General features: G+C 63.8%; 83 protein-coding genes, 1 tRNA gene, 3 pseudogenes and 2 riboswitches. Of the genes and pseudogenes, 53 read left to right on the forward strand and 34 right to left on the reverse strand.

Annotation, left to right across the window (positions count from 1 at the left end; genetic code table 11):
• A partial coding sequence (locus N878_RS07040) for an NAD-binding protein (protein ID WP_021442960.1) occupies positions 1-491 on the forward strand: 491 nt, incomplete at its 5' end.
• 154 nt (positions 492-645) lie between these two features.
• Here the strand turns inward: N878_RS07040 and N878_RS07045 are convergent.
• Positions 646-891: a DUF1145 domain-containing protein gene (locus N878_RS07045; protein ID WP_021442961.1), complete on the reverse strand. Its 246-nt coding sequence runs from the start codon at positions 889-891 to the stop codon at positions 646-648.
• 80 nt (positions 892-971) lie between these two features.
• The gene (locus tag N878_RS07050; RefSeq protein WP_021442962.1) at positions 972-2,759 is read right to left on the reverse strand and encodes an alkyl/aryl-sulfatase; all 1,788 of its coding nucleotides are present in this window, start codon (positions 2,757-2,759) and stop codon (positions 972-974) included.
• A 97-nt stretch (positions 2,760-2,856) separates the two neighbouring features.
• Between N878_RS07050 and N878_RS07055 the strand changes: the two genes are divergently transcribed.
• Positions 2,857-3,768, forward strand: coding sequence for a LysR family transcriptional regulator (locus N878_RS07055; protein ID WP_021442963.1), 912 nt, complete (start codon positions 2,857-2,859; stop codon positions 3,766-3,768).
• A gap of 6 nt (positions 3,769-3,774) precedes the next feature.
• Here N878_RS07055 and N878_RS07060 read toward each other — a convergent pair whose 3' ends face one another.
• The 3 genes from N878_RS07060 to N878_RS07065 all read right to left on the reverse strand — a co-directional run bounded on the left by N878_RS07060 (position 3,775) and on the right by N878_RS07065 (position 4,675).
• Positions 3,775-4,260 carry a hypothetical protein gene (locus N878_RS07060; RefSeq protein ID WP_021442964.1) on the reverse strand — a complete coding sequence of 162 codons (486 nt, stop codon included), beginning with the start codon at positions 4,258-4,260 and terminating at the stop codon, positions 3,775-3,777.
• Between the two features lie 80 nt (positions 4,261-4,340).
• A complete protein-coding gene (locus N878_RS28875) occupies positions 4,341-4,496 on the reverse strand; it encodes a hypothetical protein (RefSeq protein ID WP_021442965.1) in 156 nt (51 codons plus the stop codon).
• Entirely contained in the window at positions 4,496-4,675 is a 180-nt protein-coding gene (locus N878_RS07065; protein WP_031302854.1) for a hypothetical protein, read from the reverse strand. Before N878_RS07065 ends, N878_RS28875 begins: the two co-directional genes overlap by 1 nt.
• A 206-nt stretch (positions 4,676-4,881) precedes the next feature.
• Positions 4,882-5,001: riboswitch (guanidine-I (ykkC/yxkD leader) on the forward strand.
• A 54-nt stretch (positions 5,002-5,055) separates the two neighbouring features.
• On the opposite strand from N878_RS07065, the gene N878_RS07070 reads away from it, so the two are divergent.
• From N878_RS07070 to N878_RS07180, 23 genes and pseudogenes are all read left to right on the forward strand, one after another.
• Entirely contained in the window at positions 5,056-6,117 is a 1,062-nt protein-coding gene (locus tag N878_RS07070; protein WP_021442967.1) for a putative urea ABC transporter substrate-binding protein, read from the forward strand.
• Between the two features lie 170 nt (positions 6,118-6,287).
• Positions 6,288-6,391, forward strand: a riboswitch (guanidine-I (ykkC/yxkD leader).
• A gap of 66 nt (positions 6,392-6,457) precedes the next feature.
• A complete protein-coding gene (locus N878_RS07075; RefSeq protein ID WP_021442968.1) occupies positions 6,458-7,528 on the forward strand; it encodes a putative urea ABC transporter substrate-binding protein in 1,071 nt (356 codons plus the stop codon).
• 101 nt (positions 7,529-7,629) lie between these two features.
• Complete coding sequence (locus N878_RS07080) at positions 7,630-8,445, forward strand: ABC transporter permease (RefSeq protein ID WP_021442969.1); 816 nt, start codon at positions 7,630-7,632, stop codon at positions 8,443-8,445.
• A complete protein-coding gene (locus tag N878_RS07085) occupies positions 8,442-9,359 on the forward strand; it encodes an ABC transporter ATP-binding protein (protein ID WP_082457809.1) in 918 nt (305 codons plus the stop codon). The genes N878_RS07080 and N878_RS07085 overlap by 4 nt, the downstream gene beginning before the upstream one ends.
• 2 nt (positions 9,360-9,361) lie before the next feature.
• Complete coding sequence (locus N878_RS07090; protein WP_021442971.1) at positions 9,362-10,090, forward strand: urea amidolyase associated protein UAAP1; 729 nt, start codon at positions 9,362-9,364, stop codon at positions 10,088-10,090.
• A 10-nt stretch (positions 10,091-10,100) separates the two neighbouring features.
• Positions 10,101-10,736 carry an urea amidolyase associated protein UAAP2 gene (locus N878_RS07095; protein WP_021442972.1) on the forward strand — a complete coding sequence of 212 codons (636 nt, stop codon included), beginning with the start codon at positions 10,101-10,103 and terminating at the stop codon, positions 10,734-10,736.
• A gap of 196 nt (positions 10,737-10,932) precedes the next feature.
• Positions 10,933-14,574, forward strand: a complete 3,642-nt coding sequence (gene uca / locus N878_RS07100; RefSeq protein ID WP_021442973.1) for an urea carboxylase — start codon at positions 10,933-10,935, stop codon at positions 14,572-14,574.
• Positions 14,575-14,695: 121 nt separating this feature from the next.
• A pseudogene (locus N878_RS07105) lies at positions 14,696-14,935 on the forward strand (GGDEF domain-containing protein); the annotation flags it as partial.
• Positions 14,936-14,994: 59 nt separating this feature from the next.
• On the forward strand, positions 14,995-15,216 hold the full coding sequence (locus N878_RS07110; RefSeq protein ID WP_021442975.1) for a cysteine-rich CWC family protein: 222 nt from the start codon (positions 14,995-14,997) through the stop codon (positions 15,214-15,216).
• 3 nt (positions 15,217-15,219) lie between these two features.
• Positions 15,220-15,912, forward strand: a complete 693-nt coding sequence (locus N878_RS07115) for a pseudouridine synthase (protein WP_021442976.1) — start codon at positions 15,220-15,222, stop codon at positions 15,910-15,912.
• 403 nt (positions 15,913-16,315) lie between these two features.
• Positions 16,316-17,203 (forward strand): alpha/beta fold hydrolase, encoded by an 888-nt coding sequence (locus N878_RS07120; protein ID WP_021442977.1) that lies wholly within the window; start codon positions 16,316-16,318, stop codon positions 17,201-17,203.
• 85 nt (positions 17,204-17,288) lie between these two features.
• A tRNA-Gly gene (locus tag N878_RS07125) sits at positions 17,289-17,362 on the forward strand.
• A 459-nt stretch (positions 17,363-17,821) separates the two neighbouring features.
• A complete protein-coding gene (locus tag N878_RS07130) occupies positions 17,822-18,655 on the forward strand; it encodes a phytanoyl-CoA dioxygenase family protein (RefSeq protein ID WP_021442978.1) in 834 nt (277 codons plus the stop codon).
• A 14-nt stretch (positions 18,656-18,669) separates the two neighbouring features.
• Positions 18,670-19,086, forward strand: a complete 417-nt coding sequence (locus N878_RS07135; RefSeq protein ID WP_021442979.1) for a RidA family protein — start codon at positions 18,670-18,672, stop codon at positions 19,084-19,086.
• A gap of 61 nt (positions 19,087-19,147) precedes the next feature.
• Positions 19,148-19,444, forward strand: a complete 297-nt coding sequence (locus N878_RS07140; RefSeq protein ID WP_021442980.1) for an EthD family reductase — start codon at positions 19,148-19,150, stop codon at positions 19,442-19,444.
• Positions 19,445-19,728: 284 nt separating this feature from the next.
• Complete coding sequence (locus N878_RS07145) at positions 19,729-20,352, forward strand: TetR/AcrR family transcriptional regulator (RefSeq protein WP_256218040.1); 624 nt, start codon at positions 19,729-19,731, stop codon at positions 20,350-20,352.
• A gap of 252 nt (positions 20,353-20,604) precedes the next feature.
• Positions 20,605-21,696 carry an extracellular solute-binding protein gene (locus N878_RS07150; RefSeq protein WP_177342879.1) on the forward strand — a complete coding sequence of 364 codons (1,092 nt, stop codon included), beginning with the start codon at positions 20,605-20,607 and terminating at the stop codon, positions 21,694-21,696.
• A 353-nt stretch (positions 21,697-22,049) separates the two neighbouring features.
• Positions 22,050-23,531, forward strand: coding sequence for an FAD-dependent oxidoreductase (locus tag N878_RS07155; RefSeq protein ID WP_021442983.1), 1,482 nt, complete (start codon positions 22,050-22,052; stop codon positions 23,529-23,531).
• 98 nt (positions 23,532-23,629) lie between these two features.
• A complete protein-coding gene (locus N878_RS07160; protein WP_021442984.1) occupies positions 23,630-24,208 on the forward strand; it encodes a c-type cytochrome in 579 nt (192 codons plus the stop codon).
• 421 nt (positions 24,209-24,629) lie between these two features.
• Complete coding sequence (locus N878_RS07165; RefSeq protein WP_021442985.1) at positions 24,630-26,375, forward strand: ATP-binding protein; 1,746 nt, start codon at positions 24,630-24,632, stop codon at positions 26,373-26,375.
• 112 nt (positions 26,376-26,487) lie between these two features.
• A complete protein-coding gene (locus N878_RS07170) occupies positions 26,488-27,699 on the forward strand; it encodes a DUF4297 family anti-phage-associated protein (RefSeq protein ID WP_021442986.1) in 1,212 nt (403 codons plus the stop codon).
• 16 nt (positions 27,700-27,715) lie between these two features.
• Positions 27,716-29,401 carry an ATP-binding protein gene (locus tag N878_RS07175; RefSeq protein WP_021442987.1) on the forward strand — a complete coding sequence of 562 codons (1,686 nt, stop codon included), beginning with the start codon at positions 27,716-27,718 and terminating at the stop codon, positions 29,399-29,401.
• Between the two features lie 219 nt (positions 29,402-29,620).
• A complete protein-coding gene (locus N878_RS07180; protein WP_031302861.1) occupies positions 29,621-30,619 on the forward strand; it encodes an SIR2 family protein in 999 nt (332 codons plus the stop codon).
• Between the two features lie 267 nt (positions 30,620-30,886).
• Here the strand turns inward: N878_RS07180 and N878_RS07185 are convergent, their stop codons facing one another.
• The 12 genes from N878_RS07185 to N878_RS07240 all read right to left on the reverse strand — a co-directional run bounded on the left by N878_RS07185 (position 30,887) and on the right by N878_RS07240 (position 46,141).
• Positions 30,887-32,251, reverse strand: a complete 1,365-nt coding sequence (locus N878_RS07185) for a DUF1329 domain-containing protein (protein WP_021442990.1) — start codon at positions 32,249-32,251, stop codon at positions 30,887-30,889.
• Between the two features lie 15 nt (positions 32,252-32,266).
• Positions 32,267-34,102 carry a DUF1302 domain-containing protein gene (locus N878_RS07190; RefSeq protein WP_021442991.1) on the reverse strand — a complete coding sequence of 612 codons (1,836 nt, stop codon included), beginning with the start codon at positions 34,100-34,102 and terminating at the stop codon, positions 32,267-32,269.
• Positions 34,103-34,477: 375 nt separating this feature from the next.
• A complete protein-coding gene (locus N878_RS07195) occupies positions 34,478-35,143 on the reverse strand; it encodes a hypothetical protein (RefSeq protein ID WP_021442992.1) in 666 nt (221 codons plus the stop codon).
• A 34-nt stretch (positions 35,144-35,177) separates the two neighbouring features.
• The gene (locus N878_RS07200) at positions 35,178-35,834 is read right to left on the reverse strand and encodes a c-type cytochrome (protein WP_021442993.1); all 657 of its coding nucleotides are present in this window, start codon (positions 35,832-35,834) and stop codon (positions 35,178-35,180) included.
• Between the two features lie 9 nt (positions 35,835-35,843).
• Positions 35,844-37,322 (reverse strand): FAD-dependent oxidoreductase, encoded by a 1,479-nt coding sequence (locus tag N878_RS07205; protein WP_031302865.1) that lies wholly within the window; start codon positions 37,320-37,322, stop codon positions 35,844-35,846.
• Positions 37,323-37,343: 21 nt separating this feature from the next.
• Entirely contained in the window at positions 37,344-38,066 is a 723-nt protein-coding gene (locus N878_RS07210) for a hypothetical protein (protein WP_021442995.1), read from the reverse strand.
• Between the two features lie 43 nt (positions 38,067-38,109).
• Positions 38,110-39,477, reverse strand: coding sequence for an FAD-binding oxidoreductase (locus N878_RS07215; protein ID WP_021442996.1), 1,368 nt, complete (start codon positions 39,475-39,477; stop codon positions 38,110-38,112).
• A gap of 10 nt (positions 39,478-39,487) precedes the next feature.
• The gene (locus N878_RS07220) at positions 39,488-40,726 is read right to left on the reverse strand and encodes a thiolase family protein (protein ID WP_021442997.1); all 1,239 of its coding nucleotides are present in this window, start codon (positions 40,724-40,726) and stop codon (positions 39,488-39,490) included.
• A 17-nt stretch (positions 40,727-40,743) separates the two neighbouring features.
• Positions 40,744-42,303, reverse strand: coding sequence for an AMP-binding protein (locus N878_RS07225; RefSeq protein ID WP_021442998.1), 1,560 nt, complete (start codon positions 42,301-42,303; stop codon positions 40,744-40,746).
• A 10-nt stretch (positions 42,304-42,313) separates the two neighbouring features.
• Positions 42,314-43,447 carry a trans-acting enoyl reductase family protein gene (locus N878_RS07230; RefSeq protein WP_021442999.1) on the reverse strand — a complete coding sequence of 378 codons (1,134 nt, stop codon included), beginning with the start codon at positions 43,445-43,447 and terminating at the stop codon, positions 42,314-42,316.
• A 51-nt stretch (positions 43,448-43,498) separates the two neighbouring features.
• Positions 43,499-44,782, reverse strand: a complete 1,284-nt coding sequence (locus tag N878_RS07235; RefSeq protein WP_021443000.1) for an acyl-CoA dehydrogenase family protein — start codon at positions 44,780-44,782, stop codon at positions 43,499-43,501.
• A 342-nt stretch (positions 44,783-45,124) separates the two neighbouring features.
• Positions 45,125-46,141: an AraC family transcriptional regulator gene (locus tag N878_RS07240; protein WP_021443001.1), complete on the reverse strand. Its 1,017-nt coding sequence runs from the start codon at positions 46,139-46,141 to the stop codon at positions 45,125-45,127.
• Between the two features lie 154 nt (positions 46,142-46,295).
• Here N878_RS07240 and N878_RS07245 point away from each other — a divergent pair, with 154 nt between their 5' ends.
• The 4 genes from N878_RS07245 (at position 46,296) to N878_RS07260 (ending at position 52,555) form a co-directional block, all read left to right on the forward strand.
• Positions 46,296-47,480 (forward strand): acetyl-CoA C-acyltransferase family protein, encoded by a 1,185-nt coding sequence (locus tag N878_RS07245; protein WP_021443002.1) that lies wholly within the window; start codon positions 46,296-46,298, stop codon positions 47,478-47,480.
• Between the two features lie 121 nt (positions 47,481-47,601).
• Positions 47,602-48,195 (forward strand): TetR/AcrR family transcriptional regulator, encoded by a 594-nt coding sequence (locus N878_RS07250; protein ID WP_051365803.1) that lies wholly within the window; start codon positions 47,602-47,604, stop codon positions 48,193-48,195.
• Positions 48,192-49,964: an acyl-CoA dehydrogenase C-terminal domain-containing protein gene (locus tag N878_RS07255; RefSeq protein WP_021443004.1), complete on the forward strand. Its 1,773-nt coding sequence runs from the start codon at positions 48,192-48,194 to the stop codon at positions 49,962-49,964. The genes N878_RS07250 and N878_RS07255 overlap by 4 nt, the downstream gene beginning before the upstream one ends.
• 413 nt (positions 49,965-50,377) lie before the next feature.
• Positions 50,378-52,555 carry an EAL domain-containing protein gene (locus N878_RS07260; protein ID WP_177342880.1) on the forward strand — a complete coding sequence of 726 codons (2,178 nt, stop codon included), beginning with the start codon at positions 50,378-50,380 and terminating at the stop codon, positions 52,553-52,555.
• Between the two features lie 18 nt (positions 52,556-52,573).
• On the opposite strand, the gene N878_RS07265 is transcribed toward N878_RS07260, so the two are convergent.
• The 5 genes from N878_RS07265 to N878_RS07285 form a co-directional block, all read right to left on the reverse strand.
• Positions 52,574-53,563 carry a PAS domain-containing methyl-accepting chemotaxis protein gene (locus N878_RS07265; protein ID WP_031302868.1) on the reverse strand — a complete coding sequence of 330 codons (990 nt, stop codon included), beginning with the start codon at positions 53,561-53,563 and terminating at the stop codon, positions 52,574-52,576.
• A 118-nt stretch (positions 53,564-53,681) separates the two neighbouring features.
• On the reverse strand, positions 53,682-54,647 hold the full coding sequence (locus N878_RS07270; RefSeq protein WP_031302869.1) for a YCF48-related protein: 966 nt from the start codon (positions 54,645-54,647) through the stop codon (positions 53,682-53,684).
• Positions 54,648-54,658: 11 nt separating this feature from the next.
• Complete coding sequence (locus N878_RS07275) at positions 54,659-57,028, reverse strand: RND family transporter (RefSeq protein WP_021443008.1); 2,370 nt, start codon at positions 57,026-57,028, stop codon at positions 54,659-54,661.
• Between the two features lie 53 nt (positions 57,029-57,081).
• Positions 57,082-58,758: a DUF1302 domain-containing protein gene (locus N878_RS07280; RefSeq protein WP_036987509.1), complete on the reverse strand. Its 1,677-nt coding sequence runs from the start codon at positions 58,756-58,758 to the stop codon at positions 57,082-57,084.
• A gap of 21 nt (positions 58,759-58,779) precedes the next feature.
• Complete coding sequence (locus tag N878_RS07285; protein ID WP_031302871.1) at positions 58,780-60,204, reverse strand: DUF1329 domain-containing protein; 1,425 nt, start codon at positions 60,202-60,204, stop codon at positions 58,780-58,782.
• A gap of 444 nt (positions 60,205-60,648) precedes the next feature.
• Here N878_RS07285 and N878_RS07290 point away from each other — a divergent pair, with 444 nt between their 5' ends.
• A complete protein-coding gene (locus N878_RS07290) occupies positions 60,649-61,230 on the forward strand; it encodes a TetR/AcrR family transcriptional regulator (RefSeq protein ID WP_021443011.1) in 582 nt (193 codons plus the stop codon).
• A 74-nt stretch (positions 61,231-61,304) separates the two neighbouring features.
• Here N878_RS07290 and N878_RS07295 read toward each other — a convergent pair whose 3' ends face one another.
• From N878_RS07295 to N878_RS28880, 6 genes are all read right to left on the reverse strand, one after another.
• Positions 61,305-62,375 carry a phosphotransferase family protein gene (locus N878_RS07295; protein WP_021443012.1) on the reverse strand — a complete coding sequence of 357 codons (1,071 nt, stop codon included), beginning with the start codon at positions 62,373-62,375 and terminating at the stop codon, positions 61,305-61,307.
• An 85-nt stretch (positions 62,376-62,460) separates the two neighbouring features.
• Positions 62,461-65,490: an efflux RND transporter permease subunit gene (locus N878_RS07300; RefSeq protein WP_021443013.1), complete on the reverse strand. Its 3,030-nt coding sequence runs from the start codon at positions 65,488-65,490 to the stop codon at positions 62,461-62,463.
• A 4-nt stretch (positions 65,491-65,494) separates the two neighbouring features.
• The gene (locus tag N878_RS07305) at positions 65,495-66,586 is read right to left on the reverse strand and encodes an efflux RND transporter periplasmic adaptor subunit (RefSeq protein ID WP_021443014.1); all 1,092 of its coding nucleotides are present in this window, start codon (positions 66,584-66,586) and stop codon (positions 65,495-65,497) included.
• Positions 66,587-66,603: 17 nt separating this feature from the next.
• Positions 66,604-67,386: an SDR family NAD(P)-dependent oxidoreductase gene (locus tag N878_RS07310; protein ID WP_021443015.1), complete on the reverse strand. Its 783-nt coding sequence runs from the start codon at positions 67,384-67,386 to the stop codon at positions 66,604-66,606.
• 142 nt (positions 67,387-67,528) lie between these two features.
• Positions 67,529-69,688, reverse strand: coding sequence for a 3-hydroxyacyl-CoA dehydrogenase NAD-binding domain-containing protein (locus N878_RS07315; protein ID WP_051365805.1), 2,160 nt, complete (start codon positions 69,686-69,688; stop codon positions 67,529-67,531).
• 124 nt (positions 69,689-69,812) lie between these two features.
• Positions 69,813-69,959 (reverse strand): hypothetical protein, encoded by a 147-nt coding sequence (locus N878_RS28880; protein ID WP_021443018.1) that lies wholly within the window; start codon positions 69,957-69,959, stop codon positions 69,813-69,815.
• A 301-nt stretch (positions 69,960-70,260) separates the two neighbouring features.
• On the opposite strand from N878_RS28880, the gene N878_RS07320 reads away from it, so the two are divergent.
• The 15 genes and pseudogenes from N878_RS07320 to N878_RS26720 all read left to right on the forward strand — a co-directional run bounded on the left by N878_RS07320 (position 70,261) and on the right by N878_RS26720 (position 82,790).
• Positions 70,261-71,307, forward strand: a complete 1,047-nt coding sequence (locus N878_RS07320; protein WP_021443019.1) for an AraC family transcriptional regulator — start codon at positions 70,261-70,263, stop codon at positions 71,305-71,307.
• 28 nt (positions 71,308-71,335) lie between these two features.
• Positions 71,336-72,415, forward strand: coding sequence for an AraC family transcriptional regulator (locus N878_RS07325; RefSeq protein ID WP_021443020.1), 1,080 nt, complete (start codon positions 71,336-71,338; stop codon positions 72,413-72,415).
• A 628-nt stretch (positions 72,416-73,043) separates the two neighbouring features.
• The gene (locus N878_RS26700) at positions 73,044-73,313 is read left to right on the forward strand and encodes a hypothetical protein (protein ID WP_082457814.1); all 270 of its coding nucleotides are present in this window, start codon (positions 73,044-73,046) and stop codon (positions 73,311-73,313) included.
• A complete protein-coding gene (locus tag N878_RS07330; protein WP_021443021.1) occupies positions 73,310-73,609 on the forward strand; it encodes a LasR-specific antiactivator QslA in 300 nt (99 codons plus the stop codon). The genes N878_RS26700 and N878_RS07330 overlap by 4 nt, the downstream gene beginning before the upstream one ends.
• 245 nt (positions 73,610-73,854) lie before the next feature.
• Positions 73,855-74,262 carry a PAAR domain-containing protein gene (locus N878_RS26705; protein ID WP_082457815.1) on the forward strand — a complete coding sequence of 136 codons (408 nt, stop codon included), beginning with the start codon at positions 73,855-73,857 and terminating at the stop codon, positions 74,260-74,262.
• Positions 74,259-74,789: a DUF4123 domain-containing protein gene (locus N878_RS07335; protein ID WP_021443022.1), complete on the forward strand. Its 531-nt coding sequence runs from the start codon at positions 74,259-74,261 to the stop codon at positions 74,787-74,789. The genes N878_RS26705 and N878_RS07335 overlap by 4 nt, the downstream gene beginning before the upstream one ends.
• Positions 74,782-75,144: a hypothetical protein gene (locus N878_RS07340; RefSeq protein WP_031302877.1), complete on the forward strand. Its 363-nt coding sequence runs from the start codon at positions 74,782-74,784 to the stop codon at positions 75,142-75,144. The genes N878_RS07335 and N878_RS07340 overlap by 8 nt, the downstream gene beginning before the upstream one ends.
• Positions 75,145-75,484: 340 nt before the next feature.
• Positions 75,485-75,967, forward strand: a complete 483-nt coding sequence (locus N878_RS29815; RefSeq protein WP_305728920.1) for a restriction endonuclease fold toxin 5 domain-containing protein — start codon at positions 75,485-75,487, stop codon at positions 75,965-75,967.
• A gap of 9 nt (positions 75,968-75,976) precedes the next feature.
• Complete coding sequence (locus N878_RS07345) at positions 75,977-76,699, forward strand: Imm52 family immunity protein (RefSeq protein WP_021443024.1); 723 nt, start codon at positions 75,977-75,979, stop codon at positions 76,697-76,699.
• A gap of 335 nt (positions 76,700-77,034) precedes the next feature.
• Entirely contained in the window at positions 77,035-77,547 is a 513-nt protein-coding gene (locus tag N878_RS07350) for an antirestriction protein ArdA (RefSeq protein WP_021443025.1), read from the forward strand.
• Between the two features lie 994 nt (positions 77,548-78,541).
• Positions 78,542-79,177, forward strand: a pseudogene (gene parA / locus N878_RS07355) (ParA family partition ATPase).
• Positions 79,174-79,407, forward strand: a complete 234-nt coding sequence (locus N878_RS07360; RefSeq protein WP_031302878.1) for a hypothetical protein — start codon at positions 79,174-79,176, stop codon at positions 79,405-79,407. The pseudogene parA and the gene N878_RS07360 overlap by 4 nt, the downstream one beginning before the upstream one ends.
• Positions 79,408-80,482: 1,075 nt before the next feature.
• The gene (locus N878_RS07370; RefSeq protein WP_021443029.1) at positions 80,483-80,743 is read left to right on the forward strand and encodes a helix-turn-helix transcriptional regulator; all 261 of its coding nucleotides are present in this window, start codon (positions 80,483-80,485) and stop codon (positions 80,741-80,743) included.
• 2 nt (positions 80,744-80,745) lie between these two features.
• Positions 80,746-82,080 (forward strand): type II toxin-antitoxin system HipA family toxin, encoded by a 1,335-nt coding sequence (locus tag N878_RS07375; RefSeq protein WP_021443030.1) that lies wholly within the window; start codon positions 80,746-80,748, stop codon positions 82,078-82,080.
• A 503-nt stretch (positions 82,081-82,583) separates the two neighbouring features.
• Positions 82,584-82,790, forward strand: coding sequence for an AlpA family transcriptional regulator (locus N878_RS26720; protein ID WP_082457817.1), 207 nt, complete (start codon positions 82,584-82,586; stop codon positions 82,788-82,790).
• A 7-nt stretch (positions 82,791-82,797) separates the two neighbouring features.
• Here the strand turns inward: N878_RS26720 and N878_RS07380 are convergent, their stop codons facing one another.
• Both N878_RS07380 and N878_RS29475 read right to left on the reverse strand, forming a co-directional pair.
• Complete coding sequence (locus N878_RS07380) at positions 82,798-84,000, reverse strand: integrase family protein (protein WP_021443031.1); 1,203 nt, start codon at positions 83,998-84,000, stop codon at positions 82,798-82,800.
• Between the two features lie 299 nt (positions 84,001-84,299).
• Positions 84,300-84,585 (reverse strand): annotated as a pseudogene (locus N878_RS29475) (helix-turn-helix domain-containing protein).
• A 134-nt stretch (positions 84,586-84,719) separates the two neighbouring features.
• Between N878_RS29475 and N878_RS07390 the strand changes: the two are divergent.
• Entirely contained in the window at positions 84,720-85,418 is a 699-nt protein-coding gene (locus N878_RS07390; RefSeq protein WP_021443033.1) for an endonuclease, read from the forward strand.
• A 38-nt stretch (positions 85,419-85,456) separates the two neighbouring features.
• Here the strand turns inward: N878_RS07390 and N878_RS07395 are convergent, their stop codons facing one another.
• Positions 85,457-85,654: a hypothetical protein gene (locus tag N878_RS07395; RefSeq protein WP_021443034.1), complete on the reverse strand. Its 198-nt coding sequence runs from the start codon at positions 85,652-85,654 to the stop codon at positions 85,457-85,459.
• Positions 85,655-85,727: 73 nt separating this feature from the next.
• Between N878_RS07395 and N878_RS07400 the strand changes: the two genes are divergently transcribed.
• The 6 genes from N878_RS07400 to gcvT all read left to right on the forward strand — a co-directional run bounded on the left by N878_RS07400 (position 85,728) and on the right by gcvT (position 94,941).
• On the forward strand, positions 85,728-87,245 hold the full coding sequence (locus N878_RS07400; protein ID WP_021443035.1) for a sigma-54-dependent transcriptional regulator: 1,518 nt from the start codon (positions 85,728-85,730) through the stop codon (positions 87,243-87,245).
• 394 nt (positions 87,246-87,639) lie between these two features.
• Positions 87,640-88,023, forward strand: a complete 384-nt coding sequence (gcvH, locus tag N878_RS07405) for a glycine cleavage system protein GcvH (protein WP_021443036.1) — start codon at positions 87,640-87,642, stop codon at positions 88,021-88,023.
• Between the two features lie 9 nt (positions 88,024-88,032).
• A complete protein-coding gene (gcvP, locus tag N878_RS07410) occupies positions 88,033-90,885 on the forward strand; it encodes an aminomethyl-transferring glycine dehydrogenase (protein WP_021443037.1) in 2,853 nt (950 codons plus the stop codon).
• Between the two features lie 129 nt (positions 90,886-91,014).
• Positions 91,015-92,268: a serine hydroxymethyltransferase gene (gene glyA, locus N878_RS07415; RefSeq protein ID WP_021443038.1), complete on the forward strand. Its 1,254-nt coding sequence runs from the start codon at positions 91,015-91,017 to the stop codon at positions 92,266-92,268.
• A gap of 65 nt (positions 92,269-92,333) precedes the next feature.
• The gene (locus tag N878_RS07420) at positions 92,334-93,710 is read left to right on the forward strand and encodes an L-serine ammonia-lyase (RefSeq protein WP_021443039.1); all 1,377 of its coding nucleotides are present in this window, start codon (positions 92,334-92,336) and stop codon (positions 93,708-93,710) included.
• Positions 93,711-93,816: 106 nt separating this feature from the next.
• The gene (gene gcvT / locus N878_RS07425; RefSeq protein ID WP_021443040.1) at positions 93,817-94,941 is read left to right on the forward strand and encodes a glycine cleavage system aminomethyltransferase GcvT; all 1,125 of its coding nucleotides are present in this window, start codon (positions 93,817-93,819) and stop codon (positions 94,939-94,941) included.
• 155 nt (positions 94,942-95,096) lie between these two features.
• On the opposite strand, the gene N878_RS07430 is transcribed toward gcvT, so the two are convergent.
• Together N878_RS07430 and N878_RS07435 are read right to left on the reverse strand one after the other, a co-directional pair.
• The gene (locus N878_RS07430) at positions 95,097-95,456 is read right to left on the reverse strand and encodes a glyoxalase superfamily protein (RefSeq protein ID WP_021443041.1); all 360 of its coding nucleotides are present in this window, start codon (positions 95,454-95,456) and stop codon (positions 95,097-95,099) included.
• Between the two features lie 81 nt (positions 95,457-95,537).
• Complete coding sequence (locus N878_RS07435; RefSeq protein WP_021443042.1) at positions 95,538-96,116, reverse strand: NADPH-dependent FMN reductase; 579 nt, start codon at positions 96,114-96,116, stop codon at positions 95,538-95,540.
• 78 nt (positions 96,117-96,194) lie between these two features.
• Between N878_RS07435 and soxR the strand changes: the two genes are divergently transcribed.
• Positions 96,195-96,653: a redox-sensitive transcriptional activator SoxR gene (soxR, locus tag N878_RS07440; protein ID WP_021443043.1), complete on the forward strand. Its 459-nt coding sequence runs from the start codon at positions 96,195-96,197 to the stop codon at positions 96,651-96,653.
• A gap of 142 nt (positions 96,654-96,795) precedes the next feature.
• On the opposite strand, the gene N878_RS29480 is transcribed toward soxR, so the two are convergent.
• The gene (locus N878_RS29480) at positions 96,796-96,978 is read right to left on the reverse strand and encodes a hypothetical protein (protein ID WP_021443044.1); all 183 of its coding nucleotides are present in this window, start codon (positions 96,976-96,978) and stop codon (positions 96,796-96,798) included.
• Between the last annotated feature and the right edge of the window lie 571 nt (positions 96,979-97,549).

Genomic DNA, 97,549 nt, shown 5'->3' on the forward strand with positions numbered 1-97,549 from the left:
CCCTGACCTTTATGGTCGGCGGCGAGGCCAACGCCCTGGACAAGGCGCGGCCGATCCTCGCCGCCATGGGCAAGAACATCTTCCACGCCGGCCCGGACGGCGCCGGCCAGGTGGCCAAGGTGTGCAACAACCAGGTGCTGGCGGTGCAGATGATCGCCACCGCCGAGGCCATGGCCCTGGGCGTGGCCAACGGCCTGGAGCCGGCGACCCTGGCCGAGATCATGCGGCAGAGCTCCGGCGGCAACTGGACGCTGGAAAAGTACAACCCCTGGCCCGGGGTAATGGAGAACGCCCCGGCCTCCAAGGGCTACAGCGGCGGTTTTATGGCCGAACTGATGGCCAAGGACCTCGGCCTGGCCCAGGAAACCGCCAGCCACAGCGGCAACAGCACGCCGATGGGCGCCCTGGCGCTTCAGCTGTACCGCCTGCTGCTCAAGCAGGGCAAGGGCAAGCAGGATTTTTCAGTGGTGCAGCAGTTGTTCGTGGAGTAGCGGTCCGTAGGCGCCAGCTTGCTGGCGATGCCTTGAAGCGGATCGCGGCAAGCCGGCTCCTACGAAAGCGCGAGTACGCCGTGCAGTCTTGGCCCGGATGCAATCCGGGATAAAGCGCGGCGACCGCCCCGGATTGCCTCCGGGCCAACGGCATTCAGCGCAGCGTCTGCAGATGCAGCAGGCCGAACAGCAGCACCTGCAGGCGCTGCCGCCACAGCCCCGGCCGGCCGTGCAGGCGCGCGCGAAACAGCAGCAGCTCGCCTAGATGGGCCAGCAACAGCGCCAGCGCGGCCCAGTTGACCCAGCCGCCCAGCGGCGCGGCGAAGGGGTAGAGCAGGTTGAGCAGCGCCACCAGCCAGAACATGGCCAGGGCGCCCTTGGCGAACGACAGCAGTTTCATCGCGATCCTCCGGTTGGGCGATCGCCGCAGTGTGCCGGGCCAGCCCGGCGCTGCCGCCGCTCTTTCGGCTGGAACGGTGCTCAGCGCAGGGTCAGGCCGAAGGACTCGTCGGCGAAGTCGAAGCAGGCGAGGAAGCGGCGGATCTCCAGCAGGTTGCCCTCGACCTGCACGTCGCCCAGCAGCGCGCCCTTGACCAGGCCGCCTTCGCCGGTCAGCAGGGTTTCCATAAAGCGCTTGTCCATGCTCAGCCGCAGCTCGGTGCCTTCGGGAATGCCCCAGTGCAACTGGGCCACGCCGCGGCGCACTTCCAGCGCCCACTCCTCGTTCACGTCCGGGAAGCGAAAGCCCAGGGTCAGTTCGAGGTCGCCGGCCTGCTCCGGGTCGATGCGCGTCACCCAGTTCTGCAGGAAGGCCTGCGGGGTGAAGCTGCGCACCATGTCCGGGGAGAGGAGGACCTTGCGCATCTCCTGCGAGCGCTGGCGGATGGCCTCGCCGTCGAGCTTGCCTTCCAGCTCCATGGCGCTCATCAGGTACCAGTTGCGCCAGTTGATGTTCATGCTGGCGTAACCCAGTTTGCGCAGGCTGCGCGCCTTGATCTCGCGTGCCAGTCGATCCTCGCGGTCGACGCGGATGGCGTAGCCGGCCAGCTCGGCGGCCCACTGGTAGTCGCCCTTGAGGTAGGCGTTGCCGGCCTCCAGCAGCAGCTTTTCCCGGCCACCGGCCAGGGCGATCAGCCGCTCGGCCTGCTGCCGCGGCGGGGTCGGGTCGAGCGCCACCGGGTCGCCCTGGAACCAGCCCAGGTAGCCGTTGTAGATCTGCCGCACGCTGTGCTTGACCGTGCCGTAGTACTCGCGCAGGTAGGGCGTGTAGCCGGCCAGGTGCGGCGGCAGCTTGACCTTCTCCACCAGCTCGTCCGGGGTCAGGCCCTTGTTCATCCAGCGCACGCTCTGGTCGTGGATATAGGCGATGCCGTCGCGGGTCATGCGCAGCACCTCCTCGACCCGCTCCTGGCCGCTGACCGGGCGGCCGTGCAGCGGCACCATGTGCTCGGCCTGGTATTCGCGCAGCTTGTCCAGGCTGGCGACCCACTGCACCGGGTCGCGGAACTTGGTGCCGCGCAGGGTATGGATGTTCGGCAGGGTCGGCCCCTGCTCCACCTCGGCGCTGATCAGCACGCGGTTGTCCGGCAGGTACAGGGTGATCTCGTCCGGCGCCTCGCTGGGCACGTGCAGCAGCTGCACGTCGAGGCCGGCGATGCGGGTGTCCAGGCGCTCGGCGAAGGTCACGGTCGGCGCGATAAAGGACGACGGCTCGGGCTTGGCCAGCGGGCCGATGCCGGCGTTCATGCCCTCCAGGTCGCTCGCCGGCAGGAAGGAGCCGAAGCTGTAGGCCGAGCGCACGCCGAGAATCGGCCCGACCAGCGCGCCCTGCGCCACCACGTTCTCCTGCAGGCTTTCGTGGGCGTAGATCTGCACCTCGCCGCGTTCCACCTGCTCGCGGCTGACGAAGGCCTGCACGCCGTTGATATGGTCCGGGTGGAAGTGGGTGTAGACCACCGCCTTGACCGGCTTGTCCGTGAGCTTGCGGAACTCGGCCATGATCTTGCGCGACTCGCCGACCGACTCGCCGGTGTCGACGATGATCAGCCCCTCGGGCGCCTCGATCATCACCACGTTGCCCAGCTGCCAGCCGACGGCCGAGTAGACGTTGCCCGCGACGCGGTAGACCTGCTGGGCGAAGTGCTTGGTGTGCGCGGCCAGCTCGGCGTGGATGCTCGGCTCGATGCGCTCGGCCGGCAGTTCGGCCTGCGCGTTCAGGGGCAAGGCGGCGGCCAGCAGCAGGCCGCCAAGGCGAGAGAAGGTGCTCATGGCGATAGGACGTCTTGTTGTTGAAGTGCTGGCAGGTTGGCAAAGGCCGCCTGATAATTCCAATGCATTCGAATCCACGAACCAATGCAGGCAGCGCATGAACGACCTACGCCAGCTCCGTCACTTCGTCGCCCTCGCCGAACACGGCCACTTCGCCCGCGCCGCCGAAGCCGTGCACCTCAGCCAGCCGGCACTGAGCCGCAGCATCCAGGCCCTGGAGGCGCAGCTCGGCTGCAGCCTGTTGGATCGCCACAGCCGCGGCATCAGCCTCACCGCCCACGGCCAGCTGGTGCTGGAACACGCCCGCCGCCTGCTGGCCGGCAGCCAGGCGCTGAGCAACGCGGTCAGCCAGCTGGACAACCTGGAGGCCGGCGAACTGCGTCTGGGCGCCGGCCCCTACCCGGCCGCACGGCTGGTGCCGCAGGCAGTGGGCAGGCTGCTGCAACGCTATCCGCGGGTACAGGTGAGACTGGAGATCGGCAACTGGCTGGAGCTGCGCGAGCGGCTGCTGGAGGCCGGCGTCGAACTGTTCGTCGCCGATGTGCGGGAATTGCAGGATGACCCGCAACTGCAGATCGAGGCGCTACAGACGCATGCCGGCGTGCTGTTCTGCCGCCCCGGCCATCCGCTGCTACAACGCCGCGAGCTGCGCCTGGTCGACCTGCTCGACTTCCCCCTGGCCGGCACCCAGTTGCCGCAGGCGGTAGAGCGCAGCCTCGGCGCGGCCAGCGGCCGGCCGCAACCCTTGAGCGTGCAGTGCGACAACTTTCTGGTGCTCAAGCGCCTGGTGGCCGACAGCGAGGTGCTGAGCATGGCGCCCTGGGACGTGATCGCCGAGGAAGTGGCGGCCGGCCAGCTGAGCCTGCTGCCGCTGGCTCCGGCGAGCCTGCAGCAGCAGTCGGCCTACGGCCTGGTCAGCCGTGCCGGGCACAGCCTGTCGCCGGCGGCGCAGGCACTGGTGGAGGAAATTCGCCGGGTGGATCGCCAGCCGCTGCCGCCACGGTGCTGAACGCCGCTAGTTGCGCCGCCAGTCGCCGCTGCGCTGCTGCTCGCCGCGCGAGTGACGGTCGTCGCGGGAGTAGCGCTGCTGCACCTGCTGCTGGCGCTTGCCGTCCCAGTGCTTGCCGGCGGGCAGGCCCTGCAGATGCTGCTTTTGCTGCGATCGCTGGTGACCGTCGTGGCGGCGCCAGTCATCGCGGCGGCCGTCGTGGCGCGAGTAGCCGTCGTGGCCTTTGTGATCGCGCTGGTAGAAGCCATACTGGCGCGGCGGTACCGGCACGTAGTGTTTTGAATCGTGGCGATGGCGGTCGTGGCGGCGGTCGTCGTAATAGTAGTACCGCGGCGTGACGTAGACCGGCGGCAAGTAATCGCGGCGGTAGCCGTTGTAATAGTGGTGCGAGTGATGATGGTCGCGGTAGCCACGGTCGTAACCGTCGCCGTACACGGCGCAGCCACTGAGCGGGATGAACAGCAGGGCAGCAAGCAGGGTTCTGTAGGACATGGGGAGCCTCCGCAGGGGAAGCGGGGGACGCGCACCGCGCCCCCGAGGGAAGAGGCCGGGCCGCGAGGCCCGGGACTGGATCAGCAACGACCTTTCTTGGCCTGCCCCGGCGGGCAGTGGGGAGGACCGCCGCCAACATCGCCGATATCGATGCCGATACCAGGCAGCCTCAGGCTGCAGCCGGACAGACCGAAAGCCAGGCTGATCGCCAGCAGCAACGCGCCGAAGGTTTTCATCAGCAGCTCCCCTTCATACGGTGCCCCGGCGGGCAGAAGTGACCGCCGCCGTGGTAGCCGCGGCCACCCAGGTCGACATGAATCACATCGGGATCGCCGACCCGGGCATGCACGCCCGGCGCACTGAAACTGCAGCCGCCCAGCAGCAACGCCAATACCATCACAGTCAAACCACGCATGTCGGAATACTCCTCGAATTTCCAGTGGCCATTAGATGCCCCGCAAGCGGCGCGGGCACAATTCTATCGGCATGCTGGTTCGACCATCGGCAGTGGATCACGTTCCGTGCAGCCGAGTGACGGCCATCACAGGCTCGCCATGGCCGCTGGCACGCTCCTCGCTTGGCAAGGCGCCGCAGCGGGAAGGCGAACAGCGCTGCGTGCAGACAATGGCCGACTAGGGTTCCGGCCCGCCCCACCAGGCGGGTGGCTGGTCCGAGAGTGGGCGACCTCATAGAGCGGCGGGAAGCCGCGGGGTTACACGGCGGGATAAAAGCCCGGGAGAACGCGCAGCACGGCTGCCCGCCTTCCCGCCTCCGTTCCCTGCCGCCGAGGTCACCATGTCATTGCGTACCCTGCTTACCGCCCTGCTCTGCACCGCCCTGCTGACCGCTCCCGTCGCCCAGGCCGCGCCCAAGACCTTCAAGCTGTGCTGGTCGATCTTCGCCGGCTGGATGCCCTGGGGCTATGCCGCCGAACAGGGCATCGTGAAGAAATGGGCGGACAAATACGGCATCGACATCCAGGTGCAGGAGGTACCGGATTACGTCGGCTCCATCGAGCAATACGCCGCCGGCCAGTTCGACGCCTGCACCATGACCAACATGGACGCCCTGACCATCCCCGCCGCCGGCGGCGTGGACAGCACCGCGCTGATCATCGGCGACTTCTCCAACGGCGCCGACGCCCTGCTGCTGCGCGGCTCCGGCAAGAGCATCCGTGACCTCAAGGGCAAGACCGTGCTGCTGGTGGAGCATTCGGTGTCGCATTACCTGCTCAGCCGCGCGCTGGAATGGGCGCTGCTGGAGGAAAGCGAGGTGACCATCGAGCACGTCTCCGACACCGAGATCGCCGCAGCCTTCCTCGCCGGCCGCGGCGACGCGGTGATCACCTGGAACCCGATCCTCGCCGAGATCAAACGCCAGGCCGAGGTCAGCCAGGTGTTCACCTCCAACCTGATTCCCGGCGAGATCCTCGACCTCACCGTGGTCAACAGCCAGACCCTGGCCCAGCACCCGGAGCTGGGACGCGCGCTGACCGGCGCCTGGTTCGAAACCCAGCGTCTGTTGGGCCTGCCCACCACCGCCGGGCGTGAGGCCAGGGCGAAGATGGCGGCTGGCGCGCACACCAGCCCCGAGGACTTCGAGGCCCAGTTGAACACCCTGCGTTCGTTCTACGCCCCGCGCTATGCGCTGAACTTCGCCCAGACCGGCAAATTGCCGGACCTGATGCAGCGCATCGCCCATTTCGCCGATGCGCACGGCCTGCTGGGCCAGAGTGGCCAGGGCCTGAGCAACCTGGGCATCGCCTTCAGCGGCGAGCAGCCCCTGGGCAATGCTCAACGCATCCTGCTGCGTTTCGACCATCGCTATATGCAGCTGGCCAGCGACGGGGCGCTATAACGCCCCATCGAGAGGCACACACAGCCCGGCACGCACCAGCAGTGCGCAGATTTCGACCACGCCGGTGGCGAAAGGCCCGGATTAGCCGCCGCGGGCAACTGGCACGATGTTCGCTATAGACCCTGTGTGCAGGAACAACCCGGCTCGCCGGGATCGCGGCACCACAATTTGCAATGGCCGACTAGGGTTCCGGCGCGCCGACAGCGGCGCGCGACTGGTCCGAGAGTTGGCGACCTCCTTCGAGGTTACACGGCGGGACAAAAGCCCGGGAGAACGCGCCCCAGCGATGGGAAACCGCCGCGCACTCCTGCCCGCCCCTTACTCGAACTGGAGGTTCCCCATGCGTAAACCCCGTCTGTTCTCCGTTCTCGCCGCCGTCGGCCTTGGCGCCGCGCTCAGCCTCTCGGCCCAGGCCGCGCCGAAAAGCGACTTCAGCGTCTGCTGGACCATCTACGCCGGCTGGATGCCCTGGGAATACGGCGACGCACAGGGCATCGTCGACAAGTGGGCGAAGAAATACGACATCAGCATCGACGTGGTGCAGATCAACGACTACGTCGAGTCGATCAACCAGTACAGCGCCGGGCAGTTCGACGGCTGCACCATGACCAACATGGATGCCCTGACCATCCCCGCCGCCGGCGGCGTCGACAGCACCGCGCTGATCATCGGCGACTTCTCCAACGGCAACGACGGCATCGTGCTCAAGGGCGAGAGCAAGACCCTGGCCGACCTCAAGGGCCTGGACGTCAACCTGGTGGAGCTGTCGGTCTCCCACTACCTGCTGGCCCGCGGCCTGGAGCGCGCCCAGTTGAGCGAGCGCGACCTCAAGGTGGTCAACACCTCCGACGCCGACCTGGTCGCCGCCTTCGCCACGCCCGGCGTGCAGGCCGTGGCCACCTGGAACCCGCTGCTGGCCGAGATCGAGGCCACGCCGCAGGTGACCAAGGTGTTCGACTCCAGCCAGATTCCCGGCGAGATCATCGACCTGATGGTGGTCAACAGCCAGACGCTGAAGGACAACCCGGCCTTCGGCAAGGCGCTGACCGGCGCCTGGTACGAAATCATGGCCCGCATGAGCAGCGACTCGGCCGAGGGCAAGGCCGCCCGCGAGCATATGGCCAAGGCCTCCGGCACCGACCTGGCCGGCTACGAGGCGCAGCTGGCGGCGACCAGAATGTTCTATTCGGCCAGCGATGCCGTGGCCTTCGCCACTAGCCCGAAGCTGCCGGCGACCATGACCAAGGTGGCCGAATTCTCCTTCGCCCACGGCCTGCTCGGCGAGGGCGCGCAGAGTGCCGAGGCCATCGGCATGAGCTTCGCCAAGGACCTGGTCACCGGCGATGCGAGCAACCTCAAGCTGCGCTTCGACCCCAGCTATATGCAGATGGCCGCCGACGGCAAGCTCTGAGGCGGAAACCTTCGCGTAATACGGCTTCGTCGGGTGGATAAGACCTCACCCTCCCTGCGAGTACCGATGGTGCGCACGGCGCACCCTACCAGAGATAGCCCATGCGTCTGATCAACCGACACCCGGACCGCGGCAGCCGCCTGCTGCTGATCCTGCTGCCCTTCGCCCTGCTGCTGTTTCTCTACTTCAGCAGCTCGACCGCGCGGCTGGCGGACAACCCCAACGACAAGCTGCTGCCCAGCGCCAGCCAGATGGCCGATGCCATCGAGCGCCTGGCCTTGACCGAGGACAAGCGCAGCGGCCAGTACCTGTTCTGGGTCGACAGCGCCGCCAGCCTCCAGCGCCTGGCCTTGGGCCTGGGCGTCGCGGCGCTGGCCGGCCTGGTCCTGGGCATCGCCGCCGGTAGCCTGCCGCTGTTCGGCGCGCCGCTGTCGCCGCTCTTGACCGTGCTGTCGATGATCCCACCGCTGGCGATCCTGCCGATCCTGTTTATCGTCTTCGGCCTGGGGGAGTTGTCGAAAGTGATGCTGATCGTGATCGGCATAACCCCCTGCATCGCCCGCGATATCGAGCAGCGCGCCCGCGAGATCCCGCGCGAGCTGCTGATCAAGGCGCAGACCCTGGGCGCCAACACCTGGACGCTGATCCTGCGCCTGGTGCTGCCGCAACTGCTACCGCGCCTGCTGATCTCGCTGCGCCTGATGCTCGGCTCGGCCTGGCTGTTTTTGATCGCCGCCGAGGCCATCGCCAGTACCGACGGCCTGGGTTACCGCATCTTCCTGGTGCGCCGCTATATGGCCATGGACGTGATCCTGCCCTACGTGGCCTGGATCACCCTGCTGGCCTGGTCGATGGACCTGGGCCTGCGCCAGCTGACCCGGCTGTGCTTCCCCTGGTACGAAGGAGCCAAGCCATGAGCGATAAAAAAAGCGGAGCCGTTGCGAGCGAGTCGCTGGCAAGGCGCACGGAGCGCAGCAACCGGAGTGGACAGGTAGTCCATGAGGATTGCGAGCACCGCGCAACGCAGTCAGCGGCTCGCGCAGTAGGCGCTTTCATCGAGGTGAACAACGTCTGGCAGCAGTACGGTGACCAGGTGGTGCTTGAGCGCCTGAATCTGCACATCAACGAAGGCGAATTCTGCACGCTGGTCGGCGCCTCCGGCTGTGGCAAGTCGACCTTCCTGCGCCTGCTGCTCGGCCAGGAACGCCCCAGTCGCGGGCGGATCCTACTGGCTGGCGAACCCTTGGCCGCCGAGCCGGATGCCAGCCGCGGCGTGGTGTTCCAGCGCTATTCGGTGTTCCCCCACCTGTCGGTACTGGACAACGTCGCCCTCGGCCTGGAACTGCCGCAGTCGAAGCTGCTCGGCCGCCTGCTCGGCGCGGCCAAGCGCCAGGCCCGCGAGCGCGCCGCCGAGCTGCTGGACAAGGTCGGCCTCGGCCACGCCCTGGACAAGTACCCCAGTGCGCTGTCCGGCGGCATGCAGCAGCGCCTGGCCATCGCTCAGGCGCTGATCATGCAGCCACGCGTGCTGTTGCTCGACGAGCCCTTCGGCGCGCTCGACCCCGGCATCCGCAAGGACATGCACGCACTGCTGCTCGAGCTGTGGCACGAGACCCGACTCACCGTCTTTATGGTCACCCATGACCTGAGTGAAGGCTTCAGCCTCGGCACACGCATCCTGGTCTTCGACAAGCCGCGCCACGACCCGCACGCCCCCGGCGCCTACGGCGCGCGGGTGACCTACGACATCCCCCTCAATGAAAGTCGCCGCAGCCAGCGTGCCGCGGCCGAACTGCTGCCCGCCCAGTTGGCCGGCATTCAAGGAGCCTGAGCATGACCGCCTCTCTCGCCCTGCGCCCAACCCTGTTTGAGGAAACCGTCCCCGGTGGCGGCCACACCTCCTTCGTACTCAAGCGCGGCCAACTGCTGCGCATCACTGATATCGAAGGCGGCGCCAACGTCAGCCTGCTGCTGTTCAACGCCCTCGAGAAAAGCGAGCGGCTGAACCTGCCCGATACCTTGAAGTGCCAGCACACCGCCAAACTCACCGCCGGCCACTGCCTGTATTCGGACATGGGCCGCGTGCTGGCCGCCATCACCGCCGACACCTGCGGCTGGCACGACAGCTTCGGCGGCGTGCTGTCGGCCTCCGAAGTGCTGGAGAAATACGGTCAGGGCCGCTACCAGGAACTGCGCAACGGCTTCTTCCGCAACGGCATGGACAACCTGCTGGTGGAAATGGGCAAGTGGGACCTCAACCTGCAGGACCTGTTGATGAACCTCAACCTGTTCAGCCGCGTGGACGTCGACGCCGAGGGTGTCTTCCACTTCCAGCCGAACAACTCCAAGGCCGGCGACCATATCGAGCTGTATGCGCCGATGGACACCCTGGTGGTGCTCACCGCCCTGCAGCACCCGATGGACCCCAACCCGCAGTATGCGCCCAAGCCGGTGCAGCTGCGCTGGAGCAAGATCGCCAGCGACGGCATCACCCTGCTCTGCCGCACCTCGCGCCCGGAAAACGGCCGCGGCTTTCACAATACCGAACGCCAGTATCTCTGAGGGCGCACACATGAGCCTGACCGCAAGCAAGCTGCATCCCGAAACCGCCAGCTTCCGCCACACCATCCCGGCGGGCGAGCCCTACCTGTTCGAGGTCAAGGCCGGGCAGACCCTGCGCCTGCATGATCTGGAAGGCAACCAGGCGATCGACACCCTGTTCTTCGCCGCGCGCACCCCGCGCGAGCGCTTCGATCCGCAGCGCACCCTGCGCAAGCAGAACAAGGTCTACCTGACCACCGGCACGGTGCTCTACTCCAACCTCGGCAAGCCGCTGCTGACCATAGTCGCCGACACCTGCGGCCGCCACGACACCCTCGGCGGCGCCTGCGCGCAGGAAAGCAACACCGTCAGATATGCACTCGAGAAGCGCTATATGCACAGCTGCCGCGACAACTTCCTGCGCGCCAGCCTGCACGACGGCCGTCTGAGCAAGCGCGACCTCGGCGCCAATATCAACTTCTTCATGAACGTGCCGGTAACGCCGGAGGGCGGCCTGACCTTCGAGGACGGCCTCTCCGCGCCCGGCAAGTACGTGGAGCTCAAGGCCGAGACCGATGTGATCGTGCTGATCTCCAACTGCCCGCAACTGAACAACCCGTGCAACGGCTGGAACCCGACCCCGGCTGAAGTCCTGGTTTGGGATTGATCACTTCCCGTAGGAGCGGCTTCAGCCGCGATAACCCGTAGGGTGGATGTCGCTTTCTACATCCACCGGCTCCGCCGGTTCGCGGCTAAAGCCGCTCCTACACAGCAATACGCATCACCCGATTTTTTCGCCACGGACGACCGTGGCGCAGACCCAATGACGGCGGGACGGCCCGCCACCTTCGAGGGCTCCTCGAATGTTCGACAAACTCCTGATCGCCAACCGTGGCGCCATTGCCTGCCGCATCCTGCGCACCCTGCGTGAGCTGAATGTCAGCGGCGTGGCCGTGTATGCCGAGGCCGACGCCGCCAGCCTGCATATCCAGCAGGCAGATGAAGCCTTCTGCCTCGGCGACGGCCCGGCTGCGCAAACTTACCTTGTGGTAGAGAAAATTCTCGACGTCGCCAAACGCAGCGGCGCCAAGGCCATTCACCCCGGCTACGGCTTTCTCTCCGAGAACGCGGCCTTCGCCGAAGCCTGCGAAGCCGCCGGCATCGCCTTCGTCGGCCCGACGCCCGAGCAACTGCGCGTATTCGGCCTCAAGCACACCGCCCGCGCCCTGGCCAAGCAGCACGGCGTGCCGATGCTCGAAGGCACCGAGTTGCTGGAAAATCTCGATGCGGCGCTGGCCGCCGGTGAACAGGTCGGCTACCCGGTGATGCTGAAAAGCACCGCTGGCGGTGGCGGCATCGGCATGCGTGTCTGCCGCTCGGCCGCAGAACTCAGCGAAGCCTTCGAGGCGGTCAAGCGCCTGGGGCAGAACAACTTCAGCGACAGCGGCGTCTTCATCGAGAAGTACATCCAGCGCGCGCGCCACCTGGAAGTGCAGGTATTCGGCGATGGCCAGGGCGAGGTGCTCGCCTTCGGCGTGCGCGACTGCTCGGTACAGCGCCGCAACCAGAAGGTGCTGGAAGAAACCCCTGCACCGAACCTGCCCGCCGGCATGGCCGATGAGCTGTGCGCGGCGGCGATCAAGCTGGCCAAGGCGGTCAGCTACCGCAGCGCCGGCACCGTCGAGTTCGTCTACGACAGCGAGGCCGAGCGCTTCTACTTCCTCGAAGTGAACACCCGTCTGCAGGTCGAGCACGGCGTCACCGAACAGGTGTGGGGCGTCGACCTGGTGCGCTGGATGATCGAGCTGGCAGCCGGCGATCTGCCGCCGCTGAGCGAACTGGCGAAAACCCTCGAACCCAGCGGCCATGCCATCCAGGCACGCCTGTACGCCGAAGACCCGGGCCGCGACTTCCAGCCCAGCCCCGGCCTGCTCACCGCCGTAGCCCTCCCGCCCGCTGACGGCAAGGCCCTGCGCATCGATACCTGGGTCGAGGCCGGCTGCGAGATTCCGCCCTACTTCGACCCGATGATCGCCAAGCTGATCACCTGGGCGCCGACCCGTGAAGAGGCCAGTGCCGCGCTGGACAAGGCCCTGGCCGACTCCGTGCTATACGGCGTGGAATGCAACCGCGACTACCTGCGCCAGATCCTCAGCGATGCACCTTTCGCCAGCGGCCATCCCTGGACGCGCTGCCTGGAAAACCTCGTCTATCAGCCCAGCACCTTCGAAGTGCTCAGCGCCGGTACCCAGACCAGCGTGCAAGACTTCCCTGGCCGCCTCGGCTACTGGGCCGTCGGCGTGCCGCCGTCCGGGCCGATGGACAGCCGCGCCCTGCGCCTGGGCAACCGCCTGCTGGGCAACGCTGAGGGCGCCGCCGGCCTGGAAATCACCATGAGCGGCCCGCTGCTGCGCTTCAATACGGACGCCGTGGTCGCCGTCACCGGCGCCGAGATTCCGCTGAGCGTCGATGGCGTGGAACAGCCAATGAACACCGCGCTGCTGATCAAGGCCGGCACTACCCTGGCCCTCGGCACCATCGCCGGTAGCGGCGCACGCTCGTACCTGACCCTGCGCGGCGGCCTGCAGGTGCCCGAGTACCTGGGTAGCAAGAGCACCTTTACCCTCGGCCAGTTCGGCGGCCATGGCGGCCGTGCCCTGCGTGCCGGCGACGTGCTGCACCTGCTGCCGCTGACCGATACCGGCAGCGGCGCACAACTGCCCGCCGAGCTCTGCCCGACCCTGCCGGCCGTACGCGAACTGCGGGTGATCTACGGCCCGCACGGCGCGCCGGAATACTTCAGCGAGCGCTATATCGACCGCTTCCTCGCCACCGACTGGGAAGTGCACTTCAACTCCAGCCGTACCGGCGTGCGCCTGATCGGCCCGAAACCGGAATGGGTGCGCGACAGCGGCGGCGAGGCCGGCCTGCACCCGTCCAATATCCACGACAATCCCTACGCCATCGGCGCGGTGGACTTTACCGGCGATATGCCGGTGATCCTCGGTCCGGACGGCCCCAGCCTGGGCGGTTTCGTCTGCCTGGTGACCATCATCGAGGCCGACCTGTGGCAACTCGGCCAGCTCAAGGCCGGCGACAAGGTGCGCTTCGTGCCGGTGGATATCGCTGCGGCGCGGGCGTTGGCGCAGGGCAATGCACGCGAATGCACCACCCTCAGTAGGAGCGGCTTCAGCCGCGATACGGATGGCACCCCAATCGCGGATAAATCCGCTCCGACAGACTCGACAGAGCTTTCAAGCCCTATCGTGCTGGACCTCGGCGAAGGCGACACCCGCCTGGTCGCGCGCCTGTCCGGCGACACCCACCTGCTGCTGGAGATCGGCGCGCCTGAGCTGGACCTGGTCCTGCGCTTCCGCGGCCATGCGCTGATGCAGGCGCTGGAAGCCAAGCAGCTGGATGGGGTGATCGACCTGACCCCGGGCATCCGCTCGCTGCAGGTGCATTACCAGCCGGAAACCCTGTCGCTGGCGCGCCTGCTGGCGGCGGTGATCGGCGAGTGGGATGCAGTGTGCAACGCCACCGACCTGCGCGTGCCGTCGCGCATCGTGCACCTGCCGCTGTCCTGGGACGACCCGGCCTGCCAACTGGCCATCGAGAAATACATGACCACGGTGCGCAAGGACGCGCCCTGGTGCCCGAGCAACCTGGAATTTATCCGCCGCATCAACGATCTGCCCAACCTCGACGAGGTCTACAAGACCGTGTTCGACGCCAGCTACCTGGTGATGGGCCTGGGCGATGTCTACCTCGGCGCCCCGGTAGCCACGCCGCTGGACCCGCGCCACCGCCTGGTCACCACCAAGTACAACCCGGCGCGCACCTGGACCGCCGAGAACTCGGTGGGCATCGGCGGCGCCTATATGTGCGTGTACGGCATGGAAGGCCCCGGCGGCTACCAGTTCGTCGGCCGCACCCTGCAGATGTGGAACCGCTACCGCGAAGTCACCGCCTTCCACGGCAAGCCCTGGCTGCTGCGCTTCTTCGACCAGATCCGCTTCTACCCGGTCTCTGCCGAGGAATTGCTGCAGATCCGCCGCGACTTCCCCCTGGGCCGCTACCCGCTGCGTATCGAGCACAGCGAGCTGGCCCTGGCCGACTACCAGCAGTTCCTCGCCGATGAGGCCGCAGGCATCGACGCCTTCCGCCGCCAGCAGCGCGCCGCCTTCGCCGCCGAACGCCAGCGCTGGATCGAGTCGGGCCAGGCGCATTTCGAGGTCGAGGAGGTGGCCGCCGAACTCGGCGAGGATGCGCCGCTCGGCGCGGGCCAGCACGGCATCGACAGCCATATCGCCGGCAACCTGTGGCAGGTGCAGGTGGCAGAAGGCGCGCGCGTCGAGGCCGGCGACGTGCTGGTGATCCTCGAGTCGATGAAGATGGAAATTCCCCTCACCGCCCCGGTGGCCGGCACGGTGCGCGAGGTACGTGTGCAGCCCGGCTCGCCGGTGCGCGCCGGGCAGCGCGTGGTGGTGCTGGAACAGGCCTGAGCATCGCGGCCGCCGCTGACAACCCGGCGGCCGCGGCACGCAAGCGCAAATCGCACGGGCACCGATGACGCGCCTGCGGCGGCACGCTAGCATTGCGCCACGTCTCCAAGGCCCCGACCTCATGGCATTCAGCACTTCGCGCAAGGCCCAGATCCCCCTCCTGCTCCTACCGGGCGGCTTCCTTGCCACCAGCCTGGCCAGCTACTACGCCTCGCGCGCGAGCATCCGCCACAACATCGTCAACACCGAGCTGCCGCTGACCTCGGACAACATCTACTCGGAAATCCAGAAGGACCTGATCCGCCCCACCCAGATCGCCTCGATGATGTCGCACGACACCTTCCTGCGCGACTGGGCGCTGAACCAGACCAAGCAGGGCGGGCGCAACCGCGTCTGCGCCGCCACTCTGGACGAAGCGCCGTGAGCCCCGCACAGCGCTGCCCGCTCTGTGGCCAGGGCAACGCTTGCGCCCTGGCCGACGGCGCGCCGGATATCCAGGCCTGCTGGTGCTTCGCGGCCCCCATCGACCCGGCCGTGCTCGAGCGCCTGACGCCCGAACAGCGCGACCTGGCCTGCCTGTGCCCAGCCTGCGCGGGTGTGGTCGAAGCCGCCGAGCGCGAGCGGCGCAGCGAGCAGGACTGAGCCATGCGCCTCGACCGCTTCCTCAGCAACTTCCCCCGCTTCAGCCGCCAGGACAGCCGCCTGCTGATCAGCGCCGGGCGCCTGCGGGTGGACGGCGCGGTGATTCACGACCCGCGCTTCGATGTGCGCGACTTCCAGCGCGTCGAGCTGGACGACGAACTGCTCCAGGCCGGACGCCGAGCCCAGTACTGGATGCTGAACAAGCCGGTCGGCGTGGTCAGTGCCACCGAGCACGACGAACACCGCACCGTCCTCGACCTACTGGCCGAGCCGGACAGACACGACCTGCACCTGGCCGGCCGCCTGGATCTGAATACCAGCGGCCTGCTGCTGATCACCAACGACGGGCGCTGGTCGCGGCGCATCACCCAGCCGCAGCAGCGCAAACCCAAGGTCTACCTCGTCGACACCGAACAGCCGATCACCGCCGAGTACGCCGAAGTCTTCGCCCGCGGCCTGTACTTCGCCTATGAAGACCTCACCACCCTGCCCGCCCGGCTCGAACTGCTCGGCAGCCACAGCGCTCGCCTGACCCTGTTCGAGGGCCGCTACCATCAGGTCAAGCGCATGTTCGGCCACTTCCGCAATCGGGTCGTCGCCCTGCACCGCGAGAGCATGGGCGAGATCCACCTCGACCCCGCGCTTGCCCCCGGCCAATACCGTCCACTGACCCGCGCGGAAATCGCCAGCGTTTGAGGGGCGCTGGCAACGCCGGCAATCGTTCGCAAGCTAACCGACCAACGGCAGCAGCAATATGCGATAAAGCTGTGACTCGCTCTTGCATGGCTGCAAGGGCGCTGCTTAAATCGAACCATAAGTCTCGGCGTGACCAATGAGTCACAGCAGACATCTAAGCGTTCCATCGGTTGCTTGCGCCCTGCGCGAACTGGATTCCTGCCTGGTAACACCGCCCTCGCTCCCGGCCTTTAAAAGGCTTGGGCAGTCGCTCTGTTTCGATCCTAACTGATTGAAAATCAAAGAATTATAAAATCCTCCAGCCTGACATTAGGTTGTCATGTCCAGGCGTTTATCTGACTGCCCAAAAGCTTGCGAACGGCCCACCGCTCGCCTCGTCACACTTGCGCCAGGAGGAAACGACATGAGGCCACAAACCGCAGTCGTCGAGATCAACAGGAAGCACAAGGTTCACACGGAGTTCTACGGCAACCCGGCAGCGAGCAAGACGATCATCCTGGTCAACGGCTCCCTGGCGACCACGGCGTCCTTCACCCAGACCATCAAATACCTGCAGCCGCAGTTCAACGTGGTGGCCTTCGATCTGCCGTACGCCGGTCAGTCCAAGCCGTTCAACAGCGACTTCACGCCCATCAGCAAGGAAGACGAAGCCGCGATCCTGCTCAAGCTGATCGACCACCATGGCGCCAACTACCTGATGTCCTTCTCCTGGGGCGGCGTCGCCTCCATGCTCGCCCTAGCCCAGCGTCCGGCGAGTCTGGAGAAGGCGGCGATCTGCTCCTTCTCGCCGATCCTCAACGTGCCGATGCTCGACTACCTGCACAAGGGCCTGCGCTTTCTCGGCGCGGTGGACCGCGACAACATCGCCCTGCTGGTCAACAGCACCATCGGCAAACACCTGCCATCGCTGTTCAAGCGCTTCAACCACAAGCACGTCAGCACCCTCGACGAGCACGAGTACCGGCAGATGTATGCCCATATCAAACAGGTGCTCAGCCTGGAAGCGCACTGCCGCAAGGAATGCCTGCAGGCCATCGACATCCCCCTGCTGTTCGTCAACGGCGACCGCGACGAATACACCTCGGTGGAAGACGCCTGCCTGTTCGCCCATCACCTCGATAACGCCCAGTTCGCCGTGATCAACGACGCCGGCCACTTCCTCGACATGGAGCACAAGGACGCCTGGCTGCAGACCCAACGCGTGCTGCTGGACTTCTTCAACGCCCCCAGCAAGCGCCTGCTGCTGCCACGCCGTGGCGGGCTGCAGGAGTTGCAGGCCATCGCCGTATGAGCAGGCCCCACGGCGAACCGGATGCACGACCAGCACCGGTTCGCCCTTCATTTCCCCGCCGAGTTCCGGTATAAAGGCACCCGCCGCGGGCGTCGTATAATGGCATTACCTGAGCTTCCCAAGCTCATGACGAGGGTTCGATTCCCTTCGCCCGCTCCAGAATTCACGCGGCCTACAGCCTGATTAAGATGAAAATCTACAGCGTTGGGGGCCGTTTTGGGGGACGTATCCAGCCCCTTTTCCTGATCGACGCCATCAATTTCTGAGGTGGTTTCAGGCCGATCAGGTGCGAACCAGCAGTCACTGCTTGGTCTCACCGGCAGCGCCCCCCTAGTATCCCGAATAGCTGGTTTGCCCCGCGCATCGCGTAGCTTGGCGATCAGTCCCCACCCCATCTGGCAGCCTCTTCGCTTGCCCGACAGCACAATCGTTTTCGCCGATCCCGTAGCGACATACGCGCCGTCAGCCTTCTCACCTAGCGTCACAACGCCCGCCGTTTCGCGCACCGATACCCGCGAAGCCAGCTCTACCCCAATTTAAAATAACATCTGTTGCGTTAATTAAAGTTCGCTGCTAGCCTGCTGCTCAGCTCAGTGAAATCTCCGAGGAGAAAGCACCATGCACGACTCTCTGCGCAAAGCGTTCCAAGACGATGGGGCAGTCCTGATCAAAGGCCTGTTGAACGAGGAGCAATTGGCCCGGTGTCGAGCAGCCTACGACTGGTCGGTGGAGAACCATGGTCCCCATGCCACCCGCATGTTCGATGGGACGGTGCAGCAATCGCACGTCGACAACGCCAATCCGCTTGCGAAGGAACGCCTGGAGGAACTGGTTGCCGCCCTGCCCTTCGGCCAGCTGTTCGCAGACCTCTGGGGTTCGAAAAATGTCTGGTACTTCGCCGAGGAAGTGTTCCTCAAGGCAGGCGGCCGCGGCTCCCGCACACTCTGGCACCAGGACACCTCCTACCTGCCCTGGGCCGGTCAGCATTGGGGTAACGCCTGGATCAGCTTCGAATCCGTGCCCAAGCAGAACGCGCTGGAGATCATTCGTGGCTCGCACCGCGGCCCTCGCTTTGACGGGACCACCTTTCGCGATCCGAACGACCCGACCCAGCCCCTGCATGGCGGCGGCGCCCTGCCCCGGCTGCCCGATATCGAGGCCGAACGCCAGTTGAACCCCGACGCCTACGACATCCTGTCCTGGGCCACCGAACCCGGCGATGTGGTGCTGATCCACCCCGGCTCGCTGCATGGCGGCGCGCCTGTCGACCAGCACTTCCCGGATCGCCATACCTTCGTATTCCGTTTCTTCGGCGACGACGCGACTTTCCACCCACTGCCGGAGCACAGCGACTCGGGCTATCCGAGGGCCGGCGTTCTGTTTACCGAGGAGCTGTCGAACCTGCAGCCGGGCGATCCGTTCCGCCACCCCACCTTCCGCCAACTCGTGTGATTGGAGATCCGCCGATGAGTGCCCGCCCCCCGAAGCGACAGCTGATCAATCCGCCCCACACCCAGGTGTTCTACGACAACTTCCACTACTCCCAGGCGACACGCGTAGGGGACATGATCTGGGTATCCGGTCAGGTCGGAATCGACGCCAGTATGACCCCGGGCAAGGATATCGAGGAGCAGGCGCACCTGGCGTTCAATGGACTGAAGACCATACTCGAAGCGGCTGGCGCCAGCCTGGCCGACGTCGTCGAGCTGATGACCTTCCATACCGAACTTCAAGCCGACATGCAGGGCTTCGCCCAGGTCAAGGATCAGTATTTTCCCGACCGCTACCCATCCTGGACCGCGGTGGGCACCACGGAGCTGGCCCTGCCTGGCTTGCGCGTGGAAATTCGCGCGGTTGCGGTCGCAGGCTGCGGCGCGCCCTGATACACCTTCAGCCACGGTGCCTCATGCGCCCCGTTACATCACCAAAAACAAGGAACTACTCATGGCCACCCTGATCGTCAGCTACCCCCTGGCCGAAGGCTCGACCTTCGACCGGGACTACTATCTGTCCACCCATATCCCGATTGCCCAAGCCGCCTGGGGCGAATTCGGGCTGCAATCGGCCGAGATCCTCTTTCCAGCGTCTGGTCCGCAGCCGCTCGCAGGCTTGGTCATTCTGCGCTTCAAGGACCAGGCCAGTATCGATGCCGCGCTCAGCTCACCTGCGACGGCCAAGGTCATCGGCGACGTGGCGAACTTCACCAACATCGCTCCGCTGATCTTCCGCGCCAGCGACTGACCCATAGCGCGGCTGCCGCACAAGCATTGCGACGCCCAGGCCCGCCCCGATCAGGGCGGGCTCGGTGCCTCGCCAGCCGAACATCATCCACCGCGAAGCGGCGAGGATGCTTTCTGCAGGCAATTTCCCTATGCTGGCGCCGGTGCAACGCTTCCCTGCCACGGATCAACGACTCAACTCGGCCCCTATCTGCTATGTCCGACTCACAACTGCCCGCCTCCCCGACCAGTAACCGTAAAGCGCGCAAGAGCGAGTCGGAACCTGCGGCGCGCCGTGGACGCCCGGTGGGAGATCACAATGCCAAGCGTGCCGAGCTGCTCAATGCCGCCCTCAGGGTAATTGCACTGGAGGGCTACGCAGGCGCGTCGATGCGCAAGGTGGCACAGCAGGCCGGCTGCACCACAGGCGCCGTGACCTACTACTTTGCCAACAAAGAGGAAATGATCACCGCCGTGGCCCAGAGCCTATTCGATGAGATCGACACCCTGCTGGAGATCAACCAGGAACGGATCGACATCAAAGGGCTCGTTGGCCAGTGGCTTGACTCGATGGGCGGCGATGAGCCGAACGGCTGGCTCGCCTGGCTGCAGTTGCTGGCCCACGCACGCCATGAGCCTGCCTTCGCCAGCGTCATCAAGCAGCGCTATGCACGCTTCCGCCAGGTGTTCACGGCGGTACTGGAAAAAGGCCAGAGCCAGGGCCTGATTCGAACCGATATCGCCGCTGACCTGCTCGCCGATCAGGTCAGCGCCATCAGCGATGGCTGGATGATGTTGATGCCGATCGAACCCGAGCGCTTCAGCGCGGAACGTGGTCAGGCCCTGCTCGACGCCCTGATCACCATGATCGCGCCGCCCAAGCCTGCACCCGCACGCAAGGTATCCGCCACGAAGGCCTCGGCCAAGTAACCGGCGGCCCCCACCCAAGAGACCAGAGAGGCCCGGTCTCTTGCTGTGATCCCTCCTAGAAAACCACAACACCCCGCCCCATGAGCCGACGGCTCGTGAGGATCGCGCACGAACCCTAATCAAGATCTACGGCAGGCTCAGGCCGTCCCACCGCGCTGAGGCATGCGCGGATAACGCTTTGCATGATCGCGAGGAGTACTGTATTTTGCATAACAGATGAAATAATAAATAAAACATCTGTCGGAGGCCGAGGTGAGAGCAGAAAGGAAAACGCAGTCGCCGTCCCTGAACGTCAAGACGCTAATTGTCCTTGCATTGGCAGCCATTTCGACCCAGGCGGTCGCGCAGGAAGTCGTGCGGGTGCACAACTGGGCCGACTATATCGATCCGGCCGTCGTGCAGGACTTCGAGCGCGAGACCGGCATCCGGGTCGACTACTCCACCTATACGAGCGCAGCCCAGCTGGAGGCCGATCTGGATTCGGGCGAACGCTTCGATGTGATAGTTCCCTCCGATCTTCAGCTCGATCGCTTGATCAAAGAAAACCGACTGGCCCCGCTCGATTTCCGCGAGCTGCCCAATCGCAAAGAGATCAGTCGCGAACTGCTGCTCAGACTCAACTCCAGAATCAACGCGGATCTGTACGCCATCCCCTACATGTGGGGCACGGTCGGCCTGGTCGTCCACGAGCGCGAAGCCTCCCGGGCATTACAGGCCCCTGTCCCCAACAGCTGGAGCGTCTTGTTCGATCCGTCCAGTGTCGACAAGCTGAGGTCCTGCGGCGTGATGCTGCAGAACGAGCGGGAACACAGCCTGTTCCTCTATCTGACCTATAAAGGCAAGAGCCTGAAAACCAGCAGCGCTCGCAGCATCAACAAGGCCGTTCATGAGCTCCGAGGTCTGAAGCTGGCGGACAGCCCGCAGCCATTCACCTCCTTCGTCTCGCAGCTGGCCGAAGGCAAGGTATGTGCCGCAATGGCCTGGAACGGGCTCGCTTCGCTGGCCAACCAGAGCGGTGAGCTGCGCTTCAGCATTCCGCAAGAGGGCAGCCTGCAGTTCATCGACAGCCTGGCCATTCCCGGCAATGCCGGCAACGTACCGGCGGCGTACCGCTTCATCGATTACCTGCTGAAGCCGGAAAACGCGGTACGTAATGCCAGGGCAAGCCACTTCCTGCCCAGCCTGGATCTGGATCGGGACGGCAATCGACGTCTGCTGCCGGAACTGGCGATGCCAACCCAAGATGAGCGGCGGCGCCTTTACCTCGGGCAGCCGCTGTCCAATGATGAGCGGCGCACCATCGAAGCGGCATGGGCCGAGCCGGACGCCGACCGCCAGGACTGAGCCGCGAGCCGAGGCTGGCGGTGCTCCTCGCATCACGCTTAGGGCTGCGACTGCCAGCGCAGCCCCCTAAGCCGCCCAGGCGCGGCGGTGACCGCCTCGCCAGATTCGAGGTGAGCAATGCCATCGGCTCAGCAGCATGCCGGCGCCCGCCCCTATTGCCGCCCATCACGTCGCCAGGGGCCTAACCCCGCCTGCGCTAACTGCCCGCATCGGCGCGCAGCAACCTGAGCACTCGCCCCCTGCCCTTGCCCCACACGAGCGCCGCTCGTTTTCGCTTGGCACCGGTTCGATTTCGATGTATTTTCGTAACAATCGTTTTGTTAATTACAAAAACCAGCATGACCGAGGCGAGGATGATTTTAGACAACGATGAACTGTCGCCCCCCGAGCGCCAGCGACGCTTGCTGCTGCAGGCCATCGGCGGCGCGACCTTGATCGGTGGCCTGGCGCTCAGCGGACGGGCTATCGCGCAGACGGCGACACGCCCCGACGATGACGCGCTGGACGTCGCGATCATTGGCGCCGGCCTGGCCGGCCTGACCGCGGCGCGGGATCTGCACCGTGCCGGCTGCGAGGCCTTCGTCGTGCTGGAAGCGCGAGACCGCGTCGGTGGGCGCACCTATAACCACGACCTGGGCAAGGGTGTCGTCTCGGAAGCCGGCGGCCAGTGGATCGGCCCCGGGCAGACCGCCATCTTCGACCTGGCACGCGAACTCGGGGTCGACACCTTCCCGACCTACTACCAGGGCAAGAACGTCTACCTGGCAGGCACAGCCAAATACGCAGAGGACGTAACGCAGGCCGCCCACAGCCCACTCGTCGGGAAATTGAACGAGCTCGCCCGCGGCGTACCCAGCAAGGCACCATGGGCGGCAGCGGATGCCACGACGCTCGACAGACTCTCGGTCGGCGAGTGGCTGGCGCAACAGGGCGTCAGCAACGAGGAAAAACTCAGCTTCGATACGTCAATCGGGCTGACCACCGGCACCCCGCCCTCGAACCTGGCACTGCTGCACTACCTGTCGCTGATCAACTCCTCCGACTGCGATATGGTGAAGCTCGAGGGCTTCAAGGGCGGTGCCCAGGAGACCCGCTTGGTTGGCGGCGCCCAGATCCTCAGCACCAAGATGGCGGAGGCCTTGGGCGACAAGGTCAAATTGTCCTGCCCCGTGCGCAAGATCGTTGGCTGGGACCGGGATATCGTCGAACTGCATACCGACCAGGGCATCATCCGCGCCCGTCAGATCATCGCCGCGCTTCACCCGGCCCTGTGCAACCAGATCCGCTTCGAGCCGCCGCTGCCCGAAGGTCGTGCGCAGTTGCAACAACTCTGGCCGTCCCACGCGCCCATGCGCAAGACGGTGCATGTCTACGAGCGTCCGTTCTGGCGCGACCAGGGCCTGAACGGCCAGGTAACCCAAGCCAGCGGGCCGTTGATCCTGTCCTACGACAACTCGCCTCCGGATGGCAGCGTCGGCGTCCTCAGCGCCTTCGTCCGAGCCAGTCAACTGCCCCAGGATGCCAAGCAAGCGGAGACCATCCTCGCGGAGATCTATGCCCAAGCGCTAGGCGACGAGGCGCTGCACCCCACCCAGTTTCACGACCATGATTGGGGCAAGGTCGACCCCTGGACGCTGACCTGCGTCGCATCGATACCGCCCGGCTTCCTGACCCAATGGGGTCAGTACCTGAAACCTTCGGTTGGCCGGCTGATCTGGTCTGGCACCGAAACGGCCGAAATCTGGGCCAGTTCGATGGACGGCGCGGTTCGCTCCGGTCACCGGGCGGCGCTGGAAGCCCTCCAGGCGCTGCTGCAATCTCGGAGGAGCGCCTGATGAAACGAGCACTAGTGATAGGCGCAGTCGTGGCGACGGCCGCTCTGGCAGTATCGAGCGCGATCTATGGCCCGGAAATAGTCGCGGGATACCGCTTCATGGAAGCCCTCGACCAACACTATGCGGACTACCAAGCCGATGGCGGCGCCTGGCCGCAACTGCAGGACAGCTGCGCCCTGTGCCATGGCGAAAGAGGCCAGCCCAACAACGCTCAGTACGCCTCCCTGGCCGGCCTGCCCGCCGCCTACATCGAGGCCCAGTTGCACGCCTTCGCCGCAGGCCGCAGGCACAGCCCGCAGATGAGCCCGCTTGCCGCGAGCCTCACCGACCAGCAGATCCAGTCCCTGGCCGCCTACTTCGCCCGCCAGACGGCGCAAAACACCGAAACGTCCGCCCGCGACAACGCCCTCGCGCAAAGCGGCCAGGCCATCATCGCCGCTAAGGGTTGTACCAGCTGTCATGGCGAAGGCTTGACCGGCGGCCCCCTCGGCCCACGCCTCGCCGGCCAGAGCGAAGGCTATCTGATCGACCAGCTCAACGCCTTCAAGCACGGCCAGCGCCAAGATCCGACCCAGGCCATGAACGCCATAGCCAGCACCCTATCGGCGGAGGAAATCAGGGCCACGGCCCACTTCCTGACCGACCAAGCGCCAGCTTCCCCCCAGGCCGCTCAGTAGCCTGCCGCCATCGATTTGGGCATGGACGCCCCATCTGCCTCCCCCGCCTTATCCCCGCGTGTTATTTCGCCCGCCTGCTGACCGACCGATGACGCGGGGTCCAGCCGTTGCTGGCCCCAAGTTGAGCTTCGGATAGATGGATTCTGTGGGCAGCGCTGGCCCCATTGCGGTCGGTGATAATGGGCAGAGAACGGCCAGGAGCAGGCGTTCAAGGTGCTCATAAAACCGGCTGCGATTTAACACAGGCATTCACTTCTACAGCGCATCGCCAAGTCCACAGCTCACATGACGAGGACGGCACATTGCCACTGCAGGCTCATCTCGGTTAAAAGGTATCCAAGGCAGTTCGCCAAACATTGAGCCCCACCTATCGGCATCCTCTTTTAGTTCGATTGGACGGACACAAGGAAGTAACCGCACGATGGATAAGCTGTATTTTCAAGTTGACTCGCGCTTGGCGACCCTACTGAGCCAGGAGTACTCCTCAACCGAGAAGGCGCTTAAAGAGTTGGTCGACAACGCCTGGGACGCCGACGCCGAGCAGGTGTCTATCACCCTACCCGAACCCATGAGCGATGAACCGATCATTATCATGGATGACGGAACCGGCATGACAGCTCAAGAGCTCAGTAGTCAGTACCTGAAAATCGCATCGGATCGCCGGGTAAGACGAGGAGAACGAACTGCCGGCAAACATCGTCTCATCAAGGGACGCAAGGGCGTTGGCAAATTCGCAGGTCTGATGGCGGCATCAGTGATGACTCTGGCGACCCGAGCACGCGGCAGCGAAGTCAGCTTCAGCCTCAGCCTGACTGAATTGGAGCAGGTGGCGGATATCGAACATCTGCGTCTCAGCCCAAAGGTCGATGCATGCCTCCCTGAACAGCACGGCACCACGATAACCCTGTCCAACTTGCATCAGGGGCTCGTGTATCCAGACGCCAATCGGCTTCGCCAACTTCTGATTCAGGAGTACGGACGCCAAAAGGATTTCACCATTGTTATCGATGGTAAGCCCTTGGCTATTGATGATCTGGAAGGCACTTACACCGAGGACGCCATTTGCCTGCCAGACACAGGCGACGTAGCGTTACGTTTCTCGATCAGCAGTGGCAAGACCGGCCTGCGCGAACCGGGCATAACCTTGATGGTGGATGGCAAAGCTGTCGGAAAACCCAGCTTCTTTGGGCTCGATCAATGCGATGATTTCCCACCCAAACTTCTTAGAAAAATGTACGGCGAGATCGAAGCCGATGGTTTGAGTGAGCATGTCACGGCGGGTTGGGACTCAGTGGTAGAGAACAGTGAGCGGTTTCAAAGAGTCGCGGAGTATGTTCAGGACAAGCTGCGTGCAGCCTTCACTGAAACCCATGGGGCAGAAATCCGCATGGCCCATGCTCGCTTACAGAAAGCAGTTCATGAACGCCTGGCTGCAATGCCTGGGTTCAAGCGGGATTATGCGGATCGGGCCATCAAGAAGGTATTGGAAAAGTACTACGACGAGCCATCCAGCAAGGTCGAGTCGATCGTGTTCGTCGTACTGGAAGCGCTAGAACGCTCCGATTACCGGACCGTTGTGGAGCATCTGGCCGACGCCCAACGGCGTGACGTGGCTATCCTGGCCGACTCTCTAAATGACTTCGGCTTAGCGGACATGGCTTTCCTAGTCGAACAAGCCTCAGCCCGTTCCACTTTTCTTGATCATTTAGAGCGATTGGCCAACACCGCCGATACCCTCGAAGCAACCATGCATAAGGCCATCGAACACAATCTCTGGATTTTCGGTTCAGAGTATTCCTTGTTCAGCTCGAACCAGACCTTGCAGCGCCAAGTTGAGGACTACCTTGATCGGACATATCGGGGCGAATTCGCGAACAAGCGTCCCGACCTTCTGCTCAACGAGAATCTCAATGGAGAGTACCTATTGATCGAGTTCAAACGCCCATTGCATGCGCTGAATTTCGCTGACTACCAGCAGTCTACTGGTTACCGACACGACTTTCTCAAGCACGTCAGTAAACCGATCAAGGTGCTGGTCATAGGCGGCAAACGTTCTGGGGATTATCCCGTGCAGCATTTGGAGCCCAATGTATCCACCATGCTGTTCGCCGATATTATTTCCACGGCGCGACGGCAGATTCAATGGCAGTTACGTACCAAATTTTAGTGAGGCTATGGTCGGACCGGAAACGAGCAAAACATCAGTGCTGGAGCCATTAGTCGTATAAGAAAGCTAGCGACTAGCAGAGACTGAGGGAAACCTAATAACTGGACATGCCATGACCGACAGAAGCGCCGTTGACACTATACGAGGGTATTTTTACCAGTTCGACCTGTCCATACTCAGTGTCTTGCGGCTGGCTTCGCTGGATGATTCTGTCGAGATCGAGTGTATCGAGGACATCGATATCCGGACTGCGACCGACGTCACAGCCACGCAATGCAAGTATTATGCGAAGACCGAATACAATCACTCCGTCATCAAAGACGCAGTAAAGCACATGGTGTCCCACTTCAAGGAAAGCTTAGCGGGAACGAAACCGAAGGTCTTGTACTCCATCAAAGGTCACTACGCCTCCGGACAGGAAAAGCTGGATGACGGAATAGACGTCGAATTCCTGAAGAAGCACTTCCTTACCTACACGAAGGAGAAAGTTACCTATTACCATCATATAGAGCTAGGTCTCTCTGATGCCGAACTTGAGGAGTTCCTCAAGCGCTTAAGTATCGACGTTAGGGCAAAGGAATTTGACGAACAGTTTCGTGAGGTGGTTGAAACCCTCCAAGCTATCTTTGGAGGATCGTCGTTCTCCGCCGAATATTTTTTCTATAACAATGCGCTAGCGGTTATCCGCGAGATGTCGGTCAATGCCGCACCGGCGGACCGGTCAATTACGAAGAGGGAGTTTCTGGAAAGGGTCAACACCTCCTCCGTCCTTTTCAACGAGTGGTTCGTCGAGAAGAAGGGCAAGAAAGCTCACTTGGCGGCGCTTCGCAAGGAGTACTTCACTGAGCTTAATGTGTCCCCGTTCGAGCGCTTCTTCTTGGTAGAGGTAGAAACGGACTCGTACATTCGAGGCGACCTCAAAGATCTATTCCTCGAGCTTTCCAAGAAGTGGGCAAAGCTGTCCGCGAGAGAGCCTTCCCCATTCTGCCCGTACATCTATGTCCACGGAGTACCAGACAGTGAGCTTCTCGCACTGAAGAGGGAGCTCAGCGCGGAAGGATTTAAGCTCATAGACGGTCACGACTTCCAGGGGGCAGACTTCAGCTGCCACTCGATCATGCAGAAAGCCACGCATGGTAACGGGATAAAGATCAAGATCCTAAATACACTTTCCAACGTCGAGCAAACCATAAGCTCCGTTACCAAGACACGACGCATCTACCAATTCCACCTGGGCAACTGCTACTTTGAATACGACAATCCGGCGGTTCGACACGTCAAGATTCAGGTAGAACGGCTTTCGGACGTTAAATCCATCATCTAACCACAGGCATGTGAGCATGGAACACGCACAGGAAGAAGAGCAAATCAACGCCCAAGTAATCGCAGTATTCCCCGACAAAGTACGCATTGTCGTGGATGACCTAGAAGATTTTAAGATAGCGGAAGAGTCGCTGAAGGTCGGTTCATACGTGAAGATCGCGGACAATGAGAACGCGATCCTCATAGCAATTATCGAAAACTTCCAGATTGCCGTCAGCGCGGACGGGAGGCGGGATCACATCATCGAAGCCTTCCCGCTCGGCATACTGAGGGACGGCAAATTCGAGCGCGGTGGCGATTCGCTTGCGATCCCGCCGAAGGCAGTTCAGCCCGCGACCATCGCCGACATCAAGAAAATTTACGACGACTCGGCCCCTGAAGTGGCGAGATTCCTCTTTTCGACGCTGGCCTCCAGCAAGAACGTCCCCGTGCCCGTCGACGGGAACAAGTTCTTCAACAAGCACATTGCCGTGGTCGGTTCCACCGGCTCCGGCAAATCACACACCCTGGCTACTATCATCCAGAAGGCAGTAGCGGGAAAAGATGGCAACTTCTCTCTCAACAACTCGCACGTGATCGTTTTCGACATCCACTCGGAGTACAAATCGGCGTTCCCTTCCGCAAACCACATCAATATCTCAAACTTGGTCCTACCATACTGGATGCTGAATAGTGAAGAGCTGGAAGAATTTTTCCTCGATACCGAAGCCAACGATCACAACCAGAGGAATATCTTCAAGGAAGCGATCATCACAGACCGCCGCGCAAAATTCAGTGGCTCCGAAGCCGAAAAGCAAAAGATTCACCTCGACACGCCTATCTTATTCGACATCAAAGAGGTACTTGCGTACGCAATCGCAAAGAACGAAGAGATGGTCGATACCGGAGAAGTCTACGCGGCTAGCAACAAGGAAAAGGCCGGACAGCCCAAATACACGCAGGGTAGTCTTTACGGGAAGCTGACTAACTTCGTGAACCGACTCGAGAACAAGGTGAACGACAGTAGGCTCGACTTCTTCTTAGGTGACAAATCTAAAAACATCACGTTCGAAGAAACGCTCCGAAAGCTGCTCGGATATACCTCACAAAGCAAGTCAAACGTGACCGTCATTGATCTAAGCGGGGTTCCATTCGAGGTGTTGAGCATAACAGTCTCGCTCATCTCGCGCCTCGTTTTCGAGTACGGGTACATCTACAAACGCATACGCTGCGCCAAGGATCCTAACGAGAAGGTCAACAACGACGTGCCAATCCTGCTTGTCTATGAGGAAGCGCACAAGTATGTTCCGAATAGCGAACTTTCCAAATATCGCTCATCTAAAGTCTCCATTGAACGGATTGCCAAGGAAGGACGCAAGTATGGCGTCACCTTGTTGCTCGCGAGCCAGCGCCCATCCGAGATATCCGAAACGATCTTCTCCCAATGTAGCAACTTCATTGCAATGCGCCTCACTAATCCAGCGGACCAAGGGTACGTGAAGAAGCTACTTCCGGACTCGCTCGGCTCGTTGATCGACAAGATGACGTCGTTCCGGCAAGGCGAAGCTTTACTGGTGGGTGAGTCCATCATTCTTCCGTCAATCGTCCAGATCGAACCGTGCGCTGACGCCCCATCCTCCAACGACATTCCGTACTGGCAGCTTTGGAAAGAGGAATGGAAGGACATGGACTTCGAGGCAATCAAGGCGGAGTGGTACAAATAATCACCACACGCCATGTTTGTAGGCATGTGGCGGAACCATGCGTCAACCACGTTTTCTCACTGAAAAAACTATGTCGAGCCAGTTAAAGTTATGATCGAGGACCTTCGTGACCTGGCTGACCTAACCCGCCGACATCGGCGTATAAACGCGAATATTGCTGGGATTAGGTGCATCCCATCCACTGAATAGACTGCACGAACTCGATCAAGGACACGGAATATGACACATAGCCTTCTGCTCGGAAATGGCATTAATCGGGTTGCAAAACAGCGACAGTGGACTGATATTCTTCAAGAACTCGCAATCCAGTTCGGTGCCGATGACCTACTTCCACAGATCAACGCTAAACCTCTATCTATGTTTATCGAAGAGCTATGCGCTCGCTCGTCGGAACGCTTCATTAAGGCAGAACGCACGGTAAAAATCGAATTCGCCAAGCTTCTCAGGCAGATCGAACCTATAGAAGCTCATACACGGGTGTGCAGCCTGTTTAAAGTGATCTTGACGACCAATTACGACTTCACGATTGAGGAAGCTTTCGCTGGGGTGCTACATCACCGAGCATTTCTCGCCCCCGAATCAAGATACAGCCTCTTTCGTAGACACCGAGCTGCCGATAAGGATATCTGGCATATACATGGTGATATCGCTAGACCTGGCTCGATGTTGCTCGGTTTCGACCATTACGCCGGAAACCTTCAGAAAATTCGCAACTATGTGACCGATGGGATCGACGTCAAAAGCGTACATTGTCGAGTTTCTTCACCTGTGAAGAATGGCAATTTCGATTTCACCATCAACCGGCAAGTGTATTCTTGGGTTGATTATTTCCTTCGTGACCACATCCATATTGTTGGGTTGGGCATGGACTTTACTGAGATTGATTTGTGGTGGCTCTTGCTGCACAAGCGTCGCAGGCTCCATCAAACAGGCAAGGTGTTTTTTTATCACACCACCACTGAATCTCAGACGACCGATACGCCAGTGACGTCTCTCCTGAAATCACTCAACGTGGAGGTGGTACCAGTGGTAGCAGCTAGCTACTTGGATTGCTACTTGAAGGTTGCAGACATGATTGAGGAGAAGATAGCCCTATACCCTGCTCTCTTTCCAAAGCCAGAGTGTAAAGCTGATGAAATTCAGTGCTTGAGTACGCTGGAGGAGTTAAATACCTCACGGCCTAAACAAGCCAGCATAAGGTTCTCCAGGTCGCACTAGTGGCGTTATCGATTTTTTCGCGCTCGGTTCAGCATCGTACTGAATAGTTCCCACTTTCCTTGAGCGACCTCAATACCTCAGATTTCGATGACTGCAATCGGCCGCTTGTTGCCTGTCGCAACCGACCGGCTTGGCTCCATTCCGGCCCACCACGACCAGTGATGCACAACCGATCCAACGCTCCCCATAAGCAAAAACCGAGCGCAAAAAAACCGCCCCGAAGGGCGGCAAAAGGAGCGGGCTTGTGGCCCACTATGGAGTAGTCATTCAGCGAATGCCCGAGCTACGCAGCGCGGCAGCGGTGTACTCGGCGGCGCTTGAGCTGAAGCCGAACTGCAGCGGCTCCTTCTCCTCGTTGTGCATGCCGGACACGATGTAGCGGCCGTTGATCAGGTCATACAGCGCCTCGGTACCGAGCCAGGGGATCTGCAGGTCGTACATCGGCGAGAGATGGCCTTCGGCAACGCGCCAGAGGGTGCCGCGCGCGTCATAGTGATCGGCCAGGGCGATCTGCCAACAATCTTCGTCGACGAAGAAGACCCGCTTGGCGTAGATGTGTCGCTCGCCCGGCTTGAGGGTCGCCTCGACCTGCCAGACCCGGTGCAGCTCGTAGCGGGTCAGCTCCGGGTTGATATGCCCGGGCTTGACGATATCTGCGTACTTCAGGTCCGCCCCGTCGAGCCGGTAGCTGTTGTAGGGGATGTAGATCTCGCGCTTGCCTACCAGCTTCCAGTCGTAACGGTCCGGCGCCCCGTTGAACATGTCCTGGTTGTCGGCGACGCGCTGGCCTTCGGAGGCCGGATAGGGGCCGTCGTAGGAGACCTGGGGGGCGCGGCGTACGCGGCGCTGTCCGGCGTTATACAGCCAGGCCAGACGCGGCTCCTTGACCTGGTTGAGCGTCTCGTGCACCAGCAGCACGTCACCGGACAGGCGCGACGGGGCGGTGACCAGTTGCTTGTAGTAGAACAGGACGTTGCCGGGGTTGGCCGGATCGAAGCCGGTGATGCGATCGCGGAAGGTGAATTGATCCTTGAAGTGCACCGGCACAAAGCTGCCGTTGGCCAGCGGCACGGCCTGCACATGACTGCGCTTGACGCTGCCACCTCGGTAGCGGGTGAGATGGTTCCACACCACTTCCAAGCCATTCTGCGGAATCGGGAAGGGTATGGCGGTGGAGAACTCGGCCAGGCCATTGCCCCCCTCGACCATGGTGGTTTGGGTCGCGTTCGCCCTGGCGGCCTGGTAGACGAAATCGGGCGCATTGGCACTGCGGTGGCTGGGGTAGACGGGGAGCTGGTAGGTGCCGGGATAGCGCTTGAACAGGGCCAACTGGCCTGGCGTGAGGTTGTCCTGGTACTGCGCCAGGTTCTGCGCCGTAATGATGAACAGCGGCTGCTCGCCGGCGAAAGGGTTGCTGAGGAAACCGGCGGCGTCCCGACTGCCTGCGTCCTTGGCCAGGCCGCCAGTCCAGGCGGGAATGGTTCCGGCGGCATTGCCGGCCATTTCGGCCCCCAGCGGCGTTAGTGCGGCGCCAAGCTGGCTGGCCTGTTCGGCACTGACTGCGGCGAAGGCGGCGCCGGCCAGGCCGAGGTTCAGCGCCAGCGAATAGCTCAGGATGACTGTCTTTTTCATGTGCAGGGACTCCACTTAGAAGGACACGCCGAGGCTCAGGGCCACGAAGTCACGATCGATCGAGGTGTTGTACTGGCCACCGAAGAAGTCGGTGTAGGACAGGCTGGCGGTGTAGGTGCTCTGGTACTCGGCATCCAGGCCCAGGCTGACGGCCTTGGCCCCCTCGTTGAACAGTCCGTTGGGGCCGTAGCCCTCGACATCGTGAGACCAGGACAGGCTCGGCTTGAGCGTGACGCCGGCGTAGGCATTGGGGTATTCCCAGATCGCCCGCGCGCGATAGCCCCAGGCGGTGCTGGTGGCAAAACCGTCGTTCTCGCAGTACCGGGAGACATTCTCGGCATTCGGGTTGTTACCCAGGGACTGGCTATTGAGGATCGGGCAGGCGCCGCTCGGCAGCGGCCCCGGGCCGAACATTTGGTCACGTCCGTAGCGAACGTCACCGGAGTGATCCAGTCCGCCGACATGCACCACACCGACCTCGCCCAGCAGCGTCAGACGGGAAGCCCCCATGACCTGATCGAAGAAGTGAATGAAGGTGGTCTGCAGCTGAGTGATCTCCTTGCGCCGGTAGCCATGCAGATCCCTACCCGGTGTGGCGCTGAGGATGGAGGCGTTGTCGAACAGCGGGTCGACGGTAAGCGGCGTGAGGCCCGAATAGAGAATGTCCGTGGTGTTGATCTGCACCGGCGCATTCGGCCGATAGCTGATCTCGCCGCTCCAGGCGGTACCGCTGGGCAGCGTGGTGGAGAAGCTCAGACCGTAGAGGCGGATATCCTCCGGATACTCCAGGAAGTAGCTGGAATTGCCCGCCACCACCAGCGGCGCCGCAGGGCCGAAGAGATCGGCAACGCCGTAGGTGAATGCGTCCGGCGCCGTGGCGCTGAAGAACGGCGTGCGGCTGTGATAGTTGAGGAAGTAGGCGCCGAACTCGGTATCCAACGGCGCGAAGTAGTAGCGCAGCGCGGTCCCCCACTGCCCGCTGTCGCGCGCGTCCCGGTCACCGCCGCGACGCACGATCACGCCCTCGTCAGGTGCCCCCCAGCTGACACCATTGGCCTGTAGCGCAGGAATCACGCCCGCAAAACCTGCGTCGGCGAGCTGCTGCTGGGTCAGCAGAACGGCCAGCTCATGGTCGCAGCCGTCGGCCGCCACATCCTGCTGGGCGAAGAAGGTGCCGCAGTTGTCGACCACGGTCTGGTCCCACTCCAGCTGGTAGAACAGCTCGGCGGACAGGTTCTCGCTCAGGCTCTGCGAGACGTAGAACATGTTCACCGGGATCAGGCCTTCCTTGATCTCGGCGCCCGGGCGTCGGAACGCCGCCACGTCGATCGGATTGATCGAGTTGATGCTGTTGAGGATGAAAGTGCTCTCGCCCCAGCTCACCACCTGCTTGCCCAGACGTACGGAACCGGGCAGATCGTCGATCGCGTAGTTGTGGTAGAGGAAGGCGTCGAGGATCTGGGCACCCGAGGCCTGGGCGGCCTGCTTGCGGTTGGAGTCGTCGATGTCCTTGAACAGGCGCTGTTCGTCCTTCAGCTCGAAGTCGTACCAGTACTTGCCGCGAACGAAGATCCCGCTGTCGCCGTAACGCAGCTCGAGGTCATGCACGCCCTTGAAGATCTTCGAGAAGGTCTCGCCCCGCTTGAAGTTCAGGTGGCCGTTGTCCGAGGACGGCGCCAGGCCGTCGCCGCCATTGTTGAACGCGATCAGGTCCGGGTCGGCCCCGCGCACCGACCAGCTGGCGCCGACCGACAGTTGCGAGTCGAACTGTCCCTCCAGCTCGCCGATAGTGAAGGTGACGGCATGCGCCGAAGCACAGGTGCCGGCGACCAGCCCCAGCGCACAGGCCATGCGGGTGGGTTGCCAGCGTGGTTGTTTCCTTATCATGCGTTCGCTACCTCTTGTTGTTGTGTTCGGTATGTAAGCGCTTGCTTTTTTCGCGGACGACTGTGCCCCGCCCGGCACCATGGGCATTCGGCCGGACCGTACTCGCGAAAGCTGGGAGCGTTAGCGGCTGGGAGAATCAGGGAGGGATCAGCACTGTGTTCAAATCCATGAACTCCTGTGCCCCAATCACTCGGGGCAAGTCTTTCGACGCCATTGATAATGACGCCATCGTTGCCACGCCGAAGGCGGACCAGAAGACGCCGGTCTTACAGAAATGAGCTGGAGCGAGAATGAGCCGTCAGGCGGCGACGGCTCACGCCCTGCAGATACGCAACTCGATCAGCGGGCCAGCGCAAGGGCCCCGGACGCCCTCGCCCCTGCTCGCTCCAGCGCGCCATAGGCGTAGTACTGCTGGATGATCTGGCACCCCCAGACGGTCAGGGCGTAGGTCATGAACACCATCTGGTCGTCGTCGCCCGGAATCGGGAAGAAGTCGTAGACCACCGCCACGGTCAGCGCCGCCACCGTAACCACTGCATTGAGCAGGGCATGCAGGTTCTCGCCGGCACGCAGCAGTCGCCAGGTGAAATAGGCGAGAAAGACCGTATAGCAGCACCACATGAACAGGTAGACGTACGGCAGCGGCCCCTTAACGAAGTCGGCCAAAACCAGCACGAAGGTGGCAGCGAAGGTGACGGCGAATATCGCGATGTCCTTGGCAACCGAAGGCTTGTAGCCATGGGTGACCGCCATCAGGCCGAGCACGGCCACGATCGGCACCCCGAACGCGCGGGAAAACGCATCGAGGAAGAAGGAGATGCTGTAGCTGGGCCCGAACCCCGTCAGCAGGAAGAACAGAAGATTCGACGCGGAGAAGGCGACGATCAGCCATTCGAACCCCAGCAGATAATTCTTCCGCACCCGCACATACTTGAGGCCGTATACCACGCCGCAAACGATCAAGAAGACGCTGGAAAGCAACGCAAGAGCTTCCTTAATTTCCATAGCTGTAGCCTCTATCAAATACTGAATCGATGGATCACTTCACCACCGGGGGAAGCGCTGCGAGGTAGTGGGCCAGTGCCTGCCGATCGCCCTCGGACAGGGTCGCGGCGATGGCCGTCATCGCGCCGGTCGGGTCCTGCCGCCCGCCCTGGGCAAAGGCATCCAGCTGCGCCAGCAGGTAGTCGTGCCCCTGCCCGGCCAGACGCGGGAACTGCTCATGCCCCATCAGTCCTTCGCCATGACAGGCGGCGCAGCCGCCGTTCGCCGCCAGCTTCTCGCCCTGTTCGCGCAGCGCGGCATCGGGCTTGAAGGAGCGGTTTGCCGCGGGCAGTTGCTTGGCGAAGTACGCCGACAGCTGCTCGATCTCGGCCTCGGTCAGACTCATCGCCAGGGGCGCCATGTTCGGGTTGGCCCGCTCGCCACTGGCGAAGCGCTTGAGCTGCGCCGCCAGATACGGCGCCGGCTGGCCCGCCAGGGCCGGATAACCCTGGTGTTGCGAGTGCCCCTGGACGCCATGGCAACCGATGCAGGCATCGGTCAGGCGAGGCCAGGCGCCGCCATCGGCCTCACTGGCCTCGCTGGAAGTCTCGATATGAGTGATCAGGCGATAGAGGTCGAGGCCATCGCGGCCATAGACCGCCAGCAGGACCGCAACCACGGCAACGACACCCAGCAGTATCAATTTCTTCATCTTCGCCTCCTATGCCCGACGCAGCGCGTTGAGCGCCTGCAGGGCACTCTGGTGCCCCGAACGCACGGCACCGTCCATGTAACCGGCCCAGATGTCGGCGGTCTCGGTACCGGACCAGATCAGCTTGCCGCAGGGCGGGCGCAGGGCCTCGCCATGGGTGGTCCAGAATCCCGGCGGGATGGCCGAGACGCAGGTGATCGACCAGGGGTCGTCGCGCCCCCAGTCCTGGTCGTGGTAGGCCGTCGGCTGCAGCGCTTGGTCGCCCCAGGCGCGCGCGTAGAGCTCCATCAGCGTCTGCTTCGCCGTTGCGGGATCGGAGGGCAGGTTGGCGTTGGAGACGAAGGCGTTGATGATGCCCACCTCGCCATTGGGCGGCGAGTTGTCCCAGGCCCAGATGACCGGCCCACCCAGCATCATGATGTGGCCATTGAGGCCCTTGTCGCGCCAGAACGGGCGGGCATACACCATGGCCGTCTTGCGCGCTGGAGAGTGGGCGGGCCAGGCGCGCTGCAGGGCCGCGCGGGCCGGCGGCAGAGGCGGCTCGAACTGCACCTGATTGCACAGCGCGGGGTGGATGGCCACGATCACCTGACGCGCGCGCACCAGTCCCTGATCGGTATGCAGGGTGACGACCTCGCCGTCCCAGCCGGAAATCTTGCGCACCGGGCAGGCCAAGCGAACCTTGTCGCCCAGTTGCCCGGCCATCTTGGTGCTGAGGATCTGCGAGCCTCCGACGATGCGGGTGCCTTGGGCGCTGTCCTTGATCGAGTCGAGTTTCTCGTAGTCGCAGCTGGCCGAGTTGATCATCGACAGGAAATGCAGGAGCCCCATCCTGGCGGGGGTGACGCCGCCGGTAAGGGTCATGCTGGCGTCCCAACCCGGCTGTTCCTCGGGCTTGATGTTCTGCTTGGCCAGCCAGTCGCCGACCGAAAGCTGGTCCAGCTCGGTGGCCTTCGGCGATTTCCAGGGCGCGCCCGAAGGCACATCGCGGGAAAGCTCGCTGAGCTTGTGCGCGACCTTCATGTCGGTGCCGAAGGTGCCCTCGAGATCGATCTCGAGGCGACCGTCGCCGCCGAAGATCACCGTATTGCCTTGGTAGAACTGCGGGAAGGTACCCACCTCCAGCTGGCGCGCGAGATCTTCCACGGCGGTCTGACCGGGCCCGATCCACTGGCCGCCGACCTCGGAGACATGGCCGTCGCCCACCTCGTAGTTGAGGGTTCGCCCGCCGACCCTGTCCCTGGCCTCCAGGACCACGAAGGACTCGCTGCCTGCCAGCAGCAGATCCCGAGCGGCGGTCAGGCCCGCCAGGCCGCCGCCGATGATGGCCACGTCGATCACGCCGCTGGCCTGACCTGAGTCTTCGCTGGCATTGGCCAGCCCCATTTTCAGGCCGAGGCCTCCCACGGCTGCGGTAGCGCCGGCGAGTTTCAACAATTGCCTGCGCCTCGAATCGAGGCCGGTTTCAACGCTGGGCTTCTTGGACATACTGAGCGCCTCTCGCAGTTGTTAGGGAAGTTGATCCGCCAGCAGCAGCTTCGGCCCGCGCAGCAGTTGCGCGCCGAACATCATCAGCCACAGGGGGAAGATCAGGACGACCACGACCAACAGCAGATTGGTCAGCACGGCCAGGCTCTGAAAAAAGCCGGAGACGAAGAACAGGCCGAAGCACCAGCCGACGATGCTCAACGGCCACAGGATGGATTTGCCCCAGCCCGCGTCCTTGAGCTGCTTGCCGACGATCAGGCCCCAGAACAGCACCACGGGGCCTTCGCACCACCACAGGCCCTTCTGACTGCCGGTGGCGATGCTGGTCCAGGCAGCCTCGGCAGCGGCCTTGGCGGCTTCGCCCCCTTCGGCGTGCAGGCTGGCGAGCGGGTTGAGCGCCGCCAACTGCAGGCTGGCACCTGTAACCCCCAGGATGACGTATACGACGATGGCCAGGACCGCCATGTCGCCCAGGACTCCGGCCTTGTCGCGGAAACTGGCCCAGAAGTAACCGCCGATGATCAGCAGCGGCAGATAGAAACCGAGGACGTCCGCCAGCATCGACCAGCGAAAGAACTCACGCACCTGCGCCGAGGCGTTCAACATGTAGGCGCCTTGCAGGGACAGATTCATGTCGCCCTGGGTGACCACCAGCATGAAGGCGACATTCAGGTAGGCGAAGATTCCACCGAGGATGGCGGCCCAGGCCGTGAGCTGCACGACCTCTTTCGAATTGGCATTCATAGATTCAGCTTCCAAAGAAATGATCGAAGTTGTCCGCCAAGCTCTACCTGGCGGCGTGACGCGCCCTGGTGTTGGTCCATGCGTCCATCCGGTTCGCCGCGCCGAGGGCGAGCTTGACCGCGCACCACTGCAGGGGTTCGGGCAGGGTGGACGGCGTCTTGTGGCGCAACGCGGCCAGCAGTGGATGCTCGATGCCGCCAATCCGCTCGGCGAGCAGTTGCCCCATCAGCGATTGGGTGGCGACGCCATGCCCCGAGCAGCCGGCGGTATAGAGCACGTTGTCGTGGGCGCCGGTCTCGCCAACCACCGGCAACGCGTCGTAGGCCATGCTGACGTAACCGCTCCAGGTCGAGCGGATGCCCAGCCCGCGCAGGGTCGGAAAGCGCTCATGCAGCGCCGCGGCCAGGGCACGATAGGCAGCCTGATCCGGCTCGTTCGGCGTCCGCGCGCCGTAGGCATAGTCGAGTCGCTTGGTGGTGATCACCAGTGAGTTACGCGCCGTCAGGCGGTGACTCTCCATCGTCCAGTGTGCGGTGATCAGGCCTTCCCTCCCCGGCCACCCCAGCGTTGCCAGCTGCCCCGGTGAAAGCGGCTCGGTCTCGATCGCCGAGACGCGCAGCGGTACCACCTTGTCCTTGAGCAGGCCGAGCTGCGGGGTATAGGCGTTGGTGGCGAGCACCAGAAAGGGCGCGCTGGCAAAACCGCGCCGGGTCATGCAGCGGATGGTCTGCCCTGCGCTGTAGGACAGCAGCGGCGTGTTCTCGTACAGCTGCACGCCGGCCGCAAGCGCCGCACGACGCAGGCCCAGCACGTACTTGCCGGGGTCCAGGGTGCCGCCGTGCTGCTGCGCATAACCGAACAGGAACGCCGGCGGTATCCCGCGCGCGCGCATCTCGGTCGAGTCCAGGAACTGCGTCCGGGAGCCGAGCTCGAGGCCGAGCTGCATGGCCTTGCGGATCTTCCTCTCCTGCGAGGGATGCACAGCCACGCGGATATTGCCCGAGCGGTTGTAGTCGCAGTCGATGCCGAGCTCGTCGAGCCTGCGCTCCACGTAGCTGACGCCCTCGTCGTAAAAACGGACGATCTTCTTCGCCTGCTCGATGCCGACACGCTTGAGGAAGAACTCGAACTCGATTCCCAGGCTGCCACCGAGATAGCCGGCATTGCGCCCACTGGCGCCGAACCCGGCGAACTCCTGCTCGAGCACTATCACCTTGGCGCCGAGCGCCGTCAGCTCCAACGCGGTGGACAGGCCGGCGAAGCCGGCCCCGACCACTATCACATCGGCGCTGACATCGCCCTCCAGCTCCGGCTGCAGGTCGGCCGGCCTTTCCAGCCAGCCGCCGTCACGACGAAATTGCCCGACTTCACTGCTGGTGCTGTTCTTCGTGCCGCGACGGAATGCTGACATGGCAGTGCTCCTATCGGCTCAGAATGTGAACGGCCACGGCGCCTTCCTCGACGCCGATCAGGCCACCGCCGTTTTCCTGAATGGCATGGCGCGCGCCCTCGACCTGGCGGGCGCCGGCTTCGCCGCGCAGCTGGGTGGTCAGCTCGAAGAGCTGGCCAATCCCAGTCGCGCCGAGCGGATGGCCCTTGGATTCCAGGCCGCCGGAGGGATTGATCGGAATCCGTCCACCCACGGTGAAATCACCGCGCTCGGCGCACACCCCGCCCAGCCCCATCGGCGCCAGGCCGAGGTTTTCCGCCTGGATGATCTCGCCCATGGCCGAGGCGTCATGAACCTCGGCGACATGCATGTCCTGCGGGCCGAGGCCGGCGGTCTCGTAGGCCTGCAGCGCGGCCAGGTGGCTGACGTGCTTGTCCGTCTCGTCCATGCCGCGCAGGGTGAAGCTGCGGATCACGCTGGCGGCGATGCGCACGCAGCGCTTGGGATCGGCGCCGATGCGCTTGAGACCTGCCTCGGTGCAGATGATCGCGGCGGCGGCGCCGTCGGTCATCGGTGCACACATCGGCAGGGTGATGGGATAAGTGATCGGCGGCGCCGCCAGCACTTCCTCGATGGTGAAGGGCTTGCGGAACTGCGAGTAGGGGTTGTGCACCGAGTGCCCGTGGTTCTTCGCGCACACCGCGGCGATCTGCCGCTGGGTGGTGCCGTAGGTCTTCATGTGCCAGCGGCAGAAGCCGGCATAGATGGACATGAAGCGGCTGTACGGACGATCGGACTCCGAGCCGGGCGGCGCAACCACCCCATCGCCCATCTTCGACAGGATGGCGAAGTTCTCCTCGGCGCGGGCGACGTCCCAACCCGCCTCGAACAGGGCGAAGGACTTCGCCTTGTCGGCCACCACCATCTTCTCGCAGCCCAGGGCCAGCGCCACATCGGTGGCACCGGCGCGCAGGCTCTGCACCGCCAGATGCACCGCGGTGCTGCCGGAGGCGCAGGCGTTCTCGACGTTGTAAGCCGGCACCCCTTCGATGCCGATCTTGCTCATGATCACCTGCCCCGGAATGGACAGCTGGCCCTGCAGCGCGCCGTTGGTGATACCGGCGTAGAACACCGCGCCGATATCGGTGCGCTGGGCACCGCAATCCGCCAGCGCGCCGTTGAGCGCCTCCAGGGCCAGGTCCTGGAGGCTGCGATCCGGGTGACGACCGAACTCGGTCATCGCAATACCGGCAATATAAATGGGTTCCATCAGAAGACTCCTCGACTTCAGATCTGCCGGCTGACGCCTTGCCAGTAGCGGGCACGCAGGTCCTTCTTCAGCACCTTGCCCACCGGGCTGCGCGGTAGGGACTCGACGACGTCGATCGACTTCGGCGCCTTCACCGAGCCGAGCTTGTCCTTGCATAGGGCAATCAACGCTTCGGCGTCGATACTCTGACCCTCGTTCAGTTCGATAACGGCCTTGACCGCCTCGCCCCACTTCTCGTCCGGCACGCCGATCACCGCGCAGTCGCGCACCGCTGGGTGGCCCCAGAGCACCTGCTCGACCTCGCTCGGATAGACGTTGAAGCCACCCGAAATGATCATGTCCTTCTTGCGGTCGGTGATATGCAGGTAGCCGTCGGCATCCAGGTGACCGATATCGCCGGTGTGCAGCCAGCCGTCGATGATGGTCTCCGCGGTCTTCTGCGAGTCCTTGTAGTAACCCTTCATGATCAGGTCACCGTGCACGCAGATCTCGCCGGTTTCACCCTGGGCGAGGATCTGGTTGTCGTCGTTCATGATCTCGACCCGGATCAGTGGATTGGGCCGGCCGACGGAGGACAGCCGCTCATCGCTGGCCACTGCGCCGTCGACGAAATGCTCGCCGGGTGGCAGATGGGCGATGGCGCCCGGCGCCTCGGTCTGGCCGTAGCCTTCCATCATCACCGGACCGAACACCTCGATCGCCTGGCGCAGCTTGTCCACCGACATCGGCGCCGCGCCGTAGAGGAAGTAGCGCAGCGACGAGAAGTCGACCTTCTTGTTCAGCTCGGGAATGTCCAGCAGCCGATAGATCACGGTCGGCGGCAGGAAGAACTCGGTGACCTTGTAGGTGGGGATGGCCGCCAGCAGCAGCTGCGGCTCCGGCTTGGTGATCACCACCACGGTGCCGCCCCGAGCCGTGCACGGCATGGACAGCATGCCGGCGGTGTGGGTCATGGGCGCCGCCGCCAGGTTCACCGGCCGGGTACCCGCCGGATACGGCGTGTTGATCATGAAGTGGGCGAAGCTGGTCTGCACGCTGCGATGGGTGTTCATCACCCCCTTGGGCAGGCCCGTGGTACCGCCGGTGGGGCCGAGCCAGATCACATCGTCCGGATCGACGGCGACCCGAGGATCACTCGCCGGCTGCTGCGCGATGAATTGCTCGAGCGATTCCGCCCCCTCCACCTCGCCATCGATGCAGACCCACTGACAGATCTTCGGCAACTGCGGGCGCAGGGCAGCGATGGTCTCGGCGAACTCGCGCTGGAAAAACAGTACCTCGCAGTCGAAGGCATCCAGTACGTAGCGGTTTTCCTCGGGCGCGTTGCGCGCACCCACCGGAATCCAGCACATATTGGCGCGCCACAGACCCAGGGCGCAGAGCCAGGCCGTCACATCGTTGGCCGCCCAGACCGCGCCCTTGGTCCCGGGCGCGAATCCACTGGCGAGCAGTGCGTTGGCGATGCGGCAGGACATCTCCCCCGCATCGGTAAAGGTTGTGACCGCACCGTCCTGGATATAGGCGGCGCCGCGCGGATTGATCCGCCAGCCGCGGTCGAAGAAATCGATGATCGCCATTGTCGTCACTTCACAGCTGGGTGATGGTTGCGCGAGCCAGGCCACGCTGCTCGAGGAAGCCGAGCATGTAGCGGTGGCCGAAGGCCTTGGACGACGAGGCGAAGCCCACCTTGGCGGTGTCGTTGTCCAGCAGCCTGGCCGCGGCGGCGGCGTGCAGCGCGCCGGTGGCGATATAGGGGGTGATGCCATGCACGGTGGCGCGCACCGACGCCAGCTGGCCACGGCCGATGGCGAAATCCACGGTGCGCTGCAGGGTGCTGCGCTCGCGCGGCGGCATGCTCGGCGTGGTGGAATCCACCAGGTTCTGGATCACCGCGTCCTGCTGCTCCTTGGGCAGGTGCTTGTACTCGGCCTCCCACTTCTGCCCCAGGCCGTGGACCATCTTCATCACCGGGTTGTCGTAGAAGCCGACGCAGGACATGCAGCTGCGCACGCGGCCGTCGTTCTGGAAGTAGATCGGCAGCGAGGTACCGCCCCAGGGCAGGCAGAAAACCGACTCGAGCAGGCTGGGGCAGACGACGTTGAAGCTGCTGTTGGGCGCGTAGGGAACCAGCTCCTTCTCCCACAGGTAGGCACCCGGGTGGCGGAAGCCCTCGAAGATGGTGGCGGTGGAACCCACGGTCACGCCGGCGGCGCCGACACGCGGACCACGGGTCAGGGTGGCGGTTTCCAGGGAGTCGACACCGGGGGTCTCCAGGGCCAGCTCGGCGGCAATCTCGGCGAAGGTGTACATGTAGGACAGCGACGGCGACAGCAGCAGGCCGGCCTGGCGGTACAGCTCGCCGAACTGGTCGCGCAGGGCACGAATGTGCTCCTGCTCACCGGCCGGGTCCAGGTAGTGGCAGCCGGCTTTCAGAGCGGCCTCAGCGGTGGTCAGACCGAAATTGACGAACGGGCCGACGGTGTTGCAGACGACCTTCGCGCCCTTGAACACGGCGGTCAGGGCCTCGACCTCGTGCGGACACTCGATGATCTCGTAGGTGGCCGTTTCCAGGCCGACGACGCGCTGCGCCATCATTTCCTTGGCACGCCCGGCGTTGCGCGCCACGGCCGTGAAGGGGATTTTCTGGTCGATCAGCCAGTCCATGGTCAGCATGCCGGTGTAGCCGCTAGCGCCGTAGACAACGACAGGATATTTGGCCATTTCGAGTACCTCGTTTTGTTCTTGGATGAATGGTCTGGTGGAGCGGGTGGATCAGTTCTGCGCCCAACCTTCGGCATAGAGCTGCTGTGCGAGCAGCCCCAGGCGCATGGTCAGGATGCGGTTCTCACCGTCTTCGATCAGCGCCGACTGGGTGTCGCGCAGCAGCTTCTCGATCGGGTATTCGAGGGTGGTGCCGTTGCCGCCGAACAGGCGGAAGGCTTCCTGGACCACCGCCAGCGCCTCCTCGGTGACCGTGACCTTGGCCGAGGCGGTGGCGTACGGATGGGTCTGCGGCGACAGGCGGGCGAAGCTCAGCGAACGGCGGGCGACGGCGCGGGCGATCTCGACGCGACGGAGCATTTCGCCCAGGCGCAGGCGGGTCATCTGGTGGTCGATCAACATGCGGCCGCCCTGGCGGCGCTCATGGCAGTACTGCAGCGCCAGCTCGAAGGCGGCACGGGCGACGCCGGTGAAAACCTGGCTCATGTGCGTACCGGCATAGGACCAGGAGGAGCTGACGGCACCGTAGTAGCCGTCCTGCTCGGCGATGGCGAAGCGCCGCGGCACGCGCACGTCGTCGAAGTAGATTTCGCCCTGGGGCAATGAACGCTGGCCGATCTTCTCCAGCGGCTTGCCCTTGGAGACGCCCTTGATATCCAGCGGCACTATCACCGCGATACCGTTGGGCAGGCCATCCTTGCCGTAGAAGCCGTCGCCGTAGTCGGCGCACATCAGACCGAAGGCCACCTGCGCCACCGCGCCGTTGGACACCCAGGCCGAACTCTGGCCATTGATGATGATCTCGTCGCCGACCACCTTGGCGGTCAGGTTGCCGATATTGGCCGGGGTTCCGGCCGGCCAGTCGCGGGCGATATCCAGCAGCTGGTTGTCGCTGCCGCGATCGGGCTGGGTGGCCATCCAGCAGCCGATCCTGCCTTGGCACAGCTCAATCAGCTCGGCGTTGCCGGCGGCCACCGCCATCTGCAGCGGGAAGCCGGCGCAGCCCAGAGACACGGCGAGACCTGAATCGCCCCAGCCCAGCTCCTCGCCGATCATCGACTCGATGCGCACCGCCATCTCCGGCGGCAGTTCCGCCAACAGCGCCGGGTCCAACCCCAGCTTGGCGAACTCAGCGAACAGCGAGTAGTACGGCGACCCCGGCGCGGCAACCTGCTCGGCGCTCATCCGATCCAGCTCACGCCCCAGTGGGCGTAGCACTTCCTTGGCGAAGCGGTGCACCGAGGCCTGGATGGCGGCCTCTTCTTCGGTCAGCGGGGTTTCGAAGCCGGACAGGCCGGCAGCCGGCAGAGTCAGGGTGGGCTTGAGGGTAATCATCTGACGCACCTCCTGGAGGCGTTTTGTTGTTTCGCCTCACTCTAACCACGCCCTTATATTTACGCAACACTTGTTATGCAAATCTTTTGTTATGTTAATTATCCTGGATGTAACCCTTTGTGCAGCGGAGGTTGTGTTTGGCGCGCAGATGCCCTGCCAGCGGACGCCGGTAGGATTGTGCGGCGCCAGGCAAGTTTGCGAGGCATGAAGACAGCGAGCACCGCCAGTTGCGTGCAGCGACTGGCGTCGGGTGCTACCGGGGAGAGAAGTCAGCGGGCAGGCACGCAGGTACCTAAATGTGCGAGGGGTGGCGCGGGCCTCAGTCGCTGACGACTGCCGTGCTCAGTTCCGGCTTGCCGTCCGCACGGCGCGGTAGCTGCCGGGACTCATGCCGGTCCACTGACGAAAGGCCCGGTGAAACGCGCTGGGCTCCTGAAAGCCACAGCGAATGGCGATCTCACTGATGCTCAGGCTGCTGTCGTTGAGATAGTCGAAGGCCAGCGCCTTGCGCACCTCGTGCTTGAGCGCCTGATAGGAGAAGCCCTCGCGCTCCAGTTGCCGACGAAACGCCGACTCGCTCATGGCCAGGTTCAGCGCCATCTGGGTCTGTGACGGCCAATCCAGCTCGGGGGAGGCCTTCAGGCGGCGATAGACGCCGGCCGCCAGCCCGGCTCGATTGCGAAAACGCACCACCACCCCTTCCGGTGCATGACGCAGGAACTGCTTGAGGCTGGCGAAGTTGCGCACCGTCGGCAGGGACAACTGGGCGGCGCTGAACTCCACTTCGGTGCGGGGTGCATCGAACTCGATCCAGGGCCCCCAGAGCAACGGATCTGCACCATGGGGCGGCTGCGGATGGCCGAACTGGGTGTGATCCAGGTTGATCCGCCGCCCCACCAGCCAGCAGGCCACGCCGATCACCATGCTCAGGTAGATCTCCTCGGCGACGCTGCGTATGGCCTGATCCGCGATACGGGTCCGCAGCACGATGGCGGCACGATTGCCCCGCAGTTCCAGGTGCGCGTGGATATCCCGCAGGAACAGGTTGAAGCCGGACAGGCACTGGCGCAGCGCACGCCGCAGATCGGGTTCGTGCACGACGCTGCGGCAGATGATGGCGAAGGCGCCGCGGGGCATGCCACCCGAGTCGAAGGCGAAGAACTCGTCGCCCAGCTCCTCGGTGAGCAGCAGCCACAGCCGCGCAACCGCCTCGGCCGGTACCCGCTGCGACGGATCATCGAGCCAGGCCGGCTCGATGCCGGCCTCACGCAGCAGGGCCTCGGCACGTTGCGGCGCATGGGCCAGGCGGTGCACGGCCGCCTTGACGAAATAGGCCGCCACCGAATCGCCCTTGCGCACGGCTCGCTCGTCAGAATGGCTCGTACTAGAGGCTTTCATAACACTCGATATGTCCAAATTCGTCAGCCGTACCTGCGCAATTCTGGCATAGGAGACGGCTGCCCTCACGCCCTAGACTCGCGGCCATTCCACTACCGAACCAGGAGCGTCTCGGATGAACAGACCCGAAGTTTTCGTTGTCAGCGCGGTACGCACCGCCATCGGCACCTACGGCGGCACCCTGAAGGACACCCCGCCCGCCCAGCTCGCCACGCTGGTCGCTCGCGCCGCCCTCGAGCGGGCGAGCTGCGACCCGCAGCAGGTGGAGCATGTAGTGTTCGGCCACGTCATTCCGACCACCCCCAAGGACGCCTACATCAGCCGCGTGGCGGCCCTGCAGGCCGGGATTCCCAAGGAGGCGCCGGCACTCACGGTCAACCGCCTGTGCGGCTCGGGCCTGCAGGCCATCGTCAGCGCCGCCCAGGGCCTGCTGCTGGGCGATTCGCGCATCGCCCTCGCCGGTGGCGCCGAATCCATGAGCCAGGGTGGCTATTTGGTGCCCAGCGTACGCTGGGGCGCGCGCATGGGCGATGCCAAGATGCTCGACTACATGCTCGGCGCCCTGCAGGACCCGCTGCACGGCATCCATATGGGCATCACCGCCGAGAACGTCGCCCAGCTGCACGGCATCAGCCGCGAAGAACAGGACGCCCTGGCCCTGCAGAGCCAGCAGCGCGCAGCCCGCGCCATCGCAGAAGGGCGCTTCGCCGAACAGATCGTGCCAGTGGAGATCCAGACCCGCAAAGGCGTTATCCAATTCGAGACCGACGAGCACGTGCGCGGCGAGGTGACCCTGGAGCAATTGGCGAAGATGAAGCCGGCCTTCCGCGAGGGTGGCAGCGTCACCGCTGGCAATGCCTCGGGCCTCAACGATGGCGCCAGCGCCCTGCTGCTGGCCAGCAGCGAAGCGGTGAAGGAACAGGGACTGCAGCCCATGGCGCGTCTGGTGGCCTATGCCCACGCCGGCGTCGAGCCCACCCTGATGGGCCTCGGCCCGATCCCGGCGACTCGTCTGGCGCTGCAACGCGCCGGCCTGAGCCTGGCCGACCTCGACGTCATCGAGTCCAACGAAGCCTTTGCCGCCCAGGCCTGCGCGGTGGCGCATGCGCTGAGCTTCGATCCGGACAAGGTCAACCCCAACGGCTCCGGCATTTCCCTGGGCCACCCAGTGGGCGCCTCCGGCGCCATCATCGCTACCAAGGCGATCCATGAGCTGCACCGGATCAAGGGTCGCTATGCGCTGGCCACCATGTGCATCGGCGGCGGCCAAGGCATCGCCGTCATCTTCGAACGCGTCTGACGGGGTCGGTCGGGAAATGCGCCAGCACCCAACCCACGACGCGGGTTCTGCGCACCCGGCCGGCTCCTTCGGCGCGTCTCGTACAGGCTGCTCCCGAACACCGTCTCTGAGGGGTTGCAACATGAACACAGCCAAGTGCATGGAGCCCATCTCGCGCCCTGCCGGAACCGGCTCGCGCTTCGAGCGCAACCGCCCCAGGGCCCTGGAACTGTTTGCCCAACGCGGCTTCGCCCAGGTCAGCCTGCGCGAGCTGGCCAGCCACCTCGAACTGACCGCCGGCTCGCTCTACAACCACTGTTCCAGCAAGGAGGAGCTGCTCCAGGAGTTCATCGAAGAACATTACATGGCGCTGTTGTCGCTGTTCGACCGTCGCCATCAGCGCGAATCGGCCAGTGCGACCCTGCAGGAGGTGATCCAGCGGCTGATAGCGCTCCACGAATCCCATCCCCTGCACTTTCAGCTGGCAACCCGCGACGCCGGCTGCCTCAAGCCGAGCCAACGGCAGTACATCGATCGGCTGCGTCAGCAGGTGCAGCACAAGCTTCAGGCGCTGCTCGGCGCCGCCGATCAGACCAGCGTGGCGACCCTGGAGCTGTTCGAGCACTTGCCGCTGTGGCTCGCGCGCTACCCGCTGAGCGAGCGGCAGCGCTGCGAGACCCTGGTGCGCCTGCTGACCGCCACCACCCCCTTGTCGACTTTGGAGAACCGACCATGAGCAACTACCAGGCGCCCCTGCGCGATATCCACTTCGTCCTCAGTGAGGTCTTCGACGTCGGCCAGCAATGGGCCGCCTTGCCCGGGCTCGCCGACAGCCTGGACATGGACACCGCCCAAGCCATCCTCGAGGAAGCCGGCAAGGTCACCGCGGGGGTTGTCGCCCCGCTGAACCGCAGCGGCGACGAGGAAGGCTGCTCCTGGCACGACGGCGCGGTGAAGACCCCGGCCGGTTTCCCCGAAGCCTACCGCACCTACGCCGAAGGCGGCTGGGTCGGTGTCGGCGGCTCGCCGGAGTTCGGCGGCATGGGCATGCCCAAGGTGATCGGCGTCCAGGTCGAGGAGATGGTCAACGCCGCCAGCCTGTCCTTCGGCCTCTATCCGATGCTGACCGCCGGCGCCTGCCTGTCGATCCTCAACCACGCCAGCGAAGAGCTGAAGGCGCAGTACCTGCCGAACATGTATGCCGGCGTCTGGGCCGGTTCCATGTGTCTGACCGAGCCGCATGCCGGCACCGATCTGGGCATCATCAGAACCCGCGCCGAACCCCAGGCCGACGGCAGTTACAAGGTCAGCGGTACCAAGATCTTCATCACCGGCGGCGAGCAGGACCTGACCGAGAACATCATCCACCTGGTGCTGGCCAAGCTGCCGGACGCACCGGCCGGGCCCAAGGGTATCTCGCTGTTTCTGGTGCCCAAGGTCATGGTCAATGCCGACGGCTCCCTGGGGGAGCGCAACGCGGTGAGCTGCGGTTCGATCGAACACAAGATGGGCATCAAGGCCTCGGCCACCTGCGTGATGAACTTCGACGGCGCCACCGGCTACCTGGTCGGCGAGGTGAACAAGGGTCTCAATGCCATGTTCACCATGATGAACTACGAGCGCCTGGGCGTCGGCATCCAGGGCCTGGCCCTGGGCGAGCGCAGCTACCAGAGCGCCGTGGACTACGCCCGCGAGCGCATCCAGGGCCGCGCCCCGACCGGCCCCGTGGCCAAGGATAAAGCCGCCGACCCGATCATCGTGCATCCGGACGTGCGCCGCATGCTGCTGACCATGAAGGCGCTGAACGAGGGTGGTCGCGCCTTCTCCAGCTACGTCGCCCTGCAGCTGGACACCGCCAAGTACAGTGAAGACGCCGTAGTGGCCAAGCGCGCCGAGAAACTGGTGGCGCTGCTCACGCCCGTCGCTAAAGCCTTCCTGACCGATATGGGGCTGGAGACCACCGTGCACGGCCAGCAGATCTTCGGCGGCCATGGCTATATCCGCGAATGGGGCCAGGAGCAGTTGGTCCGCGACTGCCGTATCACCCAGATCTACGAAGGCACCAACGGCATCCAGGCACTGGACCTGCTGGGGCGCAAGGTTCTCGCCGATGGCGGCAACGCGCTGGACGAATTCCTCGCGGAAATCCGCCTCTACGCCCAAGAGCCCGGCGTCGAGCATCGCGATGCGCTGCTGGATGCCGTGCAACGGCTCGAGGAGTCCAGCGCCTGGATCCGTGACCAGGCCCAGCAGGACCCTCGCCAGGTGGGCGCCGCCTCGGTGGAATACCTGCACCTGTTCGGCTACGTCGCCTATGCCTACGTCTGGTCGCGAATGGCCAGCACGGCGAAGGCCAGACTGGCCTCGGACCCGGACTTCTACTCGGCGAAGCAGGCCACTGCACGCTTCTTCTTCAAACGCATTCTGCCGCGCATCGAAGGCTTGAGCGCCTGCATACGCGGCGGCGCCGACAGCCTCTACGAACTGACGGCGGATCAGTTCTAACTCCTCTTCACGGGGCCGGTTCACCCTACCCCGCGACCAAGTTGAGCGTTCGCGCGGCACAAGCCGCGCTTTTTTTTGGCTATGTACCCGCTGCGTGTTGCCTGCAATCGGTAGGTTGGCGCTGAGCGTAGCGAAGCCCAACGGGCGTTGGCATAGCTCGTTGGGCTTCGTCGCTGCGCTCCTCAACCCAAGCTACGGTTTATCGCCGCGCAACAGGTAATTGCTACAGAGGCCTTTTTATTCGCTCCACCCAGAGTTCGGGGCGCCATGCCAAGTGATCGCCGAGATTGCCGCCCCGGCTACACTGATAGCAGAGCCTGGTTAGCCCTGGCCCTCGCGCGCCTGGCTACGGGCAGCAGTACTGCAGGAGCCTCCTACTATTGCGTCGATGCATGTCCGCTGGAGGAGCGACTATGGCAGCTGTTCAGCTTCGAGCTATCCGCGCGCCCCTGTCCGCCGTGGAACTCGACAGCTTCGTCAAGCTGGCGGCGCTCGCCTGCCAGGTGCCAATGGCCATGCTGACGTTCCCGGACCAAGGCGGCGACTGGTGCGGCGCGCTGCGGGGTATGGCCGATGGCGAGAACGCCTGGCAAGGCGCGTTGAGCGCCGCCGTCACCACTGCCCGGGAGCGGATTCAGGTAGCGGATGCCTCGACCCACGAGCGCTTGCGCCACTGCGAACTGGTGGCCGGGCCGCCTTTTATCAAGTGCTTTGCCGGTGTCCCCATCGCCCTGGCGGGAGGCGAAATGGTCGGCGTGCTGGCGGTCGCCGACACCCTACCCAAGACCCTCGACGCCTCGCAGCTGGCGGCCCTTGACCTGCTGGCCCGGCACATCGCCGCCTCGATCGAGCAGCGCAGCGGCCAGCGTGAGCTGGCGGATCGGCTCGCCCGGGAGCTGGTCGAGATCGATGGCCTACGGGAAAGTCAGCGCACCCTGCAGACCCTGATCGGCAACCTCCCCGGCGTGGCGTATCGCTGTCGCAGCGACCTCTCCTGGCGCCTCGAACTGGTCAGCGAGGGCTGCCTGCAACTTACCGGTTATGCCGCCGATGACTTGATCACGGGGCGTGTCAAGATGGCGGACATCATTCACCCAGGCGACCTTCCAACGCTCCGCCGCGGGGTCACCCGGGCCTTGAAGAAACGGCAACCCTACCAGTCCAGCTACCGGATCCGGACACCAGACGGCCAGACCAAATGGGTCTGGGACAAGGGCTGCGGCGTCTACTCCGCAGATGGAAAAGTGCTGGCCCTGGAGGGCTTTATCACCGATATCAGCGAGCTCAAGTGTGCCGAAGAGCGCATATGGAGAATGGCCTATTTCGACGAATTGACCGGACTGCCCAATCGACTGTCCATGCACGAGGCCCTGAGCACAGCCATCGCCCACTCGGGCGACTCGCACGCCCCGCTGGCCCTGCTGCATGTCGAAGTCGACAACTTCAGGGAAATCAACGAAACCCTCGGCTACCGCGAAGGCGACCAGCTCCTGCAGGCGCTCGCAAGCAGGCTGCGCGAGCGTGGCGAGCCACTGGAAACACTGGCGCGGATCGCTGAATCCTCCTTTGCCCTGTTGCTGCCGGGGCAGGACGCCAGTCACGCGATGCAAGTAGCGCGCGACGTAGCGCAGACACTCCATGCACCGCTGGCCCTGGGCGAATTGCTGGTTCACACCGACTGCAGCATCGGCATCACGCTGTTCCCCGGACATGGCAGCGATCCCGATGCCCTGCTGCGCCGCGCGAATGTCGCCCGCTACGGCGCCAAACAGGGCACGGAGAGAGTGGCGATATACGCCGGTTCGCTGGATAGCGACAACGCCCAGCGGCTGGCTCTGATGACCGACCTGCGGCGCGCCATCGAGCGCGACGAACTGCGCCTGCTGTTTCAACCCAAGCTGCGCATGGGCTCGAAACGGGTCAGCGGTGTGGAAGCTCTGGTGCGCTGGGAACATCCCGAGCGAGGCCTGATCAGCCCCAGCCAGTTCATCACCTGCGCCGAGAGTGCCGGCCTGATCACCAAGCTGACCTACTGGGTATTGGCGGCCGCAGTCCGGGAAAGCTACCTGTGGCATGACGCAGGTCGAGCCGTTCCGATTGCCATCAATCTATCGCCCCACGACATCCGTGACCCTCAGCTCAACGAGCAGATCGCGCGCGCACTGCAAACCTGGGGCGGCACCCCGGACTGGATTCAGTTCGAGCTGACCGAGAGCTGCATCATGGAGGACCTGGCGGCCGCCCGGCAGGTGCTCACGCGGCTGCGCGAAGCGGGCTTCAAGATATTTATCGATGACTTCGGCACCGGCTACTCATCCCTGTCCTACCTGAGAAAGCTTCCGGTGGACTACATCAAGATCGATCAGTCCTTCGTCATTGGCCTGGGTAGCGACAAGGAGTCGGCGGCCATCGTCAAGTCGATCATCGAGCTGGCCCATTGCCTGGGCATCGAGGTAGTCGCCGAAGGGGTGGAATCGACCGAGGCCATGGACATGCTCTCCGGCTGGGGCTGCGAGGAGGCCCAAGGCTACTGCATCAGCAAGCCGATCTCCGGGCACGACTTCCAATCCTGGAGTCGTGCCTTCGCCTGAACATAGTTCCTCCACTCGCTAGCAGGCCGCTCTGGCGGTCAGCATTTCCTGGATCTTCTGGGTGGCCTCGCGGGTCCTGCCGGCGAGCTTCTTCACCTCGTCGGCCACCACGGCGAAGCCGCGGCCCTGTTCGCCGGCGCGAGCTGCCTCGATGGCGGCATTGAGCGCGAGCAGGTTGGTCTGATCGGCGATGCCCTTGATCACGCCCACTACCTGCGAAATCTGCTCGTAGGTAGTCTGCATGCCGGCCTGTTCGCGTGCGCGAATGGTCTCCGCGAGGCGCTCGTCCGAGATGTCACGTACGGCACCGATAATCCGACAGAGCTTGCCATCTCGGTCCAGGACACCCTGGCCGCGCTCGCGGAACCACACCTCGCCCCGGCTCTTGTGTTGCATCCGGTACTCGACCGTATAGGGCACGGTGGTATCGCCGGCAGTCAAGTACTGGGTCACCACCGCCACGATCCGGTTCAAGTCATCTGGATTGACGATCGAGTAGTAACCTTCCAGGTCATTCTGGAAGTCCCGCTCCGAGTAGCCCAGCAGATCGCGGAACTGCTGCGACCAGTGCAACTGGTTGTCCGGGTGTGCCGGATCCCCGTCGACTATCACCAGCTCCCAGCAAACCTCCGTCAGCAGGTTTCGGGTCACCTCCCAGATCTCTTCCCGCTCGGCGCAGGCGGCCAGTCGTTCGTCCGAGGCAAGCAGCTTGTGCCGGCCCTCTTCGACTTCACCGCGCAATTGCCCCAGCTCCTCTCGGGCGCTCTGCAGGCACTCGCGCAACTCACGGACCAGGGCACTCTCGTCATCGAGTGGAATAGGCACCGCGGCGGCCTCGGCCTGCCGATCGAACCAGCGCTCCAGCTTGGCGAAGCTGTCGACCAGCTCGGGATAGCGAGCGATCAATTCACCCCGGCATGACGCCTGGGTCGGCTGGCGACTCAACAATGAGGATATTCTCAGGCTGACTTCCCCAGCCAAGCGCTTCAGTTTTATTCCGGCAAACATAAGCCCTCCGGTCTAGACAGTCGTAAAAAAGGGCCGAGCGTCGAATGACGGCAAGGCCCTGAAAAAGGTTCGATCGATCGCGACGCGGCCTGCGCCGGCGACAGCCGTAGCTAGCCCGTCACTGACCCTGCGCGGCTATCACGCCGCGACGGGAGAACAGGACGGGTCGATCACCGCCTGCGAGCAGGGCGGCGGTCAGCGAGACGCCATCCTCGGCGTCTTGGCGCTGAAACGAGCGCCCTCCGTCGCGGCTACGCACCAGCAAGCCGTCGAGCCCGGCGACCACTACCTGGCGCCCCACGGCGACTATGGCGGTGACCGAGCTCTTGCTCTGCAGCGGTACGCGCCGCCAGCTGCGCCCGTCTGCCGAGCCATGCAGCAGCGTGCCGCGCTGACCACCGACCAGTAGCGAGCCATCGGCCAACGCCGCGCCCGACCACAGCGTGCCCTCGTAGCCGGTGTCCAGATAGCGCCAGGTTTTCCCCCGATCAGCGGAGTGCAACAGCTGGCCACGCTCGGCGGTGGCGTACAGGCCGCCCTTGGCGTCGGCGAACAGCCCCATCAGGTTGAGGTCGGCCCGACCATAGCCCGGCGGCGCCTCCAGCGCCTGCTCGTGCCAGGTCTGCCCGCCGTCGTCGGTGGTCAGCACCAGCGACCAGAGGCCGACCGCGACCCCCTGCCGGGCATTGAAGAAATGCACGGCAAACAGCGGGCGGTCCTCTTCGCTGGACAGCCGCTGGATCTGCCAGGAGTCGCCGCCGTCACTGCTGGCCAGGATCGCCCCCCAGTGACCGACCGCCCAGCCATGCTCCGCGTCGGCGAAGCTGACACCGGTCAGCGGCGTGGAAACCGGCACCGAGCGGGCCTGGCGATAACTCTTGCCCTGGTCGTCGGACAGCAGCACCACGCCATGGTCGCCCACGGCCACCATGCGCCCGCCGGCCCACTCAGCATCGAGCATGGTCGCCGCGCTGGCATGGCTCACCATCAGAGCCCGCTCGGCCCGCAGCGGTTGCGCCTGCAGGGTGGCGAGCGGCAGCGCTGCGGCGAGCAGCGCGCCCATCAAGAAAAACGCGTATCGCATCTGTTCTCTCCTCAATGCGCCAGGGCGCCGATCATGCGCACCGGGCGCTTGCGCGGGAACACCCGCTCCAGCCAGACGGCGAAGGCCGGCAGCACCGTCATGGCCATGACCATGTTGACCATGAACATGAAGGCCAGCAGCTTGCCCATGTCGGCCTGGAACTTGAGCTCGGAGAACGCCCAGGTGGCGACGCCGATGGCCAGGGTGATGGCGGTGAAGATGGTCGCCACGCCGACCTCGAGCAACGCATGCTCGACGGCCTTGACGATCGGCTGGCCATTGGCCTGGTGCAGTTGCAGGCGGTTGTAGATGTAGAAGGCGTAATCGACACCGATACCCACCGCCAGCACCATCACCGGCAGGGTGGCGATGGTCAGGCCGATCTGCAGTTCCTTCATGAACCAGTAGCCGATGAAGGTGCCGATGGTCAGTGGCAGGCAGCACACCAGCACGGCGCGCAGGTCGCGGTAGACGGCGAACACCAGTAGCGCGATGGCGGCGTAGACATACAGCAGCATCGGCATTTCGCTCTTCTCCACCTCCTCGTTGATGGCCGCCAGCACGCCGGCATTGCCCGAGGCCAGGCGCACCGAGACGCCCGCCATGGGGAACTCGGCGCGAAACGCCTTGGCCGCCTCGATCACCCGATTGATGGTGGTTGCCTTGTGATCCGCCAGGTACAGGTGCACGGCGGTCATGCTGCAATCGGCGCGCATGATGCCCGAGATGCGCGCGACCTCGGTGGCCAGCGAGGAGTAGTTCATGACGTCGATGGGCACCGCGCTCATCTTCGGATTGCCCTCGTTGTAGCCCTCGTTGAACTGGCGCATGCCGCTGGAGAACGAGGCCACCGACAGCACCCCGGGAACGCCCTGCATGGCCCAGACGAAGCGATCCTGATACTGCCCCAGGGACACGTTCTCGCAGGCCCCAGTGACCTCGCCGGACTCGTCCGGCCGGACCTCGAAGACCACGCTGAGCCAGTCCAGGCCGATGTCGTAGTTGCCGGCGATGGACACCGCATCGAGGTTGAAGCGGGCGTCCTCACGCAACTCCGGCGCACCGGCCTGCAGCGTGCCGACGACCCGGTCATGGCTCTGCCAGATCGCCGTGAGGAACACCAGCAGGGCGACGCCAAGCACCAGCTGGGCATTGCGCCACTCGGCGAGGCGCGCCAGCCCATGCAGCCAGCGGGCTCGGCGCTCGCGCGAGCGTTCTTCGGCAGCGGCGTAGCTGCCGTCGACCTTCAGCATCGACGCCACCAGCGGCAGCATCACCAGGTTGGTGACGATCTTGTAGGCCACGCCAAGCGACGCGGTGATGGCCAGCTCGCGCACCATCGGAATCGGAATCAGCAGCAGGGTGACGAAGGACACGAAGGCCGTGACCAGCGCCAGGGTGCCCGGAATCAGCAGGCCACTGAAGCTGGAACGTGCCGCCTCCTCGGCGCTCTTGCCGCAGGCGATTTCCCGCACGATGTAGTTGATCTGCTGCACGCCGTGGGACACGCCGATGGCGAACACCAGGAAGGGCACCAGCACGGCCAGTGGATCCAGGCCGTAGCCGAGCAGGCGCAGGCTGCCGAACTGCCAGATCAGCGAAGTCAGCGAGCAGCCGAGCGCTAGCAGGGTGAAACGCACGGAATGGCAGTACCAGTAGACCGCCGCCGCGGTCAGCAGCAGCGCCAGCAGGCAGAACTCCAGCACGGCGGAAGCGCCGTCGGCGATATCGCCGATCTGCTTGGCGAAGCCGATGATCTGGATTTCGAACGCGTCGTCCTCGAATTGCTCGCGAATCTGCTGCTCCAGGACCTGGTTATAGGCCACGTAGTCCAGCTGCTGGCCATTTTCGTCGAGCTCGTTGAGTTCGGCAGTGATCATCGCGCTGCTTTGATCGCGCGCCACCAGGGTACCGACGAAGCCACCCTGGGCCGTGGAGTTGGCGATCTTGTCGATGATCCCCTGGTCGAGACGCTCGGGCGTCACGGTGCCGGGGATCAGGGGATCGGCGCGAAAGCCCTCCTCGGTGATCTCGTTGACGAAGGAGTTGGGTGTCCACAACGACTGCACGCTGCTGCGCGAGACCCCGGGCAGGAAGGTCACCGCCTGGGTCACGTCATACAGCCGCTTGAGCCCGGCCACGTTCCAGATCGAGCCCTCGCGGGCCTTGACCACTATGGTCAGGCGATTCGCCCCGATCAGGTCGCTGCGGTAGGCCTGGAAGGTCTCGACGTACTCGTGACCGATCGGCAATTGCTTCTCGAAGCCGGCATCCATGCGCAGCTGCACGGCAAACCAGGCCATGCCCAGGGTGAACAGGGCGAGCAGCACCAGCACCAGCCGGCGCTGACGGAACAGCCAGCCCTCCAGGCGTGGCAGCACGCCACGCCCCCTCTGGTCGGACTTGTCTACAACAGGAGTATTCACTGCATGCCTCACATCGAGTGCGAAATCGCCAGGCCAACGTAATCGCGATCACGCAGCATCTGGTCGTAGGAGGTGTCGCCATCGTTGAACTTCGCGTAGTTCAAGCTGACCTGCCAGTTACCCGGGTTGCGCACGAAGTTCAGGTACAGGTTCATTGCGCTGGCATCGCGGGTGTAGGTCGAATAGATCGATGGCGTGCGACCATTGCCCAGCGACTGCTGGTAGTAGATGCCCGGGGTCACCGTCCAGCCCGGAATCAGGCTGCCGTCATAGGTCAGGCTGAAGTCGAGGTGGATTCCCGAGGAGGTCGCGTTGCCGTGGGATTTGGGCGGGAACTGCGACAGATCCTCGACCCAGGTATTGGCCCCCGGGGCAACCAGCTCGCCGTCGTAGCTGTCATGCAGGCCCGGATATTTCACCAGCACCAGTTCCGTCAGCAGGGTACCGGTGCTGGCCCCGGTGAAGTCGAGCAAATCCGGGGAGTTGGCGTTGGTCATGCTGTAGATGCCGGTCAGGTGCCACTGGAATTTCTTGGTGTCCTTCCAGCACTCCCCTCCCCGTCCCGAGCAAGGCGCAGGGCCGAATGCGAGGCCTGGCAAGGGGTTGAGCGGCACCGCCTCCTTGGGTCGATAGGACAGCTCGGTACCCACGGCCCAGTCGCCGACCGGCAGGTTGGCACTGATGCCGTAGAGCATACGGTCTTCCGGGTAGACCCAGGTGGGCGCGAAGGTGCCCTGGTCGTAGCGCGCCTGCGGCAGCTTGTCGTGATAACGCATCACGTAGAAGCCGTAGTTGACGTCGCTGTCCTGCGGCTGCCAGCGTACCGAGAGGCCCCACTGACCGCTGTCGCGGGCGTCCTTATCGTCGTAGCCGTACTCCTCCATGCCCTCGCCGATCACGTTGTAGGTCGACCAGTAGCTGCCCACCGGCGGCAGTTCGCTCTTGTTCCAGCCGAACTGGTAGTAGGCCTCGACGTTCACGCCGTAACCGAGCCCGGTGGCGACGCTGAGCATCGGCGCCGGCAGCACGGCTTCCTTGAGCTGCACCCCCGGGCTCGAGAGGGCCTGGAAGTCATAGGCGTTGGTGGCGTTGATGCCGCCGATGGCGAACAGGCTCTCGCCCCAGTTGATCACCTGGTTACCCAGGCGCGCCCGCACCCGCTGATCGGCCACATCGAAGCCCTTGCTCACCCACAGATCGAGCAGGCGCGCCTTGAACTTCAGTTCGTCACGCGCATCATCGGTCAGCCCGTCGCTGCCGATATCCGAGCCCATGGCCTGCCAGAACTGGGTTTCGGCACCCAGCGTTCCCGTGGTGTCGGTGGCGGCGAAGTCCCGCTTCCAGCTGCCACGCGCCATGAAGGTGAAGTCCTCGGGAAACTTCAATACCAGTTCGTGAACGCCCTTGATGTAGTTGGTGAACAAATCGCCCTTGTCGTAGTTCAGGTTGCCCTGATCGCCGATACCGGAGACGGTCGGATCCAGACAGCCACCAGGAGCACCGCTCCCGGTCGCACCGGCATTGATCAGATCGCACCCCTGAGACTGGGTGCGCACACCCATGCCCCAGCCAATGGTGGAATCGAACGAACCGCGGATAGTCTCCGTCTCGAAGGTGAAGCCCATGGCCAGCGGTGCTGTGCACGCAATGACCAGACCTGATGCTTTAGAAATTATTCTTTTCATGTCGGCTCCCAAAGTTCGCAATTAGCGTTCGCTGATGGTCCGCAGGTTGTCGGAGGTGTAGAAGTCGCGCTTCATCCGCGGATTGCCTTCGCCCTCGGTCAGCCAGCGGTGATCCTTCTTGCCCACGCCGATGGAGGTCATGTCGTACAGGTAACGCCCATCGACCAGGTTGTACTGGACCTGGGCCGCGACATCGCAGCTGCCGGTCTCGTAGACCGGGATCAGCTGACCTTCGCGCACCTTCCAGATCTGCCCTTGCTTGTCGTAGTCGACCGCCAGCAGGCCGTTCCAGCTGTCTTCATCGATGTAGAAGACCCGTTTCGGCGCCTGGTGGCGCATGCCCTGACGCACCGTGGCCTCGACGACCCAGACACGATGCAGCTCGTAGCGGCGGTACTCGGGGGCGAAGTAGTCGGGCTGGGCCACGGCATCGAGTTTGGCCGAGGTGTCATAGGCGCCGAAGGCGTTGTAGGGCACGATCAGCTCCTGCTTGCCGATCAGTTTCCAGTCGAAGCGATCCAGGGGGCCGTAGAAGATGTTCGACTCGTCGATGGTGTACTGGTTGTCGAGGCCGATCTGCGGCGCGTCGTAGGAGTAGGCGGGCATGCGGCGTACGCGACGCTGGCCGGGGAAGTAATAGAAGGTGGTGGTCTCCTCGCCGGCCTTGGTGGTAAGCACACCGGCCTGTCCAGCCAGGGACACCGGGTCGTAGTAGCTGAAGTAGGTGGCGGTTTCCAGTCGGTCATGGGACGAGAACAGCGAGCTGCCCTTCTCCCCCCACGGGGTGTACATGTTCCAGTCCAGCGAGGTACGCAGCCAGTCGCCACCAGCCTTGCGCGGCGAGATGCCAGAGATGGTCTTGGACATGACGAAGCCGACGCCGCGGTAATGCATCTTCATGTTCCACATCACCTCCGCCCCGGTGGTCGGCATGGGGAAGGGAATGCCCGGCACATGAGCCTCCTGAAGGGCCAGACCGGCGCTGTCCAGGGTGGCGAAGCCAAGGTTCTTCTTGGTGTTCTCGGCGACGAAATCCGGTACGCCACAGCTGCGGCGGGTGGGGTAGACATCCATGCGGAAGCCCGGCAGCTTGTTGAACAACTCCAGCTGGGCGGGCGCCAGCTTGCTCGCATACTGCGAGACATTGCTGGCGTCGATGCTATAGAGCGGCTTGTCGTCCTTGAACTTCCAGTGCTGGCCACGCACCTCACCGTAGCTCCAGTTCCCGCCCTGCGGGCCAGGTGCAGCCCATGCCGGAATCGCCCCATCGGCGCTGGCCGCTGCCTCTGCTCCCAGCGGAGTCAGCTTGGTACCCAGCAGTGCAGGATCCTGCTCCGCAGCCTGAACCGCACAGATGGCGGCGGATGCCGCCAATGCCATGACCAGATGCCTTGCGCCACTGAAGGTGGAGATACCGAGGCGCGAGCGCTCAATTACTTCATTCATTGGAAAGTCCTCATGGGGCTTGAACCGGCCACCCGAGCTTCCTGGCGGGGAGAATCGGGCTGTGCCACACTTTTGGTCAAATGACTTGATCACTTGACCAAGTCATTTGACCAAGGCAAAACACATGCCACCCTCACAAACTAAAATTATCCCTTTTATTTCAATAAGTTATGCAATTTATGCCACCCTGGCGGCGATACCCAAATACCCAGCACGCACCATCTCGGTCAGCACGCCGCACCATTCTGGGTATTTACGAAACACACGTTATGTTTATTTGAAGGAGCTGTCCGTTTGTCGATCTGCCCGCATGCGTCGGGCAGGGAACAGCGCAACAGCCAATACGGCTCGACCCGTTACCCGGCGGATGCCGATGCGGTAGCATCCGCCGGCGTCGAGTCCCATGAAGACAGTTAAGCAGTAGCCAAAGGAGATCAGATAGCTATGGCCAGAGTGGGCGCTGAACTGCGCAGACAGGACTTCGTAGAGGCGACCGTCAAGGTGATCGCCGAACATGGCGTTGCCAACGCCACGACGCGGCGCATCGCGGCAGCGGCGGATTGCCCTCTGGCAACGCTGCACTACGTGTTCCGCACCAAGGACGAGCTGTTCTATGCGGTGTACGAATCGCTGTTCAACCTGCCCCATCAGGCGCTGGAGCATGTGGCCGCCGGTTCGACCGCAGCCGATAGCGCGGCAGAGATGCTGCGCCACCTGATCACCTGGCTGACCGAGCATCCGGAACTGGCCAAGGCGCAGACCGAGCTCTTCTACTGGACGCTGCGTAACAATCCGGAGATGGCGAGCAAGATCTTCGCGGTGGCCTCCGAGGCCATCGAGCGCGAGCTCGAGCGGGCCATCGGCAATCAACTCGATCCTGCGTTCCTGCAATCGACCAGCCGCTTGCTCATTCAACTGGCCGACGGTCTGATCATCGCCTGGGCCGCTCACAGGGACTCGGCGCGGCTCAAGAGCGAAACCGAGACGGCCTGCCGGGCGCTGCAACTGTTCGTGGCCAACCGCTGAACGCTCAGCGCCGACGCCCTTTTCGCCCTGTTCGGCCGGGGGCTTGCAGCCCCCGAGCGGCAACGCGATGCACCTTATAGGCGCGACTGAGAAATAACCTGCAGGGCCGCCTGTTCCAGCAGCCGATTCATCTGGATGAACTCGGCAAAGCGCGGGTCCCGCGTCTGGCCAAGGTAGAAGCGGTAGTAGATCTGCTGGACGATGCCGGCCAGGCGGAACAGCCCGTAGCAGTAGTAGTAATCCAGGTTGTCGATGACAGGCAGCCCGGCGCGCTCGGCGTAGTAGTCGGCGAACTGCTGGCGAGTGAGCATGCCCGGGGCGTTGCTCGGCTGGCGGCGGATCGACTGCATGGGCTGCGGGTCGCCCGCCTCGATCCAGTAGGCCAGGGTGTTGCCCAGGTCCATCAGCGGATCGCCGAGGGTGGTCAGCTCCCAGTCCAGCACGCCGATGATCTCGCTCGGGTTCTGCGGGTTGAGGATGACGTTGTCGAAGCGGTAGTCGTTGTGCACGATGCCCGGCTTGGGGTGATCGGCCGGCATCTTGTCGCGCAGCCAGGCCTTGACCGGCTCCCAGGTGGGCGCATCGGGGGTCAGGGCCTTCTCGTAACGGCTGATCCAGCCGCCGATCTGGCGCTCCACATAGCCTTGCGGCTTACCCAGGTCGCCGAGGCCGCAGGCGTTGTAGTCGACCTTGTGCAGCTCGACCAGCTTGTCGATAAAGCTCTTGCACAGCGAGCTGGTCTGCTCGGGCGAGAAGTTCAGCTCGGCCGGCATCTCCGAGCGCAGGATGATGCCCTTGACCCGTTCCATCACGTAGAACTCGGCGCCGATCACCGACTCGTCGGTGCAGTGCACGTAGGCCTTGGGGCAGTAGGGAAAACCGGCGTTGAGCTGGTTGAGGATGCGGTATTCGCGGCCCATGTCGTGCGCCGACTTGGCCTTGTGACCGAACGGCGGACGACGCAGGACGAACTCCTGTTCGGGGTATTCGATCAGGTAGGTCAGGTTCGAGGCGCCGCCAGGGAACTGGCTGATCTTCGCTTCGCCGCTCAGGCCGGGAATGTGGGCCTTGAGGTAGGTATCGATAACGGCGGCGTCGAGTTCTTCGCCGGAGCGGATACCGATGCTTTGGTCTGTCAGCGTCATGCTCGTCTCATCTGTTGCGGGTTGTTGAACTGGACCTCTCGACTCGATGCGCCGGCCATCGGCCATCGGCCGCCGAGCCGAGGACTTATGGTGCTCGGTAGATCAGCGCATAGAACACCGGTAGCACGACCATGGTGAGGACGGTCGCAAACAGCAGACCGCCGATGATGGTGATGGCCATGGATACGAAGAAGGCGTCGAAGACCAAGGGGATCATGCCGAGCGCTGTGGTCAGCGCGGCCATCGCCACCGGGCGCAGGCGGCTCGCCCCGGCATCGATGATCGCCGGTAGCAATTCCTTGCCTTCGTCGCATTCCAAATCGATCTGCTCGATCAACACGATGGCGTTCTTGATCAGCATGCCGATCAGGCTGAGGAAACCGAGCAAGGCCATGAAGCCGAAGGGCTGCCCGGTGAGCAGCAGGCCGGCGGTCACGCCGATCAGGGCCAGCGGCACGCATAGCCAGATCACCAGTGGCTGGCGCAGCGTGTTGAACATCATGATGGTGATCAGCACCATGACCGCGATGAATACCGGGATGGTCGCGGCAAGGCCGGCCTGGGCCTTGCCGGCGTCCTCGTACTCCCCGCCCCACTGCAGGCTGTAGCCGGGCGGCAGCGGCAAGGCTTCGACCTGCGGGCGCAGCCGCGAGAACAGGTCGTTGGCATTGCCTTGCCTCGGGTCGGCGTAGACGGTGAGCGTGCGCTTGCGGTCGCGCCGATGGATCAACTCGTCCTCGAAGGTGGTTTCGAACGACCGAACCACCTGCTGCAACGGAATCATCCGCTGCGCCACCGGGCTCCAGATCTGCAGATTCGCCAGGCCATCGATGTCGTTACGCGACGCTTCGTCGACACGCACGATGATCGGCAGCAGCAGGTCCGCCTCGCGATGGACGCCCGCGGTCACGCCCTGGAAACCCTCCTGGATCGCCGTCGCCACCATGGCACGGGTGATGCCGTTGACGTTGGCCTGCTCCTCGGCCAGGGTCGCTTGCACCAGCTTTACCCGTTGCCGCCAATCGGTGCGCACCGCCTTGGCGTTGGGATCTTGCCGAAAGATTTGCTGCACCTGATCGCCGAGCCGGCGCAGCTCGCTCGGGTCGGGGCCGCTGAGCCGGGCCTGAATCTTGCCGCTCACCCCCGTGCCGAGTTCGAACGGCGAGGCATAGGCCAGTGCGTCCGGGAAGCGGGAGGCGAGTTCGGTCTCGACTTTCGCCATGAGGCCGGCGATGACGCGGTAATCGTCCACGCTGACCAGAAACTGCGCATAAGCCGGGTTGGGCTGCTCCGGCTGGTAGGTGAGCAGGAAGCGCAGCGCGCCCTCGCCCAGGGTGGTGGTCACGTGCGTCACCCCGTCCTGCTCCAGCAGCAAGCGCTCGACCCGCTCGGCTTCGGCGCGCGTAGCGTCTATATGGGTGCCCTGGGGAAGCCAGTAATCCACCATGAACTGGGGACGCGTCGAGCTGGGGAAGAAGCTCTGCTCGACCAGGGTAAAGCCCCACAGCGAGACGGCGAACAGGCCGGCCACGCTTGCCGTGCTCAGGTAGCGGCGCCTGATACAGGCACGCAGCAAGTCCTCGTAACGGCGGTAGAAGCGGCCGCCGTAGGGATCGACGCCCGCCTGATCGGCCGTGGGCGCCTTCAGGAACATGACGCAGAGCAGCGGCGTCACCGTGACCGCGGTCACCCAACTCAGCAGCAGCGAGACCATCACCACCTGGAACAGCGAGCGACAGAACTCGCCGGTGGCGTCGTTCGAGGTACCGATCGCGGCAAACGCCAGTATCGCGATCAGGGTGGCGCCGAGCAGCGGCCAGGCCGATTGCTTGACGACGGTGGAAGCCGCCTGTTCGGCACTCTCGCCCTTCTGCATGCGGATGAGCACACCGTCGACCACCACGATGGCGTTGTCGACCAGCATGCCCAGCGCGATGATCAAGGCGCCCAGCGAGATACGCTCGAGCGCGACGCCCATCGGTTCGAGAAACAGGAAGGAGCCGGCGATGGTCAGCAGCAGCACGAAACCGATCAGCAGCCCGCTGCGCAGGCCCATGAACAGCAGCAGTACCGCAACGACGATGGCAACCGCCTCCAGCAGGCTCTCGACGAAGCCCGAGATGGCGGTGGTGACGGCCTCCGACTGCAGGGACACGATGCCGAACTCCATGCCGACCGGGCGCTGCCCCTCAAGCTCCGCCATGCGTGCCTGCAGTGCCTCGCCCATGGTCACCACGTTGCCACCGGAGACGGTGGAAATGCCGAGGCCGATACCGGTCCGACCGTCGAAGCGGATTTCGGCGGTGCTTGGCTCTACATAGCCGCGACGGATGCTGGCGAGGTCGCGCAGATGGAACTGCCGGCCGTCGCCACCATGGATCAGCAAGGCCTCGAAATCGCCCACCGAACTGAGCCCACCCGATGGCGCCAGGGTGACGAAGGCCGAGCCCACCCGCGCTCGACCGGCATCCGTCGCCACGCCCTTCTGCCGCAGTTCCTCGACTATGGCGGCGGGCGCAAGACCCAGCTGCGACAGACGGTCACTGTTGAACTCGACGAAGATGGCCTCGCGGCGCTCGCCGAAGGTGGTGATCTTGCCGACGTCCTGCACCAGCAGCAACTCGCGGCGCAGCCCATCCACGTAGTCTTTGAGCTCGGCATAGCTGTAGCCGTCGCCGGTGACCACCAGAAACACGCTGTAGACGTCGCCGTAGTCGTCGAGCACGATCGACGGCCCGGCACCCGGCGGCAGATCACGCTGCACATCGTCGATCTTGCGCCGCAGCTCGTCCCAGACCTGGGGCAAACTCTCGCGATCATAGTTGTCCTTGACGGTCACGGTCAGCGTCGACAGCCCACGCTCGGACTTCGAGCGCACGCGCTCCAGCTGCCCGAGTTGCTGTACGGCTTTCTCCAGTCGGTCGCTGACTTCCTGCTCCACCTCCAGGGCCGACGCCCCGGCGTAGGGCGTGACGACCAGTGCCTCCTTGATGGTGAACTCCGGGTCTTCCAGGCGGCTCATGCCGTTATAGGTCAATAGCCCGGCGACGAGCATCGCCCCGGTGAGTACCAGGGTGACCAGGCGCTTCCTGATGGCGACGGCGGCGATATCCATCGGCTCAATCCTCCAGGGCGTGCACGGGGAAGCCGTCGCTGAGCGTGTGCACGCCCGAGACCGCGATGCGGTCGCCAACCGCCAGCCCGGAAGTTACCAAGACGCTGTCGCCGCTGAGCTCACCCAGGGTCACAGGGTGTTGCTGCACCGTGCCGCTCTGCGCATCGAAGAGCCAGACAAAGGCTGTGTTGTCGGGCGCGGCGACCACGGCATCGGCGGGAACGTGCAGGCCAGCTACTGCGTTTTCCGCCGGCAAGTTGTAGGCGACGTGCCCGGTCATCCCGGGGCTGACGCTGCTGCCAGGCGGCGGTTCGAAGCCGACGGTGACGCGGAACGTGCGGGTCACCGGGTCGGCCATGCTGGCGAAAGCGGTGATCCTCGCCGCAATCGGTTGATCGGGCAGCGAACTCAGCACCACGCGGATCTGCGAGTTGATCTCCTCTATGTCCGCGGCCGAGTCGACACGCTGCGAGCGAACCCAGAGCGCCTCGGGAACCTGGACACGCATCTCCATGGCATCGTCGCTTTGCAGTATCAGTACCGGCTGCTTGGCCTGCACATTGGCGAAGTCTTCCACCAGCTTGCGCGCGACACGTCCGACGAAGGGCGCGCGCAGCACCGTGTCCTCGATGGCCTTGGTGGCCTGGCGCAGGTTCGCTTCGGCCACCGCCAGGTTACGCCGGGCGCGATCGAGTTCCTGCGCCGCCACGGCCCTTGCCTTGAACGCCGCCTCGTAGCGCTTGAACTCCAGTTGCGCGGCGTTGCGTTCCGCTCTGGCCCTATCTCGCTCCGCCTCGTAGTCCCTGGGGTCGAGTCGTGCCACTACGGTACCGGCCTCGACTCTCTGCCCCTCGGTGACTGGAATATCGATGATCCGCCCGGAGACCTCGAAGGCCATATCCGATTGCTTGACCGCCGAAACGCTGCCGGGAAACCTCAGCGTTCGAGCGGCCTCGGTTTCGCCCAGGGTGAACAGCTTCACCGGTCGCGATATCGGTTGGGCCGCTTCCTGCTCCGGTTCAGTGCATCCGGAAAGCGCCAGGGCGACGGTCAAGCACAGAGACGCCGCCAGGATGAGGCGTTTACTTGGTTTCATGTGCGCCCCCTTCGACGTCAAAGGCTACCCACCAGATGACCGCCATCGACCGCCAGCACGCTGCCGGTCATGAACGCGCCGGCATCGCTGGCCAGGAGCAGGAACGGCCCTTCCAGCTCCTCCAGCTCGCCCAGCCGGCGCATCGGCACCATGGCGCGGATGTAGCCATCGCCCTTGTCGCCCGCGAAGAAGGCCTCGTTCATCTCGGTCTTGAAGTAGCCCGGGGCGATGGCGTTGACCCGGATGCCGAAGCGCGCCAGCTCCAGCGCCAGCGATTTGGTCAGTTGCACCACGCCGGCCTTGGCCGCGCAGTAGTGGCTGTAGCCGGTGCCGACGCGCAGGCCGAGGATCGAGGCAACGTTGACGATGCTGCCGCCGCGCCCGGCCTGGGCCAGGCGTTGTGCGGCAACCTGGGCCACGCGCCAGACGCCGTCGAGGTTGGTCGACAGCATGGCGCGCCAATCCTCCTCGCTGATTTCCAGCGGGCGCTGGCCATTGCCGATGCCGGCGTTGTTGAGCACCACCTCGACCACGCCGAAGTGCGCCTCGGCGGCAGCGAAGGCCGCCTCCACGCTGGCCCGGTCGGTGACGTCGAGCACCACCGACAGCGCCTGACCGCCCTGCACTTCGATATCGGCGGCGAGCTGCGTCAGCCGCTCGATGCGCCGCGCCGCCAGTACCACCTGGGCACCGGCACGAGCCGCCACCTTCGCCAGGTGCGCGCCGATGCCGCTGGAGGCACCGGTAATCAGCACCACGCGATTGGCGAGGGAGAAGTTCTGGGCGTAATGGTGAGTCATCGGTAAACCTCGGACAGCAGGAAAAGCACCTTGCCCCGGCAGCGCAGCGTATCGGCTGGCTGGCCAGGCTCGGCGGGTTGACATATCAGGGAACCGGCAGGCCCAACCACCAAGAGCCGGGTGTCGGTAGCGAGTGGGGTTCTTAGCGCACCCGCTCAAGAAATTTCAGGTTTGCCCCGGCCGATTGGGCTGGGAGCCGTTCGATTCGCTTGCGGCCGGCGGCCACCAGGCGCTCCAACAATGGCGCCGGGCGGAACCACATCTCACCGTACTCGCCAAGCGCACGGCGGTAGTGCTGGATGCCGCTCAGGATCTTGTCCAGCCCCAGGTGCTCGGCGTAGTGCATGGGCCCGCCGAGGTGGGCGGGAAAGCCGTAACCGTTGATCCAGACCAGGTCGATATCGCTGGCGCGCAGAGCGATGCCTTCGTCCAGCAACTGGATACCCTCGTTGATCAGCATGAACAGACAGCGGTCATGGATCTCCTGCTCGCCAATGCGGCGTCGCGACACCTGCAGCTCGTCGGCCAGGCGCGCAGACAGTGCCTCCACCTCGTCGTCTTCCTGACGGTTACGTCCCTGGTAGAGATAGAAGCCACGCCCGGATTTCTGTCCGTAGCGGCCCATGGCGTACAGCTCGTCACCGAGGCGGCAATAGCTCTCGTCGTGGGCAGAAGCGGCACGATTGGAACTGCGGATCAGGAAGTTCACGTCGATGCCGGCCAGATCTAGCATGCTGAACACGCCCATGTTCAGATCCAGGCCGGTGAGCACGGCGTCCACCTGCGACGGTGTGGCCCCCTCCAGCACCAGGCGGTGAGCCTCGCGCGCGTAGGGTTCGAGCATGCGATTGCCGATGAAACCGAAGCAGACGCCGGAGATCACCGGCAGCTTGCCGATACGTCTGGCGATGGCCATGGTGGTGGCCAGTACGTCCGGCGCCGTGGCCTGGCCGCGCACCACCTCGAGCAGGCGCATGACGTTGGCCGGGCTGAAGAAGTGCAGGCCGATCACGTCCTGCGGACGAGAAACGACCGCGGCAATCGCGTCGACATCCAGCGACGAGGTGTTGCTGGCCAGGATCGCTCCCGGCTTGCACAGCTTATCCAGCGTACGGAATACCTGCTGCTTGATCTCCATTTTCTCGAACACGGCCTCGATCACCAGATCGGCATCGGCCAGATCGGCATAGTCGAGGGTGCCGAACAGCAGCTCCATGCGCTGCTGCATCTGCTCGGCAGTCAACTTGCCGCGCTTGAGACTGACCTCGTAGTTCTTGCGGATCTGCGTCAGGCCACGATCCAGTGCCTCTCCCTCGAGCTCGAGCAGCGCCACCGGGATGCCGGCATTGGCGAAATTCATGGCGATGCCGCCACCCATGGTGCCGGCGCCGATGATCGCCACCTTGTCGATACGGCGCAGGCGGATGTCCTCTCCGATACCTGGAATCCGTGCCGCCTCGCGCTCGGCGAAGAACACGTGTCGCAGCGCCTTGGACTGACGCGAAGCCTCGGCCCTCTTGAACAGCGCCATTTCTTGCGCCAGCCCTTCCTCCAGCGGCAGCAGGCAGGCGGCTTCCATTGCCGAGAGCACAAGGCGCGGCGCCAGGCGGCTCTTCCAGCGGGGCTCGTGTTCGGCGCGGTAGCGGGCGAGAAAGTCATCCGGCAAACCTTCCGCCGGCTCCGGCCAGGCCTCGGCCGGACGCGCAGGGGCGCAGCAGCCGATCAGCTCGTAGGCATAGGCCTTGGCCTCGTCCAGCAACTGCTCGGCGCTGGGCGCGATGCGGTCGAGGATGCCCAGCAGGCGGGCGGTCTGCGCATCGACCTGTTCGCCCGAGAGAATCATGTTCAGCGCCGATTCGACGCCTATCAGCCGCGGCAGGCGCTGAGTACCGCCCGCACCGGGGAGTAAACCCAGATTGATCTCCGCCAGACCTAGTCGTGTACTTGGTTCACCTATGCGATAACCGCAAGCCAACGCCAGTTCCAGGCCACCACCCAAGGCGAACCCGCCGATAGCGGCAACCATAGGCTTATGGATCTCGGCAAGGCGCACCAGGATGCTGGGAAGATCGGGTTCAGCGAAGGACGCATCGGTGCCCAACTCCCGGATATCGGCACCGGCACTGAATAAGCCATGCTCACCGTAGATGATAATGGCCTGGACTCGCGGGTCAGACGCGGCTCGTTCACAGGCCTCGCTAATGGCCGCTCGCATCGAAAGGTCCAAGGCGTTGACCGGTGCACGATCAAGGCCAATCAAGGCCAGCCCGTCGTCGAGGCGGTAGTGAATCAGGTCGCTCATTCGAGATCCTTGGATAGCGCGCCCGGCAATCGGGCCTGGCAGGTTGCATGTCAAAAAAACAGTCGATCACATGCTCAAGGCATGAGCGTCGAACAGGCCGGACACCGTGGCGGCCCTTGCGTCGTCAAAAATGTCGGAAAACGTCGCCGAAGCTGGCAATCGGATACACCGGCTGAGGCTTGGCGGCGCTCATCCTGGCCGGGAACTCACAGGAGTAGATGGCACCCGCCAACAGGGCCACGCTCAGACAGGCGAAGAAGACTCGACGCATGGCGAACCTCCGTCGTTCGGCCGCAGCCAAACGCAGTGTCTTTTATTGTTAGGTGGCGAAATTTTGATCAGATCTCAGGGTTGGCGCTTTGCAGATGGCGCCATAAAATATTCAATTCACATCGCATCCATAGCGGGCGACGCGCAGCTCAGGGAGCGCCGAAAACAGGGCACGAGCCCCGGCTGGCAGAAAAGCGAGCCACGCCACGCAACCGTCCGAGGATTTCGGACCTTGGTGTAGGAACAGCAATGCGCTTCAACCGGCCTTGTGCTTCATCCAATCAACCGTTCGGACATTCGCGATGACGTCCTTCGTCCATGGCATCGCCCTGCTGGGCTTCGAAGACTTCGCGCTCACCCAAGCGCTGGATCCACACGCCACCTTGGCGGAGATCGGCTTGCCCAGCGACGTCCAGGACGGCGTGATCTCCGGCGCGCAATTCAACGCTCTGCTGGAGCTGTGCGCGCAGCGTGCGGCCAACCCTCTGTTTGGTCTGCAGTTTGGCCTGCACCAGGGCGCGCAGGCCTTGGGCAATCTGCTGTATGCAATCCAGAATGCCGCCTCGGTGGGTGAAGCGCTGCGGGCCTTGATCAAGTACTTCCATGTCCACAGCAACGGCGCGCAGCTGCAGCTCGAGTGTCACGGCGGATGCGCAAGGCTCCTGTACGAGGTGACGGATGGGGAGGCCCACTCGGTCCGTCAGACCGTGGAGCTGGCCATGGGGATAAGCGCGCATCTGATGCACAGCCTGCTGCTACACGCCTGGAAGCCGCGTGGACTGCTGCTCAGGCATTCGCCCGGCGCAGAGCCCGGCGCATACCGCCGCGAGCTGGGAATCACGCCCCGCTTCAACAGCCCGGTCAATGCCTGGGTATTCGACGAGTCGCTCCTGAATATGCCGCTCAGCGCCGCGGACGAGAGGCTCTGCCAACTGGCCCGGTTTCATCTCGAGGAACTGGCGCGGATCACCCTGCAGGAGCTGCCCGGCCATGTGCAGAAGCTGCTACGCATCTGGCTTCCCCATGGCCAGGTGACCATCGAGCAGATTGCCGAACACCTGAAGCTCAGTCCCCGCTCCCTGCAACGCTATCTCCAGGCGCAAGACACCAACTTTCAGGCGCTGCTGGACGACACGCGACAGGGGATGGCCACGCGTTACCTGCGCGACTCCTCCCTCAGCTTGACCCAGCTTGCCGGCCTTCTCGGCTATGCCGACCTCAGCGCATTCTCCCGCGCCTTCAGGCGCTGGAACGGCCTCAGCCCACAACAGTGGAAACGCCACCAGCCGCCGACACCAACTGCTCCTCGTTCGCCGGCTCACCCAGCCGCGGATCATCCGTTTGACTGACGCCAGGCCACCCAACGAGTAGCAGATCATGTCCTTCAACCCTTTCGTCCGCACTCTCAGCCTCGTCGGCTTCGCCGAGTTCGCCAGCCAGCAAGGGCTCAACCCGACGGACATGCTGCGTCGTGCGGCGCTGCCCCAGGAGAGCCTGGAACGGCACGACGGCATCATTGCCTTCCACCGCTACTGCGCGCTGCTGGATATCTGCCAACGCCAGTCGGGCAACGCGTTATTCGGCTTGCAGCTCGGGCTGTTCCAGGGCGTCAACATATTCGGCGAATTGCTCTATCTGATTCGCAATGCGCAGACGGTCGGCGACGCCCTGGATGAGCTTCGGGCCAACTACTCCCTGTACAACGGCGCGGCTGACATAGACTTCGATATCGACGGCGATACCACCACCCTAAGCTACCGGGTCAATCAACTCGACCTGCCCGGCTTGCCCCAGGCCGAGGAACTGGCTTGCGGTGTCGGTGTGCAGTTGCTGCATGCCCTGCTGGGCGATGGTTGGCGCCCCGGGGCTATCCTGCTACGGCACCCGGCTCTGCAGGACGAGGAAGGCTATCGGCAAGCGTTCGGTTTTCTGCCCCGTTTTTCGGCGCACTGCAGTGGTCTTCAATTTGCGACCTCTGAACTCTCGTTGCCGCTGGGCGCTGCCGATACCAGGCTGCACCAACTGACCGTCGAGCATATGAAGAAGTTGGAGCGCCTGTCGGCCGGCGACCTGCCCAGTTACGTCAGGCAACTGCTCCGCCATCTGCTGCCCAGCGGCCGCGCCACCGTCGAGAAGGTCGCCGACTGCATGGCTCTCAGTACCAGCACGCTGCAGCGCCGCCTAACTCGGGAAGGCACATCCTTCCAGCAACTGCTCGATGAAACACGCCAGGACATGGCCTGCCGCTACCTGGAAGACCCGTTCATCAGCATGGTGCAGATGTCGGGGCTACTGGGGTACTCGAACCACAGTGGATTCTGTCGGGCATTCAACCGCTGGTTCCAGGTCACGCCCCTTGAATGGCAAAGGCGCCACTGCCCCAATCGACAGCCACGCCTGCTGCGCGACTCGCGCTTGAATGCCTTGCAGAGAGGAACCGAAGGCGACACTCCATAGACCTCCGGTTCCGCCTGCCCCGGTTCGTGCCGCAGATCTGCCTTGGTCTATACTCGCGCCGCTGCCCACCCGGCCGATTCGCATCGGGCAAGGATGCCGGCCGGACTGGGCACTCGCGGCCACAGCCCTTTTCCCAAGATGCTTGAGATGTTCTCACTTCCGCGCTGACGAACGCTGCTTGGCCTGTACCAGGCCGACCGGCCACTTTCTTGGCTCTAGGACCGCGCCCTCCAAGCGCTCAGATAACAAGCACTCCAACTACGCCACAGTAGGTTGCCATCCCGAAACCCTCGGGCTAGAGTGCGCCCGTCGTGGTCAATCCCACGACCGGGCGTCAGAACCCGATCAATCGAGGGCGCGGTTGCGTCATAGCGAAGCGGTGAACACTTCAGTGTTTGCTATCGCTTTCCTATGGCAGGCCGTGCGGGGCAGGCTTTTGCCTGGCCGGTTCCCTCGGTTACCGGTTTCTGACCCCCGTACGGTCTGCCACCATACTGCGTCAGAACGGTTGGTGGCAGCTCCTTAATCAAACCGAGGAGCATAAGGAAAATGCGCTACCACCTTTTTACCCAAGGGCTCCGCCTTGGGCTGCTGGTCTTGCTGTCCACCTCTGATCTGGAGGTGCGCCATGGCTGAGTTCGAATCCTGCGTTGTACCTTTCCCACTGCAGCGAAGCCCGCTGCATGAGTCTGAACGCTCTCCCCTAGCCTCTGAAGCTGCGGCTGAACTACGCGGCGTCATGCTCGGCAATTTGCTGGATCAACTGGCTGAACCTGATGGGCTGCAGCCGGCAGATCTGCGCGTACGCATCGCTGCTTACTCAGCTCTGGCTCTGCTCGATGAGATGGTCGTGCTCTATCGCCGCGCGCTCTCCGAAGTGCGAGGAGGTGCCAGATGAGCAAGGACGTCATAACTTGCCTTCCGCCTCACGACGGCCATCCAGGCGTAGAGATCGCCTGGGCTGCAGACTGCAGGGAGGCATTCAACCAGGGCGTAAAGCTGGCCCAGACCTGGCTCGACAACGCCCGCAACGGCTGGCTCTGGGCAGTCATGATCGCCGAGCGCGACTTACTGCCATGCGCGATAGAAAGGCGAGCGTTCGAGGTGGGCTTCCTGAGTCGGATTCACCAGCGAATCTGCACACCCAAGTGCAACGGCAGCCAATCCGTTGAAGCCCTGTCCCTGAATGTGTAAGGGAGATATTCGAGCCGGCAGTTCCGGCTCGACCCCACGCATCGAAATAATTTCTTACACACGTAGCGAGCCCAGTCCTTACGCGGGACTGGGACCATACGCGCAAAAATTTGCGCAATTCATTCCTGCTAATGTCGCGCGAAATCTGGCTGGGGCAAATCGTGTTCAGGCTTCTCAAGGGGATCTGGCCGACCCTCTCGCCATCTTCTTCGAAGCGACATCGCGCTCATGCAAGGATCTGCAAAATGAGTGGGAAACCAGCAGCACGCGTTACCGACCCGACTGCCTGCCCTATCCCTGGACACGGCACTAATCCAATCGTTTCTGGCTCCCCAGACGTCCTGTTCGACGGTTTGCCAGCGGCCCGCCAAGGCGACCCTACTGCTTGTGGCTCGGGATTAGCGAGCAACCTTGTTGCCAATGTTTTTATCAATGGCTTGCCCGTCGCGACTCTAGGTAGCGTAGGAAATCACGGGAATGTTGTGGTCGGTGGCTCTGGCACCGTGATCATCGGCAATACGCATACCGCTGCCGCCGTTGCGGCTCCGCTAGCTCTGCCTGTGGCTACGAAAATTTGCCTACCCTGCCTACTGCTGGCTGCCAGTCGCAACCAAACGTTCGTACCGCTGGAATCACTCGGAGTCCGGCAATGAGTGGGGCCAACGGTTTTCGCGGTATCGAAGACGAGATGCGGATACGTCTTGCAGATACCCCAGGGCTTAAGCTTTACGCGCTTGTCGACGGAGCCCGCTACCTGACCTTGGGCGCCCGCTTGGATCAGGCCTCTGATCGGTGGCAGTGGCTGTTGGCCGGCACAGAGTTGGATGCAATCAAGCAAGGTGGCCCAGCCCTTGTGCTGTTGGAAGAAAGCAGCGAGTTGCAGCACTGGCTCGTAAACCGAGACCGCAAAGAACCCTGGGTGTCATGGCTATTGAGTACCAAGAGCTTCGAGACCCTGTCCCAGCATCTTGGCTCGCTTCTGTTCACTCGGCTTCCCGACGGTAGGAAGTCGCTCTTCCGTTATTACAATCCGGTTGTTCGGCGGGCACTTGATAGCGTACTGACCACGGAACAGCGTCAACAAATGATGCGGCCTATCGAGCATTGGCTGGTATGGCAGCCGTTGGAGGCCCGCTACCTCCCTCTAGATGCAGATATCCAAGGGGGGCAGCATGCTTGAACTGTCGAGCGAGCAAGTCGCACAGCTTGATGCAGTGCGCCGCGACGAATCCATCGAAAGGTTGCTACTGGAGGTGCGAGCGCAAGATCCGAATTGGTTTGCTCGGCATGGCCTGACAGGAGGCACCAGCTACTTGGCCGGGTATCGACGGCACGCCGAGGGGTTTGGCCTTACCGACCCTCAGGTGATCGAGGATTTCATGCGTTACGGACTCATGTTCCCTGACTTTCACAGAGATGATGCGTTCGTGTCCTGGATGAAACGTCCGGTCGCCGACTCGCCTGAGCAACGCTTCAAAGACTATCAGAGCGTCATGAAGTTCGTCTGGAAGCTCAAGAACACCACATGGAACTGACAAGGAGTCGTCTGATATGGGTGGTTTGATCACCGCTGCAGGAAACGCACTGGGCAGTCCCGGCGCAACTATGGGCCTTCGCGCAACACCTCGGTTCGGGCCGGGTATGCCTTTGGCTCGCCCACCGGCTCCCCGCCTTCCAATGCCTACAGCTCGGCCCTCCCCTCGTCCTGTGCCAGAGACACTTCCCCAGTCGGGAGCTCGGCCCGTTCCACGCCCCATTCCACAGCCTCAGGTACTGCCGAAAACGCGTACTGCTGACAAGGCAGACGAGCGCACACGTACCTGCGATGCAGAACGAGACGACGAGTGCATTGATTGCCCTCCCACAGAGGGCACCATGGCGGTGGCCAACAACGGTAAAGGGCACTCCATGTCGGATCTGTCTTCGCGATACCAGGCCTGGGTAACCGGATTTCCTCCGCCTTACGAATGGCGATGGAACGAAACCTGGTGGGATGGATTCGAAGAACCGCGCTGCACTCTGCTTGAAGCCAAGGCCAACTACGCGTTCATGTTTGTACCTTTGTTGGGTGTCCCAAAGCCCTGGGCACCGGTCAAAGCAGTTCTTGTAGACCCGGCACGCCGCCACTCGGCCAAGGCAAGGCCAACGCCACCAGTCAGAGTCGAATGGCACTTTCTACAGCGCATCGTCTACGAGCACTGCTCCAGTCAATATCGCCGTTTGGGGCTGACCAATCTGACAGCCTTCTGGAATCCAATGCCGAACACCCCTGAGCATGACGAATATCAGGATCACCGTGAGCGTGAGCAACGCGAATTCGACGACTACTACCGGGATAATCCCGATCTGATTGCCTGAGGAGCCAGCATGGCAAATTCTTTCCGGTCCTTTGTATTCAAGATGCGCTTCAACAAACGCGCGATCGCTGCGGTGCCCCATGAGGAGCAGTTGGAGCGCATACACCGCTACCTGGGTGCGTTGGGCCAGTTACATCCGCTTCTTGGCAAATGGTATTTACAAGGTGCCTCAGTTCAGGACGCGTTGAGCAATGACGTGCTGAGCGCCCCCCAAGCGTTGTCCGAGGCTGCCGCCGCAAGTTTCGACGCCGAGTATCCAACATGGCTGTCGGTAGCTGTGTGGAATGGACAGGAAGATCCGCTGCAGGGAGGCCTGGCCTTCAGCTATGACGCACACGACATGGAATCCATATCCAGCATGGATTTCGAAGATGCCGGAGCTCTGGTATCAGCTCTTGAGAACCCACGGCCGGTGATAGTGGAAATGCTTCGTCTAGCGTTATCCATGTGGCCTGAAATCGATTGGGGTGTGGTCGCCCCCAGCAGGTACTACCTGGATGGCCAAACCTTCTCCGACCGGCAAACCATCGGCTGGATCGGTTTCTGCCCACACTCGCTAAACCCCAGCGATTTCCCAGATGCGGACGAGCTGATCGACATACCGGAGCGCGGCACGCTGTTGGTGAACTGCGCCCAGGTGATGGATGAACGGAATCGAGAGCACTTCCGTATTGTCGGCACGCTGGATACCAAGCTCGTCGAACTCGGCTATCTACCCCTCTTCAACAATTGACGTCGCTCCAAGGGCTGTCTTCAGAGACAGACTCGGTCCTCTGGCTAGGCGTTGCCGGGTAGATACACCCGGCAGCTGAAATGGCCTCGGCATTTCGCCTCGCCGAGTAATTCTGGATGCCGTCACCAGCCGATGGTGACGCCCCTACCTCTCCACGAGCAGGGGTTCTTGCCCCCTCAAAATCAAGAAAAATAGACGGTTTCCACCCGGCCGCTGCGCTGGGTGGAGCCTCCGCGATTTTTCCTGATTTTTTCACGACCGCCTTAGTCGCCCTAGTCGGCAGGGGTTCATGCGCAGCGCAAGCGCAGAACCCTGAAGACGAAGGAGCGAAAGCCATGAGCGAAGAAATCAGGATCTACGTTGCCGACCTGGCCGCCTACAACGCCGGTCATCTGCATGGCGTCTGGATCGATGCCACCCTGGAGCTGGACGACATCCAGGCGCAGGTCGACGCCATGCTGGCGGCCTCGCCGGTCGAGGGGGCAGAGGAATACGCCATCCATGACTTCGAGGGCTTCGACGGCTACCGCCTCGGCGAATACGAGGGCCTCGAACACGTCCATGAGATAGCGTGTTTCATCGAGGAGTACCCCGAATTCGGCGGCGCCCTGCTCGCTCATTTCAATGACCTTGAGCAGGCAAGCAAGGCAGCCGAAGAAGATTACTGCGGCTGCTACAGCTCGCTGGCCGACTACGCCCAGGAGCTGACCGAGGAAACCACCCGCATTCCGCAGCACCTAGCCATGTACATCGACTACCGCGCCATGGCCCGCGAGATGGAGTACAGCGGCGACCTGTTCACCCTGGAGACCGGCTTCGAGCAGGTGCACGTGTTCTGGAATCGCTAGACCAGCGGAAGGCACCGGGGCGACCCGGTGCCTTGTTTTTTGCGCCCCTGTCCCGTCGGCCACCCGCGCGCCCCACCCGCAAGGCTGATGCACGGGTGCGCGCCCCCGGCGATCAGCCTGGTGCAACCACGTTGTGCTGCCAGTTGATTGAGACCGTTACGGTCTTACGTTTTTGCCCAAATCCGTCGATCCGTATCCACGGATTTACGGATTGGTGGGGAAGCGGATTTACGGTTTTACGAATTTACGGAAATCCGCAGATGCGGTTTTCCGGTTTTGCAGAAAGCCGTAGAACCGCACCTTCGGAGACTGCAGCCACACACGCCATATGCCGCCCGTTGGGCGAGACTGCGAAACGCGAGCTCACACACGAACAGACCAAGGTCTACCAATGAGGCCCGCCTGTTCACCCTTGAGCCACGCTCAACGACAGCGGCTAGAAACGCCTCCAGAGCCCCTTAGAACGCCTCAGCCGCGTTACCCCATCTGCACCCTTTCCCAAGTCACCTGAAGCGCCTCAACGCGCTCCTGGACCGTTTCCGGCAAACTCGCACAGGCCCGGAGGACGACCATCGGCGCCAACTCCAGCACGAGGACGATGCGCCGTGGATCGTGACACATCTCCTGCGCGCAGTTATCTCGAGCCTGCCCGCACCTAGCTCCGGGATCGGAGCCACCCCATGCCTAGAAAACCGCTGAAACATCGCAGCGCTTGCCCCCCAGGCGAGCGGATCTCCGGCGCGTGCCGTATACAGCACGGGGATAACTTCGGGAAAAGCTGTGAATCGCGACGTGCTATCGGGCGCACGCCGGCCCGTGCTATCAGGAGCGCCCGGCACGTGCCATCAGGCGCATGAACTCCGCTGCAGGCCACGGCTGGCGCGGCTTCCAGCCTCCCTTAACTTAACTAACTTAAAAGCTCTAACTTGTTATTGGGGAGGCCCCCTGCTGTGGACAGGCCCTGATCGGGGCTGTTTGGCCGGGGAGAAACGGCCTGACCCTCGCCCTGCTCAACCAGAAAGGCGGGGTGGGCAAGACCACCCTAGCCCCCCATATCGCCGGCGAACTGGCCCTGCGCGGGCAGAACGTCATCCTGCTCGATGCCGACCCGCAGGGCTCGGCGCTGGACTGGACCCAGCGGCGCAGCCAGCATGGCTTATCCAGGCTGTTCAGCGCCGTCGGCCTGGCGCGCGAAACGCTGCACCAGGAAGCCCCGGAGCTGGCTCGTCGCGCCGATCACGTGATCATCGACGGACCACTGCGCATCGCCGCCCTTGCCCACTCCGCGTTGCTGGCGGCGAATCGAGTGTAGCCAGTGCAGCAGAGCTCCTACGACCTGTGGGCCAGCGCGGAGATGGTCGAAATGATCCGCGAGGCGCAGGTGTTCAGGCCCACGTTGCCCGCGGCGCTTGCCATCAATCGCCGCATCCGCACCACGGTGATCGGCAGCGAAGCAGGCAGCGCCTTGGCCGACCAACCGCTGCCGGCGCTGCAGGCCGAAGTACGCCAGCGCATCGCCTTCACCGAAAGCGTGGCAGCAGGTCGCCTGGCATGCGAATTGGCACCCGACAGCGCCGCCGCGCGCGAGGTCAGCAGCCTGGTCGACGAGCTGCTGAGGTGGTCGCCATGAGCAACAAGCGCATCAGTATCGGTGCACGCCCACTGGCCGATCCGCAGGCCGAAGCCTGGATGCGCCAGGGCGCCACCGTCGACAGCGGCAAGGTCGAGCGCTATAGCGCACGGCTGACGCTGGACGTGACGCCGGCACTGCGCACACGGATCAAGCTGGCGGCCTTCGACCGCGGCGTGACCATGGCGGAAATGCAGCGCGAAGTGCGGAAGCAGCAGGCCACGTCATGACACCAGGGACTCACCAGGCATGACGACCACTGACACTGCCCGCAGGCAGCATATTCGCCCTGGGTTGGGCGGCGCTCACAACGTCGCCACCGCAGTTGGTCTACAACGCGTCCGACAGCGTGCCCGTCGGCTGGTATTGCACTTCGCCGGCCAACTCACTGGCGCTTGGCAATCTGATGCTGGTTCACCTACCGCCGGAGGCAATGCAATGGCTGCGCAGCACGGCAACTTGCTGGCGACCGCACCGTTGTTGAAGACCGTGGTGGCGATGGTGCCGCAGCGCGTGTGCATAAGGCCATCAGAGGCGATACGCATCAATGGCGTCCTTATGGACAGAAGCTTGGGATAGGAACGACAGGGTCGCGCGCTGCCAGCCTGTCAGACCCGCCGGCGCCTGGTTGGCGATGAACCGCCCCTGCTCAGCAGCACCAACCCGAAGGCATTCGACAGTCGCCACTTCGGTCCGCTGTCTGTCGGCGGGATGATCGTTCTGGCGCAGCTCTTGTGCTCGGACTCATGTCGATGAGCTGTCCATTAACGCGTCGATCTAGATGTCGATAGCGTGTTGCGCGGCGTGTGTAGTCGGGCACCGCGGACCTGCGGATACCTCAGCCCTCAGCTACCGCCTAGCGACTGCGAGATCCTTAGTATCCCCCAGCCTGATTACGCTGCTCAGGAGCACAAAGGCACGGGAAAAGCGGAGGGCAAGATAAAAGGGGGCGGCACTTCGTTGGCCCGGAAAGCAGTCTGCACGGGGGTTGGAGACGGCACTCAATGAGTGCATCGGCGTGCTGCGCACAGCGCAAACGCCCAGCAGCGCTGGCTTTGGCGCGTGCCTAGCACTCCTCATTGCGATCAGCTTGGAACAGACTTCGATAACCGTACCTCAGCCGGAAACCGATGCAGGTACCGAGTCACGCCCGGCACGTTGTAGCCCTTAAGCCACAAAAAAGCTCTGGATCACCTATTCTGTAGCCTGTGAGCCACAAGCCAATGTCGACGACACTTGTGAGAATGTAGCCCAAGAGCTACATTCTTCGGCATTGGAACTATTTTTGACGCCCAAGGGCTACAAATGACCTCTCTCTACGATGTTTCTGAAATGCTGAAACAGGCGCGTGGAGACGCGAAGCTAAGCCAGGAAGCGCTGGCCAGCCGAGCCGGTGTCTCGCGCACAACGGTTGCCCGCATGGAGACACTGGCCAAAGGCGATATGAGCGTCTCAGCGCTGGTCCGCCTACTGGAGGCGGCTGGCTACGACTTGAAGCTAGTTAAGGCCGGTCACGAACGTACGGTTGAAGACATCCTCAACGAGCAGCGGTCAGGGAGCGCTTGAGCATGATCCTCGACGTCCACGTCAGCTCGAGGCGGGTGGCCAAGCTCTATCGGGAGCGCGATGAATACGTGCTGAAATACCTGCCAGGCACTGCATCTGAAGACTTTGTCAGCCTGGCGATGCCGGTTCGTGAAGAAGCATGGCGCTGGCCCCGCGACCTGTTCCCGTTTTTTCGGCAGAACCTACCCGAGGGGTATTTGCTGGGTGTCATCCGCGAAGAGTTCGGCCCGCTACTCGATGGTACTGACCTGTCGCTGCTGAGCGTGGTGGGCGGTACCGGTATCGGCAGGGTCTCGGTTACCCCCGAAGGCGTCCAGCCTGGCGTCGAGATGGCCCCGCTAGAGATAGAACACCTGCTCAAAGCAGAAAACACCAGCGAACGGTTCGCCGCACTGGTGCGGCAATACGCTCGGGTAGCCGTGTCGGGGGTCGTGCCAAAGTTCATTGCCAGCGACGCCGCCGAACCTCGGGAGCCGCTGGGCAAACCGACCCTGCGCACCGGCTTGCACATCATCAAGGGCTCCGACGACACCACCCCTTTTCTAGGCTTCAACGAGTTCTTCACCATGCGCGTACTGGCTCGGCTGAATGTCGTGCCGGTCGCTACCTGTCGCATGTCTAAGGACGGCAAAGTCCTGGTAGTGGATCGCTTCGATGTGGACGAGCATGGCATCCCCCGCTGCGGCGTCGAAGACGCCTGTGGGCTGCTGGGTTTGCCGCCCCATGAGAAGTACGCTCCCACCACCGAGCGGGTGTGGAATGCCACGCGCCCCTACATCCCTGCTGACCATCTGCAAGCACAACGCGAACACCTGGGCTGGCAGCTGCTGACCAACTACGTGGTGCGCAATGCTGACTGCCACTCGAAGAACATCGCGCTGTTTTACACCTCGCGTGCTGACGTGGCCTTTACCCCGGTCTATGACCTGGTGACCACTCAGGCTTACCCCCGTTTCGCCAGTAACCCACCCGGTTTGTCCGTGGGTGGAAGACAGACCTGGACACCAGGTCGATCACTGGAAACCTTTTTCAAGGCCGTGCTGGGCATTCCCCCGAGCAAGTACACATCCATGGTCGAGCGACTCTGCGAATCCGCCGTAGAGGTCGGCAAAGAAGTGATCGAAGCCGCGAAAAACGAGCCCGCCTGGCGCGATGTGGCCAAACATATGGTGCATGCCTGGAACGAAGGGATGGAAACCTTGCGCAGCCCCAAAGCCGCCCCGCATTTCCGTGGTTTGGATACCGCGATCGAAGAAGCCGGCTTCTCAGGGCCACGCAAACCAGAACACAGCCGAGAAGTGATCGGCCGCTCTGAATTGCTCGCAAAGAAGCGCTGAACCCATACTGCAGGGCCAACGAGCGCGGATCACCCACCTCAGTGGCCTTGCGCTGCGATGCGACGCGACGATGAGCCGAATAGCCGGAACAATCGGCTCACGGAATGAGCCGAATGCCGCAATTGGAAACGTTCGTCCATTTGCGCTTACTTTCGGTGCTATCCGGTTAACTCCGGCTCGCCAGGGACAGGAAATGGACTTCACCCCTATCATCGCGCTGGTCTGGGCATGCCGATCTGGTTCGAGGCACTCATCGTTTGCCGCGGTGCATGCCGCCTGCCTCCCCACTTTACGCTACCCATAAACTACTCGATGAGAGTTTCAGCATCTGTTACTACGCCCGCATGCGACAGAGGTGGTTTGCCACCAAGAACACCGCCCATAGGCTGGACTCACTGGAATGACATGGTGGCATGGAGCGATGAAAACACTGTTAATTCTGAAACTGCAGCGCAACGAATACGCCAGCAACTCCTTCGACAGGGCATGCCGAGGGCCTCGCTATGAACAGTGATCTGGACAGGTTCTTGCGCGAGGCCGAAGTACTCGAACTAACCAGCCTCGCACGATCAACTCTGTGGCGGGAGATTAAGGCCAAGCGCTTCCCGAAACCGGTGCCCATAACCCCTGGGCGCGTCGGCTGGAGGGCTTCGGAGATAGCACGCTGGCAGAAGTGCCCGACAACATGGAAACCGCAGGAGGCCGCTTGAGCGGCCTTCAGCGTTTTTGACCGATAACGTTCTTTTCCAGCCAAATAGCCCAGCGATCGAGTCCGCGCTTCTTTTCCTTGAAGTAGTCGTAACGGTCATAGTGCTTTGCGGACACGTCGTTGAACGCATGCCCTTGGATCCGATCCCGCAACTGCTTATCCAGCCCCGCCTTACCCATCAACGTCTTGCAGGTCCGACGCAGATCCCTGAGGGTGAAAGGAGCATCGAACTTGTCGGTGTGTCGGCCATAGAGCTTGGTCACGGCACGCGACAGCGACTGCACGTTGAGCGACTGTCCTTCAATCTTGCCCTGGAACGGGTATGCACTGGTTGTGCTGATCTCATCCATGACCTTCAGGCAGTTTTTCATCAGCTTGTTCATGGGCACGACATGCAGCGAGCGCTCCCCCTCCACACCCTTCTTGCTGCGAATAGTGACATGGTCAGCCTGGTAAAGAGTCCGCTCAGACTGCAGCAGTTGCTCAGGGCGCTGGCCACCTGCAGCTATCAGGAACTTGAGCAGCTCGGCTGTGGTGAGAGAAAGATGTTCAGGCAGCAGATTCCAGAGCGTCGCCAACTCCTTGACCGAAAGAGCACGGTCACCTGGTTGTTCCCAGTCAGCCTGCACCGGAATGCTGGCAACTGGATTGCTCTGCAGACCGAAGCGCACCTCGTCCTTGAGGTAGCTGCGCGGGTTGAACTCCTGGCGCATGGCAAACTGAAAGGCGGCGTGCAGCCGCGAACGCAGACGGTTGGTCTGGGTTGTCACGCCATTGGCGATCATCTTCGCCAAGATATCCCGAATCTCGGCCGGACCAATCATCACTGCTGGGCGCGTGACGAGGTTGGGGAAGGGCTCACTGACATAGTGCTTGAAAGACCATTCGACGTGCTTGGCGGTAGCGGCTCCCTCAGCCTTGAGCTTGGCCACGTAGGAATCCATGAGATCACCGAAAGTGCCAGTAGAGAGCTGAACCTCTTTTTCTTCCCGGCTTTTGTCCCGCGCCTCGGTCAGGCTGAGCGAGGGCCAGGTACCAAGTTTGATCTTGATCTTCTTACTGCCCTGACGACGCAGGAAGTAAAACTCTTTGGTGCCGTTCGGCCGCACACGCAGCATCAGCACGCCTTCCCCTTTTGCACTACGCCCATCAGTGACGGTGAATTCTTTCTCGGAGGGCTTGAGCGCACGTATCTGCTTTTCAGTCAGCATTGGCATTCCTTTTTGGGGGACGTTTCTGGGGGACGTTTGCCTAAAGCAAGAAGGAACGCCCTGAAACACCACGAGAGCATGAAACCCCGTGAAAGCCCCTATTTTACTGGCTTACATGGCCAGTTGTGTACCACCACACACAACGTAAAAAACTGCAAAAATGAGCTTCCCAAGCTCATGACGAGGGTTCGATTCCCTTCGCCCGCTCCAGAATTCAGCAAGTTAAAGCCCTGTGTTTACAGGGCTTTTTCGTTTCTGGGGTTCGCTGGTGTCGAAGAAGTGTCGAAATCGACCAGCAATTAGGCGGACAGTGCCAGGATGGCGTGCTTCGGGTCGTTGTGGATCGCACGCAGCAACGCCCTGACCGGGCTGCCAGGCTCGCCGCCGCTGTTCCCGGTTACGCAGCGAGCGGAGTCGAACATCGATCATGGCCGCGAACTTGGCCTGGATCAGGCCGGTGGCTGTACAGACTTTCCGCGCCTGCAGCGCGCCCAGGGTAAACGCCCGCGAGGGCTGAGGTTCGCCGTGGTGGATTTCATCCCTCTGCTGGACGCTTTCCAGCAGACCTTCGACGAATTTGCCCATGGCGATTACCGCCACCACCGTCTGCCAGCAGCCTGCCGCGAGGCGTTGACGCGGCCCATTGCCACCATCTAAGCATTTGAAAAAAAGAGATTTTTACTTCACGCCGACAGCAGTGATGGCTACCCTGGCGCCCCATGATTCGATGCCTTATCCCCCTGCTCTGCTGTCTCGCCAGCGTCTCCCTCAACGCCGCCCCCGCCAGCTTCGCCGAGGCCAAGCGCCTGGCCTGGCCGCTGTATGCCAAGCAGTCCACCGAGTTCTACTGCGGCTGCAAGTACAGCGGCAATCGGGTCGATCTACGCTCCTGCGGCTACAGCCCGCGCAAGAACGCGGGCCGCGCCAAGCGCATCGAGTGGGAGCATATAGTCCCGGCCTGGGTGATCGGCCATCAGCGCCAGTGCTGGCAGCAGGGCGGGCGCAAAAACTGTGCGGCCAAGGATGTGCAGTTCCGCAAGGCCGAGGCCGATCTGCACAACCTGGTACCGAGCATCGGCGAGGTCAACGGCGACCGCAGCAACTACAGCTTCGCCTGGCTGCCGCAACAGCCGCACCAGTACGGCCAGTGCCAGACGGTGGTGGATTTCAAGGCGCGCAAGGTGATGCCGCGCCCGGCCATTCGCGGGATGATCGCGCGCACCTATTTCTATATGGCCGACCGTTACCAGCTGCGTCTGTCCAAGCAGGATCGCCAGCTCTACCAGGCCTGGGACAAGGCCTACCCGGTCAAGCGCTGGGAGCAGCAGCGCAATCAGCAGGTGGCCTGTGTCATGGGTTGGGGCAACCCGCATGTGGGCAAGGTGGAGATGAGCCGCTGCGCGCGAAAGCGCACGTAGGTCGTAGGGTGCGCACGGCGCACCCTACGGAATTGTGGCTACGAAAGACGCTGCAACTCGCGACGCACCATATTGGCGAACTCCGGCGGGCTGAGCTGGTACAGCTCCTGCGCCACCCAGGGCAGCCAGCGTCCTTGCAGTTCGGCCTTACGCGCCAGCAGGCGCTGAGCCTCGGCTTCGGCGCGTCCCTGGTGCTCGCGGTGGTAGTCGGCACGGCTCGGTTTTTCTGTGCTCACGGTGTTGCCCTTTTCCTCATGCCGGGCGGAGCAGGCATAATCGCCGCCTGTTCGCCCATTTCGACCGTCATCAATGCGCATCCACGTCAGCTTTATCGACCGCGTCGGCATTACCCAGGAAGTCCTGGCGCTGCTCGGCGGGCGCAATCTGAACCTCGATGCGGTGGAGATGGTACCGCCAAACGTCTATATCGACGCACCGACCCTGAGCGCCGCCGTGCTCGAGGAGCTGCGCGACGCGCTGTTGCAGGTGCATGGCGTGCAGAGCGTGCAGGTGGTCGATATCCTCCCCGGCCAGCGCCGCCGCCTGCAGCTCGACGCCCTGCTCGCCGCCATGCCCGACCCGGTGCTGGCGGTGGATGATCGCGCCACCGTGTTGCTGGCCAACCCGGCACTGGTCGAGCTGTGCGGCAGCGCCCCGGCTGGCCAGAGCATCGCCGCGCTGTTCGCCGACGACGAACTGCAGCGGGCGCTGCTCGCCGCCGAGTTCCGTCTGCCACTGCGCGAAGTCACCCTCGGCGGCCAGCCGCTGCTGCTCGATGCCCAGCCGATCACCGAGGAGCGGCGCCTGGCCGGCGGCCTGCTGACGCTCTATGCGCCGAGCCGGATCGGCGAGCGCCTGGCGGCGCTGCACCACGATCACACCGACGGCTTCGATTCGCTGCTCGGCGACTCGACACCGATTCGCACCCTCAAGGCACGCGCCCTGCGTGTGGCGGCGCTGGATGCGCCGCTGCTGATCCAGGGTGAAACCGGCACCGGCAAGGAGCTGGTGGCGCGCGCCTGCCACGCGGTCAGCGCCCGACGCAGCGCGCCGTTCCTGGCGCTGAACTGCGCGGCGCTGCCGGAAAACCTGGCCGAGAGCGAGCTGTTCGGCTATGCCCCCGGCGCCTTTACCGGCGCCCAGCGCGGCGGCAAGCCGGGGCTGCTGGAGCTGGCCAACCAGGGCACGGTATTTCTCGACGAGATCGGCGAGATGTCGCCCTACCTGCAGGCCAAGCTGCTGCGCTTTTTGAGCGATGGCAGCTTCCGCCGGGTCGGCGGCGAGCGCGAGGTCAGGGTCAACGTGCGCATCCTCAGCGCCACTCATCGCGACCTGGAACAGATGGTCGCCCAGGGCAGCTTCCGCGAAGACCTGTTCTACCGCCTCAACGTGCTCAATCTGGAAGTGCCGCCGTTGCGCGAGCGCGGCCAGGACATCCTGCTGCTGGCCCAGCACTTCATGGCCCAGGCCTGCGCGCAGATCCAGCGCCTGCCCTGCCGCCTGGCGCCGGCCACTTTTCCGGCGCTGCTGGCCAATCGCTGGCCGGGCAACGTGCGCCAGTTGCAGAACGTGATCTTCCGCGCCGCCGCCATCTGCGACAGCAACTGGGTGGAGATCGACGATCTGGATATCGCCGGCACCGAGGTGGCGCCGCGCCTGAATGGCGAGGTGGGCAGCCTGGAGCAGGCCATGGACGACTACGAGAAGGCGCTGCTGGAAAAGCTCTACGCCAGCCACCCCTCCAGCCGCCAGCTGGCCGCGCGCCTGGGCACCTCGCACACCGCCATCGCCAAGCGCCTGCGTAAATACGGAATCGGCAAGGCTTAACGCCCCCACAGCCCTGCAGCCAATCGCCGGCTTATCCGACGCAGCGACAGCCGGATTCAGTCTCGCGCCACTGCGCAAGCCAGACACGCCGCGGCCTTCAGGGACACCGTAAGCAAATCGATCCATCGTAACGATTTCGCAACATCCAGCCGAAAGCCCCGTACCCGCTGGTACGACCTCGACTTTGCCAAAAGCGACGCGAGCATTCGTAGCGATATCGTTCCACTGGACTGTATACAAGCCTCATAAATACACTTAAGTATTTGTTTTTATTGAATATTTTTATATTGGCACCGGCATTGCTAAGGGTTTACCCAATCTTGCCCGCCAGAGCGTGGGCGCCCCTTATGCCCGCCGCCTAGAAGCGGGCACCCTTGCCCCCTGAGGAGTTGACATGAGCGAGTTGCGTTTCACCGCCGATCACGAATGGCTGCGTCTGGACAACGATGGTCTGGTGACCGTCGGCATCACCCATTACGCCCAGGACGCGCTCGGCGACGTGGTCTACGTGCAACTGCCGCAAACCCAGGCCTACGCCCAGGGCGAGGAAGTGGCCGTGCTGGAGTCGGTCAAGGCCGCCAGCAACATCGTCATGCCGCTGGATGGCGAGATCGTCGAAATCAACGCCGACCTGGAAGGCAGCCCGGAGCTGGTCAACGAGTCGCCGCTGGACAAGGCCTGGTTCTTCCGCATGCGCCTGGCTGACAACGCCGTGCTGGCCGACCTGCTGGACAAGGCCGGCTATGATCGTCTGTTGAACGCTAACGCCGACGCCTGAGTGACCGCCATGACCAAGCTCGATACCCAGAACGAATTCATCGCCCGCCACATCGGCCCGCGCGATGCCGACACCGCCGCCATGCTCGAACTGCTGGGCTACGACTCGGTGGACGCGCTGACCAATGCCGTGATTCCCGAGAGCATCAAGGGCACCAGCATCCTCGGCGAGCAGCCGGGCCTGTCGGAAGCCGACGCCCTGGCCAAGATCAAGGCCATCGCCGCGAAGAACCAGCAGTTCAAGAACTACATCGGCCAGGGTTACTACGGCACCCACACGCCGAGCCCGATCCTGCGCAACCTGCTGGAGAACCCGGCCTGGTACACCGCCTACACCCCGTACCAGCCGGAGATTTCCCAGGGCCGCCTGGAAGCGCTGCTGAACTTCCAGACCCTGATCAGCGACCTCACCGGCATGCAGATCGCCAACGCCTCCTTGCTCGACGAGGCCACCGCTGCCGCCGAGGCCATGACCTTCTGCAAGCGCCTGTCGAAGAACAAGGCCAGCAACACCTTCTTCGCCTCCCAGCACTGCCACCCGCAGACCCTCGACGTGCTGCGCACCCGTGCCGAGCCGCTGGGCATCGAAGTTGAAGTCGGCGACGAAGCCGCCATCACCGATGCCAGCGCCTACTTCGGCGCGCTGCTGCAGTACCCGGCGAGCAACGGCGACATCTTCGACTACCGCGCGCTGGTCGAGCGTTTCCATGCTGCGGGCGCCCTGGTGGCCGTGGCCGCCGACCTGCTGGCCCTGACCCTGCTCACTCCGCCGGGCGAGTTCGGCGCCGACGTCGCCCTGGGCAGCGCCCAGCGCTTCGGTGTGCCGCTGGGCTTCGGTGGCCCGCACGCCGCCTACTTCGCCACCCGCGACGCGTTCAAGCGCGACATGCCGGGCCGCCTGGTCGGCATGTCGGTCGACCGCTTCGGCAAGCCGGCCCTGCGCCTGGCCATGCAGACCCGCGAGCAGCACATCCGCCGCGAGAAGGCCACCAGCAACATCTGTACCGCCCAGGTACTGCTGGCCAACATCGCCAGCATGTACGCCGTGTACCACGGCCCGAAAGGCCTGACCGCCATTGCGCAGCGCGTGCACAGCTTCACCGCCATCCTCGCCCTGGGCCTGACCAAGCTGGGCCACAGCGTCGAGCAGCAGCACTTCTTCGACACCCTGAGCATCAAGACCGGCGCCAAGACCGCCGAGCTGCATGCCAAGGCCCGTGCCGCCGGCATCAACCTGCGCGAGATCGACGCCGAGCGTCTGGGTCTGTCGCTGGACGAAACCACCGACCAGGCCGCCGTCGAGGCGCTGCTGGCACTGTTCGCCGGCGATCAGGCCACCCCTGCCGTCGCCGACCTGGCCGCACAGATCGCCAGCCGCCTGCCGCAAGGCCTGCTGCGCCAGTCGGCGATCCTGCAGCACGAGGTGTTCAACCGCTACCACAGCGAAACCGAGCTGATGCGCTACCTGCGCAAGCTGGCGGACAAGGACCTGGCCCTGGATCGCAGCATGATCCCGCTGGGCTCCTGCACCATGAAGCTCAACGCCGCCAGCGAGATGATCCCGGTCACCTGGCCGGAGTTCGGCAACCTGCACCCCTTCGCTCCGGTCGAGCAGGCCGCCGGCTATACCCAGCTGACCAACGAGCTGGAAGCCATGCTCTGCGCCGCCACCGGCTACGACGCCGTGTCGCTGCAGCCCAACGCCGGTTCCCAGGGCGAGTACGCCGGCCTGCTGGCCATCCGTGCCTATCACCTGAGCCGTGGCGACGATCAGCGCGACATCTGCCTGATCCCGCAATCGGCCCACGGCACCAACCCGGCAACCGCCTCCATGGCCGGCATGCGCGTGGTGGTGACCGCCTGTGATGCGCGCGGCAACGTCGACATCGCCGATCTGAAGGCCAAGGCCGAAGAGCACAAGGATCGCCTGGCCGCGATCATGATCACCTACCCGTCCACCCACGGTGTGTTCGAGGAAGGCATCCGCGAGATCTGCCAGATCATCCACGACAACGGCGGCCAGGTGTACATCGACGGCGCCAACATGAACGCCATGGTCGGCCTCTGCGCGCCGGGTCAGTTCGGCGGCGACGTCTCGCACCTGAACCTGCACAAGACCTTCTGCATCCCGCACGGCGGTGGCGGCCCGGGCGTCGGCCCGATTGGTGTCAAGTCGCACCTGGCGCCGTTCCTGCCGGGCCATGGCCACATGGCCCGCAAGGAAGGTGCGGTGAGCGCCGCGCCGTTCGGCAGCGCCAGCATCCTGCCGATCACCTGGATGTACATCACCATGATGGGCGGCAACGGCCTCAAGCGCGCGTCGCAGATGGCCATTCTCAACGCCAACTACATTGCCCGTCGTCTGGAAGAGCACTACCCGGTGCTGTACTCCGGCGAAGGCGGCCTGGTGGCGCACGAGTGCATCCTCGACATCCGTCCGCTCAAGGACAGCAGCGGCATCAGCGTCGACGACGTGGCCAAGCGCCTGATCGACTTCGGCTTCCACGCCCCGACCATGTCCTTCCCGGTGGCCGGCACGCTGATGATCGAGCCGACCGAGAGCGAATCCAAGGAAGAGCTGGATCGCTTCTGCGACGCCATGATCGCCATCCGCGAGGAAATCCGCGCGGTCGAGCAGGGCCGCCTGGACAAGGACGACAACCCGCTGAAGAACGCCCCGCACACCGCCCTGGAACTGGTCGGCGACTGGCACCACGCCTACAGCCGCGAGCAGGCCGTGTACCCGCTGGCGAGCCTGATCGAGGCCAAGTACTGGCCGCCGGTCGGCCGCGTGGACAACGTCTACGGCGACCGCAACCTGGTCTGCGCCTGCCCGTCCATCGAGGCGTATCAGGACGCGTAAGCGCCCATAACCTTCCCTCTCCCGCGTGCGGGAGAGGGAAGGTTCATCGCTCTACCCAGTTTCCATTCGGCTCCCCTCACCGGGGCGGGCCGACTGCATCCCGAGAAAAACGATAAAGAGGGCCTCACCATGTTCAGCAAGCACGACCAACTGCAGGGCTATGACGACGCCCTGCTCGCGGCGATCCAGGCCGAAGAACAGCGCCAGGAAGACCACATCGAGCTGATCGCCTCGGAGAACTACTGCAGCCAGCGCGTGATGCAGGCGCAAGGCAGCGGCCTGACCAACAAGTACGCCGAAGGCTATCCGGGCAAGCGCTACTACGGTGGCTGCGAGCATGTGGACAAGGTCGAGGCGCTGGCCATCGAGCGCGCCAAGCAACTGTTCGGCGCCGACTACGCCAACGTGCAGCCGCACTCGGGCTCCTCGGCCAACAGCGCCGTGTACCTGGCGCTGCTGAGCGCCGGCGATACCATTCTCGGCATGAGCCTGGCCCATGGCGGCCACCTGACCCACGGCGCCAAGGTGTCGTCCTCGGGCAAGCTGTACAACGCCGTGCAGTACGGCATCGACGAGAACGGCCTGATCGACTACGACGAAGTCGAGCGCCTGGCCATCGAGCACAAGCCGAAGATGATCGTCGCCGGTTTCTCGGCCTATTCGCGCGTGCTGGACTTCCCGCGTTTCCGCGCCATCGCCGACCAGGTCGGGGCGCTGCTGTTCGTCGATATGGCCCATGTGGCGGGACTCGTGGCCGCCGGTCTGTACCCCAACCCGGTGCCATTCGCCGACGTGGTCACCACCACCACGCACAAGACCCTGCGCGGCCCGCGTGGCGGCCTGATCCTCGCGCGCAAGAACGAAGAGATCGAGAAGAAGCTCAACTCCGCCGTGTTCCCCGGTGCCCAGGGCGGCCCGCTGATGCACGTCATCGCGGCCAAGGCGGTGTGCTTCAAGGAAGCGCTGGAGCCGGGCTTCAAGACCTACCAGCAGCAGGTGATCGACAACGCCCGCGGCATGGCGGCGGTGTTCGTCCAGCGCGGCTATGACGTGGTCTCCGGCGGCACCGACAACCACCTGATGCTGATCAGCCTGGTCAAGCAGGCCCTGACCGGCAAGGCGGCCGACGCGGCGCTGGGCGCAGCCCATATCACGGTGAACAAGAACGCCGTGCCGAACGACCCGCAGTCGCCGTTCGTCACCTCGGGCATCCGCATCGGTACCCCGGCGGTGACCACCCGCGGCTTCAAGGAAGGCGAATGCCGCACCTTGGCCGGCTGGATCTGCGACATCCTCGACGAGCTGGACAACCCGGCGGTGATCGCGCGTGTCCGTGGTCAGGTCGCCGACCTCTGCGCCACCTTCCCGGTCTACGCTGACTGATAAGGCGGGCGCCGGCCCTCCCCTCTCTCAGGGGAGGGGCCAACCGGCGCCGCCAGGAGTACGACATGTCACTGAGCGTTTTCGATCTGTTCAAGATAGGTATCGGGCCGTCCAGCTCGCATACCGTCGGCCCCATGCGCGCCGCCGCGCGCTTCGTCGAGGGGCTCAAGCGCGACGGCCTGCTGGCCGCCACCGACTCGGTCAAGGTGGAGCTGTACGGCTCGCTCGGCGCCACCGGCAAGGGCCACGGCAGCGACAAGGCGGTGCTGCTCGGCCTGGAGGGCGAGCAGCCCGACACGGTCGACACCAGCTGCATCGCCGAGCGCCTGGCCGCCATCCGCGGCGCCGGGCAGATCAACCTGCTCGGCGAAAAGACCATCGCCTTCGTCGAGAAGCAGCACCTGGCGATGATCCGCAAGCCGCTGGACTTCCACCCCAACGGCATGATCTTCCGCGCCTTCGACGCCGCCGGCCTGCAGCTGCGCGCCCGCGAGTACTACTCGGTGGGCGGCGGCTTCGTGGTCGACGAACAGGCCGCCGGCGCCGACCGCATCGTCGAGGACAGCACCGCCCTGCAGTATCCCTTTACCACCGGCAAGCAGCTGCTGGCGCTGTGCGCCGAACACAAGCTGTCGATCAGCCAGCTGATGCTGGCCAACGAGGCGGCCTGGCGCCCGGAGGCGGAGACCCGCGCCGGCCTGCTGAATATCTGGCAGGTGATGCAGGACTGCGTCACCGCCGGCTGCCGCAACGAGGGCATCATGCCCGGCGGGCTCAAGGTCAAGCGTCGCGCCGCCGCGCTGCACCGCCAGCTCAGCGAGCACCCCGAAGCCTGCCTGCGCGACACCCTCAGCGTGCTCGACTGGGTCAACCTCTACGCCCTGGCGGTGAACGAGGAAAACGCCAGCGGCGGCCGCGTGGTCACCGCCCCCACCAACGGCGCGGCCGGCATAGTGCCGGCGGTGCTGCACTACTACGCCCGCTTCGTGCCCGGCGCCAACGAGGACGGCGTGGTGCGCTTCCTGCTCACCGCCGCCGCCATCGGCATCCTGTACAAGGAAAACGCCTCGATTTCCGGCGCCGAAGTCGGCTGCCAGGGCGAGGTCGGCGTGGCCTGCTCGATGGCCGCCGGCGCCCTGTGCGAAGTGCTCGGCGGCAGCGTCAACCAGGTGGAGAACGCCGCCGAGATCGGCATGGAGCACAACCTCGGCCTGACCTGCGACCCCATCGGCGGCCTGGTCCAGGTGCCCTGCATCGAGCGCAACGCCATGGGCTCGGTCAAGGCGATCAACGCCGCGCGCATGGCCCTGCGCGGCGACGGCCAGCACTTCGTCTCGCTGGACAAGGTGATCCGCACCATGCGCCAGACCGGCGCCGACATGAAGAGCAAGTACAAGGAAACCGCTCGCGGCGGTCTGGCCGTCAATATCATCGAATGCTGATTCGTCGGGTGTGCGGGGCCGCCTAGGCCGCGCGCAGCAACGATCCCATCCGACACACGCATTGCTCACGACCCGGTGCGCGCGGCGCACCCTACAGGAAATCGAAATGACCTCTGAGACCCTCGCCAAAACCCCGCTACATGCCCTGCACCTGGAACTCGGCGCGCGCATGGTGCCCTTCGCCGGCTTTGAAATGCCCGTGCAGTACCCGCTGGGCGTGATGAAGGAACACCTGCACTGCCGCGACGCCGCCGGCCTGTTCGACGTCTCGCACATGGGCCAAATCCTCCTGCGCGGCGAGCACGCCGCGCGCGCCCTGGAATCCCTGGTGCCGGTGGACATCATCGACCTGCCGGTGGGCCTGCAGCGCTACGCCATGTTCACCGACGAGAACGGCGGCATCCTCGACGACCTGATGGTCGCCAACCTCGGCGACGACACCCTGTACCTGGTGGTCAACGCCGCCTGCAAGGAGCAGGACCTGGCTCACCTCAAGCAGCACATCGGCGAGCAGTGCCGGATCGAGTGCCTGTTCGAGGAGCGCGCCCTGCTCGCCCTGCAAGGCCCCAAGGCCGTCGAGGTGCTGGCCCGCCTGGCCCCCGAGGTGAGCAAGATGACCTTCATGCAGGTCGCCCGCGTGCGCCTGCTGGGCAGCGAATGCATCGTCAGCCGCAGCGGCTACACCGGCGAAGACGGTTTCGAGATCTCGGTGCCGGTGGAGCACGCCGAAGCCCTGGCGCGCAGCCTGCTGGCCGAAGCGGAAGTCGAGGCCATCGGCCTCGGCGCGCGTGACTCGCTGCGCCTGGAAGCCGGCCTGTGCCTGTACGGCCACGACATGAGCAGCGCCACCACGCCGATCGAAGCCAGCCTGCTGTGGGCCATCTCCAAGGTGCGCCGCGAAGGCGGCGAGCGCGCCGGCAACTTCCCCGGCGCCGGACGCATCTTCGAACAGCAGCGCGACGGCGTGGCGGAAAAGCGCGTCGGCCTGCTGCCGCAGGAGCGCGTGCCGGTACGCGAAGGCGCCGAGATCGTCGACAGCGAAGGCCAGGTGATCGGCCGGGTGTGCAGCGGCGGCTTCGGCCCGACCCTCGGCGCGCCGGTGGCCATGGGCTACCTCAAGGCCAGCCACGCCGCCGTGGGCAGCGAAGTCTGGGCCCTGGTGCGCGGCAAGCGCGTGGCGATGAAGGTGGCCAAGACGCCGTTCGTGCCGCAGCGCTACTACCGCGGCTAAGCGTCAGGCGCAGGGTGGATGCTGCTGTGTTCATCCACCCAACGCCAGCTCTCGTCGCCCGGCTGCATTGCGGGCTACCTCGTTGTTGCCATCGATCCCGCGCTGCCGGCTGCCGTTAGGAGCATCGCCGGCCAGCCGCCTCCTACGCAGCGTTCTCAGCTCGGCTCGGTAAAGATCAGGCGATTGCCGAACGGATCGCTCAGCGCCAGATCACGTCCCCAGGGCTGCGCGACGATGGCAGGTCGGGCGAAGTCGTAGTCCTTGCCGCGCAGTTCGTTCAGCAGCCCATCCAGATCGTCGCAGGCGATACGCAGCGCCGCGCCAGGGCAGCAGTCACCATGGTGCTCGGACAGATGCAGCACGCAACGCCCGCGCGACAGCTGCAGGTACAGCGGCAGCTGCGGTTCGAAACGGTGCGCCCAATCCTCGGCAAAACCCAGGTAATCGATATAGAAGGCCCGTGCGCGCAACTCGTCGAAGCTGCGCAGAATGGGAAAGGGGGCAGCCAGCTGCATGTTCTTCTCCGGTCAATGGCGACCCGCGCAGCTTCAGCAAATCGCCGCCTGCCCGCAAGCCTCGGTACCTGGCAGGAGCCCCTACCCCCTGACCCGCTCATAAGCCACCCGCTCGCGCCCGGCGCGCAAGGTCTGCGCCCACCAGTTCAGCTGCACCAGCAGGTGCGCCATGGCCGAGTTGGCGTGGCGCGGCTCGCGCAGCCGGCCGCGCTCGTCGAACTGCTCCCAGGCATTGGCGAAACTCACCGAACTGCGCACCGTCATGCCGTGCATTTCCACCAGCACCTGGCGCAGCTGCTCCACCGCGCGCAGGCCGCCGGACACCCCGCCATAGCTGACGAAGCCCACCGGGCGCGCCTCCCAGGAGGCCGGCACCTCGTCGATGAACTGCTTGAGCGCCGCCGGATAGCCGTGGTTGTACTCCGGGGTGACGATCAGGAAGGCATCGGCGCGCAGCAACTGCTGCAACGCCTGATGCCGCGCCTCGCCCGCCCCGGGCGCCTCGCCAGGCTGGCGGAACATCGCGGCCGGGTCGACCAGGCTCAGCTCGAACTCGCTGCGCTGGGCGATCTGCTCGCACGCCCAGGCCACCACGCGGTCGCAGAAGCGACCCTCGCGCACGCTGCCGTAGATCAGTACCAGTCGAACTCTGTCCTGCATGGAAATGCCCTCGGGGTTGTCAATCGAGGTGGCCGAGGGTAAAACCTCAACTTAACTTGAGGTCAAGAGGGATTTTTCATGTCGCCCTGCAACCCGCGTTTCGAGCGCCCCCTGAGCGTCGGCCAGGTGGCCGAACGCAGCGGAGTGGCGATCTCCACCCTGCACTTCTACGAGGCCAAGGGCCTGATCCACAGCCAGCGCAATGCCGGCAATCAGCGCCGCTACCCGCGCGAGGTGCTGCGCCGGGTGGCAATCATCAAGGTGGCGCAGCGCCTGGGCATTCCCCTGGCCGACATCGGCGCCGCGCTGGCCAGCCTGCCTGCCGACCACACGCCCACGGCGGCCGACTGGCAGCGCCTGTCCGCGCAGTGGCAACGCGACCTGGACGCGCGCATCGAACAATTGACCTGCTTGCGCGACCTGCTCACCGGCTGCATCGGCTGCGGCTGCCTGTCGATGCAGGACTGCCCGCTGCGCAACCCCCAGGATCAGCTCGGCGAGCAAGGGGCAGGGCCGCGCCTGCTCGAACCCGGCTAATCGCCCAGGCAATTGCGCCGGTTGCCGAAGCTTTCCCACCGAATGTCGCGCACATCCAGGGAAACCGTCGGCACCTGCGGCAGCCGCGCACCACCCGGCGCGACAGGGCGCGCTTGTCCTCGTCGCTGCGGCCGGCCAACACCTAGAAGATCAGCTGGACGAAGTCGCCCGGCTCGCCGCCGACGCAATGCTGCTGGTACAGGTTCAGTCGCACCTTGACCTCGCCCGGCTGAAACAGGCCGCTATCCGCGGCGCTGCGCACCAACTCCTGCGGGTCGATCAGGCGACTCAGCTGGTGGGCGGCTTCAATCAGGCAATCGGGCATGGTGTCTCCGGGCGATGACTGGAAATGTCATACGTTATCACACAACAATAACGAGACCCGCTGCCCTGCAGCCAACCGCGCGAAGCCCAGGCCAGAGCCCCTTAGCCAGCATCAATCCAGATAAAACGGCAATTACAGACGAGAAGCACCTGCGACCTTGGTCTAGGCATGCGTTGACAAGCGCAGAAAAGGCTGTCGATAATCCGCACAGTTGTATGACGACGTATAACACCAATAACAACAAGAACCAGGGCCAGACCATGACCACTCTCGTCTTCTCCCAAGCGCAGCACCGCCTCGCCCGCACGGCATCCATCGCCGCCAGACGCCATCGCACCGGATTCGCCGGAGGCTGACCCCAGCCCCTGGCAATGACCGGCCATGACGGCCGGTCTGCCGCCCCGCCGGGGCACCCACCACCCTCCCATCATGCGGGCCCCGAGTAGGCCGGCAGGGGGACGGTTTGTTCAAAAACTGGGAGCACAACAACAATGACCGCACGCAACGCCCTTCCTCTGGCCCTGATCGGCAGCACGGCGCTGGCCCTCGTCCTGCCCACCGCCACCCACGC

Source organism: Pseudomonas sp. EGD-AK9 (assembly GCF_000465935.2).
Classification (GTDB): Bacteria; Pseudomonadota; Gammaproteobacteria; order Pseudomonadales; family Pseudomonadaceae; genus Aquipseudomonas.

Coding starts and splice junctions, on each gene's coding strand:
- N878_RS07045 (WP_021442961.1), bottom strand. CDS start 891: ATGAAACTGCTGTCGTTCGCCAAGGGCGCCCTGGCCATGTTCTGGCTG.
- N878_RS07050 (WP_021442962.1), bottom strand. CDS start 2,759: ATGAGCACCTTCTCTCGCCTTGGCGGCCTGCTGCTGGCCGCCGCCTTG.
- N878_RS07055 (WP_021442963.1), top strand. CDS start 2,857: ATGAACGACCTACGCCAGCTCCGTCACTTCGTCGCCCTCGCCGAACAC.
- N878_RS07060 (WP_021442964.1), bottom strand. CDS start 4,260: ATGTCCTACAGAACCCTGCTTGCTGCCCTGCTGTTCATCCCGCTCAGT.
- N878_RS28875 (WP_021442965.1), bottom strand. CDS start 4,496: ATGAAAACCTTCGGCGCGTTGCTGCTGGCGATCAGCCTGGCTTTCGGT.
- N878_RS07065 (WP_031302854.1), bottom strand. CDS start 4,675: ATGCGTGGTTTGACTGTGATGGTATTGGCGTTGCTGCTGGGCGGCTGC.
- N878_RS07070 (WP_021442967.1), top strand. CDS start 5,056: ATGTCATTGCGTACCCTGCTTACCGCCCTGCTCTGCACCGCCCTGCTG.
- N878_RS07075 (WP_021442968.1), top strand. CDS start 6,458: ATGCGTAAACCCCGTCTGTTCTCCGTTCTCGCCGCCGTCGGCCTTGGC.
- N878_RS07080 (WP_021442969.1), top strand. CDS start 7,630: ATGCGTCTGATCAACCGACACCCGGACCGCGGCAGCCGCCTGCTGCTG.
- N878_RS07085 (WP_082457809.1), top strand. CDS start 8,442: ATGAGCGATAAAAAAAGCGGAGCCGTTGCGAGCGAGTCGCTGGCAAGG.
- N878_RS07090 (WP_021442971.1), top strand. CDS start 9,362: ATGACCGCCTCTCTCGCCCTGCGCCCAACCCTGTTTGAGGAAACCGTC.
- N878_RS07095 (WP_021442972.1), top strand. CDS start 10,101: ATGAGCCTGACCGCAAGCAAGCTGCATCCCGAAACCGCCAGCTTCCGC.
- uca (WP_021442973.1), top strand. CDS start 10,933: ATGTTCGACAAACTCCTGATCGCCAACCGTGGCGCCATTGCCTGCCGC.
- N878_RS07115 (WP_021442976.1), top strand. CDS start 15,220: ATGCGCCTCGACCGCTTCCTCAGCAACTTCCCCCGCTTCAGCCGCCAG.
- N878_RS07120 (WP_021442977.1), top strand. CDS start 16,316: ATGAGGCCACAAACCGCAGTCGTCGAGATCAACAGGAAGCACAAGGTT.
- N878_RS07130 (WP_021442978.1), top strand. CDS start 17,822: ATGCACGACTCTCTGCGCAAAGCGTTCCAAGACGATGGGGCAGTCCTG.
- N878_RS07135 (WP_021442979.1), top strand. CDS start 18,670: ATGAGTGCCCGCCCCCCGAAGCGACAGCTGATCAATCCGCCCCACACC.
- N878_RS07140 (WP_021442980.1), top strand. CDS start 19,148: ATGGCCACCCTGATCGTCAGCTACCCCCTGGCCGAAGGCTCGACCTTC.
- N878_RS07155 (WP_021442983.1), top strand. CDS start 22,050: ATGATTTTAGACAACGATGAACTGTCGCCCCCCGAGCGCCAGCGACGC.
- N878_RS07160 (WP_021442984.1), top strand. CDS start 23,630: ATGGAAGCCCTCGACCAACACTATGCGGACTACCAAGCCGATGGCGGC.
- N878_RS07165 (WP_021442985.1), top strand. CDS start 24,630: ATGGATAAGCTGTATTTTCAAGTTGACTCGCGCTTGGCGACCCTACTG.
- N878_RS07170 (WP_021442986.1), top strand. CDS start 26,488: ATGACCGACAGAAGCGCCGTTGACACTATACGAGGGTATTTTTACCAG.
- N878_RS07175 (WP_021442987.1), top strand. CDS start 27,716: ATGGAACACGCACAGGAAGAAGAGCAAATCAACGCCCAAGTAATCGCA.
- N878_RS07180 (WP_031302861.1), top strand. CDS start 29,621: ATGACACATAGCCTTCTGCTCGGAAATGGCATTAATCGGGTTGCAAAA.
- N878_RS07185 (WP_021442990.1), bottom strand. CDS start 32,251: ATGAAAAAGACAGTCATCCTGAGCTATTCGCTGGCGCTGAACCTCGGC.
- N878_RS07190 (WP_021442991.1), bottom strand. CDS start 34,102: ATGGCCTGTGCGCTGGGGCTGGTCGCCGGCACCTGTGCTTCGGCGCAT.
- N878_RS07195 (WP_021442992.1), bottom strand. CDS start 35,143: ATGGAAATTAAGGAAGCTCTTGCGTTGCTTTCCAGCGTCTTCTTGATC.
- N878_RS07200 (WP_021442993.1), bottom strand. CDS start 35,834: ATGAAGAAATTGATACTGCTGGGTGTCGTTGCCGTGGTTGCGGTCCTG.
- N878_RS07205 (WP_031302865.1), bottom strand. CDS start 37,322: ATGTCCAAGAAGCCCAGCGTTGAAACCGGCCTCGATTCGAGGCGCAGG.
- N878_RS07210 (WP_021442995.1), bottom strand. CDS start 38,066: ATGAATGCCAATTCGAAAGAGGTCGTGCAGCTCACGGCCTGGGCCGCC.
- N878_RS07215 (WP_021442996.1), bottom strand. CDS start 39,477: ATGTCAGCATTCCGTCGCGGCACGAAGAACAGCACCAGCAGTGAAGTC.
- N878_RS07220 (WP_021442997.1), bottom strand. CDS start 40,726: ATGGAACCCATTTATATTGCCGGTATTGCGATGACCGAGTTCGGTCGT.
- N878_RS07225 (WP_021442998.1), bottom strand. CDS start 42,303: ATGGCGATCATCGATTTCTTCGACCGCGGCTGGCGGATCAATCCGCGC.
- N878_RS07230 (WP_021442999.1), bottom strand. CDS start 43,447: ATGGCCAAATATCCTGTCGTTGTCTACGGCGCTAGCGGCTACACCGGC.
- N878_RS07235 (WP_021443000.1), bottom strand. CDS start 44,782: ATGATTACCCTCAAGCCCACCCTGACTCTGCCGGCTGCCGGCCTGTCC.
- N878_RS07245 (WP_021443002.1), top strand. CDS start 46,296: ATGAACAGACCCGAAGTTTTCGTTGTCAGCGCGGTACGCACCGCCATC.
- N878_RS07250 (WP_051365803.1), top strand. CDS start 47,602: ATGAACACAGCCAAGTGCATGGAGCCCATCTCGCGCCCTGCCGGAACC.
- N878_RS07255 (WP_021443004.1), top strand. CDS start 48,192: ATGAGCAACTACCAGGCGCCCCTGCGCGATATCCACTTCGTCCTCAGT.
- N878_RS07260 (WP_177342880.1), top strand. CDS start 50,378: ATGGCAGCTGTTCAGCTTCGAGCTATCCGCGCGCCCCTGTCCGCCGTG.
- N878_RS07265 (WP_031302868.1), bottom strand. CDS start 53,563: ATGTTTGCCGGAATAAAACTGAAGCGCTTGGCTGGGGAAGTCAGCCTG.
- N878_RS07270 (WP_031302869.1), bottom strand. CDS start 54,647: ATGCGATACGCGTTTTTCTTGATGGGCGCGCTGCTCGCCGCAGCGCTG.
- N878_RS07280 (WP_036987509.1), bottom strand. CDS start 58,758: ATGAAAAGAATAATTTCTAAAGCATCAGGTCTGGTCATTGCGTGCACA.
- N878_RS07285 (WP_031302871.1), bottom strand. CDS start 60,204: ATGAATGAAGTAATTGAGCGCTCGCGCCTCGGTATCTCCACCTTCAGT.
- N878_RS07290 (WP_021443011.1), top strand. CDS start 60,649: ATGGCCAGAGTGGGCGCTGAACTGCGCAGACAGGACTTCGTAGAGGCG.
- N878_RS07295 (WP_021443012.1), bottom strand. CDS start 62,375: ATGACGCTGACAGACCAAAGCATCGGTATCCGCTCCGGCGAAGAACTC.
- N878_RS07300 (WP_021443013.1), bottom strand. CDS start 65,490: ATGGATATCGCCGCCGTCGCCATCAGGAAGCGCCTGGTCACCCTGGTA.
- N878_RS07305 (WP_021443014.1), bottom strand. CDS start 66,586: ATGAAACCAAGTAAACGCCTCATCCTGGCGGCGTCTCTGTGCTTGACC.
- N878_RS07310 (WP_021443015.1), bottom strand. CDS start 67,386: ATGACTCACCATTACGCCCAGAACTTCTCCCTCGCCAATCGCGTGGTG.
- N878_RS07315 (WP_051365805.1), bottom strand. CDS start 69,688: ATGAGCGACCTGATTCACTACCGCCTCGACGACGGGCTGGCCTTGATT.
- N878_RS28880 (WP_021443018.1), bottom strand. CDS start 69,959: ATGCGTCGAGTCTTCTTCGCCTGTCTGAGCGTGGCCCTGTTGGCGGGT.
- N878_RS07320 (WP_021443019.1), top strand. CDS start 70,261: ATGACGTCCTTCGTCCATGGCATCGCCCTGCTGGGCTTCGAAGACTTC.
- N878_RS07325 (WP_021443020.1), top strand. CDS start 71,336: ATGTCCTTCAACCCTTTCGTCCGCACTCTCAGCCTCGTCGGCTTCGCC.
- N878_RS26700 (WP_082457814.1), top strand. CDS start 73,044: ATGGCTGAGTTCGAATCCTGCGTTGTACCTTTCCCACTGCAGCGAAGC.
- N878_RS07330 (WP_021443021.1), top strand. CDS start 73,310: ATGAGCAAGGACGTCATAACTTGCCTTCCGCCTCACGACGGCCATCCA.
- N878_RS26705 (WP_082457815.1), top strand. CDS start 73,855: ATGAGTGGGAAACCAGCAGCACGCGTTACCGACCCGACTGCCTGCCCT.
- N878_RS07335 (WP_021443022.1), top strand. CDS start 74,259: ATGAGTGGGGCCAACGGTTTTCGCGGTATCGAAGACGAGATGCGGATA.
- N878_RS07340 (WP_031302877.1), top strand. CDS start 74,782: ATGCTTGAACTGTCGAGCGAGCAAGTCGCACAGCTTGATGCAGTGCGC.
- N878_RS29815 (WP_305728920.1), top strand. CDS start 75,485: ATGGCGGTGGCCAACAACGGTAAAGGGCACTCCATGTCGGATCTGTCT.
- N878_RS07345 (WP_021443024.1), top strand. CDS start 75,977: ATGGCAAATTCTTTCCGGTCCTTTGTATTCAAGATGCGCTTCAACAAA.
- N878_RS07350 (WP_021443025.1), top strand. CDS start 77,035: ATGAGCGAAGAAATCAGGATCTACGTTGCCGACCTGGCCGCCTACAAC.
- N878_RS07360 (WP_031302878.1), top strand. CDS start 79,174: ATGAGCAACAAGCGCATCAGTATCGGTGCACGCCCACTGGCCGATCCG.
- N878_RS07370 (WP_021443029.1), top strand. CDS start 80,483: ATGACCTCTCTCTACGATGTTTCTGAAATGCTGAAACAGGCGCGTGGA.
- N878_RS07375 (WP_021443030.1), top strand. CDS start 80,746: ATGATCCTCGACGTCCACGTCAGCTCGAGGCGGGTGGCCAAGCTCTAT.
- N878_RS26720 (WP_082457817.1), top strand. CDS start 82,584: ATGAACAGTGATCTGGACAGGTTCTTGCGCGAGGCCGAAGTACTCGAA.
- N878_RS07380 (WP_021443031.1), bottom strand. CDS start 84,000: ATGCTGACTGAAAAGCAGATACGTGCGCTCAAGCCCTCCGAGAAAGAA.
- N878_RS07390 (WP_021443033.1), top strand. CDS start 84,720: ATGATTCGATGCCTTATCCCCCTGCTCTGCTGTCTCGCCAGCGTCTCC.
- N878_RS07400 (WP_021443035.1), top strand. CDS start 85,728: ATGCGCATCCACGTCAGCTTTATCGACCGCGTCGGCATTACCCAGGAA.
- gcvH (WP_021443036.1), top strand. CDS start 87,640: ATGAGCGAGTTGCGTTTCACCGCCGATCACGAATGGCTGCGTCTGGAC.
- gcvP (WP_021443037.1), top strand. CDS start 88,033: ATGACCAAGCTCGATACCCAGAACGAATTCATCGCCCGCCACATCGGC.
- glyA (WP_021443038.1), top strand. CDS start 91,015: ATGTTCAGCAAGCACGACCAACTGCAGGGCTATGACGACGCCCTGCTC.
- N878_RS07420 (WP_021443039.1), top strand. CDS start 92,334: ATGTCACTGAGCGTTTTCGATCTGTTCAAGATAGGTATCGGGCCGTCC.
- gcvT (WP_021443040.1), top strand. CDS start 93,817: ATGACCTCTGAGACCCTCGCCAAAACCCCGCTACATGCCCTGCACCTG.
- N878_RS07430 (WP_021443041.1), bottom strand. CDS start 95,456: ATGCAGCTGGCTGCCCCCTTTCCCATTCTGCGCAGCTTCGACGAGTTG.
- N878_RS07435 (WP_021443042.1), bottom strand. CDS start 96,116: ATGCAGGACAGAGTTCGACTGGTACTGATCTACGGCAGCGTGCGCGAG.
- soxR (WP_021443043.1), top strand. CDS start 96,195: ATGTCGCCCTGCAACCCGCGTTTCGAGCGCCCCCTGAGCGTCGGCCAG.
- N878_RS29480 (WP_021443044.1), bottom strand. CDS start 96,978: ATGCCCGATTGCCTGATTGAAGCCGCCCACCAGCTGAGTCGCCTGATC.